Below are 114,296 nucleotides of genomic sequence, written 5' to 3' on the forward strand. Positions count from 1 at the left end.
CAGGTGAGGGCAGTGGCGATCTTGTGGTGGAAGGGTGGAGCGTCTTCCACCCTACGCGAGCGTGGAGGTTTTATAGCCTGGGTTAGCCGAAGGCGTAACCCGGGGCAGGGATTTGAGTTCGCTGGGGCGCTCAAATACCTCCCGGCTATGTACACCGAATGTAGCGAACAGGCTGCAGGTCGCGCTTAGGATCCGGCTTGCCGGCGATGCTCTCAAGCCCGCTTCGCCAACAAGCCGGCTGCAAAGAGGCCCGCCCCACAAAAACGAAGAAGCCCGCATATAGCGGGCTTCGTTGTTTGGCGTTGTGCTCAACTACAGCAGTTGTTCCTTCACTGCGGCAATGCTGCGCCCAGCCTGGTTGAGCCAGGACAGGTCGCTGCCCATCAGCAGCATGTCGCTGCCCATCTCGAGTAGGCGTTTGGCGGTTTCGCCGTCGGCGGGGAAGCAGGGCACCATGACTTGGATCGAGCGGGCATGGCACTTCTCGATCAGCAGTTCCAGGCGTTGTAGCACTTCGGGATTGCCCAGCCGATAGTCGACTGGCAATTGGCGCGACAGTGAGTAGTCGGCCGGGCCGAAGTGCACGGCGTCGATACATTCGACGTCGAGGATCTCGTCGATGTTGTCGAAGAACTCGTAGCTCTCTGCCATCGGTACAATCACGCTGCGATCGTTCTCTGTCTGGGTATAACTGCCCCAGTCGAAGTTCGGCCCTGCGTAGTTGGCCGATCGTACCGAGCTGTCACCGCCACGGCGGCCCATGGGCGGGAACTTGCTGTAGCGGATGATGGTGCGCATCTGTTCGGCATTGTGCACCTGGGGGATGATCACCCCCGAAGCGCCCATTTCCAGTGCCTTGCGAATATCCCATTCAAGGGTGCCGCGCACACGTACCAGGCTATGAATGCCGGAGCACTTGGCCGCCAGGATCAACTTTTCCATATCGCGGTCGACACCCAATGAGGTGTGCTCGGCATCGATGAACACGAAATCCAGGCCCCAGTTTCCCGCCACTTCGATGGGCATGGACGACGTGCTGTAGATGTTCATGCCGTAGGTGTGCGAGCGGGCCATCAGCTGTTTGAGTGTACTGTTCATCTCGTCACCTCAGATGCGATAGGTATCGGGCAGGCGATCACGGAACGGGTGCACTTCGAACACACCGGGCTCGCGGATCAGCGATTTGTTGCGCGCCTTCTCGATGTCGATCTCGACGGTGAATACGCCATCCTCTGCACCAGCCCGTACCAGCGTTTTACCGGACGGTTCGATGATGTGGCTCATGCCGATGAACTGCATGCCGCCGTCCATGTCGTTGCGGTTCGGCGCGACGAAGTAGACGATGTTCTCGGCGGCGCGCACTGTGCTGAAGATGTCCGGCAGCATGCGCGCCTGCTCTGGCCAGGCGGCTGGCAGTACGACGATATCGGCGCCTTCCAGAGCCAGGGTGCGTACGACTTCGGGGAAGCGGATTTCATAACAGATAGCCATGCCGATCCGCCCGATCGCGGTATCGAAGACCGGTGGCGTCCACTCTTCCGGCGTATCAGTGAAGCGGTCGCCGATCATGAACGGCAGGTGACGTTTGCGGTGCAGGCCGACGATGCCTTCAGGGCCGATCAGCGCGGCGGTGTTGAAGATGGCATCCGGGCGGCGCTCGTAGAAGCCGGCGATGATGTAGATACCGGTCTCCGCGCTGACGGCCAGCAGTGGGGCCAGCGCGTCGATGTCGATGGCGCCGCGCTCCAGGTCTTCACGGCTGTCGAACGAGCCGCCGGTGAGCAGGCATTCCGGGAAGGCGATCAGGCGCGAACCTTCGAGTGCTGTCTGGCGTGATAGCTCGGCGACTTTCGCGATGGTCTGGGTCGGGTTGCCGGGAACGGGGTGGATCTGCGCGACCGAAATTTTCATGATTTTCCTCTATGACAGGTAGAGTGCGCCCAAGCGATTGAGCGCACGTGTTCGTGCAGCGATGCTGCGGTGTTTAGGGCTGGGCGACGTCCATGGCCTCGTAAACCTTCTTCACGAGTTCTGGATTGATCTTCGCTGCGTATTTGTCGACGACGGGACGGACGGTTTCCTGAATGCGGGCAATCTCCGCATCCGATACTTTATTGACCTGCATGCCGGACGCCTCCAGTTCGGCGATGGCCTTGCTGTCCGCTTCGCGAGAAATCTTCCGCTGCTCGAGGCGCACTTCCATGGCCACGTCGGTGAGCAGCTTTTTCTCGTCGTCGTTGAGCGTGTCCCAGAAGGTCTTGCCGATCAGGACTATCTGCGGGTTGTAGTTGTGGCGGGTGAGGCTCATGTACTTCTGCACTTCGTTGAACTTCGAGGCGAGAATCAGCGCAGCCGGATTTTCCTGGCCGTCGACCGTGCCGGTTTCCAATGCCGTGTGCACTTCGGTAAACGGCAGCGGGGTCGGGTTGGCGCCGAGCGCTCGCCATACGTCAAGGAACAGCGGGGACTGCTGGGCGCGGATCTTCAGGCCGGCGATGTCTTCCAGCTTCTCTACCGGGCGCTTGTTGTTGGTGAGGTTGCGCACCCCCAATTCCCAGAATGCCAGGCCGACCAATTTCTGCTCGGGTAGCTGGTCGGTGAGCATCCTGCCGACTTCCCCGTCGAGCATTGCATCGACCTTGGCGGTGTCGGTGTACAGGAACGGGAAGTCGAGGATGCCGAAGTCGGTAACGTGGTTGAGCATCAGCCCGGCGTTCCAGGTCATCATCTCGATCACCCCGCCCTGCAGCGACGACAGCACCTGCACGTCACCGCCCAGCACGCCATTGGGGAAGGTGCGCACCTTTATCTTGCCGCCGCTGCGCTCGCTGACTTTCTTGGCAAACAGGTCCATGCCGATCGCTGGCGGGGTGCCTTTCGGGCTGGTGGCGGCGAATTTGATGGTGTGCGAGTTGTACTCTGCGGCGAAGCTCAGGCTGCTGGCCAGTAGCAGGGCAGCGAGTGCAGTCAGTTGCTTTTTCATGGGGAAGTCCTAGTTGTTGGTTGTTGTTATTTGGCGAACCAGCCGGCTGGAACGATGACCAGTTCCGGAAAGGCCACGAGAAGGAAAAGCACCAGCACTTCGGCGATCAGGAAGGGGAAGGTGCCTTTGAGCAGCGCTTCGTAGCGCATGCGACCGATACCGGCGACCACGTTGAGCACCGTGCCCACCGGTGGGGTGATCAGGCCGATCGAGCAATTGATCATGAACAGCACGCCGAAATAGATCGGGTCGATACCCGCCGCCGTCACCACCGGCACCAGGATCGGCGCGAGCAGCAAAATGGTCGGGGTCAGGTCCATGACCATGGAGATCAGCAGGATCAGCGCCATCAGCACGAGGATCAGCAGTTTCGGGTTGTCCATCACCGGCTGAATGAGGTCGATGATCTGCCCGGGAATATCGGCAATGGTGATCATCCACGCCGGGATCGAAGCGGCCGCGACCAGGAACATCACTGCCGCGGTGGTCTTGCCGGCGCGCAGCAGCAGGGCGTTGAGATCCTTCAGGTTGAGCTCGCGGTACACCAGCGTAGACACCAGCAGCGCATACACACTGGCCACGGCGCCGGCTTCGGTTGGCGTGACCACGCCGAAGCGCAGGCCGACGACAATGATCACCGGCAGCAGCAGTGCCCAGATGCTGTCGACGAACGCCTTGGCCCGCTGCTTGCCGCTCGCCTTGGGGCTCAGTTGCACATCGGTGTCGCGGCGCGATACCAGCCACCAGGCCACGCACAGTGCCGACGCGATCAGCAGGCCCGGGAAGATGCCCGCAAGGAACAGTTTGGTGATCGACAGCCCGGACGCCACGCCGAGCACCACGAAGCCGATACTCGGCGGGATGATCGAACCGAGCACCGAGACCGAAGCGATCAGCCCGCCCGAACGGTTCTTGTTGTAGCCGGCGATAACCATCATCGGCAGCAGCAAGGCGGTCAGCGAGGCGGCGTCGGCGAGTGCCGAGCCGGACAGGCTCGACAGCAGCACGCCAGCAAAGATGGCGACGTAGCCCAAGCCACCGCGCAGGTGACCGACCATGGCAATAGCCAGGTTGATGATGCGTTTGGATAACCCGCCGCTGTTCATCACCTCACCGGCGATGATGAACAGAGGAATCGCCAGCAAGGGAAAGCTGCCGGCGGAGTTGATGATGTTCTGCGCGATGATCTGGCCATCGAACAGCCCTAGCAGCCACATCAGGGCAACGCCGCAGAGAATCAGGGCATAGGCGATAGGCGCGCCAATCAGAATGGCGGCCATCAGCACGCCGACGAATACGGTAAGGGCCATTACTTGAGTACCCCGGTTTCGGTGGAGGACAGCACGTGCGCTTCTTCATCGCTGCGTTGCGGGCGGTAGCTGCCAGCCGGCTTTCGCAGGTTGTCGATCAGTTGGGTGGCTATCAGCAAGGCGCTGAGCACCGAGAACACCAGGCCTGCGCCATAGAACAGCGCCATGGACACGCCTGTGGAAGGTGCGCCGACATGCAGGTTGATCAGCGTCTGTTTCCAGCTACCGAGCAGGAACAGCCAGGTGACGTAGAGCATGAGCAACTGAGTGATCACCAGCAGGTACTTGGCGACCACGGGTGAGACGCGACTGGTGAGCATGTCGACGCCGATATGGCCGTTCTCGTGGAGCATCAATTGCGCGCCAGCGAACACCAGCCAGACGAAAGCCAGCCGCGAAATTTCCTCGCTGAAGAACAGCCCGGAGTTGAAGCCGTAGCGCAGCACGACGTTGAGGAATATCAGCAGGGTGATACAGACCAGGCTTGAAACGATCAGCACTTTCAGTGCAGCGAAGTAGATAGTCAGAACATTTTTCACGGTGCGCTCTCCAGCAAGTGGGCAGATGAGCGAAGTAAGGAAGTGGCTTGATAATTATTGTCGGCACTCGTGAAAGTTACCGATACGGCAGCGTTGGCCGTTGAGCAATAGGCGGGCATGTATCACCTTTTTATTATTGGTCGTATGCAGTCATACGCGGTGATTTGATTCTTTTCTCATTGCCTTTGGGTGTCAATGCAACTACCCGAAGAGTCGGATTCAATGTTTTTATTAGGTTGATAAAAACGGCAGATATGAGCGGGTGTGCACTTTTATCACGCACGGGGAGACCTTAAATGCCAATATTTAACGCGCTGCTGTCGCGGCGTTGCTAATAGTCAGCCAGCCGCGCGCCGCCGGCGGCGCGGACTCCGCTGGCGACGTATGAGGCTGGGCCAACCAATTAAGGCGTGGTGCACATCCTTTTACAGATGTCCTGGTAGTTGTGGCGTGAATGACGGGCGTATCAGCGTGAACATTGTCTACGCAAATGTCGGTAACCAAAGAGCAAGTTGCGGAAATATAATCAGCAGGGCAATCAATAACAGCAGCACAAGGCAGAAGGGCAATACGCCGATTATTACGTCCGTGAAGTTACCTTTGTTACGAATGCTCTGCACCACGAACAAGCTCATGCCGAAGGGCGGCGTTATCTGGCCCAACTCGCATAGGATGATCAGAATCACGCCGAACCATAAGGGGTCGAAGCCCAGTGCAACAATCACCGGCACCACCAGTGGCGCGGTGGTAATCAGCATCGCCAGGGTGTCCATGAAGCAGCCAAGGATGATGTAGAACAGGATGATCGCCAGCAGCGTGGCCATCGGCGACAGTTCCAGACCGGTGATGAAGCTGACCAGCGTGGGCGTCAGGCCGATGGCCGACAGCACGAAGTTGAGGAAGAATGCCGACAGGGTGATGAAGATGATCATCCCGCTGGTGCGCATGGTCGACTCGAATGCCTGGCCGAGGTTCTGCCAGGTGAAGGTGCGCCGGAACAGGCCGAGACCGAACGCGGCCAGTACGCCCAATGCCGCCGACTCACTGGCCGTGGCGAAACCGCTGTAGATGGCACCGACTACCAGCACGAAGATCGCCATGGGCGGTAGCAGGTCGGGGATGCTCGCCAGGCGCTCGGCCCAGGTGGCGTGCTGGCGAGTACCGCCGAGCTTCGGCCAGATCATGCAGGTGATCACGATCATCGCCACGAACATCACGCACAGCAGCAGGCCGGGAATGGTCGCCGCCAGATAGAGTTTGGGTACCGAGATATTGGCGATCAAGGCGAACAGGATCATGTTGATCGAGGGCGGAATCAGAATGCCCAGGGTGCCGCCGGCCGCGATCGAACCGAGGAACAGCGGCGCCGGGTAGCCTTTGCGCTCCTGCTCCGGCAGGGCGATGGTCGAGATGGTCGCCGCCGTGGCCACGCTGGAACCGCTGGTGGCGGAGAACAGTGCCGAGGCGCCGATGTTCGAGTTCATCAGCCCGCCGGGTAGCCACGACAGCCACTTGTCCGCCGCGCCATACATGCGCCCGGCTACGCCGGAGCAGACCAGCAGCTCGCCCATCAGGATGTACAGCGGAATGGCCACCAGCAGAAATTCGGCGCCAGTACTCCAGGCTATTTCGCCCATGGCATTGCTCAGCGGCAACGCCGAAAACAGCTCGGCCAGCGACATGCCCAGCAGGCCCACGCTGACGGCCGCAGCGACGCTCAGGCCGAGTAAACCGAGCAGCACGATAAGGGTAAACACCAGCATCTAGCGACCCTCCTTTGTTGTTGAACGGGCACTGATACTGGAGCGCGATTCTTCCTCGATCTCCTCCTCGACGGAGTTGATGCCGATCAGCGCGTTGGCCGCGGCCCAGCGCTGCTGGCGTAACTGCATCAGGCTGTTGTAACCGAGCACCAGAATGGTGGTAGCGAAGAACAGGTAGCCGGCGAACCACAGGGATTGGGGAATCCACTGCGGCACCTGTAGCGGCGTGGTGGAAATCGAGCGGTAGACGATGGAATCCCACAGCACGCCGCCCACATGGAACAGCAGCGTACCGACGAACAGCGCCATGCCGACCAGTGCCAGCAGGTTGAAGCCGACCTTGGGCTTGAGCGACAGGCGCGAATAGAGGATGTCGACGCGCAGGTGGGAGCGTTTGAGCAGCGCGATGGGGAAGGCCCAGGCGCTGACGATGGCCAGCACATAACCGGCAATCTCGTCGGCGCCGCCCATGGAAAAGCCAAACAGGCGGCGCAACAGCAAGTCGATGCTGATCATCAAGGCCGAGCCCATCAGCGCGATACCGCCTACCCAGGCACTGATCCTGGCGATGCGATTGATGAGCCGGAGGCTCGGGGTGTCGGTACGTTGCATGAGCAGGTTCTCCGCGAACGGTTGGCGGTCAGCGCGGCAAGCGCCTTGTCGGGCGAGGTCTTCGCGGTAGTCAGGGGTCAGTCAGGCTGACGCCAATCGCCTTGCCCGCCGTGGCGTTCCACTGCTGCACGCAGTCGGCGCCGCAACGCTGGCCCCAGTCATTGGCGATACGCAGCACCATGGCGCGCAGCCTGGTCTGCTCCTCACGCGTGGGGGCGTTGGCGTGCATGTGGGCGGGGCGGTGAATCTGGCAGTCGGTTGCGCCCGTGTTACAGGCCAGCGCATAGCGGTTCTCTCGGGCGGTTTCCGTCCAGAGGGCATCCTCCAGTACCTGAGCCTGGGCCTGCAGCAGTTGCTGCACATCAGGGGAAAGCTGTTGCCAGCGCTGCAGACCCATGGCGTAGAAGCCGATCGACCAGTCCACCGGCAGGTCGTACACATGGCCTGCCACGTCGTACCACTTGGCGGCGTTGCCCGAGCCCATGCCGGTCACCGCACAGTCGATGACGCCGGTCTGTATGGCGGTGACCACTTCGGCGAACGGCAAGGTAACGGGGGAGGCGCCAAGTGCGCCGACCATGTCGGCCATGTTGCGGCCACGTACGCGCACCTTGCGGCCCTTGAGGTCGTTCAGGGTGTTCACGGCATCGCGGCAGAAAAACACCTGCGCGGTATAGGGCACGGTCGCCAGCAGCTTGACGCCGTGGCGCTCGGCCATACGCGCCGCGAGCACCGGCTTGTAGGCATTGGCGATTTTGCGCGAGGTGTCGATGTCGGCTGCCATGCCGGGCAGGTCGATGCCCTCGAAAGCCGCATCGTCGCCCGCCACGAAGGCGAACACGCCCATGCCGATCTCGACCGCGCCGGCGCGCAGCACGCGAACCATCTCCGGGCCCTTGAGGCCGCTCTCCGAGAGGCCCATCAGGCGGGCGGTGACCTTGCCGCCCGAGCTGGCGGGCAGGGTTTCGCTCCAGAACGGACGCTCGACCGCGCGAAAGGTGTAGTTGTGGCTGCCGCCACCGACCACGTTGAAATGGACGGACGACGCATCGTCCGCGAGCGCGCTGGCGCCAATCGAGCAGCCCAGCGCAGCCAGGATCACCCTGGGGAGCGAGTACAGTTTCATTGTAGTCCTGTTGTTCTTTTGGGGGGAGCTACGGGGCAGAAACCTGAAAAGTGCAGCGGGTCAGTATTGAAATTGTTGTCGCGCCTGACTAGGCGCGTTGGTGCCGGCGTTATCGCGCCTTGCCGATGGCCGCATCGATCACTGAGCGTGAGCCCACCACATCGGGAAACTTCTCACCCTGAGCCAGGCGCGCCAGGGTGTGCTTCTCGTTTTCCTGGAAGTCGATGGCACGGCGGGCCAGGGCCAGTGCCTGGTCGGGTGGCAGGATGACGATGCCGTTCTCGTCGGCGATCACCGCATCTCCTGGTCGAACCACCACGCCACCGCATTGCACCACGGTACAGAACTCGCCTTCCTCGCCCTTCACCCGCGTGGTGATGGCGCTGGCGCCCCACGACCAGACCGGCACCCCGTGTTGGCGAATCTCGCCCAGGTCGGTGACATAACCATCGATGACGATTCCAGCGATACCTGCCTGCTTGGCGGCATACGCCATGGCGCCGCCCATGGCAGCGGTCACGCTTTCGCCACAGCGGTCGACCACCAGAAAGTCACCCGGCCTCGCGCAACCCATCGCGTAATGTAGGATGCCGCCGTCGGCGCCGGGCATTTTCACCGTCACCGCCGTGCCGACGGTGCGCAGGTTTTCGAAATGCGCCTTGATCTGCGGGCTCACTATGCCGGTGGTGATGAAATGCCCAATCGTGGCGGGCTCGGCTCGCATAAGAACGGAAAGTTCTTCTGGATTAATCGCGTCGGGAAGTGCTTCGATAATATACATGCGCTGTTTAATTATTCGTTTTTGGCAAGAGTTGGCCCGATCCTAACAAGCCTGTTTTTGTGGCGATAATAAAAATCAGCGAACAAAAGAGGGGACGATTTTTATCATGCGAATTACCCTGATGCAGATCGAGGCCTTCTACTGGACTGCCCGATTGGGCGGTGTACATGCCGCCTCACGCCATCTCCACCTCACCCAGCCGGCCATTTCCTCGCGCATCCGCGAGATGGAGTCGCTGCTCAGCGTCAAGCTGTTCGACCGCAGCAAGCAGCGCATGACCCTCACCGCCGATGGCCATATTGCATTGCGCCACGCCGAGCTGGCGCTCAACAACAGCGTGAAACTGGAGCAGTTCGCCGCCAAGCAGAAGCAGCACCGCCGGCTGCGCCTGGGTGCCGACGAATGCTCGGCCATGGTCGGCCTGACCGCTGTGATCGCCGAGATCAAGGCGCACTTTCCCGAGATCACTCTGGAAATCACCATCGACGTCGGCGCGGTGCTCAACCGCAAGCTCAACGACCACGAGCTCGACCTGGCGCTGCTCACCAACCCCGCCACTCGCGAAGACGTCACTGACATCTTCATCGGCTGGATGACCTTCCAGTGGGTAGCCGCCCCGCAACTGGGCATCGACGCCGACCCCTTCCTGCCGGAACACGCCGCCGGCCACCCCATCGTCAGCCACTCCGCGCCCTCTACCTTGTACTCGGTGGTCGAGAGCTGGCTCAAGGACGGTAACGCTCCGTCGGAAGCCTTCCACTCCAGCAACTCCCTGGCCTTCATGGCCAAACTGGTCTCCGCTGGCCATGCCATCGGCATCCTGCCCGTGCCGCTGATCCGCGAAATGCTCGCCCTCAACTTGTTGAAAACCCTGCCCTGCGACCCACCGATCCCGCCGGCGCGCTTCTGCCTCTCCTACATGACGGAAATGCCCGATATGCAGATCGATGCGCTGGTTGCTATTACCCGGGAGACGTTATTACGGCAGAAGTTTTTGGTGGGGGCGGAGGATATGGACGTGGATGCTCAAGATGTCGAGCGTTGATAATTAATGATAGGAGCGGGCTTGCACCGGACTGTCTCTACTTGGCCAAGTAATTCTCTTTCCTCACCGAGAGAATTATTGCTCGCTTTTATAAATGCTTTGGAAGTCGCCCTGACTTCATTTCAGGCAGCGATCGGCCGTCCACAGGGCGGGCTGGCCTAGATGTCATCGGGACAGATCACACTTGTAGGTGAGATGGCCTGCCCTTCACGCTTTTAGCTGGTATTAAAAGTGCCCCGTTGTTAACCGAGGCTTTCATCGCAACGGGACATCAATTAAAGACGGCCGCGGTATCTATGCGCCGCCAGATCGCTTCGGAAAAGCTGTACAGCGCAAATGCGATCAGTCCGCCACCGATCAGCGCCAACCAGAAGGTGCCATACGGCAACGACTGCAGTGCATTCAATGCGTCCTCAAGGCCTGGTGGCTCGGTGGGCTTGTAGCGCGTACCACCACTGAAGAGCATGCCCGACACCACCAGAAACGAGACGCCGCGGGCAATCAAACCCACCTTCGAGACTGGCGTTACCCAGCGCATGACGTCATCCGACGCAGCGAAGTATTTTTCAAATTTGGCTTTCCAGCCCTTGATGATGTGCGCGATGCCGACGCCCAGCGGCACCAATGCGACCAGGTAGACCAGATAGTTCGAATACTTCCAGCCCAACATCCCCGATAGAAAGTCGCCGCTGCCACCGCCACCACTGGAGGACTCACCGAGCGAGCTTCCCAGCAGACCCAGCGTAAACAGGGTCAGCAGGCTGTAACTGATGGCACCACCAACAAGGCCTGCGCGCGCTGCGAGCCCCTTGGCATCGGTGCCATGATCTTCCGGGTCGGTAATGGCCTGGGTTATCCGCCATGCGGCGTAGGCAATAAGCCCTGCGACCATGATCCAGAGCAACGCTTCGCCGAAAGGTTGCCCAAGCAGTTGCGAGATCGCGCCTTTGGTGCCGACCGTTTCCCCGCTACCTCTGGCCGCCAGCAGCGCGAAGGTGCCGATGATCAGATACACCACTCCGCGTGCTGCGTAGCCAGTCCGAGCGAGCCAGACGATGCCGTGAGAGAGTTCGCCTTTTGCGTGGCTGGCTGGGTTATACACAGTTAGGCTCCTGAGTGGGAATGCAGACGACGCTGCAGTTGACACCCGGTGCGCAGGGGCGTTTCGACTAAATAGCAGTGCTGTGTACTCGGGTGCGCAAGCTCAAGCACTGCGCGTATTCAGTTCGGATTTTTACTGTTCAGGGCGTGCATTTAGAAGTCGCTGCCCTTGAGTGCCGCCTGGCAATTCGCTTCCCAACGAAGATTTATATCACCCGGGCTGGCTACCTGCTCCGGCTGATTGCAGGGGCGATTCACGAGGCGGTGTACGCCGATCGAATAGCGCCTTATGAAGGGTCAACGCAGGCTCAGGTCGAATGCTAAAAACGACAAAGCCCGCATATGGCGGGCTTTGTGTTTCGCTTCCGAGTCATCTCTGATGGATGAGGGGAAACATCAATTTGGCGCACCAGGCGGGATTCGAACCCACGACCCCTGCCTTCGGAGGGCAGTACTCTATCCAGCTGAGCTACTGGTGCGTTGCGGGGCGCAATCATACGCATGTCGCTGGCGTGCGTCCATGCTGGTGGCGGGGCTCGCTGGGTGGGTACGGACGGTGGCTTCGGCTATATAAGAAGGCGGCCCGAATGCCGGTGATCGGCTGGGATGTTAATTTTCTCGAACGGCCTATTGCCCTTTAATGTGGCTAATCTTACGATCTGTTTGATATTTCAAACGACGGTGTTGGCCAAGCTGAACTCTAACCGGCACCCTCCGTTCGAACTGCCAGGCAGTAGATAACCTGCGCTCTACCCGTATCTGGGTTCGCTCCCAGCTTCTTTCGTCATCTCCTGGCGCTGCGGTGCCGGGATAGAGGAGACCGCCATGCAACTGAAAGACGCTCAACTGTTCCGCCAGCAGGCTTTCGTCAACGGCGCGTGGGCTGATGCCGACAGCGGCCAGGCCATCAAGGTCAACAACCCGGCGACCGGTGAAGTGATTGGCACGGTGCCGAAGATGGGCGCGGTCGAAACCCGCCGTGCCATTGAAGCGGCTGACAAGGCCCTGCCGGCCTGGCGTGCGCTGACCGCCAAGGAGCGTTCCGCCAAGCTGCGCCGCTGGTATGAATTGATGCTGGAGAACCAGGACGACCTGGCGCGTCTGATGACCATCGAGCAGGGCAAGCCATTGGCCGAGGCCAAGGGCGAAATCGCCTATGCGGCGTCTTTCATCGAGTGGTTCGCCGAAGAAGCCAAGCGCGTGTACGGCGATACCATTCCGGGTCATCAGCCTGACAAGCGCCTGATCGTGATCAAACAGCCGATCGGCGTGACCGCGGCCATCACCCCGTGGAACTTCCCGGCGGCAATGATCACCCGTAAGGCCGGCCCGGCGCTGGCCGCGGGTTGCACCATGGTGCTCAAGCCCGCTTCGCAGACGCCTTACTCCGCTCTGGCCCTGGCCGAGCTGGCCACCCGTGCCGGTATTCCGGCTGGCGTGTTCAGCGTGGTGACCGGCAGCGCGGGCGATATTGGCAGCGAGCTGACCGGCAACCCGATCGTGCGCAAGCTGTCGTTCACCGGCTCCACCGAGATCGGTCGCCAGCTGATGGCCGAGTGCGCCCAGGACATCAAGAAAGTGTCTCTGGAGTTAGGCGGCAACGCGCCCTTCATCGTGTTCGACGACGCTGACCTGGACAAGGCCATCGAAGGCGCGATCATCTCCAAGTACCGTAACAACGGCCAGACCTGCGTGTGCGCCAACCGCATCTACGTGCAGGACGGCGTCTACGATGCCTTCGCCGAGAAGCTCAAGGTCGCGGTCGAAAAACTGAAGATCGGCAACGGTCTGGAGGACGGTACCACCACTGGCCCGCTGATCGACGAGAAGGCCGTGGCCAAGGTCAAGGAGCACATCGAGGACGCCGTTTCCAAAGGTGCCAAGATCCTCTCCGGCGGCAAGACCCACGCCCTCGGCGGTACCTTCTTCGAGCCGACCATTCTGGCCGACGTGCCGAAGAATGCGCTGGTCTCCAAGGACGAAACCTTCGGCCCGCTGGCGCCGCTGTTCCGTTTCAAGGACGAGGCCGAAGTGATCGCCATGGCCAACGACACCGAGTTCGGTCTGGCCTCCTACTTCTACGCCCGTGACCTGAGCCGCGTGTTCCGTGTGGCCGAGGCGCTGGAATACGGTATGGTCGGCATCAACACCGGGCTGATCTCCAACGAAGTGGCGCCGTTCGGCGGCATCAAGGCTTCGGGCCTGGGCCGTGAAGGCTCCAAGTACGGCATCGAGGACTACCTGGAAATCAAATACCTCTGCCTGAGCATCTGATCAGGCAATGTAAAAACTACTGCGCTCGGTCAGACGGCGTTAAAAACAGGCTCAAATGCTCATTTACACTTGTAAAGTCGAGCGCGACCCCGGCCGCTTTTCGCCCGTTTTCGCCTTGTCTGACCGTCGCTCGCTACGTTTTTACAAAGCCTGATGCCGCGCCACTTTTGAGCGGCGCAAACACACGTTTTCCCCTGCATCTCGCAAGGCCCGGCAGTCGATCATCGTATGCTGCCGTGGCTGTACCGGGATGCGTCATCCTTGAGCCACACCGACGATGAGCGGTGAATGAGGAAGCCATGAGCAAGACTAACGAATCCCTGCTGCAACGCCGCCAGGCCGCCGTACCGCGTGGCGTCGGCCAGATCCACCCGATCGTCGCCGAGCGCGCCGAGAACGCTACCGTGTGGGATGTGGAAGGTCGCGAGTACATCGACTTCGCTGGCGGCATCGCCGTGCTGAACACCGGCCACTTGCACCCGAAAGTGGTCGCCGCCGTTCAGGAACAGCTGACCAAGCTGAGCCACACCTGCTTCCAGGTGCTGGCGTACGAGCCCTACATCGAGCTGTGCGAAGAAATCGCCAAGCGCGTACCGGGCGACTTCGCCAAGAAGACCTTGCTGGTCACCTCAGGCTCCGAAGCCGTCGAGAACGCCGTAAAGATCGCCCGCGCCGCCACCGGCCGCGCTGGCGTGATCGCCTTCACCGGTGCCTACCACGGCCGCACCATGATGACCCTGTCGCTGACCGGCAAGGTCGCGCCGTACTCCGCTGGCATGGGCCTGATGCCTGCGGGCGTGTACCGCGCCATCGCGCCGTGCGAGCTGCATGGCGTGAGCGAAGATGAATCCATCGCCAGCATCGAGCGCGTATTCAAGAACGATGCCCAGCCCCAGGACATCGCCGCGATCATCATCGAGCCGGTGCAGGGCGAAGGTGGGTTCTACGTCAATTCGCCCGCCTTCATGCAGCGTCTGCGCGCCCTGTGCGACCAGCACGGCATCCTGCTGATCGCTGACGAAGTGCAGACCGGCGCTGGCCGTACCGGCACCTTCTTCGCCACCGAGCAATTGGGCGTGGTCCCCGATTTGACTACTTTCGCCAAGTCGGTCGGCGGCGGCTTCCCGATCTCCGGCGTGTGCGGTAAAGCCGAGATCATGGACACCATCGCCCCTGGTGGTCTGGGCGGCACCTATGCCGGTAGCCCGATCGCCTGCGCCGCGGCCCTGGCCGTGCTCAAGGTGTTCGACGAGGAGAAGCTGCTGGATCGCTCCAGCGCTGTCGGCGAGAAGCTGAAAGCCGGCCTGCACAAGATCGCTGAGAAGCACAAGGTGATCGGTGACGTGCGCGGCCTGGGTTCGATGATCGCCATCGAGCTGTTCGAAGGCGGCGACCACAGCAAACCGGCTGCCGAGCTGACGGGCAAGATCGTCGCCAAGGCACGCGAGAAAGGCCTGATCCTGCTGTCGTGTGGTACCTACTACAACGTGGTGCGCTTCCTGATGCCGGTGACCATCCCGGACGAGCAGCTGGAAAAAGGCATCGCCATCGTCGCCGAGTGCTTCGACGAACTGGCGTAAGCCAACCCGTTGAAAGAGACCCGCTTAGGCGGGTCTTTTTTTGCCTGCGGTTTGCCGCTGTCACCAACGCAGAGGTGGATCACGACCCAGGCTACATTGGGCGGTAGCGCTTTTTATCCTTTGCTGCGGATGCCGCTGCGCTTTGCCTATGGTGGTCGTGGCAGCATGCCTCGAGTGTCCTCGGAGGGTCGCCGGCGCGAGCCTCTGCAACCTCGAATTGACGAATGTAACCACGCAAAAAATGTGTCGAAAGCTGGCCGCAAGCGTCTCCTCTCTTGCTCGGAGCGCTTGGTTGCCGCCATGCTCGGGGAAAGCTCGAACGCGTGGGATCATTGCGCGGCTGCTTCGGTCAAAGCTCGCTGTGCATTCTCCAGAGCGGCCGTGTGCCGTTCTACCCAGGCTCAAAAGGATAGTGGTGTAGATGACTGACTACGATCTGCTGCTGGTAGGCGCCGGCCCGGCCCATCTCGGTGTGCTGCGGCGCTGGGCGCTGATCGAGCGGCCAGCTGGGCGTATCGGCCTGGTGGCCAGTGCCGAGCATGCCTGGCACGCCGGCATGCTGCCTGGGCTGGTGGCGGGCCGTTACCGGGCTGCCGACTGCCAGATCGACCTGACCGCGCTGTGCCAGGGCGCGCAGGTCGAGTTGATCGTCGCCGAGGTCGACGCGCTGGCAGCTGGCGAACGCCAGGTGACACTGAGTGATGGCCGGCAGCTGCATAGCCAGTGGCTGTCGCTGAACGTCGGCGAGCGGGTGGCCTGCCCGCCGCGCGAGGGTGAGGCGATGGATGTGCTGGCGGTCAAGCCGGTAGACGCCTTCATCACTGGCTGGCAGGCCTGGCAGCGTGACCCGCAGCCGCTGGCGATTCTCGGCGGCGGCGTCGCCGGCGTGGAAATGGCCCTGGCGCTGGCCGACAAGGTGCCGCAGCTGGCGCTGTTCTGTGGTGAGCCACTGCTGGCCGGTCACTGTGCCGGGCTGCGCATGCGCGCCTGGGGCCATCTGCGCATGCGCCGGGTGCAGGTGCGCGAGGACTGCCCGATCAGCCGCATCGACGGCAATTGTCTGATCAGTGGCGAGGCGTCGGTATGGCGTGGCGGCCGGCTGTTGCTGGCCAGCGGCGCCCAGGCGTTTCCGTGGGTCGCCGAGAGCGGCCTGAGCTGCGATGCCGACGGGTTCGTGCACACCGCGCCGACGCTGCAGAGCCACTCCCATCCGCAGGTATTTGCGGTGGGCGATTGCGCCAATTTGCCTGGCGTGCGCAAGAGTGGCCTGTATTCGATGCGCCAGGTGCCGGTGCTCAGCGCCAACCTGACGGCTGCGTTGCGCGGCGGGCAGCTGCGTGATTACGGCAACCGCGGCCAGCGCCCGTTGCTGCTGGCCAGTGGCGATGGCGGTGCACTGTTCGGCTGGCACCAGTGGAGCGCCGGCGGGCAGTTCTACGGCCGTTGCAAGGATTACTTCGACCGCGCATTCGTCAAGCGCCACAGCCTCAAGCGCTGACCCTCGCTTCGCAGCGCACTTGTGCTGCCGTTACTCTGCTACCAAAGTGCCATGGCCGATTGGTGAGCGGGGTGCTCCACTGTGCAATGGGCAGCGCGGCGCTACAGATCCGCCTCGCGCTGCCGATGTGCTTAGCAGGGCAATGGATTATTTCATTGCCGTTTGCCGTATCGACATGCTCGAAAAATAATAATAACGAGGTTCTCCATGGGTTCTAGTGTTACGCGTGACCGCCTGACAATGGCCCTGCACGTGCTCGGCCTGCTGCTGTTTCTGGTGATTTGGCAGCGGGTGCAGATGCCTGTCTATATCAGCGCAATTGCCGTGCTCGCACTGGCGTTGTGGCCGTGGCTGAGCCTGTGGCGCAGACCCGTGGCACAGGCCGCCGCTGATACGCCGGTAACCTCCCTGGATTCGCTGAGCCAGAGCCTGTCGCAGCACACCTGCCATAACGCCCTGTCGGCAGCCCAGGTGTCATTCACCGTGCAGCAGCTGGCCGTCAGGCTGCAGTCGCAATTGGCGGCGGTCGAGCAGATTGGCGAGGGCGCCCAAGCCGTGACACTCACGGAACAGAGCAATGCCGAGCGTGCCGGCCAGACCCAGGGCGCCGCGCAGACCGTGCGCGCCAGCAGCGCCACCGGCCAGGCGGAGTTGCAGCAGGCGATCAGCCGCATGCAGCAGCTCAGTGCCCAGGCAGCGGCCAGCCACGAGCTGATCGATGGTCTCAGCGCGCGTACCGAGCAGATCGAACAAGTCACTCAGGTCATTCAGTCCATCGCCAGCCAGACCAACCTGCTGGCGCTCAATGCGGCCATCGAAGCCGCCCGCGCCGGCGAGCAGGGGCGCGGCTTTGCGGTAGTCGCCGACGAGGTGCGCAGTTTGGCAGGGCGAACCGCCACCGCCACCGGCGAAGTCGGGCAGATGGTTGCCGATATCCGCCAGCAGAGCGCTGCAGTGGTCAGCCATATCCAGCGCCAGGCCGATGAGCTGCAAGCAGCCGCCCAGCAGATTGAATTCACGGGTGAGCAACTGCGCGGTATCGCTGACCTCGCAGCCGATGTAGATACCCAGGTGACGCAGATCAGCGCCGGCACCGCGAGCAACCACGAACACCTGGCCGAGCTGCTGGTGGCGGTCGAGCAACTGCGCGGCGATGTGCGCAGCAGCGAAGACCAGACCCGCCAGCTCGGCAAGGCCGCCGAGCAACTGGTCGGCCAGGCGGAAAGCGTTAGCGAGCAGCTGGCCAGCGTCGGCCTGGATGATTACCACCAGCGCATCTACGACCTCGCGCTGGAAGGCGCTGCGGCGATTGGTCGACAATTCGAGGCGGATATTGAGGCCGGGCGCATCAGTCAGGCGGATCTGTTCGACCGCCAGTACCAGCCGATTGCCAACAGCTTCCCGGCCAAATTTCGCACACGCTTCGACAGTTACGCCGATGGGGTGCTGCCGACCATCCAGGAGCCGTTGCTCAAGCGCCACGAAGGCCTGGTGTTCGCCATCGCCAGTACACCGGAAGGCTACGTGCCGACTCACAATGAAGCCTTCAATCACCCGCCCACCGGCGACCGCGCCGTGGATACCGTGAAGAGCCGCAGCAAGCGCATGTTCAACGACCGTACCGGCATCCGCTGCGGCAGTCACAAACAGCGCCTGCTGCTACAGACCTACATGCGCGATACCGGCGAGCTGATGCATGACCTGTCGGTGCCGATTCATGTGCAGGGCACGCACTGGGGTGGCCTGCGGCTGGGCTACAAGCCGGAGCCGTGACAGCCCATTGTTTAGCTGACGGCTACCTGAAGGTGCACTAATAGCGATTTAACCTGACTCTTGCCGCGTGCGAGCCTCGCGGCATGTCTATCCCGGTCCGCATGTCCTTTATCGCTCTGCCAGCCCAATGCTTGCGGCTGCGAGCGCCCGAGCCCACGGGGCTGCCGCAGACGCTGGCCTTCTGGGCGCTCTGGCATTGTCGGCATGCCCGCCCACCGGATACGCTTCTCGTCCTTGGCTGAAAACCGTGGCTGCATGACGCAGCCGATCAGTTGACCCGGGCCGCCCAGACGGCTGCCTGAGGCTATTCGAGAAGTCATCATGCCCTTCGCGCCTGTGCAGGACGCCGAGAATTTTCTCGCGCAGAACCCCGATATCGAGCTGTTCGAACTCTTCATCATCGACGCCAACGGCGTGCCGCGCGGCAAGCTGCTGCACCGCGATGAGCTGCTGGCCGTATACCGCAGTGGGCGACCGCTGCCGAGCACCATCCTCGGCCTGAGCATCAACGGTGATGACGTCGAGGACACCGGGCTGGTCTGGGAGGTCGGCGATATCGATTGCCGTGCTTATCCGCTGGCCGGCAGCCTGGCCCGGCTGCCCTGGCGGTTGATTCCCACCGCTGCGGTGCAGGTCAGCATGCACCCGCAGGAAGGCCTGCCGGCTACCGTCGCCGATCCGCGTCACGTGCTGGTTCAGGTCATCGAGCGGCTGCAGGCCGAGGGCTACCACCCGGTGATGGCCTGCGAGCTGGAGTTCTACCTGCTCGATGCCAAGCGCGATAGCCGCGGCAACCCGCAACCGGCTCTGGATGCCGATGGTGGTCGTCCGCGTAGCACCCAGGTTTACGGCCTGCGCGAGCTGGAGCAGATCGAGCCGTTTCTTGCCGACCTGTACGCGGCATGCAAAGCGCAGGGCATTCCCGCGCGCACGGCGATTTCCGAATATGCGCCGGGGCAGGTGGAAATTACGCTGGAGCATGGCGACGCGCTGCAGGCCATGGACCAGGCGGTGCGTTACAAGCGCCTGGTCAAGGGCGTGGCACACCGGCATGGCATGCAGGCGTGTTTTATGGCCAAACCGTTCGATCACCTGGCCGGCACCGGCATGCACATGCACGTCAGCCTGACCGACGCGGCGGGCCGCAACCTGTTTGCCAGCGAGGCGCCCGCCGGCACGCCGCTGCTGCGCCATGCCGTCGGCGGGATGCTCGCCAGCCTGCTCGATTCGTTGTTGATTTTCTGCCCCAATGCCAACTCCTACCGGCGCTTCCAGGCCAACAGTTACGCGCCGCTGGCGCCGACCTGGGGTGTGGATAACCGTACCGTCAGCCTGCGTGTGCCGGGCGGGCCGGCTGAAAGCCGGCATATCGAGCACCGCATCTGCGGCGCGGACGCCAACCCGTATCTGGCGGCTGCAGCGATTCTCGCCGGCATTCACCGTGGCATCCGCGAAGAGCTGGACCCGGGCGAGCCCATCGAAGGCAACGGTTATGCCCAGGCCACCACCTTGCTGCCGACCGACTGGCTGACCTCGTTGTGTGCGCTGCAGGAGTCGACCTGGGCACCCGAGGCACTGGGCACCGAGTTTCTCCATGTGTATCTGGCGATCAAGCGCGAAGAGCACCGCCGCTTCATGGGCGAAGTCGGCGAGCAGGACTGGCGCTGGTACCTCAATCAGGCTTGAACTGCCTGTCTGAACGATCATGTGCGGCACGCGCAGCGTACCGCTAAGGATGTGACATGAGCCTTAACAACGCGACGGCCGCCGAGCGCAGCCCGTCCTATTACAGCGCGACCATCGACCAGGACAGCGACTACCCGAGCGTGCAGGGTGAGGTACGGGTCGATGTGGCGATCATCGGCGGCGGCTTCACCGGCGTGGCCACGGCGGTGGAACTGGCCGAGCGTGGCTTCAAGGTTGCCGTGGTGGAGGCCAACCGCATCGGTTGGGGCGCCAGCGGGCGCAATGGCGGGCAGGTCACGGGCAGCCTGTCCGGCGACACGGCAATGACCAAGCAGATGCGCAAGCGCCTGGGCGATGAGGTTGATGACTTCATCTGGAACCTGCGCTGGCGCGGTCACAGCATCATCGAGCAGCGGGTACAGCGCTACGGCATCGCCTGCGACCTCAAGCACGGCCACCTGCATGCGGCGATGAAGCCGGCGCATCTGAATGAGCTACGCGCCTCCTACGACGAGGCGCTGAGCCGCGGCATGGAAGCCGATGTGACCCTGCTGGATGCAGCCGGCGTGCGTGCCCACCTGGCCAGCGATCTGTATCTCGGCGCGTTGAAGAACACCCGCAATCTGCACCTGCACCCACTCAACCTGTGCCTGGGCGAAGCGCGGGCGGCGCACAGCCTTGGCGCGCTGATCTTCGAACGCTCGCCGGTGCTGGAGATCGTGCATGGCGATACGCCGACACTGGTGACGGCCGAGGGGCGGGTGGTCGCCAATCAGGTGCTGCTGGCCGGCGACGTGTACCACAAGCTGGAGCCGGAAAAGCTCAAGGGCCTGATTTTTCCGGCGATGGGCGGCATCGTCACCACCGCGCCGTTGGGCGAGCTGGCGGCGCAGATCAACCCCCACGATCTCGCCGTGTACGACTGCCGATTCGTGCTCGATTATTACCGCCTGACCGCCGACGGGCGCCTGCTGTTCGGCGGCGGTGCCAACTACTCGGGACGCGACTCGCGGGATATCGCCGCCGAGCTGCGGCCCGGCATCGAGCGCACCTTCCCGAGCCTGAAAGACGTGCCCATTGAGTTTCAGTGGAGCTGCGCCATGGGCATCGTCGTCAACCGCATTCCGCAGTTGGGCAAGCTGTCGCCCAACGTCTGGTACTGCCAGGGTTATTCCGGCCACGGCATCGCCACCAGCCACGTGATGGGCGAGATCATGGCCGAAGCCATGAGCGGCGAGCTGTCACGCTTCGAGACCTTTGCCGGCTGCTCGCACATCAAAGTGCCGATGGGCGATGTACTCGGCAACCCGATGCTGGCGCTGGGGATGTGGTACTACCAACTGCTGGAAAAGCTGCGCTAAGCGGGAACAGATTCAGCGCACTATTGGGTAGACGTGGCTCCCTCGCGTCTAGCCGTGGCCTCGAAGCAGAATTGCATGATGGCCGCAATCGTTTCGCGCCGAGGGCGGCGCTCCTACAGAACGCGTGGGACTCGCACACCGCCTAGGAGCCGCGACCCCGCGGCGAATGGTGGCCTTGGCGCGGATTTGCGGGATGGCCGCAATCGTTTCGCGCCGAGGGCGGCGCTCCTACAGAACGCGTGGGACTCGCACACCGTGTAGGAGCCGCGACCCCGCGGCGAATGGTGGCCTTTGCGCGGATTTGTGGGATGGCCGCAATCGTTTCACGCCGAGGGCGACGCACCTACGCGCGCTTGGGCGCTTCGTTTGGCTCCGCGACTTCATCACGATCATCGATGAATTCGGTGCGCGGCGAGCCGTCGGCGTTGAGCTGGAACACCCGGCTGGGTTGGCCCTCGGTGTTGAACAGCACCTGTCCGAGGCCGGCGGAATTCCACAGCCGTTCGCCAGCCTTGCTGTGTTTGGGAATGTGCGGGAACACCTGCATGCGGCGGCGTTTGGTCAGCCAGTTGAGCGGCGACCAGGGCGCGTACAGCCAGCGGTTGAGGCGGTCGAACAGGTTCAGCAGGCGCTCCGGGAATTCGTTTTTCACGCCGCTACTGGTGATCTGCCAGATGGTCGGACCATTGCGTCGTTGACGTACCTTGACCTCATAGAAGAACGAGTAGTGCACGTCGCCGGAGAGCACCACGTAGTCCCGCGGCGTACGCGAGTGGCGGAAGATGTTCATCATCACGCTGGCGGCGCCGCGGTGGGCCATCCAGTTTTCCGCATCGACCATCAGCGGGTGGCCGGCCCAGCTGAATACGCGCTGCACCGCTTCGATCAGCTTGACGCCGAACATCGGTGCCGGCGAGACGATGATCGCCGAGGGATGGTCGAGTAGATCTTGCTGGAATTCGCTCAGCGCTTCCCAGTCGAGCAGCCCGGAAGGCCGCTTGATATTGCGCTCGCTGCGCCAGCGCCGGGTGCGCGTGTCGAGCACCAGCAGCGCCGGTTTGCTGGGCAGCACGTAGTGCCACTGCTGGAACTTCATCAGCTCGTCGATCAGCCGATCCTGGGCCGGGCTGCCGAAGCCGCGCTCCCTGGCTTGTTCGCACAAGGCGCTGGTATTGGCCAGCGGCTCGGCAAAGGCGTCCGGGTTGTTGCCCCAGCCCTGGCACAGCAGGTAGCCGATCAGTGCGTTGCCGATGATGCGCTTGGAAAAGGGATGGCCGTAGGCGGTCTCTTCCCACTGCGCGGAGAGGTTCCAGTCATCGGTGATGTCGTGATCGTCGAAGATCATCAGGTTCGGCAGGTGCGCCAGAACGCGAGCCACCCCGCCAAGGCTGTCAACGAACGCGGCGATGCTGGCGCGCTCGCGGTCATAGCGTTCGGCATCGTCAGCGCTCAGCTGCGGTGCCTCGCTGTCGAGCAGCGTCCAGGGCGTGGGCGACCATACCAGGAGGTACATAGCCAGCACTTCGGCCAGGGTCACCAGGTGGTTGTCGGCGTTGCTGCTGGTAAAAATGGGCTTCTCGGTGCCACCGAAAAAGCGCTCGCGCAGCGTCTCGTTGCTCTTTAGCGCCGGTAGCAGGTCGGCGCGGTGGTAATAGCTGGCCGGGTGGTCGTAAAGGTCGGCGCTGTCCTCGATCACCGCGCCGTCGAGTTTCTCGTGGTACAGGCCCAGGCGCTCGATCAGCTGGTGAACGGCGCGCAGCATCGGCCCGGCGACGTCGTCGACATAAACCTGATCGCCGCTGTGCAGCAGCACCGCAGGCCGCTCCTTGGCTGTGTGGGGGGTTGCCAGCAGACGGTCGGCGCACAACAGGCCATCATTGGACGGGTGGTGCGGCTTGCGGCAGGAGCCGTGCAGCAGGTGGTCGATACGCGAGCGCAGCACGAAGTTGGGCTGCGTGGCGCCGTCGTACAGCAAGTGCGTGGCCCACTCGGCGATACCGTGATGGTCGTCGACCAGCAGGTCGTAGGCGATCAGCTCGTCCTGCGGCAGCGGGGCGTCGAGGTGCAGGTCGATCAGGTGGATGACCGCGTGCTTGCCGATCATCAGGCGCTGGCAGGCATCGTCACCGAGCGGGTAGTCACGGCTCGCCTGGCCGGCTGGCGCCAGGCGCAGGGTCAATTGCAGGTCGCGGCTGCCTACCAGCCACAACACCAGACGGCCGGGTTCGAGGCGGCGCAGGATCGGGCCGGCGAGTACGGCAGGCAGGTCGGTAGAATCGTGACGGTCTGGTAATGGCATCCGTGGTCGCTTTTCGCCGAGCTGGGATCAGCTGGCCTGTTTCAGGAATGAATAGGAGCCCGGCCCTTGGCTAATGGTTCGCTTGTCACACAATCTTCATGTTGATCGCGCTGCCTGGCGAAGGCCGTCCAGGTCGATAATCTCGATCTCGCCGTAGGTCAGTCGCACGATGCCGCGGGCCTGCAGATCCTTGAGCACGCCGTTGGCGGTTTGCCGGGAGATGGCCAGCATCGCCGCCAGTTGCTCCTGCGCCAGGTGAATGATGCGCCGCGGGCCCTGGGTTTCGCCATAGTCTTCGGCAATCAGCAGCAAACGCCGGGCCAGACGTTGCGGGGCCGGCAGCAGGCTCATCTCTTCCAGGGCGATAAATGCCAGGCGCACCTTGTGGGCCATCAGCAGGGCGATGTCGCGCCAGTACACCGGGTGGGCGTCGAGCAGGCTCAACAGACCGGCCTGCGGCACGTGCAGCAACGTGCTGGTGCCTTCGGCGAGGGCATCGTGGGTGCGCGGCTGGCCGTCGAACAGGGCGATCTCGCCGAACCAGTGCGGCGCTTCCACCAGGACCAGCAGCGCCTCCTTGCCCTGAGCGTCCACCGTGCCAACGCGCATGGCGCCGGCCAGCACGGCGTACAGGCCACTCGGCGCATCGCCGCGGCTGAACAGGCGCTGGCCGGCGTCCAGGTGCAAATGCCGGCCTTGCGCCACCAGCGCCTGTTGTAACGCATGCGGCAGTGCGGCGAACCATTGGCCCTGAAGCAGAGCGGCGTGCAGATCGGTCATGAATGTTCCGGTTTGTCGGCTAGCTGACAGTGCTGGCGAGATAGCCGCGCCATTATGCGGCGACCTGCAGCCAAGAGGATAACAACAATGAAAACCCTGGTGGATCACCTCGCCCAGTACGCGGCCTACCACCGCGACCGGCGCAATATCGTCACCCATTTCGTCGGCATCCCCATGATCGTGCTGGCGGTTACCGTGTTGCTGTCGCGCCCCGGCTTTTCGCTGGCCGGGCTGTGGCTGTCGCCTGCCTTGGCGGTGGCTCTGGTGACGACACTGTTCTACCTGCGCCTGGATTTTCGCTTCGGCGTGGTGATGGGGGCGCTGCTGGGCCTCTGCGTGTGGTTCGGCGCCGGCCTGGCGGTTGGCGGCACCGCGCTGTGGTTGAGCGCAGGGCTGGGGTTGTTCGTGGTGGGCTGGATCATCCAGTTCGTCGGGCACTTCTACGAGGGCCGCAAGCCGGCGTTTGTCGACGACATCATGGGGCTGATGGTCGGGCCGTTGTTCGTGGTCGCCGAGGCTGCTTTTCTGCTCGGTTTGCGCCAGGAGGTCGAACATGAGGTGGTGCAGCGCGCCGGGCCGACCTGCATTCGCGAACGCAAGACGGCGTGATGTGTTGATCGTTCCTCACGCTCCGCGTGGGAATGCCTCCAAGGACGCTCCGCGTCCGCTGTTGCGGGCAACACGGCGCAGGGCGCCTGAGCCTTAGCTACCACGCTGGAGCGTGGGAGCCATCATCTCGGCTTGATTAGCCCGTAGGGTGGACAACGCTCCTTTTGTCCACCATCGCGATGGTGGTGCGGTGGACGGATCGGGCCGCGCAGGCAAGCGTCGTCCACCCTACAAGGGGCCGCTTTCGTACATTGCAGCCTCTAGAACCCGCCGCGCAATGCCAGGTCGGCACCGAGCAGCAATAGGCCGATAAAGAACCAGCGCTTAAAGCGTTCCGGGCTGATACGGCGGCGCAGCCATTGGCCGCCAGCCATGCCCAGCAGGGCTGGCAGCAGTGCCAGAGCGGACATGCCAAGCACCGCTGGTTGCAGCAGTTCGCCGCTGTGGCCGAGGCTCAGAGCCAAGGCAATGGTCGACACGCTGAAGGAAATCCCCAGGGCTTGCACCAGATCGTCTTTTTCCAGGCCGATGGCCTGCAGATAAGGCACTGCCGGGATCACGAACACCCCGGTCACGGCGGTGATCGCTCCGGTGATGGCGCCGATAATCGGACCCAGCCAGCTTTCCCGGGTCGGTTGCACCGTGAAGCGCACCGAGGCCAGCCCCAGCAGCGCATAGACAATCAGTGCCAGGCCCAGCCAGCGTGTGGCGTTCGGCAGCTGTTCGCCCTGCAGGTAGAAGCTGATCGCCAGGGTGCCGAGCATGATGCCCAGCAGCAGTGGCCACAGCCGGCGCATCATCGGTAGCGGGCTGCGGCCGTCGCAGAGCTGCCAGATGTTGGTGACCATCGATGGGATGATCAGCAGCGCCGCTGCCTGCATCGGCGTCATCACCAGACCCAGCATGCCGACGGCGATGGTCGGCAGGCCAAGGCCGACCACGCCCTTGACCATGCCGGCGAGCAGGAAGGTCAGGAGAATCAGCGGCAGGTAGCTGACGAGGCCGTCGAAGGTGAGCATGGGCAAGCGTCCATCGGAAGAAGGCCTCTATGGTAGGTGAAGGCGCTCAAAAAAACGCCGTGCCCCAATAGGGCACGGCGTTTTCATTACACGTCTGGCGCAGAGCGCAAGGAGCGACTCTTAGCCGTTTTGCTCAGCTCGCGGTGGTCACCGGCTTGCCGCCCTTGGGCTTGAAGTACAAGGTGGCGCCGCGGCTGAGGTTGTCCAGGCTGAGGTGATCCTTGGCCACTTCGGCTTCGATCAGTTCGTCCTGGCCGTCGACCTTCAGGGTGATGCGGGTGATGGCGCCGAGTAGGCGGATGTCACGCACTTCGCCGGCCTGGTGGCCTTCCACGGCTTCGGTAGACAGGTGCACTTCGTGGGGGCGGAACAGCACATGGTGGTCGTCACCGACGTACAGGCGGTTGGCGTCACCGAGGAAGTGGTACACGAAGTCGCTGGCCGGCTTCTCGTAGACCTCGGCCGGCGAGCCGATTTGCTCGACCACGCCCTTGTTCATCACCACGATGCGGTCGGCCACTTCCATGGCTTCTTCCTGGTCATGGGTCACGAACACGCTGGTCAGGTGCACCTCTTCATGCAGGCGCGCCAGCCAGCGACGCAGCTCTTTACGCACCTTGGCGTCGAGGGCGCCGAAGGGTTCGTCGAGCAGCAGCACCTTGGGCTCCACCGCCAGGGCGCGGGCCAGGGCGATACGCTGGCGCTGGCCACCGGACAGTTGCTCGGGGTAACGGTCAGAGAGCCAGTCGAGCTGCACCAGGTCCAGGAGGTCATGGACCTTTTTCTTGATCACGTTCTCGTTGGGTCTTTCGCCCTTGGGCTTCATGCGCAGGCCGAAGGCGACGTTGTCGAACACGGTCATGTGGCGGAACAAGGCGTAGTGCTGGAACACGAAGCCGACCTTGCGATCACGCACGTCGTGCTCGGAAACGTCTTCACCGTGGAACACGATGCTGCCGGTGTCAGGCACTTCCAGGCCGGCGATGATGCGCAGCAAGGTGGTCTTGCCGCAGCCGGACGGGCCGAGCAGGGCCACCAGCTCACCGCTGTTGATGTTCAGGTTGATGTCGTTGAGCGCCTTGAACTGGCCAAAGTGCTTGTTGATGCCTTGAACTTGAATACTCATGAGTTACACCTGTCGTTCTGTCTGGCCGGTTCGCGCAAGAGCGCGCCGCCGGCGGAATGATTCAATCGTCCTGATTCGACTTGAGCTGCCGGCTCAAGCGCGCTTCGCTCCATTGGCGAAGCAGCAACACGAACAGGGCCATGATCAGCAACAGGATGGCCACGCTGAACGCGGCGACGATGTTGTATTCGTTGTAGAGAATCTCGATGTGCAGTGGCAGCGTGTTGGTGTAACCGCGGATATGTCCGGAGACCACCGACACCGCGCCAAACTCACCCATCGCCCGCGCCGTGCAGAGCACCACGCCGTAGACCAGCGCCCATTTTACGTTAGGCAGCGTGACATGCCAGAACATCTGCCAGCCATTGGCACCAAGCAGGCGTGCGGCCTCTTCTTCGGTGGTGCCCTGTTCCTCCATCAGCGGGATCAGCTCGCGCGCGACGAAGGGAAAGGTGACGAAGATAGTCGCCAGCACGATGCCCGGTACGGCGTAGATGATCTGCAGGTTCTGATCCTGCAGGTACGGCGCCAGCTTGCTCTGCGCGCCGAACAGCAGTACGTAGATCAGGCCGGCGACCACAGGCGATACCGAGAACGGCATGTCGATCAAGGTGACCAGCACGCTCTTGCCGCGGAACTCGAACTTGGTCACCGACCAGGCCGCCGCGACCCCGAACACCAGGTTCAGCGGTACGGAAATGGCCGTGGCTAGCAGGGTCAGCTTGAGCGCGGAAATGGCGTCCGGCTCGCGGATCGCCTCCCAGAAAAACTCCAGCCCACGGCTCAGGCCCTGGGTGACGACGATGTACAGCGGCAGCACGAGAATCACCGCAAACACCGCCCAGGCGATGACGATCAGGGTGATGGCGCCGGGGGAGCGGCGTACCGGGCGCGCAGCCGCGTTCTTGCTAAGGGTTGCAAGGCTCATGACGGGCTCCTCAGATTTGCGGCTGGATGCGGCGCTGCAGCAGGTTGATCAGCAGCAGCAGGATGAACGAGACCACCAGCATCAGCACGCCAATGGCGGTGGCGCTCGGGTAGTCGTACTGATCCAGCTTGGAGACGATCAACAGCGGCAGAATCTCGGTCTTCATCGGAATGTTGCCGGCGATGAACACCACGGAGCCATACTCACCGACACCACGGGCGAAGGCCAGGGCGAAGCCGGTGATCCAGGCAGGCAGCAGGCTGGGCAGCAGCACGTGCCAGAACACCTGTAGCGGTTTGGCGCCCAGGCAGGAGGCCGCTTCTTCGACTTCCTTGGGGAAATCGGCGAGTACCGGCTGCAGGGTGCGCACCACGAACGGTAGGGTCACGAACACCAGCGCCAGGGTGATGCCCAGCGGGGTGTAGGCGATCTTGAAGGGGAACAGCGAGCCGATCAGGCCGTTGGGCGCGTACAGCGCGGTCAGGGCGATGCCGGCGACCGCAGTGGGCAGGGCGAACGGCATGTCGACCATGGCATCGATGATGCGCCGGCCGGGAAAGGTGTAGCGCACCAGCACCCAGGCGATGATGGTGCCGAGAATGCCATTGAGCAGCGCCGCCGCCAGGGCTGTGCCGAAGGAAAGCTTGAGGGAGAACAGCACCTGGCGGTTGGTGATCAGGTTCCACCACTGCTCCAGCGACAGCTGCAGCGAAAACAGGAACATGGCGCCCAGCGGTATCAGCACCACCAACGCGAGGTAGGTCAGGGTGTAGCCCAGAGTCAGCCCGAAGCCGGGTATGACCGAGGAGGTTCGACGAGACATAAGACGTCCTTTGCGAGGGGCGGCGATCAGGCGCTGGGAACCCCGGGTGTCGCTGCGCGCGACCCAGGCTACGCACGCTAGGTGAGCGCGATTTCGTAGCCTGGATCAGTGGCGCGGGTATGGGCTTGGAGCCAGTTCAATCAACCGGGCGACAGGCTTCGGCTACTGATTGATCTTCTTGAAGATGTCGTCGAACACGCCGCCGTCGTCGAAGTACTTGGGCTGTGCGGAGACCCAGCCACCAAAGTCCTTGTCGATGGTGACCAGTTCCAGGTTCTTGAATTGATCCTTGAACTCGGCAGCCACTTCGGCGTTACGCGGGCGGTAGAAGTTCTTCGCGGCGATGCGCTGGCCTTCTTCGCTGTACAGGTACTGCAGGTAGGCTTCGGCGGCCTTGCGGGTACCTTTGCGGTCGACGTTCTTGTCGACCACGGCTACCGGCGGCTCGGCAAGAATGGACAGCGACGGGGTGACGATTTCCAGTTGGTCGCCGCCTTCTTCAGCCAGCGACAGGTAGGCTTCGTTTTCCCAAGCCAGGAGCACGTCACCCAGACCACGCTGGACGAAGCTGATGGTCGCACCGCGAGCACCGGTGTCGAGCACTGGCGCGTGACGGTATAGCTCGGTCACGTATTCCAGGGCTTTCTCGTCGCTGCCGTATTTCTTCTTGGCAAAGGCCCAGGCAGCCAGGAAATTCCAGCGCGCGCCGCCCGAGGTTTTCGGGTTCGGGGTGATGATTTCCACGCCATCCTTGACCAGGTCATCCCAATCCTTGATGCCTTTCGGGTTGCCCTTGCGAACCAGGAACACGATGGTCGAGGTGTACGGGGTGCTGTTGTCGGCCAGGCGTTTCTGCCAGTCCTTGTCGATCAGCGGCTGGTTCAGGTTGATCGCATCAATGTCGCCGGAAAGCGCCAGGGTCACCACGTCGGCTTGCAGGCCGTCGATAACGGCACGTGCCTGTTTGCCCGAGCCACCATGAGACTGCTGGATGGTCAGGGCTTCGTTGCCTTGTTCCTGCCAGTGCTTGTTGAAGGCCTTGTTGAATTCGACGTACAGCTCACGGGTCGGGTCGTAGGACACGTTGAGCAGGGTCTGGGCGGCGACGGGGCCGGAAACCAGTGCGCTGGCGAGCGCAGCGAGGGCGAAACGGCGAATGGACATGGTGCAGCTCCTGAATAGCGTTGGATTCTTGTGTTGGCGGCAGGTGTTAGGAAGATCAGCAGCGCATTCGCGGGCGACAGCTGCAGTACCGGGTATGCGTGTTCATGGCGATAGGTCTCATGGTCACGCCCTCCGGTTGTCCAGTCGGGCTTGAAGAGGGTCAGTTGGTCTTGGCAGTCGGTGGTTGCAGGCGGAATTTTTCCTTGCGCTCGATCTGCACCACCTGGCCGTTGTGCACGGTGATTTCCACCGAGCCGAACTTCAGGCCATTCAGGGCGCTCTGGATTTCGCGCAGGATGGTGGCGTCATCCTGGCCTTCAAGATTGCGAAGGGTTGCGGTCATGGTTTGGCTCCTTGCCCTCTTGCTGGGTGCGACGGCTGTCGGCGGGGCGTGGAGCGGATAGTAGGTGAACTTTAAATATTCTTAAAAATACTGTTTAAGAACATTTATATTCGTTATTGATATATGCCAGGCTGGCGCCAGAATCGGCTCGGCATTGCTATTTTTGCATAAGCAAATAATTTCTTATTCTTTTTGAGTTGGTCAACTGCCTCTTACACTGCCCGTCATGCAGAGAGAGGAGGCGCCGTGATGCGCAGTGAAGCGATTCGATACCTGATCGTTCCCGGCTGGCAGGGCTCGGCCGATGACCATTGGCAGAGCCACTGGCAGCGCAGCTTGCCCAACAGTGCGCGAGTCGAGCAGCTGGACTGGCTGACGCCGCGTCGCAAAGATTGGGTCGCGGCCCTGGAGCGGCAGATCGCTGCTGATCCGCGCCCGGCAATTCTCATTGCTCACAGCCTGGGTTGCGTCACGGTCGCGCACTGGGCGGCCCAGGCACCGGTGGCATCGCTGCGACGAGTCCAGGGCGCGTTACTGGTGGCGCCCGCTGACGTGCAGCGGCCGAACTGCCCCGAGGCGCTGCGCAATTTCGCACCGATTCCTCGGCATCTGCTGCCGTTCCCCAGCCAGCTGGTGGGCTCCGACAACGATTCGGCAGCCAGTGCTGCACGGGCCATCGAACTGGCCCGTGAGTGGGGTAGCGAGGCTGCGATCCTCAGCGGTGCCGGGCATATCAATGTGAAATCCGGGCACCAGCGCTGGGAGCAGGGTTTCGCCTACCTGTTTCGCCTGCAGAGCCGTATTGAGCAGCAACTGCGTCGGCGGGCCTGAGCAGTGCGACCTTTCCACGTCCGCGCGTAAGCCTACTTATCCACAAGCCCTATGCGGCCAGACATCAAAGAGAGTGTGTTATGAGCTCATTGGCTGGCGATCCGTCGCTGCTGACCTTTCCTGACGCGGACAAGAGCGCGCTGAGCATTCGCGCCAAGGCGCTGGTGTTCATCGATCCGCGCACCCGCCAGTTGCGCGATGACGTCGAGCGTCTGGCCGGCCTGCCTGTCGCGATTCTGATTCGGGGTGAAACCGGCACCGGCAAAGAGCTGCTGGCGCGCCACATCCACCGCGCCAGTGAGCGCCCCGGCCTGTTCGTGGCGCTCAGCTGCAGCGGTTTGAGTTTCAACCACGCCGAGGCCGAACTGTTCGGCTACGTGGCGGGCGCTCATCAGGGCGCACCAAGCAGCCGCGCTGGCTGGCTGGGGTCGGCCAATGGCGGCACCCTGTACCTCGACGAGATCGCCGACCTGCCGCTGCCCATGCAGACGCAATTGCTCAGCGTGCTGGAGACCGGTGAGGCCTGGCGCGTTGGCGCCGCGCAGCCGACGCCGCTGGATGTGCGCCTGGTGGCCGCTACCAGTATCGACCTGTGGCAAGCCGTGGCGGTCGGCAAGTTCGATGAACGCCTGGCTCATTACCTGAGTGACGGGCGCGTTGAGCTGCCGCCGCTGCGTGAGCGGGTCGGCGACGTACTGCCGTTGGCCGAGTACTTTCTGGGTATCTACGCCCAGCGCCTGCGCTTGCCGTTGCCGGGCATCAGCCTGGCCGCCCAGGCGGTGCTCGAACGGCATGACTGGCCGGGCAACACCCGCGAACTGGAGAACGTGGTGCACTTCGCGCTGCTGGTTTGCGGCGCCGACGAGATCGACGCGCAACACCTGAACCTGTCGGCAGCATCACCGCTGAAACGCGTCGAGCACGCGCTCGATCAGTTGATCGATGACGGCGATGCGCCCCAGCTCGCCGCCCTGCGTGAATTGCTCAGGCGTGCCGAGGCGCGGGTATTGGCCGCTTCGTAAGCATCTTCAACGGCGGAACCTGAGATACTTTCCCGGGTTTCGCTGCGCTCTACCCAGGCTACGGAATGTGGGCCTGGGCCGTGGTCATCATCCATGATGAGGCGTTTACCCAAGTTATGGGCTGTGGGGTTTTCGTAGGGTGGGTTCAGGCGCTTCTTACGCTGGCGGGCACGACGCGTGCTCGGTTGCGGCGTAACCCACCATGGGCGCTGGCGCAGTTTTGCAGCCTGGGTTGAGCAAAGCGATACCCAGGTTTTCAACGGCCTACCCCTATGACGCCAGCAGCGACACCGATTTGACCTGCGCCCACAGCGGCTGCCCTGCGTGAATGCCCAGCTGGTCGAACGAATAGCGGGTGATGCGCGCAATGATGCGCTGCTCGCCCAGCTGCAGTTCGACCAGACGGTGTGCCGGATTAGGCAGCTCGAACCAGTGCTCGACCGTGGCTGGCAGCAGGTTGAGCACGCTGCTGTCGCGGGCCTGTTGCAGGCTCAGGCTGACGTCTCGGGCTTTGATCTTGATCCGCACCTGGCGCCCTTCCGGCAACGGCGCGTGGGCCAGGCGCAGGCAGGCGGAGCTGCCGGCCAGGCTGATGTCGAGCAGGTCGTACTGCGTATCATGACGCTCCACGCGGCCTTCGATCACCGCCTCGGCATCGTCTTCAAAGATGAACGGCAGGTCGCTGCGTAATAGCGTTTGCTGAAGCGGCCCGCTGGCCGTCACCTTGCCTTCGTCGAGCACCACCAGGTGGTCGGCGAGGCGCGCCACTTCGTCCGGCGCGTGGCTGACGTAGAGAATCGGGATATCCAGCTCGTCATGCAGGCGCTCCAGATAAGGCAGCACCTCGCCCTTGCGCTTGAGATCCAGCGCCGCCAGCGGCTCATCCATCAACAGCAGGCGCGGGCTGGTGAGCAGGGCGCGGGCCATGCCGACGCGCTGGCGCTCACCGCCGGAGAGATGCTCCGGCAGGCGCTCCAGCAAGTGCTCGATACCGAGCAGTTCGACCGCCTGTTCGAAAGGCACGCGCCGCTGCGCCTTGGCGATACGTTTGAAACCGAACTCGAGGTTGCGCCGCACCGACAGGTGAGGGAACAGGTTGGCGTCCTGAAACACGTAGCCGACCGGGCGCTGGTGGGCCGGGAGCCAGATGCCGTTGGCGCTGTCCTGCCAGGATTCGCCGTTGACCTGTAGAACCCCGCTGCCAGGTCGCTCCAGCCCGGCGACGCAGCGCAGCAGGGTGGTCTTGCCCGAGCCTGAGTGGCCGAACAGCGCGCTGACGCCACGGCCGGGCAACTGCAGGTCGACATCCAGGGTAAAACCGGGGTGCGCCAGACTGAAGCGGGCGTGGATCTGCGTGCCACTCATGTCCAGGCCCTCTGGCTGCGGCGGCCGCTGGAATAGAGCGCCAGCAGCACCAGGAAGGAGAACGCCACCATGCCACCGGCCAGCCAGTGAGCCTGCGCGTATTCCATGGTTTCCACGTGGTTGTAGATCTGCACCGAGGCCACCTGAGTTTTGCCGGGGATGTTGCCGCCGATCATCAACACCACCCCGAACTCACCTACGGTGTGGGCGAAACCGAGGATCGAGGCGGTAACGAAGCCCGGCTTGGCCAGTGGCAGCACCACGTTGAAGAACGTATCCCAGGGCCCTGCGCGTAGCGTCGCCGCAGCTTCCAGCGGCGCACGGCCAATGGCTTCGAAGGCATTCTGCAAGGGTTGCACCACGAACGGCAGGGAATAGAACACCGAGCCGATCAGCAGTCCGGCGAAGGTGAAGGTCAGGGTACCCAGGCCGAGACTCTGGGTCAGTTGGCCGAAGAAACCGTTGGGCCCCATGCTGATCAGCAGGTAGAAGCCTATCACCGTCGGTGGCAGCACCAGCGGCAAGGCGACGATGGCGCCGATTGGTCGCTTCAGCCAGGAATCGGTACGCGACAGCCACCAGGCGATGGGCGTGCCGACTAGCAGCAACAGCAACGTGGTCAGTGTGGCCAGCTCCAGGGTGAGGAGGATGGCGGCGAAATCGTTGGGGCCCAGGGGCATGCAATGGCCTTTAAGCTGTGGTGGACGGTAAAGCGCCGGAGCCGGCTGCTGATCTTCCGACTAAGGCGCCGGCATTTCAAATCGATTGCTGCACAAAGGCGAGAGCAGCCGTCGTAGGGTGGACGACGCCTCATCCGTCCACCGCTCTGCGATTGCAATGGTGGATGAAAAGAGCGTCATCCACCCTACGGCTGCTCTCGCCTTATAGCAGCCTGACCCTTTGCATCAGCCTGCCAGCGGTCGTTACAGGCCATTTAAAGCTGGTAGCCGTAAGCCTTGATGATTTCGGCGGCTTTCGGCCCCTTCAGGTAATCGACCAGCGCCTTGGCCGCTGGGTTGTCCGCGCCTTTCTTGAGGATCAGCGCGTCCTGGCTGATCGGCTGGTACATCGTTTCGGGCACGACCCAAGCCGAACCACTGGTGATCTGACCGTCCTTGTACACCTGAGAAAGCGCCACGAAACCCAACTCGGCATTGCCGGTGGAAACGAACTGCAGCGCCTGGGTGATGTTCTGACCTTCGACGATCCGGCCTTTGAGGCGGTTGCTCAGGCCCAATTTTTCCAGCGTCTGGGTCGCAGCCAGGCCGTAGGGCGCCGCCTTCGGGTTAGCAATGGCCAAGTGTTTGAAATCACCGTGCTCGAGCACTGCGCCGCTGTCATCGACAACGCCCGGTTTTGGCGACCACAGCACCAGCTTGCCGATGGCGTATGTGAAGCGTGATCCGTTCACGGCCTGGCCTTGCGTCTCGAGCTTGGCGGGCGTGCTGTCGTCGGCGGAAAGGAAAACCTCGTAGGGCGCGCCATTGCTGATCTGTGCATAGAACTGCCCGGTAGCCCCGTAGGACGCCTGCACGCTGTGCCCGGTGTCTTCTTCGAACGCGGCGGCGATGGCCTTCATCGGCGCGGTGAAGTTAGCCGCGACGGCGACCTGCACCTGATCGGCAAACGCGTTACCGGCGACTGCCAGGGCAGTGCAGACGATGAAAAGCTGCCGAGCGAGGCGGGTGATCATGAGCGACTCCTGTAGGTACTCGCCGCGAACACGGCCACATGCGATAACGCTATATACAAAAATATACGGCGGTAGGGAAGTGAAACCGCTAATGCGCGTGGTATGCACTGCTCAGGCAGCATGAAGAAAACGAATACTTTGCGGCGCCAGTCTTTCTGCGCGGCCATAAAAAATGCCAGTCAGATCACCTGACTGGCATTCGAGAGGCGGTGCTTAACGGTGGCTTATTTCAGCCACTCGGCAACGCGATCCGGGTTCTTGGCGATCCACTGCTTGGCCGCTTCCTCCGGCTTCACGCCGTCACGAATCGACAGCATGACCGCGCCCACTTCTTCGGCGCTCCACGACAGCTTCTTGAGGAAGGCCACGGCGTCTGGCGCCTTGGCTTCGAGGCCTGGATTGGCCACGGTGTCGACGTGCTCGGCTTCACCGAAGACGTTTTTCGGGTCTTCCAGGAAGCGCAGTTTCCATTGTGCAAACATCCAGTGCGGGATCCAGCCGGTCACCACGATTGGCTTCTTGGCCTTCTCGGCGCGGGTCAGGGCGGTGGCCATGGCCGGGCCCGAGCTCGGCATCAGCTTGATGCTCTTCAAGTCATATTCTTTGATGGCTTCTTCGGCGCGACGCATCACGCCGGCGCCGGCGTCGATGCCGGTGATCTTGCCGTCGAAGTCCTTGGCGTATTTCTCCAGGTCAGCGATGGTCTTGGCTTCTACGTATTCCGGCACGATCAGACCGATCTTGGCGCCATCGTAGTTGGTGCCCAGGACGGTGACTTTGTCCTTGAGCTTCTCGAAATATTCGCCGTGGGTGGCTGGCAGCCAGGCAGAGAGGGTGGCGTCGAGGTCGCCGCGAGCCAGGCCTTGCCACATGATGGCGGGTTCTACCGGCTGCAGAGTGACGTCGTAACCGAGTTTGGTCTTGAGGATTTCGCCCGCTACGTGGGTCACGGCGACACTGTCGTCCCAACCGTTTACGTAGCCGATCTTCAAGGCGGGCTTATCGGCGGCCATGGCGCTGGACATGCCCATCGCCAGGGCTGCGACACCGAGGCTCTGCAGGCAGAGGCGTTTAAAGTTATGCATAGGTCTTGCTCCGTCAGTGAGTGGCAGTTCAGTTGGTTTACTGGCTCGTTCTGATCGCGGGCCTTGCGGCACCGGCTGTGCAGAGCAGGGCATGGCCCTGGTGAAACCGGGCGCATGGGAGGCGTGCCTCCCAGCTGACAGGTTGCGCAGTGTGCGCCACCTGTCTGTACCTGACCCGGCGTGTAAAGGCCGGATCACAGTGAGTGCGGGCTGTTAAAGCCCGACGAATTTCTTCACGGCAGCAACGCCGTCTTTGCCGTCGAAGGTGGTCACGCCTTCCAGCCAGGCATCGAGCGCCTGCGGGTTAGCCTTGATCCACTCCTTGGCCACGTCGGCTGGGTCCTTCTTCTCCAACACTTTTTCCATCAACTGGCTTTCGATATCGACGTTGAATTGCAGGTTGTTCAGCAGCTTGCCGACGTTGGCGCAGCGTTCTTCGTAATCTGGCGGTACCACGGTATAGACCTTGGCGGCGCCGTAATCCGGGCCGAATACATCGTCACCGCCAGACAGGTAGGTGATGTCCTGCTGAGTGTTCATTGGGTGTGGTGCCCAGCCGAGGAAAACCACTGGCTCTTTCTTGCGGATTGCGCGCTGTACCTGCACCAGCATGCCGGCCTCGCTGGACTCGACCATCTTGAAATCGCCGAGGTCGAAGGTGTTGTCCTTGATCATGCCGTCGATCAACAGATTGCCGTCGTTACCCGGCTCGATACCGTAGATCTTGCTACCCAGCTGATCCTTGAACTTGGCGATGTCCTGGAAGCTTTTCAGACCTGCTTCAGCGGCGTAGGTCGGTACTGCCAGGGTGTACTTGGCACCTTCCAGGTTGGCCTTGGGCAGTACCTTGACGCTGTTGTCCTTGGTGAACGGCTCGATCACCGAGTCCATGGATGGCGCCCAGTAACCAAGGAACACGTCGATCTGCTTGTTCTTCACGCCGGTGAAGGCGATCGGCACCGAAGCCATGGTCTTGCGCGGCTGGTAGCCGAGGCCTTCAGTCAGGGTCATGGCCACGCCGGTGGTCGCTGCAATATCGGCCCAGCCGATTTCAGCGAAACGCACCTGCTTGCAGCTCGACGGCTCCTGAGCCCACGCGCCTTGCATCAACGCGCAGGACAACAAACCGACCCCTGCCGCTTTGTAAAAGTTGTTCATCCGGGGATCCTTGTAGAATTGAAAGAACGTTGAGTATGCCCGCTACTGACGTTGCAGGCGTGCACTCAGCCAGTTCAACCAACCGGCACGATTGGCCGCAGTGCGCGGCGTGCCGAAGCTTTCGGTGATGCGGTCGAGAATGATCGCCAGCAGCACCACGGCCATACCGCTTTCGAAGCCCAGGCCGATGTCCAGGCGCTGGATACTGGCCAACACGTCGTTACCCAGGCCGCCTGCGCCGACCATCGAGGCGATGATCACCATCGACAGGGCCATCATGATGGTCTGGTTGACGCCGGCCATGATCGACGGCATGGCGTTAGGCAGCTGCACCTTGAACAGCAGCTGACGACCGTTGCAACCGAACGACTGGCCGGCCTCGACGATTTCCTTGTTGACCTGGCGAATGCCCAGGCTGGTCAGGCGTACCGCCGGCGGCATGGCGAAGATCACCGTGGCGATGATGCCGGGCACGCGACCGAGGCCGAACAGCATGGCCGCGGGAATCAGGTAGACGAATGCCGGCATGGTCTGCATGAAGTCCAGAATCGGCCGGATGATGGTCGATACGCGCTCGCTCTTGGCGGCCCAGATCCCCAATGGGATGCCCATCAACAAGCTGATCAGGGTGGCCGAGAAGGTCAGGCCGAGGGTGACGACGGTCTGTTCCCAGAAGCCGGTCATGACGATCAGCACGAAGGCGATGGCAGTGAACACGGCGAAGCGGAAGCCGATGCGCCACAGGCCGAGGGCCACGAAAATGGCGATCAGCAGCCAGGCCGGGGGCAGCATGAGTACTGCCTCGATGCCCTCGGAAAAGCCGCTGACCACGCTGCCGATGCTGTCGAAGGCACCGCTGTAGTTATCCAGCAGGTGTTGCACCGAGTCGTTGACCCAGCTGCCGAGATCCAGTTTCTCGCTCATGTTATTCTCCCTGCAGACGAGTCAGAAGGCGGCCTTTGCTGATGGCGCCACTGTAATTGCCGTCCTGGTCGACTACCGGGATCGGACCCTCGTTGTCCACCAGGCGACCGATCACCTGATCGAGCGGCATGTTCTCGGGAACCGGATTGATTTCCTTGAGCACAGCCTGGTTCAGGGAGCAGGATTCGCCACCTTCGACCAACAGGGCGATCTTCTCCAGGCTGATCGAGCCCTGGAACTTGTTGTCTTCGTCGACGATGAAGGCGTAGTGTTTATCCTGCTCCTGCAGCTCACGGCAAACGGTCTGTGCATCAGGCGCTTTGCCGTTGTGCACGTAGATCGGCACGCTGTCGGACTTGAGCTGGCCAGCGGTCAGATAGCGGCTGGTATCGACCGTGTCGAAGAAGTTACGCACATATTCATTGGCAGGATTGTCGATAAGCTCCTGCGGCGTGCCGACCTGGATGAGCTTGCCGCCCTCCATGATGCCGATGCGGTTGCCGATGCGCATGGCCTCTTCGATATCGTGAGACACGAAGATGATGGTGCGGCGGTCGGTCTTCTGCAGCTCAAGGAGGATATCCTGCATCTCACGGCGCTTGAGCGGGTCGAGGGCCGAGAAGGCTTCATCCATGATGATCATCGACGGGTCGACGGCCAAGGCGCGAGCCAGGCCGACGCGCTGCTGCATGCCGCCCGAGAGCTCGTGAGGGAATTTGCTGGCGAAGGTGTCCAGACCAACCTGGGTGAGGACCTGCATGGCGCGTTCTTCGCGTTCCTTACGACCCTTGCCGGCCACTTCGAGACCGAAGGCGGCGTTGTCCAGCACGGTGCGCGACGGCATCAGTGCAAAAGACTGGAAGACCATGCTCATGTCGCGGCGACGCAGCTCGATGAGTTGATCCTTGGGCAGCTTGGCGACGTTCTGCCCGTCGATGAAGACGTCTCCGGCGGTCGGCTCGACCAGCCGGTTTATCAGGCGGATGAGGGTGGATTTACCCGAGCCGGAGAGGCCCATCAGCACAAAAATTTCACCCTCTTCGACGCTGAACGAGACGTCGCTGACGCCAATGACAGCGCCTTTCTCGGCGAGGATTCGGTCCTTGCTCCAGCCCTGCTTGAGCAGGTCGATGGCTTCTTGCGGCTTGTCGCCGAACACCTTGTAGAGGTTTTCGACGACGATTTTTCCAGACTGCATGGGATGGTTCCCCTTCAGTAAACATCCAGAGCAGCTACACGCGGCTTGCCGAGCGCCCACCGGGCGTTCGTCAGGCGATGTCGACTGTTCTTGCTTGTGGGTATATACACGGTTCCGAGGTTTGGACAGCGTTCTGCTGCATGGCGTTCTGCTGGCACTCGTGCACGCTACCGACGCCCTGCCATGGCTGCGAGCAGCCTTCGGCATTGCCTGGGTACGTAGTCGAATGAAACTTGCCTTGCCGTGTTGCAAACTGCTTTCCAAACCCTCTGGCAGTGTTACGAAGCCCAGTCCTTTGGGAATTCACATCTCATCCGAGATGCGCGTACATCCGAAATTTCTTGTTGGACTGGCGCCCAGTTGCGGTAGCCAGCACTTATCTGTTCTTCGGTCCGGAGCGGAGGGCTCCGGTCTGCCGCTCTGGTCAAGAGGGGCAGCGACGAAATCGGCTGACTCAACGATATAGTCTTGCGGTCGTGGCAATTATCGAATTGCGACCCTGACGTGTTGGGCGACGACACAAAAGCCATCACCTAAAAAACCTTAACAGATTTTTTCTACCCTTGGCTAAGGCTACAAGCCAGGAACGGCGCGGTTCTCAGCTTTTTTGTCAGCGTCAGGCTAGGTGAGCCGGGGGCTGCAGCGAATTTGAAAAAATCGTATGTAAGGCTGTCGGTAGCGGTAAATCTTCGCAAAAAATGCACCGCTTCGGTGTTATCCGCGTGCTGATTGCAATGATTGGCAGCAGCGGGTTAGAACCGAATGCGCCCTGGTTAGCCAAGCGACGTCTATTGACCTGCGCTGCCAGGCGTTCGGCAAACGCCAAGGTGATTTGCGTGATGCTCGATCGGGCCGACCCGAACGGAGCAATGACCGTCTCGATTCCACTGACGCACTTGCTGGCGTGAGCGTTTTTTGACCAGCGGGCTGCTTGCCCGCCAGCTTTTGGTGCAGGCTGATCGATGGCCGAAACGCCGCCTTCGTGACCGGTCGGTCACATTTCTCGTTACTGCCGTCAGGTAACCATTCTGATCGTGCGGGAACAGCGTCTCGCAACAGTGCTACCAAAATGCTCAAGCCCTTGTGGCATGGCACTTTGCACCTATTTCGGCGGCACTGATGCAGAGCGACGGATTGCCGTCACCGGGGCGTTCCAGGCTATCCCTGGTTTTTATTGAATGACCGTTCAATGTCGGCATGACCTTTGCGTTGTATAGGCCATCTGCCTGACTTGCATATACCGCGAATACAAGAAAATCAGAGCCTCGCGATGAAGGCTCACAACGTGCTTAGCGTGAGGGTTCACCCATGTCACAGTTCAATCAGGATGCGCAGCTGCAGAGTCGTGTTCCACATTCCATCGGGTTTCTCCTGCTGGACAGTTTCACGCTGATCTCCCTGGCGTCGGCTGTGGAGCCGCTGCGCATGGCTAACCAGCTCTCCGGCAAGGAGCTGTATCGCTGGCATACCCTCACCCTCAATGGCCTGCCGGTGATTGCCAGCGATGGTCTGCAGATCACCCCGGATGCCAGCTCCGCTAACGCGCCACCCCTGAGCGCGGTAGTCGTCTGCGGCGGCGTGGACATTCAGCGCAGCGTCACCCGTGAGCATGTGCAGTGGCTGCAGGGGCAGGCGCGCCATGGTCGGCAGATGGGCGCGGTGTGCACCGGCAGTTGGGCGCTGGCCAAGGCCGGCTTGCTGGATGGCTACGATTGCAGTGTGCACTGGGAGTTTCTTGCTGCGATGCAGGAAGCCTTCCCCCGCGCTGCCATTACTACCCGGCTGTTCTCCATCGATCGCAACCGCAATACCTCGTCGGGCGGCACCGCGCCAATGGACATGATGCTGCACCTGATCGGCCGCGAGCATGGCCGGGAGCTGGCTGCCGCGATTTCTGAAATGTTCGTCTACGAGCGCATCCGCAACGAGCAGGATCACCAGCGCGTGCCGCTCAAGCACATGCTGGGCACCAACCAGCCAAAGCTGCAGGAAATAGTCGCGCTGATGGAGGCCAACCTTGAGGAGCCTATCGACCTCGACCAGCTGGCGCTCTACGTCGATGTGTCGCGCCGTCAGCTGGAACGGCTGTTCCAGAAGTACCTGCATTGTTCGCCGTCGCGCTATTACCTCAAGCTGCGCCTGATTCGCGCCCGCCAGTTGCTCAAGCAAACCTCGATGTCGATCATCGAAGTGGCCTCGGTCTGCGGCTTCGTTTCGACACCGCACTTCTCCAAGTGTTATCGCGAGTATTTTGGCATTCCGCCGCGCGACGAGCGGGCTGGCAACTCGTCCAATGTGGTGTCTCTCGTACCGATCCGAGACGACCTGATGCAAGAGTCGTCATCCGCGATGTCGGCGCTAAGCCGCGCGCAGGGCGAGTCGACGTTTGCCAGTGTGCGTATCGTCTGACGCTGTTTACGGAGGTGGCCCTGTCGCCACCGTCCGCCCGTGAATTAGCAGTGGTCAAGAACTAACCAGCCCTGCGAGATGCCCATTGCATCTCGCCTCCAGTGCGTGTCCAACAGCTTATCCACAGTTACGCACACAGTATTTGTGCGCAAGCTATTGGTGTGGATAAGACCACCGCATTTTTCCGCAAAATTGTTTGGAAGGCCCTGTGACGGGCATCTCGCCGAATTAGTGGCGAGCGCGCTGGGTAAAAAAAGCGCAGGTAACCGCAGCGCCCAATATCCGTGGCGCCTGGCAGTTATTCAACAGTTTATCCACAGGCAGATGCACAGAATTTGTGCGAATCGCGGTCGCCTATGGCCTGGCGGCCATGGCCTCGTCGCGGAGTGGAAGGGATTTCTAGCGGCGGGGAACGAGCGCGGGCAGCAGCGTACGGGAAATTGCTTCGCGTACCGTGGGCAGCACGGTAGCGCTACCCGCCAGTATCTCTTCAACCATCCGGCGTAGGGCAAGTGCTCGCTCGGGGCACAGGCCGGTGACCGCGTATTCACAAGCCTGCTCGGCACTCGCGCCGCTGGGGATGCTGATACCCAGGGCAACCAGGCGCTCACGCAGGTCTTCCTGGTCGATCAAGTCGGTATGCATCATCGTCCTGTCCTCTCAGTGTGTAAGGAGGCGGCGTTCAGTCAGCGCAGCACGCCTTCGTCCAGTAATAGTTTGAAGATAGCCTCTGCGCCTTCCTGTGGCGAGACGCCAGTGATCACTTGCCCGCCACCCCCCGAGGCTTTTGCCGTGGCCGCTTTCATGCGCTCGGCGCCGGTTTTGGCCTTGATCACTTTCAAGCGCTTGGGCCGCGGCCGGGCCGGTTGCCATTGCGCATCGGCGTAGAGCGGGTCGTCGACCAGCTCCACCGCTTCGCGATCCAGCGTACCGCGGCGCGCCGGACCGAATGCGCTCTGGCGGGCCGCCGGGGCCGCGGTGTCGACACTGGCCACAAACGGCAGGCGCACTTTGAGGCGCCGACGCTGGCCGCGGGGCAGCGCTTGCAGCACTTGAGCACTGCCGCCATCAATGCGCTCTACCTCGGCCAGACCGACGATCAGCGGCCAGCCCAGGCGCTCTGCCAACAGATACGGCAGCATGCCGGAGCCCTCGCCGGTTTCCGCCTGGCTGCCGGTCAGCACCAGCTGTGCCTTGGTCAATTGCAGGTGTTCGACAAGGGCAGGCAGCGCATCGGCCTCGCGGGTCTGTTCGAGTACGGTGAGGCCTGGCAAGCCCATGCCTAGATAAGCGCGCAGGGTGTCTTCCTGGGGGTCGCCGGCATGCACCACATTGAGCTTTTCACCGGCCAGCTTGAGCCCCAACTCCACGGCGCGAGCGTCCTGCTCGGCACGCCGTGGCCGGCCCGAAGCGGGGTGAGAGCCGATGGAGATCAGGGTGACGATGTTCAACTCAGTCATGGCGCGACTCCGGTGACGTCGGGCGGAAAGCGCTGTCGTCTTCTGCATCCGAACGGTGCAGCGTGATGGTGAAGAATCGGCCCGCACAGGTGAGCGCCATCTCCCTTGGGCCGCCGAATCGTGAACTATGCAGCATCGCGTTTGGCTCCCTGGCGGTGAGCCTCGACGCGCTCGATCAGCGCCTGGAGGATGGCGGCGGCGTCGCCGATGACGGCCATGTCGGCGCGCTTGATCATGTCGCAGCCCGGGTCGAGGTTGATTGCCACCACCTTGTCGCAGGCGCCAATGCCTTGCAGATGCTGGATAGCACCGGAAATCCCGACAGCCAGATAGACGCGTGCGGTAACCCAGGTGCCGGTAGCGCCAACCTGGCGGCCGCGCGGCATGTGGCCGTCATCGACCGCCACCCGTGATGCACCTTCGGTGGCACCGAGGGCGACGGCGGCGCGGTGGAATAGAGCCCAGTCCTTGACGCCGTTGCCGCCCGAGAGAATGAACTCCGACTCGGCCATGGGAATTTGCGCCGGGTCGACGGCTACCGAGCCGAGGTCTTCGATACGAGGCAGGTTACGCGCGACCGGGTCGGACAGTTTTACCGCTCTGGCCTCATGCCGGGTCTCGCTGACCGGCTCGGCACACTCCGCCGCAGCCAGAAGCAGCCGCGGGGCTGCTCGCGCGATGTCTTCGCGGCCAGCGCCGGCGCGCCCGGTGCTCTTGCCATCCTTGACCTGCCAGACACGGGTTGCCGGCCTTTCGCCCAGGCTGGAAGCCAGGCGCCGGCCCAGTTCGCCGCCACCGGTGCGGCTGTCTGGCAGCAACCAATGGCGCGGGTTGTACTGGTTCTCCACGGCGCGCAACGCCAGCACCCTCTGCTCGGGCGAGTAGCCGCTGTATTCGTCACCTTCCAGCTGCAGCAGGCGGTCGACGCCAGCGGTGTCGAATGCGGCCTCCTTGTGTTCACCGAATACCACGGCCAGCACCGCACCGTCCTTGCCGGCCAGCTGATGGGCAAGGCCGAGCAGGTCCTTGTCGTGGCTGCTCAGGCGCCCGCCGACCATGTCCGGCACCACGGCGATGACGAATGCCGGTTGCTCGACCACATGCAGCGGCAGTTGCACCACAGCGCTGCTGCTCTGGCGCTTGTTGCTGCCGCCTTGTTGGGCGCCGCTGCGGTCGATGCGCTTGAGCCCGGCCGGGCCGATAAAGCCGGCGGCGATGGCATGCGGGTTCTTGCGGACGAGACCGTTCGGTCCCATCCACTGCGTCTGCTGGGTTTGCAGGGCCGCATGCAGCGGGTGCAGGCGGTTGCGAGCGATGCGCTCGGCGCGCGGATCGCGGCGAATGATGTCACTCATGGCGGTCTCCCGTCAGGCAGCTCAGGAGGGTGGTTTTTGTTGATGGGTTGGCACCCATCCTACGGATCGCGCTTTGTAGGATGGGTGATAACCCATCGCCCGTTGCCAGGTTGTCACGCACGTCGATATTCATGCGACCTCCACTGCAGTGGGTTGCGTAACGGGCTTCTTCTGCGGTGCTTCGGCTTCGATCAGCGCCTCGGCCACCAGCTCGGCGATGTCCTTGATCTGTGGGCGCGGCTCGACCACGCCTTCGAGCATCACCGTGCACTGTGGACAGCCAACGGCCACCAACTCGGCGCCGGTTTCCTTGATGTCTTCCATGCGCATGTCCGGGATACGCTGCTTGCCGGGAATGTCGGTAATCGGCGCGCCGCCGCCGCCGCCGCAGCAGCGCGAGCGGAAGCCGGAACGGGCCATCTCCTTCACCTCGATACCGATGGCCTTGAGGACCGCGCGCGGTGCTTCGTATTCGCCGTTGTAGCGGCCGAGGTAGCAAGGGTCGTGATAGGTGACGCTGCCGCCCTTGTGTTGCCCGACCGTGAGCAAGTCGCGCTGCATCAGCGTGTCGATGAAGGTGCTGTGATGCACGACCTGATAATCGCCGCCCAGCGCGCCGTACTCGTTTTTCAACACGTGGAAGCTGTGTGGGTCGCAGGAAACGATGGTCGTGAACTGGTACTTGGCCAGAGTGGCGATATTGCGCTTGGCCAACTGCTGGAAGGTCGCTTCGTCGCCGAGGCGGCGGGCCACGTCGCCGCTGTCGCGTTCTTCCAGGCCGAGCACGGCGAAGTCTACGTTGGCGGCTTTGAGGATCTTCACAAAAGCGCGCAGGGTGCGTTGGTTACGCATGTCGAACGCACCGTCGCCGACCCAGAACAGCACCTCGGCCTGGCCCTTTTCGCTCATCAGCGGCAGGTTCAGGTCAGCGGCCCAGTTCAACCGGCCGCCGGGCGCGAAGCCGCCGGGGTTGTCGGTGGCGATGAGGTTTTCCAGCACTTCGGCGCCCTTGTTGGGTGTCGAGCCTTTTTCCAGAGTCAGATGACGGCGCATGTCGACGATGGCATCGACGTGCTCGATCATCATCGGGCACTCCTCCACGCAGGCGCGGCAGGTGGTGCACGACCACAGGGTGTCGGCGTCGACCAGCGCCTTGCCCTGCAGCGAGACGATTGGCTGGTGCGGGCCGCCGCCGTGTTCGCCAAGTGGCTTGCCAGGGTAAGGCGAGCCAGCGAAGTTGGCGTCAGTGCCACCGGCCAGGCCGATGACCATGTCCTGAATCAGTTTCTTCGGGTTCAGCGGTTGGCCGGCGGCGAAGGCTGGGCACATGGCTTCGCACTTGCCGCACTGCACGCAGGCGTCGAAGCCGAGCAGCTGGTTCCAGGTGAAGTCGGTGGGTTTTTCCACGCCCAGTGGTGCTTTCGGGTCGTTGAGGTCCAGTGCTTTCAGGCCGGTGGAGCGACCGCCAGCGAAGCGTTCACTGCGGCGGTGCCAGGCCAGGTGCAGGGCGCCAGCGAAGGCGTGCTTCATCGGCCCGCCCCAGGTCATGCCAAAGAACAGCTCGGACACGCCCCAGGCCACGCCAATGGCCAGAATGGCCGCGAGCACCCAGCCGCCGAAATCTGCTGGCAGCACACCGGCCACTGGCAAGGTGGCGATAAAGAAACTCGCGGAGAACATCAGCAGGCTTTTCGGCAGGCGCATCCAGGCGCCTTTCGACAAGCGCGCCGGTGGGTTGCGCCGGCGCGCGGCGACGAACAGTGCGCCGACGAACATGCACGCGGTGGCGGCCAGCAAGGCGATACCGAGGATGCGATTGTGCAGACCAAAACCGTGCACGACGATCGCCAATACGGCGGCCAGTACGAAGCCGCCGGCCGTCGCCACGTGGGTCTTGGACATGTAGCTGTCGCGTTCGACCACATGGTGCAGATCGACTAGGTAGCGGCGCGGCATCTTCAGCAGGCCGCCGAGCCAGTCGACGTGCGAGGCGCGCCCGCGGCGCCACATGAAGAAGCGTTTCGCGGCGCCCAGTACGGCCAGGCCCAGGGCGGCGAACAGCAGGACGGGAAGGATGAGTTGCAGCATGAGCGTTGGTCTCCGTTGATCGTTGCCCCGCTTGGCGCGGCAACGAATCGCCAGACGCTCCGCGTCCAGCGCGTGTGACGCAGAGCATCACGAGTCGGGGGTACCCACGCGGACGGTTCGACGCCTCGACGTGGGTGCCATCAGTCGACCGGGGTCAGTTCAGAAATCCTTGCACAGCCGCAGTGCGTCATAGATCGCTGCATGGGTGTTGCGCTGGGCCACGCAGTCGCCGATACGGAACAGCAGGTAGCCGTCACCGGGCTGGCTCAGGCTTGGCTGCGGCTGTATGGCGAACAGCGCGTCAACATCCATCTGGCCCTTGTTACGCGAACCTTCCTTGAGCGCGTAATAGAGGCCTTCATCCGGACGCACGCCGTTCTCGACGACCACCTGATCGACCACCCGCTCTTCCCGGGCGCCGGTGTACTCGTTCTCGAGCACCGCGATCTTCTTGTCGCCCTCGGCGTAGACCTTCTCCAGCATCATGTCGCCGGTCATGATCACTTCTTTGGGGTACATGCTGCGGTAGTAAGTCGGGAAGCTGGTGCCGCCGATGGCGACGCCGGGCTTGATGTCGTCGGTGACGATCTCGACCTGGCAGCCTTTATCGGCGAGGAAATCGGCCACCGACATGCCGGTGAACTCGCAAATGGTGTCGTACACCAGCACATTCTTGCCCGGCGCCACCTTGCCGCTGAGGATGTCCCAGCTGCTGACTACCAGGCCTTCGTCCGCATGCCAATGCTCGACCTGTTCAAGGAACGGGTGGCCGCCGTTGGCGAGCACGACGATATCGGCGCGCAGGTCGTTGATGGTGTCCACATCCGCCGCGGTACCGAGGCGCAGGTCGATGCCCAGGCGTGCCAGCTCCAGTTGGTACCAGCGGGTAATGCCGGCGATCTGGTCACGCTGCGGCGCCTTGGAAGCCAGGGTGATTTGTCCGCCAAGCTGCTCCTGTTTTTCGAACAAGGTCACGTCGTGGCCGCGTTCGGCAGTCACGCGCGCGGCCTCCATGCCGGCAGGGCCGCCACCGACGATCACTACCTTGCGCTTCGGCCCGGTGGATTTCTCGATGATGTGTGGCACACCCATGTACTCGCGGGACGTCGCCGCGTTCTGGATGCACAGCACGTCCAGACCCTGGTACTGGCGGTCGATGCAGTAGTTGGCGCCCACGCACTGCTTGATCTGGTCGATCTGGCCCATCTTGATCTTGGCGATCAGGTGCGGGTCGGCGATGTGCGCGCGGGTCATGCCGACCATGTCCACGTAGCCGCCTTCGAGAATGCGCGTGGCCTGGTTCGGGTCCTTGATGTTCTGCGCGTGCAGCACCGGCACCTTGACCACTTCCTTGATGCCAGCCGCCAAGTGCAGGAACGGCTCCGGCGGGTAGCTCATGTTGGGGATCACGTTGGCCAGGGTGTTGTGGGTATCGCAACCCGAGCCCACCACGCCGATGAAATCGAGCATGCCGGTGTCGTCGTAGTACGTGGCGATCTGCTTCATGTCGTCGTGGGACAGGCCGTCCGGGTGGAACTCGTCGCCGCACAGGCGCATGCCCACGCAGAAGTCGTCACCCACTTCGGCGCGCACCGCCTTGAGCACTTCCAGACCGAACTTCATACGGCCCTCGAAGGTGCCACCCCACTCGTCGGTACGCTTGTTGACGCGCGGCGACCAGAACTGGTCGATCATGTGCTGGTGCACCGCCGACAGTTCCACGCCATCCAGGCCGCCTTCCTTGGCGCGGCGTGCGGCCTGGGCGTAGTTGCCGATCACCCGCCAGATTTCCTCCGGCTCGATGGTCTTGCAGGTGGCGCGGTGCACCGGCTCACGGATACCCGACGGCGACATCAGGGTCGGCCAGTGGAAGCCGTCCCAGCGCGAGCGGCGGCCCATGTGGGTAATCTGGATCATGATCTTGGCACCATGCTTGTGCATGGCGTCCGCCAGATTCTGGAAGTGCGGGATGATGCGGTCGGTGGACAGGTTCACCGAACTCCACCACTGCTGTGGGCTGTCGATGGCCACCACCGAGGAACCGCCGCAGATGGCCAGGCCGATGCCGCCCTTGGCTTTCTCTTCGTAGTACTTCACGTAGCGCTCGGTGGTCATGCCGCCATCGGTGGCATACACCTCGGCGTGTGCGGTGGAGAGCACACGGTTACGGATAGTCAGTTTGCCGATCTGGATCGGCTGGAACATTGCTTCGAAGGCCATGACCTTCTCCTCGATTCGGCGGCTACACGCTACGTTCTGCGTTCACGGTGGAGGGCGGGTGCCTTTATTGGCGGCACCTGATCCTTTTGTTCAAAGCGGGCGAGTCACGAACAGGCCGTCATCATGGCCTTCTTCGGAGCCGCCATATTCCTGCACGGTAACGGTACGGATCGAGCTGCCCTGGGCGGCCAGGATCTGGTCGATGGCGCCGGAGAACCAGCCAGTGAACATGTAGTCCACCTTGCGGCCGACCTTGCCGTACACGTACACGAAGGCTGAGTGCTTGAGCTTTACCTCGGCATAGCCGGTTTGCAGATCGAGCTTCTGCGTTTCGAACAGACCCCAGCCGCGCTGCGACAGGCGTTTCATGTAGTGCTCGAACACCGCTGCGCCAGAAAGGCCATGGCACTCGGCTTCTTTCTCGCACCAGTGCCAGGCGGATTTGTAGCCGGCCTTGTAGAGGATTTCGGCGTACTTGTCGGCGCCGAGCACCTCCTCGATGCCCATGTGGTTGTTGACGAAGAAATGCCGCGGCACATACAGCATCGGCAAGGCGTCGGTGGTCCAGACGCCAGTTTCGTCGTCGACCTGGATGGGCATTTCGGGGGCGTGGGTGGCCATGTGGATAACTCCGGAATGAGGTTATTGATCGTTCCCACGCTCAGCGTGGTAACGCTCCAGCGGACGCTCTGCGTCCGCTTCTGTGACGCAGAGCGTCACAGGCTGTATTCCACGCGAACGGTTCGACGCCTAGACGTGGGAGCGATAATTTTCGATTTGCCGCCGTGATGGGCTTATTCGCCCCAGACGTCGGCCAGCACCCTCACCCAGTTTTCGCCCATGACCTTGCGCACGGTGCGCTCGCTCATGCCGCGTTTGAGCAGGGTTTCGGTGAGGTTGGGGAACTCGCCCACCGTGCGAATGCCCAGTGGGTTGACGATCTTGCCGAAGTTGGTCAGGCGGCGGGCGTAGCCCTTGTCGTGGGTCAGGTACTCGAAGAATTCCTGGCCATGCCCCTGGGTGAAGTCGGTGCCGATGCCGATGGCGTCTTCGCCGACGATGTTCATCACGTATTCGATGGCTTCGGCGTAGTCGTCGATGGTCGAGTCGATGCCCTTGGCCAGGAAGGGCGCGAACATGGTCACGCCGACGAAGCCGCCGTGGTCGGCGATGAACTTCAGCTCGGCGTCGGATTTGTTGCGCGGGTGCTCTTTAAGACCGGACGGCAGGCAGTGGGAGTAGGTGACGGGCTTCTTCGATTCGAGGATGACTTCCTCGCTGGTCTTGCTGCCGACGTGGGACAAGTCACACATCACGCCTACCCGGTTCATTTCGGCGACGATTTCGCGGCCGAAGCCGGACAACCCGCCGTCGCGCTCATAGCAGCCGGTACCGACCAGGTTCTGGGTGTTGTAGCACATCTGCACGATGCCCACGCCGAGCTGCTTGAAGATCTCCACGTAGCCGATCTGGTCCTCGAACGCATGGGCATTCTGGAAGCCGAACAGGATGCCGGTCTTGCCCAGCTCCTTGGCGCGGCGGATGTCCGCGGTGGTGCGCACCTGCATCACCAGGTCGCTGTTCTCGCGGATCAGCTTCTGGCTCGATGCGATGGCGTCGATGGTTTCCTGAAAGTCTTCCCAGACCGACACCGTGCAGTTGGCCATCGTCAGGCCGCCCTTGCGCATGTCTTCGAACAGTTCGCGGTTCCATTTGGCGATGATCAGGCCATCGATGACGATGCTGTCGGCGTGCAATTCGGCTGGGCTCATCAGGCGGCTCCCCTTGATTGATGCACCAGATTCGTTGCTGGCGCTTTGTGGGGAGCATATGCCTCGACGCCCGAGCGACCGGGTGCAAAAACGACGGGGGGATTGCCGAAAGCGTCAAGGAGAGGTCGTGATTGGGTAAGCCGCGTCAAGGCGGCTTGCTCCAGCACCGGCGACCATGAGCAGGGTCGCTACAGGCAAAGCAGGCGTGGGATGAAGCAAGGCACTTTGCCCCTGCCACACTCACGCCGTGATGGAGGGGCGGGACACTCAGGGGCGTCAGCTAACGGCCTCGATAGTAATCTGCGAGAGACGGTGATCGGCTCTGCGGCGTCTCAACCTTCCTTGGCGCTGACAATTCCGGCGACCAGGCCGGGCTTGCAGTTGATGAAGGCCGAGGATTTCAGCCAACGCTGGTCGGGGTAGTACGAAAACATGAATTGGCCACCCTTGAGGCTGTCTACCACCATACGCGCTACTTCCGGGCGGACCGCAGGGCAGCCCTGGCTGCGGCCGATGCGGCCCTGGGTCTTGATCCAGGCCGGGTTCACGTAATCGGCAGGGTGAATGACGATCGCACGCTGGCGGGCCAGGTCATTGAAGCCGGGCTCCAGGCCGTCCATGCGCAGCGAGTAGCCGTGTTTGCCGGTGTAACTTTCCTGGGTGCGGAACAGACCGATGCTGGACTGATGGCTGCCTTCGGTATTGGAGAAACGGGTGGCGAAGTTGTCCCCGGACTGCTGGCCATGCGCGACCAGATCGTGCAGCAGCAGGCGCTTGCTGGTCAGGTCGAAGATCCACAGGCGGCGCTCGCTGGAGGGCTTGGAAAAGTCGATGACCGCCAACCGCTGTGCCGGCACGGCGCCGTTATTGATGGCGCAACGCATGGCGTCGATGGCATGGTTGAGTACCTTGCGCTTCAGCGCAGGGGCCTGGTCTGCCAGGCTTTCCAGCAACGGATCGGGCGCCAGGGTGGCGGCCATCAGGGACGGTGCGGGCAATGCCAGGCAAAGAAAGGCTAAGCAAATTCGCTGAATCGTGGTCATCATCTCAAGTCTCTGCGTGTCGGTCATCGACAGGTCGAGCCCTTGCCAGGCAATTGCGGGCGCAACAAAGCCGGCGATTCTAACAGTCGAAGTCTTCTGACCCGCCGGTGTCCGACGGGCTGTCATTCACCCTGTCGTAATCTGGAGCGGCGCCTTGTTTTCTCCCACCACATCCTTTGCCTGGGCGCTGGCCCTCACCGCTCCTCTGGCATTGGCCGACGCAACGCCGCCCAGCCCGCTCGAACAACAGCTCGCCGAACCCAGCCTGACCTGCGTGTCGCCCGCCCTGACGCTCACCGCCAAGGATCGTGAATGGCTGGAGCCGTTCTACCTGCTTCGCGGTGCTCAGCCGGTGTGGAGCGCTGCGAACCTGCCGGCGCTGTTCACGCAGCTGGAGAACCTGGTGGACGATGGCCTGGAGCCGCGGGCCTATCACCTGGAGCCGTTGCGCGAGCTGGCGGCGGTCGACGACCCATCGCCGCGGCTGTCCGCCTGCGTTGAGGTACTTGCCACCACCGCCTATTTGCAAGCCCTGCGCGACCTGGCTTATGGGCGCCTGGAGCAGGCAACGGTAGAGCCGCTTTGGGAGCCGGAGAGCATGGCCGTGGAGCAGAGCCAGGCGCCGCTGCTGGCGCTCGCCCAGGCGGGGCTGAACGATCCCGCACAAGCATTCGAGCAGGCTCGCCCGGATTTCGGGCCTTATCGAGACCTGCGCCAACGCTACGCCGAGCTGCGTCGTCAGGTGTTGCCGCAATGGCTGGCCATCCCTGGCGGCTCATCGCTGAAGCCCGGCGCGGTGGATGGCCGTGTGCCGCTGCTCGAACAGCGCCTGCAGCTGCATGGTGATCTGTCCCAGGGCGCACCAGCGTTGGTCGCCGAGGAAACCTCGGTGTATTCCACGGCGTTGGTGGAGGCGGTCAAGGCCTTCCAGCGCAACCACCTGCTCAAGCCCGATGGGGTGGTCGGCCCCGCCACGCTCGCCGAGTTGAACCGCTCGGCCAGCGAACGCATGGATCAGATCCGCATCAATCTGGAGCGCCTGCGTTGGCTGTCCCACGAGATCGAGCCGACCAGCGTGCTGATCGACGTGGCAGGCGCCGAAGTGATGTTCCTGCGCGACCACGCCATCGCCTGGCAGGCGCGCACCCAGGTCGGCCGGCCGGCGCGGCCGACGCCGCTGCTGCGCTCGCGCATCACTCACCTGACCCTGAACCCGACCTGGACGATTCCACCGACCATCCTGCGCGAGGACAAACTGCCGGAGCTGCGCCGCGATGCCGCCGGTTACCTGGCAGCCAATCGCATGCGGGTGATCGACTATGACGGCAATGAAGTCGACCCGCGCAGCGTTGACTGGGAGCGCCCAGGCCGCGTGATGATTCGCCAGGAGGCCGGTACTCACAGTCCGCTGGGCAAGGTGGCGATCCGCTTCCCCAACCCCTTCTCGGTGTACCTGCACGACACACCAAGCCAGCGCCTGTTCGACAACCTGCCGCGGCTGTTCAGCTCAGGCTGCGTGCGCATCGAGCGGGTGACCGAGCTGGTCGACCAACTGCTGGCCGAAGCCACGCCAGGCGAGCGCGCCCGGATCGCCCGGCAGTGGGACAGTGGCCGCACCTTGCGCGCCGATCTACCGCGCCCGGTGCCGATCCTGATGGCCTACTGGACGGCGCAGGTCGGTGCTGACGGGCAAGTGCAGTTCCGCCCGGATATCTATGGCCACGATGCTCGCCTGCTCAAGGCGCTGGATGCGTCCAACCGGATCTAGGATGAGTCGCAGCTCGTCGGATGTGTCGAGGAGTGGAGCGATACCCGGTACTCGGATTTGATGATGCTCGCGCTCTAGGTAGGGTGGACAACGCTCTTTTTGTCCACCATCAAGGCTTCGGAGCGGTGGACGGTTAAAGCGTCGTCCACCCTACGAAGGCGGCCGACTCAACGGTGCCCTGGCAGGTGCTCGAACAGGCTGCGGCAGACGCCGATGATGTGCTGGTCGAGCAGGCTGACCGCCCGTTCGACGTCACGGGCGCGGCAGGCGGCGATGATTTCGCGGTGTTCGTGGTCGGCGCGGTCCTTGCCTTCGGACAGGCTCATCTGCATGCGCAGGTAGCGTTCCAGCTTGTCGTGGATGGAGCGAATCAGGCTGACCAGGAACGGACGTTGCGCCGGTTCGTAGAGGCAGGCGTGCAGTTCCCAGTTGAGCTCGGCCCAGCGGCCGATGTTGTCCTCGCCGATGAACTCTTCGCAGATGCGCTCGGCACGGGCAAAGGTGGCTTCGCTCATGTTGGGAATCGCCAGGCGCAGCACCTTGTCTTCGAGGAGGATGCGCACTTCGAACATCTGCGCCAGTTCCGCCTCGGAGATGCGCGTGACCACCGCGCCCTTGTTGCGCTGGAACACTACCAGCCCTTCTGCTTCCAGACGCTTGAGCGCCTCGCGCACGGGAATCTTGCTGACATTGAACAGCTTGGCGATGTCATCCTGGCGCACCGGCTCGTCTTCGGCAAAATGGCCGGACACGATGGCGTCGCGCAGGTGCTTGGTGATCACCTCCGAAGCGGACGGGGCAATGCCAAGGTTGGGGGCGTTCAAAGGAGGTAATGGCACGCGCTGCACCCGTCGGTGGAGAGGTTTTGGATATGATATACGAAATCCCTACAACGAATTGCCTACACCGCTGAACTGCTCGGCCAACGCGCCTATCTGCGTACGCTCGTTGCGGACAAAATTGAAAAATGCCTGGGCCACCGGCGACAGGTACTTGCCTCGCGGATGAACCACGCACCAGCTGCGCAGCAGCGGCAGTTCGGCGACCGGCAGCTCGCGCAGCACGCCTAGCTGCAGCTCGCGGCGCACCGCGTGGCGGGGTATCAGGGCCAGCCCCAATCCGGCAATCACGCCCTCGCGCTGCCCTTCCATGGAGCCAACTTCCTGCAATTGGGCGAAATGGGCGCGTTTCTGGTTGCAGTATTCCTCGCACGCTCGTCGCGTGCCCGAGCCAGGCTCGCGTACCAATAGCGGCCACTCGCACAAGTCCTGCAATCGCAGGCTGGTCGCCTGGCTCAAGGGGTGATCCGCAGGCGCCACCGCGATGATCGGGTTGTTGAGAAAGGGCAGGAATTCCAACGACATGTCGGCCGGCACCTGGGACATGATCAGCAGGTCGTCGCGGTTGATGCTCAGACGCCGGACGGCCTGGCTGTGGTTGACCACCGTCAGTTGCAGGCTGACTTCAGGATGCTCGCGGCGAAAGGCCGCAAAGAGGTGCGGCATGAAGTACTTGGCGCTGGACTCGACGGCCAGGCTCAACTGGCCCTGCAGCGAGCCCTGCAAATCCGCCAACTGCATATCCAGGCTCTCCAGCCGCCCGAAGATGTCCTCGCTGGCCCGCTGCAGGGCTTCGGCAGCCTCGGTGAGGTAGAGCTTCTTGCCGACGTAATCGAACAGCGGCTGGCCGAGCAGCTCTTCGAGCTGACGGATTTGTAGGCTGACCGCAGGCTGGGTCAGCGACATTTCTTCGGCGGCGCGGCTGTAGGAACGGTTGTCGCACACTGAGCGAAACACCTGCAGCTGACGAAATGTCATGCGTAGCAATGACTTGCGAATTTCATTCACCACTCAAGTGGATTCTTGTCCGGCAAGCATAAGTTTTTACTTATGCATAACCCAACAAATATTGATTTTGGTTAATTGTTACAGCGGCGTAGGGTTGCTCTAAGGCCGGGCAGACATATCCGGTCATATCTCGACCCTCTGTGGGTTGCCTGTTCACGTGATCGAGGATGCTGGCTCGTGATCAAGAAAATCCTCATAGCTAACCGTGGCGAAATCGCCGTCCGCATCGTGCGGGCCTGCGCCGAGATGAACATTCGTTCGGTGGCCATCTATTCGGACGCCGACCGCCAGGCCCTGCACGTCAAACGTGCCGATGAGGCCTACGGCATTGGTGAAGACCCGCTGGCGGGCTACCTGAACCCGCGCAAATTGGTGAACCTGGCCGTGGAAACTGGCTGCGATGCGTTGCATCCCGGCTATGGCTTTCTCTCCGAGAACGCCGAGCTGGCGGAAATCTGCGCTTCGCGCGGCATCAAGTTTATCGGCCCGAGCGCCGAGGTCATCCGCCGCATGGGCGACAAGACCGAAGCGCGGCGCAGCATGATCAAGGCCGGCGTGCCGGTGACGCCGGGCACCGAGGGCAACGTGGCGGATATCGCCGAGGCGCTGCTCGAAGGTGACCGCATCGGCTACCCGGTGATGCTCAAGGCCACCTCGGGCGGCGGCGGTCGGGGCATTCGCCGCTGCAACAGCCGTGAGGAGCTGGAGCAGGCGTTTCCCCGGGTGATCTCCGAGGCGACCAAAGCCTTTGGTTCGGCCGAGGTGTTTCTTGAGAAGTGCATCGTCAACCCCAAGCACATCGAAGCGCAGATTCTTGGCGACAGCTTTGGCAACGTGGTGCACCTGTTCGAGCGCGACTGCTCGATCCAGCGGCGCAACCAGAAACTCATCGAAATCGCCCCCAGTCCGCAGCTGACCCCAGAACAGCGCGCCTACATCGGCGATTTGGCGGTGCGCGCCGCCCAGGCGGTCGGTTATGAGAACGCCGGCACCGTGGAGTTCCTGCTCGCCGAGGGCGAGGTGTACTTCATGGAGATGAACACTCGGGTGCAGGTGGAACACACCATCACCGAGGAAATCACCGGTATCGATATCGTTCGCGAGCAGATTCGCATCGCCTCCGGCCTGCCGCTGTCGATCAAGCAGGAAGACATTCAGTACCGCGGTTTTGCCCTGCAGTTTCGGATCAACGCCGAAGACCCGCGCAACAACTTCCTGCCGTCGTTCGGCAAGATCACCCGCTACTACGCGCCCGGCGGCCCCGGCGTGCGTACCGACACGGCGATCTACACCGGCTACACAATTCCGCCGTATTACGACTCCATGTGCCTGAAGCTGGTCGTCTGGGCGCTGACCTGGGAAGAGGCCCTGGCCCGTGGCGCGCGTGCCTTGGACGACATGCGCGTGCAGGGTGTGAAGACCACCGCCACCTACTACCAGCAGATTCTCGCCAACGATGAATTCCGTAGCGGGCGCTTCAACACCAGCTTCGTCGACAACCACCCCGAGCTGCTGAACTACTCGATCAAACGCAAGCCGGGCGAACTGGCCCTGGCCATCGCCGCCGCCATCGCCGCCCATGCCGGCCTGTGAGGAACGCATCATGACAAGAAAAATCACGGTTACCGACACCATCCTGCGCGATGCCCACCAGTCCCTGCTGGCCACCCGCATGCGCACCGAAGACATGCTGCCGATCTGCGACAAGCTCGACCAAGTCGGCTACTGGTCGCTGGAAGTCTGGGGCGGCGCGACCTTCGACGCTTGCGTGCGCTTTCTCAAGGAAGACCCGTGGGAGCGCCTGCGCCAGCTGCGTGCGGCGTTGCCCAACACCCGCCTGCAGATGCTCCTGCGTGGCCAGAACCTGCTCGGCTACCGCCACTACAGCGATGACGTGGTGCGCGCCTTCGTCGCCAAGGCGGCGGAAAACGGCATCGACGTGTTCCGCATCTTCGATGCGATGAACGACGTGCGTAACCTGCAGGTGGCCATCGAGGCCGTGAAGGCCAGCGGCAAGCACGCCCAGGGCACCATCGCCTACACCACCAGCCCGGTGCACACCGTCGCGGCGTTCGTCGCCCAGGGCAAGGCCATGCAGGCCATGGGCATCGATTCCATCGCCATCAAGGACATGGCCGGGCTGCTCACGCCCTTTGCCACCGCCGAGTTGGTCAAGGCACTGAAGGCCGAGATCGACCTACCGGTGTTCATCCACAGCCACGACACGGCGGGCCTGGGTTCGATGTGCCAACTCAAGGCCATCGAGGCCGGCGCCGACCATATCGACACGGCGATCTCCAGCTTCGCCTGGGGTACCAGCCACCCGGGTACCGAGTCGATGGTCGCCGCGCTCAAGGGCAGCGAATACGACACCGGCCTGGATCTGTCGCTGATCCAGGAAATCGGCATGTACTTCCACGCGGTGCGCAAGAAGTACCACCAGTTCGAAAGCGAGTTCACCGCGGTCGACACCCGCGTGCAGGTCAACCAGGTGCCGGGTGGGATGATTTCCAACTTGGCTAACCAGCTCAAGGAGCAGGGCGCGCTGAACCGCATGAACGAAGTGCTGGCGGAGATTCCGCGGGTGCGTGAAGACCTCGGCTTCCCGCCGCTGGTCACGCCGACCTCGCAGATCGTCGGCACTCAGGCGTTCTTCAACGTGCTCGCCGGCGAGCGCTACAAGACCATCACCAACGAGGTGAAGCTTTACCTGCAGGGCGGTTATGGCCAGGCGCCGGGCAAAGTCAGCGAGACGCTGCGCAAGCAGGCCATCGGCAACGAAGAGGTGATCGACGTGCGCCCCGCCGATCTGCTCAAGCCGGAGATGGGCAAGCTGCGCGGGCAGATTGGCGACCTGGCCAAGACCGAAGAGGACGTGCTGACCTTCGCCATGTTCCCGGACATTGGCCGCAAGTTTCTCGAGGAACGCGAGGCCGGCACCCTGCAGCCGGAAGTGCTGCTGCCGATTCCCGACGGCAGCGGCGTGGCGGCAGCCGGCGGCGCGGGCGTGCCGACTGAATTCATCATCGACGTGCATGGCGAAACCTACCGCGTGGACATCACCGGCGTCGGCGTGAAGGGCGAGGGCAAGCGGCACTTCTACTTGTCGATCGACGGCATGCCCGAGGAAGTGGTGTTCGAGGCACTCAACGACTACGTCGCCGGCGGCACCGGCAGCAAACGCCGCACCGCCAGCGCACCGGGTGACGTGAGTACCAGCATGCCGGGCAATATCGTCGACGTGCTGGTCAAGGAGGGCGACACCGTGAAAGCGGGGCAGGCCGTGCTGATCACCGAGGCGATGAAAATGGAAACCGAAGTGCAGGCGCCGATCGCCGGCACCGTCAAGGCCGTGCATGTGGCCAAGGGCGACCGCGTCAATCCGGGCGAGGTGTTGATCGAAGTCGAAGCCTGATTGCCCAACGTTTACCTCTGGGGGCCGCAAGGCCCCTTTTTTTGCCCGGCATTTGCCGCAGCTATCGCACTTTTCATATTTGCCTTGTTCATATCGGCGCAGTCGCTTGCGTTGGCCCAGCTGCTTTGGCATATAGCGGCTGCGTTCGTACCGCGTTGCTTCGGATTCACCGCAGCTTTGCGCTTTCAACCGTCGCTCCTGAAGGGCGAGGTCAACTCTGATAGGGATATTTCATGCTCCGTCGCTGCGTTTTCCTCATGCTGTTGCTCAGCTTGGCTGCTTGTTCCAATGGTCGCAAAATAGACTATTCCCAGGCGTATCCCGAGGTGCCAAAAACCTTCGCCAAGGCCGTCGAGGTGCAGGTGATCGATGAGCGTCCCTATGTACTGTCCGGTAACAAGAAGGGCCATTTCGTCGGCTTGATTCGCGGCAGCTACTACATCCCCTATGACGTTAACACCCGCTCTGGCGAGCCGCTGGCGCAGGAACTGCAGAAGTCCTTGCTGGGAGGCTTCGAGCGCAAAGGCGTCAAGGCCCGCGCCGTCGATAGCAAGGTTAGCCAGGCGTCATCCGCCGATGCCATGCTGCTGTCGATTCGCGTGCGTGAATGGAAGAGCGAAAGTTTCATGGGTGTGGTGCTGACCCACGCGCTGACTGCCGATGTATTCGACAGTCGGGGTCAGCGTCGGGCGTCGGTGCCGTTGCAGGGTTCGTCCAGCGTCTATGACTTCACCGATTCGGGTAAAACCATTCTCTCCAGTGTGCTGGCGCGGCAGGATGTGCAGAAGGCGCTCAATGGCGAGCAGGTCGAAGTCGTCGAAGCCGCCGAGATCGAAGCGGGGTCGGTGCGTCGCGACCCGGCCGGACTGTTTACACCACCGGTTGCCCGTGACGGCGTGTTCTGAGGCGATGACATCCCGGCCTGTATGGCACGGGCTAATTCGTAGTAGCGCCTTGGCATAACCTTCTTCGCAAACGATCTAACCGTGGGCCTGTGCCAGGCGCCGGGAATGGCTAAAATAGCTGACCGTTTCAATTGGTTATTCGAAGGTCTATATGAATCTGTCCATTCCTGCAGCGGCACCGGTCAACCGGCCTGCTACGCCGTTGATTGCCGTGGCGCTGCTGCTGGCCGGCGCGCTGGCCCTCACCTTCGCGGTGAGTGGCCGTCAGGCATTGCTATTCATCGTCGGCGGCGCGCTGGGGCTGGTGCTCTATCACGCGGCCTTTGGTTTCACGTCGGCTTGGCGCGTGTTGCTCAACGAACGCCGTGGCGCAGGCCTGCGCGCGCAGATGGTGATGCTGGCCATCGCCGTGCTGCTATTCTTCCCGGCGCTCTCGGCGGGCACGCTGTTTGGTGAGCCGGTGCGCGGGCTGGTGGCTCCGGCCGGCACCTCGGTGGTGGTCGGCGCGTTCATCTTCGGCATCGGCATGCAGCTTGGCGGCGGATGCGCGTCTGGCACGCTGTTCACCGTGGGCGGCGGCAACGCGCGGATGCTGGTGACGCTGCTGTTCTTCATCATCGGTGGCGTGGTGGCGACGCATCATCTGGACTGGTGGTCGGCGCTGCCGAGTCTGCCGCCCACCTCCATTGTCACTAGTCTTGGCCTGGTGCCTGCACTGCTGGTCAGCCTGGGACTGTTCGCTGCCATCACCGCGATCAGTATCCGCCTGGAGCGCGCTCGCCACGGTAGCCTGGAGCGCTCGGCGCCTGGCGAGCATCAAGGCTGGCAGCGCTTCCTGCGCGGGCCGTGGCCGCTGATCTGGGGTGCGGTGCTGCTGGCGCTGCTCAACTTCGCCACTCTGGCCCTCGCGGGTCGTCCGTGGGGCATCACTTCTGCGTTCGCACTGTGGGGCGCCAAGGTGCTGCAGGGCGGCGGCGTCGACGTCGCTGCCTGGGCCTTCTGGCAGCAGCCGGCCAATGCTCAGGCGCTGGCCGCTCCGCTGTGGGAAGACATCACCACGGTGATGGACATCGGCATCGTTGTCGGTGCGCTGCTGGCGGCTGGTCTGGCCGGTCGCTTCGCGCCAAACCTGAACATTCCGCTGCGTTCGCTGATCGCTGCGGTCGTCGGCGGGCTCTTGCTCGGTTACGGCTCGCGCCTGGCCTATGGCTGCAACATTGGCGCCTACTTCAGTGGTATTGCCTCTGGAAGCTTGCATGGCTGGCTGTGGCTGGTAGCGGCATTCATCGGCAACGGTGTCGGTGTGCGCCTGCGACCGTTTTTCTTCCCAGGCGAGCGGCGCGAGGCGAAGCTGACGGGCTGCTGACAGCCAACGGTGTGCTGCACTGCCTGTGATGACGGCGCAACGGTTTTGCGCCGTCCTTCGTTGGGGGGCTCTGCGCTGCGTGCGTTAAACAACGCGATGCACTGCCGATGCTCGATACGGCAGCGAATTTTCCTATTTTTTCAGACCCTTTCACCGGCAAGTTGTTATAGCCTTGCCCACTTGGTGACAATCGCGTGCCTTGCAATCGATTGATCCGCCTGACGTTTCGCGTCATTCGATGTTCCTGGCGACGTACCCTTCCGGCTTAGGCAGGAGCGCTATCCGCGCCGTGCCGTTCCTGGCGGCCACGAGCCGCAGTGGACATAACAAAAAGGATAACCATCCCGATGGAATCACTTCTCGCTGTACTTTCGAGCATCAACAGCTTCGTCTGGGGCCCGTTCCTGCTGATCCCGCTGTTATTGCTGACCGGCCTGTACCTGACCATTCGTCTGCGCGGCCTGCAGTTCCGCGTGCTCGGCCACGCGTTCTGGCTGGCATTCGTAAAGCGTTCTGAAAAAGGCAACGTGCCTGGCGACGTTTCCCACTATCAGGCCTTGGCCACTGCGCTGGCCGCGACCGTCGGTGTGGGTAACATTGCCGGCGTGGCGACCGCCATCGGCATTGGCGGGCCGGGCGCGTTGTTCTGGATGTGGATGACCGGACTGCTGGGCATGGCGACCAAGTATTCCGAGGCGTTGCTGGGCGTGAAGTACCGGGTCACCGATGCCAAGGGTGAGCAGAGCGGCGGGCCCATGTACTACCTGACCCACGGTGTCGGCGGCTGGTTCGGCAAGACCCTGGGCATCGCCTTCGCCATCTTCGGCGTGCTCGCCTCGTTCGGCATCGGCAACATGGTGCAGTCCAACACGGCGGCGCATCAGCTGTACGACACCTGGGGCATTTCCCCGGTGGTCAGCGGTCTGTGCCTGGCGCTGGTCACCGCAGTGGTCATCATCGGCGGCATCAAGAGCATTGGCCGTTTCGCCGCGGCCGTCGTGCCGCTGATGATCGTGCTTTACATCGCCTGCATCATCGTCGTGCTGGTGGCATTCGCCGACCGTTTGCCGGCAGCCATCGCGCTGATCTTCACCGATGCCTTCAGTGGTTCGGCGGCTGCCGGCGGCTTCCTGGGGTCGAGCATCATTCTTGCCGTGCAGATGGGCGTGGCCCGCGGCATCTTCTCCAACGAATCCGGTCTCGGCACAGGCGCGATCGCGGCGGCGGCAGCGAAGACCGACAAACCGGTTCGCCAGGCCATGGTGTCGATGACTCAGACCTTCCTCGACACCCTGGTGGTGGTGACCTTCACCGCCCTGGCGATCATCGTCACGGGCGCCTGGATGCAGGAAGGCCTGAAGGGCGCGCCGATGACTGCCTGGGCGCTGGAGCAGGGCATGGGCGGCGGCTGGGGCCTCTATACCGTGGCCATCAGCGTCATGGTCTATGCCTTCACCACCATTCTCGGCTGGTCGTATTACGGCGAGCGTTGCATGGAGCGGCTGCTGGGTCGTGTGGCGGTGATGCCGTACCGGCTGATCTTTTCAGTGATGGTGTTCGTCGGCGCAGTGACGTCGCTGGAAGTGGTGTGGACGTTCTCCGACATCGCCAACGGCCTGATGGCGCTGCCCAACCTGATCGGCCTGTTGCTGCTCTCCGGCATTGTGGTCAAGGAAACCCGCGATTACATGAGCCGCAAGGATTGGAAAGACGCAGACTGACACATCGCTCGCCAATGAAAACGCCCCGCTGCTCAGCGGGGCGTTTTCGTTTCGGGCAGCGTGCAGCATGTAGGGTGGATCGCGCTTCATCGATCCACCGTGTCGGTGGACGTGAAAAGCGACGTCCACCCTACATTGCCGATTGGCGGGCACCAGCCAGCGATTGCGGCAGCTCTCACGCAGAGCGTGAGGAACGGTCAGCCTGCAAGCTCACCAACGAAATGGCCCCGCATGAGCGGGGCCATTTTGTTCTGCAGCCCGGGCGCTACAACCCGCAGACGCTGCCATCGCTGCGTGGGTCGGCAGCGCCTTCCAGCACGCCATTAGGGTGGCGCAGCAGTGCGCCGGCATGGCCCATGGTGTCGCTGAAAGCCTCATCCAGCACCTCGACGTTATGGCCGGCCTGGCGCAGTTGCTCGACCAACGCAGGCGGGAAGCGGCTTTCCAGCTTGAGCGTGGTGCTGACGTCGCCCCAGGTGCGGCCAAGTAGCCAGCGCGGCGCGCTGACCGCGGCCTGCAGGTCACTGCCCAGGCGGTAGCGGCTGAGGATCGCCGCCTGGGTTTGGGGCTGCCCTTCGCCACCCATGGTGCCGTAGCTCAGCGTGCGGCCGTCGTCGAACAGCGCCAATGCCGGATTTAGGGTGTGGAACGGCTTGCGGCCCGGTTGCAGGGTCTGCAGCGCGGCAGGATCGAGAGAGAAACTGATCCCGCGGTTCTGCCAGGCGACGCCGCTGGACGGTAGCACTACGCCCGAGCCGAACTCCCAGTACACGCTTTGAATGAAGCTGACAGCGCGGCCCTGATCGTCGATGCAACCCATCCAGATGGTGTCGCCCGGCGCGGCCGGTTGTGGCCACGGCAGCGCGTGCTGCGGGTCGATGGCGGCGGCCAGGCGCTGCAGGTTGGCGTCGTCCAGCAGGCCTTGCGGGTCCTGCGGCACACGGGCGGGATCGGTCACCACCCGGTCGCGGATCAGGAACGCCTGCTTGGTTGCCTCGACCAGCCCGTGCACATGGGCGAAGCCTTCGGCCTGCTCGATACCGAGTTTTTCGAAGATGCCGAGGATCAGCAGCGAGGCCAGGCCCTGGGTGGGCGGCGGCATGTTGTACAGGGTGGTATCGGCCAGGCGCACGCTCAGCGGCTCGACCGCTCGGGCTCTGTAGTCGTGCAGGTCGGCCAGGCGCAGTGGACTGCCCAGGCGTTCGAGGTCGGCGGCCATGCTCGCGGCTAGCTCACCGCGATAAAAGTCGCCCAGGCCGGCGTCGGCCAGGCGCTGCAGGGTCGCGGCCAGAGCCGGCTGACGCAGCAGGTCGCCTTCGCGCGGCGCCTGCCCATTGTGCAGGTACACCTCGGCAAAACCAGGCACATCCTGCAGTTCGGCCAGCTTGCTCCGGGTCAGTTGCGCCTGGCTGCGGCTGACCACGATGCCGCGGCGGGCATGGCCGATGGCATCGGCGAGCAGCTCGGGCACCGCCAGCGTTGGCTGCCAGTGGGTGGTCTGCGCCAGTGCTTCGGCCCAGCCACCGACGGTGCCCGCCACGGTCAGCGCAGCCAGCGGGCCGCGGCTGGGAATCTGTGCGTGGCCAGCGTAGAAATCACGGTCGGCGAGGGCCGCGCTGCTGCCGCAGGCGTCGATAGCCAAGGGCTGCTTGCCCGGCTCGTGAATCAGCCAGAAACCATCGCCGCCAATTGCGTTCATGTGCGGATAGACCACCGCGATGGTCGCCGCTGCCGCGACCATCGCCTCCACGGCGTTACCGCCGGCCTTGAGCACGTCGCGTCCGGCCTGGGCCGCGAGATGGTGAGGCGCGACGAACAGGCCGCCGGTGGCATGGGTGCTCTTTAGCATGGGATCAGGTTCCTTGTTGTTTCAGGCCGCACTGATCATAACGGCACGGCCCGATGGGGCACCTCTAAAACGTTCGCGAGGCCGGATGACAGCGCGGTTGGTTTTTAGAGGTGCCCGTTATTGGCATCACCAGCCGATAGCCGCAGGCAGCCAGGTCGCCAGAGATGGGAAGCAGAACACCACGGCCACGGCCAGCATCTGCAAGAATACGTACGGCAGAGCGCCGATGTAGATGTCCCGCGTGGTGACTCCCGGAGGGGCAACGCCCTTGAGAAAGAACAGCGCCCAGCCGAACGGCGGGGTGAGGAACGACATCTGCAGATTCAGCGCCACCAAAATACCCAGCCACACCAGATCGGTGTCGTAGGCGATGAACACCGGCAGGAACATCGGCAGGGCGATGTAGGAAATCTCGATCCACTCAAGAAAGAAGCCGAGCACGAACAGCACCGCCATGAGGAACAGGATCGCCCCGAGTTGGCCGCCTGGCAGCATGGTGAACATTTCGTGTACCAGGGCTTCACCACCGAGGCCGCGGAAGGCCAGGGAGAAGGGCTGCGAGCAGAGCAGGATCAGGAAAATCATCGCACTGATGGTCAGCGTGCCGTGCAGGGTGGCCTTGAGCGTTGGCCAGCTCAGGCGCCGGGCGCAGGCGGCGATGATCAGCGCCCCGAGTGCGCCCATGGAGGCCGCTTCGGTGGGTGCTGCGACGCCGCCGATGATCGAACCCAGTACCGCCATCACCAGCAGCAAGGGCGGGAGCACGCTGCGCGCCATGTCCTTGAACAACTGCTTGCGGCTGGTGAGGGCGCGTTCCTCGGCGGGAATCGCCGGCACCCAGTCCGGGCGCAGCCAGCCGAGAATCAGCATATAAGTCACGTAGATCAGCGCCAGCACCAGGCTGGGGATGAAGGCTGCGGCGAAGATCGAGCCCACTGACTGGCCGAGGATGTCGGCCAGCAGGATCAGCACCAGGCTCGGTGGAATCACCTGGCCCAGGGTGCCGGAAGCGCAGATGGTGCCGCAGGCGACGCTCTTGTTGTAGCCGCGACGCAGCAGCGTCGGCAGGGTCAGCAGGCCGATGGTCACCACGGTGGCGCCGACGATACCGGTGGAGGCGCCGAGGAGCACGCCGACCAGAATGATCGCCAGACCCATGCCGCCATTCAACCCACCCATGGCGCGACCAATGGTTTCGAGCATGTCTTCGGCGACCCTGGACTTCTCCAGCATCACCCCCATGAAGGTAAATAACGGAATCGCCAGCAAGGTGTAGTTGCTGACCACGCCGAACATGCGTGCCGGCAGCAATGCGAAGAGCATCGGGCCGAAGCCGATCATGCCAGCGACGAAGCCGGAGACGGCCAGAGAAATGGCCACCGGCACCCCCGCCATCATCATGGCGAAGAAGCCGATGACCATGGAGATGGCCAACCATTCGTTGGGGCTCATGGTCGCACCTCCTGAGCCTGTACAGGCATCAGCAGAGCGCATAGCGCCCGTAGGCTATCGGCAACACCTTGTAGCCCGAACAGGCCGAACCCCAGTGGCAAAAAGGCCTTGATCAGAAAGCGATAAGGCAGCCCACCTGGATCCGGCGAGCCTTCGCCCATGTTGTAGGACTGCATGGTGTAGTTGAACGCCAGGCGGGCGATGTAGAAACCGATCGCCGCGGTGGCGATCCCGCTGAACAGGTCGACGGCGGCCTTGGTCTTCACCCCGAATTTTTCGTAGAGAAAGTCCACGCGCACATCCTGGCGGTGCTTGAGGGTATAAGCGATGCCAAGTAGCGCGATGGGCGAGATCAGGTACCACTCCAGTTCCTGCAGCGCCACCGGGCTGAGGTCGAAGAGGTAACGCATCAATACATCGAACGACACCAACAGCACCAGTAGCAGCACGCAGGCGCGCGCGATGGCGCCCAGTGCCTCGACCAGTTGTTCGATGCGGGTGACGATGAACATCATGCCCCGCCCATCCCGATGTTCATGAAGGCTTTCTCACCCACCGAGGCCCAGGAAATGTATTGCTTGCGGAAGGCGAAGAAGTGCTCGTAGACCTTCTTGGTCGCTGGGTCGCTCGCTGCCATGCTCGATAGGGTGTCGTTGGTGACCTCATGCAGGCGCTTGATGATGTCGTCCGGCAGCGGCCTGGCGATCACGCCCTGGTTGTTGACCAGGTCCTGCATGGCTTCGGCGTTGACCGCATCGCACCATGACCAACTGTCGGTGTTACAGGCCTGGGCGCAGAAACGTACGATGGCCTGGAGGTCGGCGGGCAGGCTGTCCCAGGCCTGTTTGTTGATGATCAGTTCGGTAACGTTGGTCGGCTCGTGCCAGCCAGTGGTGTAGTAGTTCTTGGCCGCCTTGTGCAGGCCCATGCGGCGATCCTGATAGGGGCCGACGAACTCGGCGGCGTCGATCACGCCACGCTCCAGGGCTGGGAAGATCTCGCCGCCGGGCAGCAGGCGCACCGCCACGCCCAACTCGCTGTAGACCTTGCCGGCTAGCCCTGCGATGCGCATCTTCAGGCCTTTCAGGCTGTCGACGTTCTCCAGTGGCTGGCGGAACCAGCCGGTCATCTGCGTACCTGTGTTGCCCATGGGCATGGGTACCAGGCCGTGGGGTTCGTAGAGTTCTTCCCAGAGCTTCAGGCCGCCGCCGTTGTACAGCCAAGCGTTCATGCCCTGGGTGTTCATGCCGAACGGCACGGCGGTGAAGAACTGCGCTGCGGGGATTTTTCCGGCCCAGAAGAAGGCGTTCGCCGCGTTCATTTCCACCATGCCGCTTGAGACGGCGTCGAAGCCCTCCAGCGCAGGAATAAGCTCACCGGCGGCGAAGTGCTGGATCTTCAGGCGCCCACCGGACATTTCCTCGACGCGTTTGCAGAAGTCGGTGGGGCTGCCAGGGCCCTGTACATAGAACGGCGAGCCTGGTGCGTAGGCGTTGGTCATCTTCCAGTTGAAGGTCTTGCCGCTGACTGCCGCACTGGCCACGCTGCTAGCGCCCAGAGCCAGGCCTGCACCGGCCGCGAGGGCGCCAGCGCCGATGAAGTGTCGTCGATTGAGGCTCATGGGATTCTCCTTTCACTGTGGCCATTGCGACGGGCGTTTGCCTGCCGGATGTAAAGTCGTTACCGAATGCCTTCAGCAACAGCCATGCCAGGAGAAAATTATTTTAACTGTATGATTTTAAATGAATTATCTCATTATTCAGATTTGCCTTCGAAATGCCTAACGCACACAAAACAAGCGTGGCGGAGGTTCGTGAGGTGACGAAACGGTAACCCCAGCAGGTAATGCTGAACATTTGTCAGGTCACGCCGGTTATCCGGGTACGTTCCGGTAAGCAGGGCTGCGGTGAGCGAACGAATGTCATTTGTGCACCAAAACGCACCGAGGGCACGCTTTTGACGCAGTGCGCAGCATTACCGATCACCGGTAGCGAGCTGCCAACAACGGCTTACAGACGCGCGCCCCCACGCCGATGCTTGACCCGAGTCATCAGCGCCTTGCAATCGACCGTGAGGATTTCCGGGTGATTGAAGATGTGCTGGCGCACGAAGGCATCGAAGGTTTCGTAGCTGTCGGTCAGGGTGTGGATGTGCAGGCTTTTCAGGTCGCTCATGATGTACAGGCTGACCACTTCCATGGTCGCTGAAAGCCGCTCGGCGACTGCCTCTATGGCGTGCGGCGCGACGGTCAGGTCGACGAAGGTGGAGATGCCCTTGCCGAGTTTCTCCGGGTTGACCACTGCGGTGAATTTCTCGATCACGCCGCTCTCGACCAGGGCCTGCACCCGGGTGCGAGCATGAGCGCGGGAGATGTTCAGTTGGCGGGCGATATCTGCGAAGGAAGTGCGCGAATCCTTGATCAGGATATTCAGCAGCGCGTTGTCCAGTTTGTTCATGGCTCGCTCTGTCGGTGGTTGAGGCCGACAGAGATGCGGGTTACGTGCCAGCAGCTGCTCAGAGTAGTTTGCGGTACTGCTCGAACCCCGCACGTTCGCCGATGCGCTCATAGAGCAGCTTGGCTTTGGCGTTGCTTTCGTGGGTCAGCCAGTGCACCCGTGAGCAGTCATTTTCGCGGGCTTGTGCATAGACATGTTCGATCAACTGGCGGCCGACGCCACCGCCGCGTACGTCCTTGGCGATAAACAGGTCTTGCAGGTAGCAGTAGTCGCCGGTGGTCCAGCAAGAGCGGTGGTAAATCCAGTGCACCAGGCCGATGGCCACGCCGTCGCGCCAGGCCAGGGCGGCGAACATCGGTTCGGCGGGGTCGAGAAAGCGCTGCCAGGTAGTGGCGCTGACGTCGGCGCCGATTTCGGTCATGTAGAAGCGCTGGTAGCCCTGCCACAACGGTAGCCAGGCAGCGTGGTCGTCAGCGGTGACGGCGCGGATTTCCACGGGAATGCGAATGGTCATGGGCAAGTCTCCGAAAAGTCGATCGACTGCCATCCTGCGGTGCCTCGCTCGGCACCGCAAGCGCGTGTGAGGGTGGTGCGACTAGCGCCCGTTCAGGTAGGCCTTGCCGTAGTGCCGTTCGAGGCGCGCCTGGATCAGCTCCAGTCCGATAGACAGCAGCCAGTAGATTACCGCTGCGGTGGTCAGCATCTCGATGTAGCGATACGACGAGCGACCATAGGACTGGGCCAGGAACATCACTTCCCAGACGCCCATCACCGAGATCAGCGAGGAATCCTTGAGCATCGAGATGAACTGGCTGGTGGTCGGCGGGATGATGGTGCGCATCGCCTGCGGCAAGGTTACCCGCCAGAAGATCACTGTCGGTTTGAGGCCCAGCGCCAGGGAGGCTTCGCGTTGTCCGGGCGCCACGCCGATCAGCCCGGCGCGGAAGATTTCGCTCAGGTAAGCGCCGTAGTTCAGCGACAGGGCAATGATCCCGGCGGTGATCGCACCCGGCACCAGGCCCAGTTGCGGCAGACCCAGGTAGATCAGCAGGATCTGGATCAGCAGCGGTGTGCCGCGAAAGAACGAAGCGTAGAAACTGGCGATGCCAAAGGCCACGGCACTCTTCGACAGGCGCGCCAGTGCGGTGACGAAGCCCAGCGCCAGGGACGCCCAGATTGAGCAGAAACACAGGAACAGGGTCAGCGCCGCGCCCTGCAGAAAACCGTTGGGTGCCAGGTTGGCGCCAAGCAGGTTCGGCAGCTTGTCGAGGATGATCGAGAACTTCAGGTCGAAGCTGAGAAAGAACGCTACGCACAGGGCGAACATGATCGCCCACGTGACGTACAGGCGGGCGCGAAAGCCGAACAGGCGCTGCAGCAACGACTCGCCAGCCGCAGGGGGCGGGCGAGGGGATTCAGGTGGGGTCATTGGCTGATATCGGAACCGATCCACTTCTTGGAAATGGCCGCCAGGGTACCGTCCTTGCGCAGCTGTGCGAAGACGTCCTCGACCTTGGCGCGCCACTCGGCATCATCCTTCTCGATGGCCACGGCGTTAGGCTCGGCATACAGCGCGCTGCCTGCCAGCTTGAAGCGCTTGTCCTGGTCGATGCGCGGCTGCGCGGTAACCAGGTTGGTGAGGATCGCATCGAGGCGCACGCCAGCACCCAGGGCGAGGTCATGGAAGGCCACGGTGTCGTTGTCGTACGGGGCGACCTGCACGGCGTCGAACGGGTATTGCAGCGGCTTGTCTTCGGCGCCTTCGATGACCAGATCCTTGTTCAGGTAGCCCTCGTAGGACGAGGCGCTGGTCACCCCGACCTTGAGGCCGGAGAGATCCTTGGCGGACTGGATGCGCTCATCCGCAGCGTTGACCACGATCACCGCAGGCGAAGCGTAGTAAGTGACCGGGAAATCGAACACCTGGGCGCGTGCCTGGCTGGGCGTCATCGAGCAGATACAGATGTCGTAGCGGCCGTTCCAGCGCCCCGCGGCGATCACGTCCCAGGAGGGCGTTTCCAGGCGCAGCTTGACGCCCAGCTTGTCGGCGACCGCCTTGGCCACGTCGATGTCGAAGCCGTCGAGCTGGTTCTGGTCATTGAGGAAAGAGAACGGCGGGTAGTTTTCCATCAGCACGTTGACCAGCTCACCGTTCTTTTCGATACGGTCCAGAGTCGGGCCTGCCAGGGCCATATTGCAGAAGGAAGCGAGGGTCAGGCCGAGGGCCGCAAACAGCGTAATTTTCACAGGATTCCTTAAGCACGAAAGAGGTTGTGACAGGCGGGCATGGCGTATTAAATAGTTATAAGACAAAGCATCCAAATGAATTGAATGCATAACGATATGACTGGGGCTTATATGGGCAAGCGACCTCTGATTTTCTTGGATGGCGGCATGGGCCGCGAACTGCAGCGCCGTGGCGCGCCGTTTCGCCAGCCTGAGTGGTCGGCGTTGGCGCTGACCGAGGCGCCGGAGCAGGTGGAGGCGGTGCATGCCGCGTATATCGCCGCCGGTAGCCAGGTGATCACTAGCAACAGTTATGCCGTGGTGCCCTTTCATATCGGCGAGCAACGCTTCGCTGTAGAAGGTCGTGCGCTCGCCGAGCAGGCCGGTCGATTGGCCCGCAACGCGGCGGATCGCGCGACCTCGCCGGTTCGCGTCGCCGGTTCGCTGCCGCCGCTGTTCGGTTCTTACCGCCCCGATCTGTTCCAGCCGGAGCGGGTCACCGAGCTGCTCACGCCGCTGATCGACGGGCTGGCGCCGCACGTTGACCTGTGGCTGGCCGAAACCCAGAGCGCCATCGCCGAAGCGCGTGCGATCCGCGCTCACTTGCCGGATGACGGCAAACCGTTCTGGCTGTCGTTCACCCTGCGTGATGAGGACACCGATGACATACCGCGCCTGCGTTCCGGCGAGCCGGTCGCCGAGGCGGCCCGCGCAGCCGCGGAGCTGGGCGTCGAGGTGCTGCTGTTCAACTGCAGCCAGCCGGAGGTTATCGGTGGCGCCATCGACGTGGCGCGTGAGACCTTCGCCAGCCTGGGAGCGGAAATCGCCATTGGCGCCTACGCCAACGCCTTCCCGCCGCAGCCCGAAGAGGCTACCGCCAACGACGGACTCGACCCGCTGCGCGAAGACCTCGACCCGCCCGGTTACCTGCGCTGGGTTGCCGACTGGCGCGCCCGCGGTGCCAGCCATCTCGGTGGCTGCTGCGGTATCGGCCCTGAGCACATCAGCGTGCTGTTGCAGCGCCTGAGCTGATCGAAACCGCCCGGCAGGCATGTGCTCCAGGCTGCGATTCCGGCGTCTAGTCAGGGTCGCTCTGGCAGCTTGCCGGGCATCACTGCGAGTCCGAGCATGCAAGCGTTGCTGAATGAAGTTCTCGATCAGGTCAAGCCGCTGATCGGCAAGGGCAAGGTGGCCGATTACATCCCCGCGCTGGCCAGCGTGCCTGCCGAGCGCCTCGGCATTGCGGTGTACGGCAACGACGGCGAGCTGTTCTGCGCCGGTGATGCGCGGGTGCCGTTCTCAATCCAGAGCATCTCGAAAGTCTTCAGCCTGGTGCAGGCAATCCAGCACAGCGGCGAAGCGATCTGGGAGCGGCTCGGCCATGAGCCGTCCGGCCAGCCGTTCAACTCGCTGCTGCAGCTGGAGCTCGAGGGCGGCCGCCCGCGTAACCCGTTCATCAACGCCGGGGCGCTGGTCATCAGCGACATCAACCAGTCGCGCTTCGCGGCGCCGGTGCTGTCGATGCGTGATTTCGTGCGACGGTTGTCGGGCAATCGCGACGTGGCGGTGGATACCCGCATCGCCGAATCGGAGTACCAGCACCGTGCGCGCAACGCGGCCATGGCCTACCTGATGCAGTCCTTTGGCAATTTTCACAACGATGTGGAAACCGTGCTGCGTGGCTACTTCAGCCACTGCGCGCTGAGCATGAGCTGCGTCGACCTGGCGCGGGCGTTCTGCTTCCTGGCCAACGATGGGTTCTGCAAACACAGTGGCGAGCAGATTCTCAGCTTGCGGCAGACCCAGCAGGTGAATTCGATCATGGCCACCAGCGGGCTGTACGACGAGGCCGGCAACTTCGCCTATCGAGTCGGCTTGCCAGGCAAGAGCGGGGTCGGCGGCGGCATCGTCGCGATCGTGCCGGGGCAGTACACCATCTGCGTGTGGTCACCGGAACTCAACGCAGCCGGCAATTCGCTGGCCGGTATGGCCGCGTTGGAAGTGCTCAGTGAGCGGATTGGCTGGTCGGTATTCTGAGCGAATTCGATGGCCTGCAAGGCCATCGAATGGCGCGTGAGGGGACCGAAGCAGGTTGCCGATCCCCGGGCGAGTCAGGCTGCCAGGGCGGCAGCCTCGCCATCACTGGGCGTCGCGATGGGCTTTGCGCAGCATCATCAGGTCTTGGTCAGTGCACGTGCCGGTCACCGGGGTGGTGAGGTCGTAGCATGGGTGACGGAAACCCATCGGCCAGTAAATGATGCTGTACGGCGGCCAGAAGATCGACACGACGCGAAAACGCGTGCTCAGCTTGCCTTCCGAGAGAGGCTGGCCAGTGGTGGTGCTGGTCAATTTGTAAGGCACGCCACCAGCGCGGTTCCAGAAGAACGGACGAATCTTCACCAGGCCTTGAGGATGCTGTTCGGCGCGCTCGTTGATGCTGACGGTGCTCTGCTCCGGCAGTTTGAAATAAGCTTTGGTCGAACAGCCGGTGATGGCCAGGATGAGTAGCAGAAAAACACTTGAGCGAAGCGCGGGCATGGAACGTCCTTGTAAGGAATGAGTGAGCGTAATGGCTGACGGCTCGTCAGCGGCGCGGGACTATACCGGCTAGACGCGCCCTGATCCATGACTCATTCCACACGTTCGCCGCACAAATCCAGGCTGAACAGCTGCTCGACCTCGGCCTGCGGCAAGCCGGCGCCCAGCAACGCGAACAATTTGCCCAGCGCCGCCTCGCGGGTCATCCCGCCCGCCGAGACCAGACCGACCGAAGCCAGCTGGCTGCCCGCTGCGTAAACACCGAATTGCACATGCCCCTGTGGGCACTGGCTGATGGCTGCCAGCACCACGCCGCGCGCGTGGGCCTCACGCAGTACGTCGAGCAGCTCGGCGTTGTCTGATGGGCCGGTGCCACTGCCATAGCACTCGAGCACCAGACCCTGTACGCCGCTGTCCAGCAGTGCCCGTACGTGGCTGGCGCGCAAGCCGGGAACCAGTGGCAGGCTGAGCAGGTTGACCGGTTGGCGCGGCTGACGATAGTCGATGTGCGCGGGAAGCTCGCTGAGGCGCTTGCCCTGGCGCAAGCGCTGCACCGTCTGGAACGCATCGAACGCATCGCTGTGCAGCTTGCTGACCCGGGCGCCATGCATCAGCGCGCCGTTGAAATACAGGTGAACGCCAGGCTTGATGCCCTCGTGCAGTGCCTGCATGGCGCCGAACAGATTGGGCCAGGCGTCGCTGTCTTCTGCACCGGCAGGCTGCATGGAGCCGGTCAGCACCACCGGTACCGGCAGACCAAGTAGCAAAAAGCTCAGTGCGGCCGCGCTGTAGGCGAGGGTGTCGGTGCCATGCAGAACCAGCACGCCGTCGCAGCCGTCCTGCTCGATGCCCTGGCGGATCGCCTCGACCATGGTCAGCCAGTTGTTCTGGTTCATGTTGGCGCTGTCGATCAGCGGCAACATTTCTCGGAATATCCAGTTGGGCATCTGCCCGGGCTGCTGCGCCTGTTGGGCGCGCAGACGGGCCTCGAAACCGGACGCGGGCGCCAGGCCATCAGCGCTGAGCTGCATGCCAATGGTGCCGCCGGTGTACAGCACGAGAAGGTTGGAAGTAGCCATGGGGCACTCCTGTGTTCAAGCGGCAGGGTGGCGAATCGGGTTCGCGCGTGGATGTCGGCCTACCGGGTAGGCCGCATCGAAGGAGCCGCCTTCGCAGGAAGTGCGAAGACGGTAGCAGGCTTCAGCGCGGAGGCTGTTCCTGACTCGGCGCTTGCGGCGCTGGCAGGGCAGGCCAGGAGGTCTTGTCCAGCTTCAGATCAGCGAACTTGGCTGGATCGAATACCGGGATCTTCACGCCAGCCTTGATCTGCTCGTCGTAGTCATGCATCAGGCGCAGGCCGGTCTTGAACAGCAGCGTCATGGCGATCAGGTTGACGATGGCCAGCAGGCCCATGGTGACGTCGGCGAAGCCGAACACGGTGCCCAGATCCTGGGTCGAGCCCCACATGACCAGCACGATCACCAGCACGCGGTAGACCTGCAGCAACACGCGGCTCTTGCTGAAGAAGCCCAGGGCGTTCTCGCCGAGGTAGTAGTTGTAGATCAGCGTGGTGAACACGAACAGTGCCAGGGCAACGCTGATGAATACACGGCCCCATTCGCCGACGATGGCGGCCAGCGCGCTCTGGGTGAGAATCACGCCGCCGACTTCGCTACCGGGCGCGTAAGTACCGGACAGCAGGATGATCAGCGCGGTGCAGGTGCAGATGATCATGGTGTCGATGAACACGCTCAGCGACTGCACGATGCCCTGCGCCGCAGGGTGCGGCACTTCGGCGACTGCTGCCACGTTCGGGGCGCTGCCCAGGCCGGCTTCGTTGGAGAACAGGCCGCGCTTTACGCCCATGATGATGGCCGCGCCGATGCCGCCCGCGAAAGCCGGCTCGAGGCCGAAGGCGCTGCGCACGATCAGCATCAGGGTGTCCGGTACTTCAGAGATGTTGCTGCCGATCACGAACAAGGCCAGGGCGATGTAGGAGCCGGCCATGACCGGTACCAGAATGTCGGCGAACTTGGCGATACGCTTGATGCCGCCAAAGATGATCAGGCCGATGATGCACACCAGTACCACGCCGCTGATCCACTCCGGAATGCCGAAGGTGTCCTGCATCGAGCTGGCCACGGTGAACGACTGCAGGGCGTTGAAGCCAAAGCCGAAGGTGACCAGCAGCAGGATCGAGAACACGATCGCCATCCAGCGCTGACCCAGGCCATGCAGGATGTAGAACGCGGGGCCGCCTCGGTAGGTGCCGTCGCCTTCATTTTGCTTGTACAGCTGCGCCAGGGAGCACTCGAAGTAGCTGGTGGCCATGCCGACCAGCGCAACCAGCCACATCCAGAACACGGCGCCCGGGCCACCCAGGGTGATAGCGACCGCGACACCGGCGATGTTGCCGGCGCCAACGCGGCCGGCAACGCTGAGCATCAGTGCCTGGAACGAGCTGAGCTGTCCCGGCTTGCGTACCAGCGCCTGGCTGAAAATCTGGAACATGCTGGTGAAATAGCGGAACTGAACGAAGCGCGAACGGATGCTGAAGTAGAGCCCGAGGCCCACCAGCATGACGATCAGCACTTTGCTCCAGATTAGGTCGTTGAGTAGATCGAGCATGGCACTCTTCCTGTTTTTTATTAGGGGATGACGCGTGGCGCGGGCGATTGGCCGGTGCCTGGGACGACCGCGCTGTAACAGAACCTGGCAGTGGCCTGTACGCCTGGGGCGTGACCGACGAATAGACGGCGTAAGCGGGGTCTCCGGTCGCCATGGTTGGCTAAAGAGGCCGCAGCGGCAATTTCGCGGGTCGACTCTAAGTGATGCGACCTGATGCTATAATCACGTCACTCGCATCATCTGAGCCTGTCATGTCCCATCACCTTGGCGATAATCTTCGCCTGTTATGCAGCCACTATCGCTCGATTGCCGAGGTGTGCCGCAAACTCGACATCAACCGCGCGCAATTCAACAAATACCTGTCTGCCGAGAGCCAGCCAACGGCCTATAACCTCAAGCGCATTGGTGATTTCTTCGGCGTGGAAGGCTACGAACTGGGCTTGCCCAGCGATCAGTTCGCCCGGCTGATAGGTGCCCGGGGAGCGCAAATCGGCGCACCTGCCGAGCGAGATCCGTTACACGCTTTGTTACAGCCTCTGCGTGAGCAGTCCGGCGATCTTTCGCGCTATTGCGGTTATTACTTTGAATACGCCAACTGCATGTCGGTACCCGGCACTATTCTGGTGTCGTTGATTCACCTGCGCGAGGAGGGCGGCACCTTCCTGTTCGAGCGCCAGGAGCGCCAGGCCACATCGGCCGGTGGGCTTGCTGAAGAGTCGGCGCGCTGTCGTTACCTGGGGGCCGCGTTCCAGCTGCAGGATCGGCTGTTTCTCATCGATTACGAGTCGCTGACCATCAACGAGATGAGCCAGACCATCCTGATTCCCAGCTTCAAGAGCCGAATCACCCGCCTCAACGGCTTGAAGACTGGCGTATCCAGCGGCGACCGCCGCACGCCGGCCTGTACCCGCGTGGTCTGGGAATTTTTGGGGACGGAAATCAACCGCATCAGCACCTATCGCCAAGTGATGCTCTATCAGCCGGACGACCCGCGGATCGACGAAGACATTCGCCAACGGCTGGCTCACGCGCCCGTACGCAACGGCTTGTTCGAAGTGGAGTGACGCGTGGGGTGGGCTGCGCGCATCTGTGTTCAGGACAGCGTTACGCTGAAGCCATCGCCGCGAGACTGATCCGCATCTGAAAAGGCCGCAGCCCCTTCAACGGGAGCTGCGGCCTTTTATAGGAGGCTGATGCGTTTAGCGACGAGCGCTGCGCACGCCTTCGGCCAGTTGGCTGCATAGCTCGAGTACGCCGTCGATGGCCTGCTGGTCGTTGTCCGCCTTGGCGATCTGATCGATCAGCGCCGAGCCGACCACCACGCCCTCGGCCAGGCGGGCGATGGTCGCCGCATGTTCCGGGGTACGGATGCCGAAGCCGATGCTGATCGGCAGGTCGGTGTGGCGGCGCAGGCGGGTAACGGCTTCCTGCACGTGTTCCAGGGTGGCCGAACCGGCACCGGTAACACCCGCCACGGAGACGTAGTAGACGAAGCCCGAGCTGCCGTTGAGTACCGTAGGCAGGCGCTTGTCATTGGTGGTCGGGGTGGTCAGGCGGATGAAGTCGATGCCCGCTGCCTGGGCCGGGTCGCACAGGTCGGCGTTATGTTCCGGCGGCAGGTCGACTACGATCAGGCCGTCGACACCGGCTTGCTTGGCATCGGCGATGAAACGCTCCACGCCATATTTGTGAATCGGGTTGAAGTAACCCATCAACACCAGCGGGGTCGCCTGCTCGTCCTTGCGAAATTCGCGGACCAGCTGCAGGGTCTTGGCCAGGTCCTGCTTGGCAGCCAGGGCACGGATGTTGGCGAGCTGAATCGCCGGGCCGTCGGCCATCGGGTCGGTGAACGGCATGCCCAGCTCGATCACGTCGGCACCGGCTTTCGGCAAGCCCTTGAGAATCGCCAGGGACGCATCGTAGTTCGGGTCGCCGGCGGTCACGAAGGTCACCAGGGCGGCGCGGTTCTGTTCTTTCAGCTCGGCGAAGCGCGTCTGCAGGCGGCTCATATATGTTCTTCCTGTTCGTCGAAGTGGTGCATGACGGTCTGCATGTCCTTGTCGCCGCGGCCCGAGAGGTTGACCACCATCAGGTGATCCTTTGGCAGAGTCGGCGCGCGCTTGAAGACTTCGGCCAGCGCGTGGGACGTCTCCAGGGCCGGGATGATGCCCTCCAGGCGGCAGCACTGGTGGAAGGCGGCAAGCGCCTCGGTGTCGGTGATCGAGGTGTAATCGACGCGGCCGATGTCGAACAACCAGGCGTGTTCCGGACCGATGCCCGGGTAGTCGAGGCCAGCGGAAATCGAGTGGGCGTCGATGATCTGACCATCATCGTCCTGCAGCAGGAAGGTGCGGTTGCCATGCAGCACGCCCGGTACGCCGCCATTCAGGCTGGCGGCATGCTTGCCGGTTTCTACGCCATGGCCGGCCGCTTCCACGCCGATGATCTGTACCGACTTGTCGTCGAGGAACGGGTGGAACAGGCCCATGGCATTCGAGCCGCCACCGATGCAGGCGACCAGGCTATCTGGCAGGCGGCCCTCCTGGGCTTGCATCTGGTCACGGGTTTCTTTGCCGATGACAGCCTGGAAGTCACGAACCATTGCCGGATAAGGGTGCGGCCCGGCGACGGTGCCGATGATGTAGAAGGTGCTGTCGACGTTGGTCACCCAGTCGCGCAGTGCTTCGTTCATCGCATCCTTCAGGGTGCCGGTGCCGGCGGTGACCGGGATCACTTCGGCGCCCAGCAGCTTCATGCGGAAGACGTTGGCCTGTTGGCGGTCGATATCGGTCGTGCCCATGTAGATCACGCACTGCAGGCCAAAACGCGCCGCCACGGTAGCGGTGGCCACGCCATGCATGCCGGCGCCGGTCTCGGCGATGATGCGCTGCTTGCCCATGCGTTTGGCCAGCAGGATCTGGCCGATGCAGTTATTGATCTTGTGCGCGCCAGTGTGATTGAGCTCTTCGCGCTTGAGGTAGATCTTCGCCCCGCCGCAATGCTCGGTCAGCCGCTCGGCGAAGTACAGCGGGCTTGGGCGGCCCACGTAGTCGCGCTGGAAATAGGCCAGCTCCTTGGCGAACTCGGGATCTTCCTTGGCCTTTTCGTACTCGGCAGCCAGGTCGTGGATCAGCGGCATCAACGTCTCGGCGACGTACTGACCACCGAACGCACCGAACAGGCCGGTGGCGTCTGGGCCGTTGCGTAATGAAGTCATGGGGTTCTCCTGTGAATTCGAAGGCTGGCGGCTTACCGCGAGCATCACGGGCGCTGCCCGTGAACGATGTGATGGCAGCCAGACTAAAGCTCCGCGAGCATCGGGAAAAGCGAGTAGTTTGATTTTATATGTGAGTAAAACTCACGTGTAATCGTTTTCTAAGCCTATATCCATCGTGTTGCCGGGCGCACTGTCTCGGAACGCACGGGCTGCATTTGCGCGCAAACGGTGCATCAAGGCAGAGCTCGAAGCCCTGAATGGCTCTGTCTTCACGGCCGTGGCGGCTGGCACACATCATGCTTATGTACTTTTATTCAAGTAACTTGAATAAATATCCATAGCTTCAAGAAGAGGCCTCGCCATGAACCGTCGTGCCGTGAAAAACCTGTCACTCGCTTTGGCCACCTTGCTCGTCAGCTCGCTCGCTCAGGCTGACGATCTGCTGCAACGCATCCAGCAGGAAAAACAGATCACCATCGCTACCGAAGCACGCTTCGCCCCGTTCGAGTCGGTGGAGAACGGCAAGGTAGTGGGCTACGGCGTGGATCTGATGAATTACGTGTTGGCCGACCTGCCGGGCGTCAAGCTCAAGCAGCTGGATCTGCCGTTCCAGGGCATTCTACCGGGCCTGGATACCGGCAAGTTCGATTTCGTGGTGACCTCGGTGACCGTCAACAAGGCGCGTTTCGAACAGTTCGCCTTCACCGTACCGATCGCCGAATCCACCGTTGCGCTGCTCAAGCGTGGCAACGACGATTCGATCAGCAGCCTGAGCGATCTCAACGGCAAGGTGGTCGGCTCGCAGAGCGGGTCCGGTCAGCTGCAAATTCTTCAGGCCTATGATCAGAAACTCAAGGATGCCGGCCAGCCAGGCCTCAAGGCCATTCGGCAGTACGTCAGCTTCGACGAGGCGTACGCCGATCTCGCCCTGGGGCGCCTGGATGGCGTTGCTCAGTCGCTGTCCAACCTCGGCCCACTGATCAAGTCGCGTCCCGGTGTGTTCACCACGCTCAGCGACATGCTCGGCCCGCAGACCTACTACGGTTGGGTAGGCCGCAAGGATGCCGACAGCGCCAGCCTGGTCAAACTGTTCAGCGACGGTATTGCCCGCGCCAACCGTGACGGCACCATGAAGACGCTGCAGGAAAAATGGTTCGGCTTCACCATGGATGTGCCGGCCGACGCCATGCCTGAGCCGAGCATCTGAGTCGCTGACCATGGATGACTTCGGTGTTCGCTTCGCACTTTACTGGCCCGCTCTGCTCGACGGCGCGCTCACCACCTTGTGGCTGTGCCTGGCCGGGATGCTGCTGGGCTTCGCTCTCGGCGTGCTGATCTATCTGCTGGGCAGCAGTCACAGCCGAGGTTGCGTCGCGTTCGCCAGGGTCTACGTGAGCTTCTTCCGTGGCACGCCGATGCTGGCGCAGTTGCTGCTGCTCTTCTATTTGCCCGCCGGGCTGGGCATGGACGTGCCGGCGCTGGTCGCTGCCGGTCTGGCATTGGCCCTGAATACTGCGGCCTACCAGTCGCAGATTCTGCGCAGCGGTTTTGCTGCTATCCCGGCAGGGCAACTGGAGGCCGCTGCGGTGTTCAGCATCGGTCGCTGGCGCACGCTGCTGCATATCCAGTTGCCGCAAGTGGTACGCCTGACCCTGCCGGCGCTGATTTCCGAGTTGATCGATGTGATCAAGGTGTCGGCGGTGGTCTCGGTTATCTCCATCACCGACCTGATGCGGGTCAGCCAGCAACTGGTTTCGCAGACTTACCGTCCGCTGGAGGTCTATCTCGTCGCCGCACTGTTCTACCTGGCGTTGACCAGCCTGTTGGCGCTGCTCGGGCGCCAGCTGGAGCGTCGCTGGCAGGCGCGCAGCTGATGGAGAACTGGATGAATTACCTTCCCGATTTCGGTCAGGCGCTGCTGGTCACCCTGGGCATCAGTTTTTCCGGCGCGGCGCTGGGCCTGCTTCTGGGCTTTGCCCTCAATGCCCTGCGCCTGGCGGTACCTGGCTTCATTGGCCTGTATCGGTTGTATGTCTGGCTGGTGCGTGGCACGCCGTTCCTCGCGCAACTGCTGCTGATCTATTTCGGTCTGCCGGTGCTTGGCCTGACCCTGGACGCCATCGAGGCGAGCATTCTCGCCCTGTGCCTCTACAGCGCCGCCTATTTTGCCGAGCTGCTGCGCTCGGCCTGGGCCAGTGTGCCGATCGGCCAGCTGGAGGCCGCGCGGGTGCATGGCCTGAACGGCATCCAGACCTTCTGGCACATCCAGGCGCCCCAGGCGCTGGCGTTCGCGCTGCCGTTGCTGGGCAACCAGGTGATCCTGACGATCAAGGAAAGCGCGGTGACATCGATCATCACCGTGCCGGAGCTGACCATGACCGCCGGGCAGATCGTCTCCAACACCTTTTCCTATGTCGTGCCCTACGTGCTGCTGGTGCTCTCGTACTGGCTGCTGACGCTGCTGGTCGGTTTCGCCGCCGCTGCGCTCGGCCGTCGCGCAACGCGCTACCTGCGAGGATGACCCAATGAGCAATCTTCCCCTTCTTGAACTGCGCGGCGTGGGCAAGTCCTACGGTGCCAATACCGTGTTGCAGGGTTTCGACCTGAGTGTGCGAGCCGGCGAGATCGTCTCGCTGATCGGCCCCTCCGGCTCCGGCAAGACCACTGCCCTGCGCTGCATGAATTTCCTCGAAGCCTATGACCAGGGCGAGGTGTGGATCGATGGCCAGCTGCTCGGCTACAGCGGCCCTGGGCGGCGCCCAGCCGACCAGGACAGCGCCGCCAGCATCGCCGAGGTACGTCGACCGCTGGCCATGGTGTTTCAGCAATTCAATCTGTGGCCGCACATGACTGTGCTGGAGAACGTCATGGCGCCTCTACTATTGGGCAAACGCCTGAACCGAACCGAGGCTCGCGCGCTGGCCGAGGCGGCGCTGCAGCGGGTTGGCCTGGCAGCCAAGATTGGCGCTTACCCGGCACGATTGTCCGGTGGGCAGCAACAGCGCGTCGGTATCGCCCGGGCGCTGGCGGTGAAACCACGTTTGATGCTGCTCGACGAGCCGACGTCGGCGCTCGACCCGGAACTGGTAGAAGAAGTGCTGCAGGTGATTCGCAGCCTGGCCAGCGACGGCATGACCATGGTCATGGTGACCCACGAGATGAGTTTCGCCGCACAGATATCCAGCCAAGTGGTGTTCATGGAGGCCGGGCAGATCGTCGAAACCGGTGCGCCGGCGACGATGTTCCAGGCGCCCGCCACCGACCGCCTGCGACAATTCCTCAAACCCTGGTTCAACCGCAGCCTGACGCCACGCCAGGAGGTGTGCCAATGAATGCCGAGCGGGTGATGGCGGGGGTGCGTGCCGAGCGTCTGCATGGCCTGCTCGACACCCTGGCCGGTTTCGGCGCGCTGCCGGGCGGCGGGATGAATCGTCAGGCGCTTTCTGCAGAGGATTTCGATGCACGTGCCTGGCTGATCGGCGAGGCGCAGCGTATCGGTTGCCGTGTGTGGACGGATGCCTGCGCCAACCTGTTCATACGCCGCGACGGCTTGGAGGATCTGCCGCCGGTGATGACCGGCAGCCACATCGATACCCAGCCCAGCGGTGGTCATCTGGATGGCTGTTACGGTGTGATGGCCGGCCTGGAATGCCTGCTGGCGCTGCACGATCAGGGCCTGCGCACGCGCCGGCCAATTGAGCTGGTGGTGTGGACGAACGAGGAGGGCAGTCGTTTCAGCCCCGGCGCCATGGGCTCCAGCGCCTTCGTCGAACCCACCCGCATGGCTGCCTATCGAGACAGCCTGGATGCTTCGGGCGTCAGTGTCGGTGAGGCGCTGGACGAGCATGGCCGCCGTTTCGCCGGGCTACCGCTGCGCGAACAGATCGCTGCGCATGCCTTCGTCGAATTGCACATCGAACAGGGGCCGGTGCTGGAGCGCGCGGGTGTGCCGCTCGGCGTGGTCTCCGGCATTCAGGGCGTGCGCTGGTATCAGGTGCGCTGCCGCGGTGCTTCCGCCCATGCCGGCACCACGCCGATGGACATGCGCCAGGACGCGCTGCTGCTGGCTGCCGGCTGCCTGCCAGCCATCGACACTCTGGCCGAACGCCTGGCGGGCGCCGACAAACGCCTGACCTTCGGGCGCTGGCACGTGCTGCCCAATTCGATCAATACGGTGGCCGGGGAGGTGACCTTCAGCATCGATTTCCGGCATGCCGACAGTGCCGTGCTGAACGCTTTCGATACGGCGCTGGCCGATTGCCTGCCCGCGCAGGCCGAGCTGCAGATGCTCTTCAGTCATCCACCAGTGGCGTTCGATGCAGCTATTGTCGATGTGCTCCAGCAGGCAGTCGAGGCCACTGGCGAAGCCTCCCTGAGCCTGCGCTCGGGCGCCTTCCACGACGCCATGTACCTGGCGACGCATTGCCCGACCGGCATGCTGTTCGTGCCAAGCCGCGACGGCATCAGCCACAACCCTCTGGAATACACCGAACCTTCCCAGCTCGAAGCCGGCGCCCGTGCGCTGGCCTGGAGCCTCGTCCAACTGGCTGAACAAGCCTGACCTGTCCTTGCCCAACTAGGAGCGACCATGAGCCATTCGAACCACGCCCACGATTACCCAGCCTGCTGCCAGCCTGACAACGGCGCGTCGCTGGGCCTCAACGCCACCCTCAACGAGCCACTGTCGGCCGACGGCACGCCGGAACTCGGCAAGACCTACACCGTGCCGGCACGCTGCGGCCGTGCCGTGCGCCTTAAGGCGGGTGAGGTCATCAAGATCATCAACACCCACGGCACCCAGGTGTGCGACACCTGGCTGTTCAATGCTGAAGACCTGAGCGAATTCCTCTCCATGGAGCATGCTCGCGCACACATCGACCGAATCATTCCCAAGGCGGGTGACGAGCTGTTCAGCAACCGCCGCCGTACCATCGGTACCTTGCTGACCGACACTTCACCGGGCGTGCACGACACCCTGATCGCGGCCTGCGATCTGCATCGCTACACCAACCTCGGTGTCGAGGGTTACCACGACAGCTGCGCCGACAACATGCGTCTGGCCCTGCAGGCCATCGGTCTGCGTGCCCGCGAAGTGCCGCAGCCGTTCAACCTGTGGATGAACATCCCGGTCAAGCCGGACTACAGCATCGAGTGGCTGCCACCGGTCTCCAAGGCAGGCGACTACGTGGAAATCCAGGCGGCCATGGATTGCGTGGTGGTGATGTCGGCCTGCCCACAGGACATCGTGCCGATCAACGACCTGAATCCGGTGGAAGTGCACTTCTCGGTTAGTCTCTGAGGTCGCCCTGGACACAAGCGCTGGTTTGGTTGGTGTCAGGGGATTAATTACCCGTGTGCCTTCGGCGATACTGTGCGGCCAGCGGGAGAATTCGCTGCCGCACATGTGCCTTCAATACGGGTTATCCATTCATCGAGAAACGCATGCTCAAACCTAGCCATACACCGCCGTCGAAGGCTAATCACACCGATGGCCTGCCAAGTCTGGGAGTGCGTCTGCGCCATGCCCGCAAGGTCGCCGGCCTTACCCTCAAGCAGGTGGCTACCGTTGCCGGGTGTTCGGAAAGCCTGATTTCCAAACTGGAAAACGACGCCGCTTCTCCGTCGCTGGCCATGCTCCACCGTTTGGCAGGCGCCTTGGGCAGCAACGTATCCACTCTGACGTCCGAGGAGTGGGTATCCGATGAGCCGGTGCTGCGCGCGGGTGAGCGCCCGGTGAAGCGCTTCGTCAAACGCAACAAGGACGGCGACATCGGCCTGGAGCGCATCACCCACCTGCAAAAGGGCGGGCTGCTGCAGGGCAATATCCATATCGTCGCGCCCGGCGTGGCCAGCGATGGCCTGATCGAGCATCCCGGCGAAGAAATGGGCTATGTGCTCGAGGGCAGCATCGAGCTGACCATCGGTGATCAGTGCTACAGCCTGGCGACAGGAGATGCCTTTCACTTCCCCAGCAACCTACCCCACGGTTATCGCAACAGCGGCTCTACCGAGGCGCGCATTCTCTGGGTCAATACACCTGTGACGTTCTAATGTGATTCATTCGACTGGACTGCGCCGTTCGATGCCGGATAATCCTCGCCCTTGATGTGATGTTTACGCACAGGTCGGAGGCGGGATGAAAACAGGATGGTTGTGGCTGTTCCCAGGTATTGGGGCGCTCCTGCTGGTGATCGCCATCGGCATTCAAATCGCTCGCATCAGCGCTGAGGCGAGGATGACTCTGATCGAGGGTTCGATCGTCGATCTCGAGGACGGCTGCCCGACGGTATCGTTCATGACCCTGGACGGCACCCTTGGCGAGTATTACAGCAGCACCTGCAGCACGCCGCCGTCCTTCGATATCGGTGAGCGGGTTGCACTCTATTACGACCCGCAAAGCCCTGAGCGGGCGCACATCGACAGCTTCGGCCAGAACTGGCTGGGTAGCCTGATCGTCGGTGGCATTGGCAGCGTATTTCTGGCGATCGGTCTGCTTTTCGTGCTGCCGCCGCTGTTCGCCAAGCGCCGCGCCGCTGAGTTGCGGGTCAGCGGCACAGCGGTGCAGGCCGAAGTGGTGGATGTCGAGCTCAATGGCTCACTGAGCATCAACGGCCGCAACCCATACCGCATCGTCGCCCAGTGGCTGAACCCGCAGACCAACAAGCTGCATGTGTTTCGCAGTGAAAACCTGTGGTTCGATCCAGGCCCCTACATCAACGAGTCGCTGGTCACCGTAATGATCGACCCGAGCAACCCCAAGCGCTACAGCATGGACACCCGTTTTCTGCCCGAGTTGGTGGACTGAGATGGCCCAGGAGCTGCCCTCCCTGAATGCCCTGCATGCCTTCGAAGCAGCAGCACGGCTCGGCAGCGTAAGCCGTGCTGCGGTCGAACTGCATGTCACCCACGGCGCGGTGAGCCGGCAGATCCGCACCCTGGAAGAGCAGCTCGGGGTGGCGCTGTTCGTCAAGGACGGGCGCGGACTCAAACTGACCGAAGTCGGCATGCGCTTGCGTGATGTCAGCGGCGAGACGTTCACCCGGCTGCGTCAGGTGTGTGGTGAGATCCGCCAGCGGGAAGTCGACACACCCTTCGTGCTCGGTTGTCCCGGCAGCCTGCTGGCGCGCTGGTTCATTCCGCGACTGGATCGGCTCAACCAGGCCTTGCCCGAGCTGCGGCTGCAACTGTCCACCAGCCAGGGCGAACTGGATCCGCGCAGCCCTCAGGTGGACGCCACCCTGCTTTACGCCGAGCCGCCCTGGCCTGCGGACATGCAGGTCTTCGAGTTGGCGCGCGAATCCATCGGCCCCGTGGTGAGCCCAAGGCATGTGCGGTTTGCCGAATTGCGTGAGGCCGCGCCAGGCGCTTTGCTGCGCGAGGCCCTGCTGCACACCACCTCGCGACCGCAAGCCTGGCCGCAGTGGGCTGCAGCCATGGGGCTGGAACCGACGCAGATGCGTTTGGGCCAGGGCTTCGAGCACCTCTATTACCTGCTCGAAGCGGCGTCAGCGGGGCTTGGCGTGGCCATCGCACCCCTGCAACTGGTGGCCGATGACCTCGCGGCAGGGCGGCTGGCCGCGCCCTGGGGCTTCGTCGAAACCGAAGCGCAGCTGGCGCTTTGGGTGCCGGAGCGGCGCAGCGGCCGGCGCGCCGAGCAGCTCGCTCAATGGTTGAGAACCGAGTTGCAGCAAGCGAATTGAGTGGCTTGCAGGCGAGAACCTTCCCCGCTGTGCGCCGGTCATAGCATCGGCCCCGCGGCATGTTCAGGGCCATCATCGACCAAGAGGGATGTACCCATGAACAAGATGCTGACGGCGGCTTGCCTGCTGAGCGCTATGGTGGCGAGTGCGGCTGCTCTGGCCGAGCCGCTGAATATCGAGGGGATCGGCCTGTCGCGCGACGTGTCCTGCAAAGGCCAGGACGTGAACATCACCGGCAATGCCAACGTCATTCACCTGACCGGTGAATGTGGCGCCGTGCTGGTCTACGGTTCCGAGCACAAGGTGACGCTGGAAACGGCCAGGTCGTTGACCGTATCGGGCGCCGAGATCGAGGTCGTTGCCGAGCATGTGAATGCCTTGAACGTCGATACCAGCGACAACCAGGTTCGCACGGCGGTCATCGCAGGCGAGCAACCGGCAGTGGTCACGGTAGAAGGGGCTGAGCATGAACTGGATCTGCAGTTCGATGGCGAGGCCAAGCTGAGCGTTATCGGGGTCAGTCAGTTGGTGCGCTGGAGCGGCGATGAGCCTGAGGTGCAGTTGGGAGGCATCGACAACAAGGTCGAGCGCAAGTAAGTGAAGCGGGCGCCCCGCCGGTCAGCAGCGGGGCGACGCGTTTTCTAGTCCACGTCGGTGAACTGGATGATTTCTACCCAGTAGCCGTCCGGGTCTTTGATGAAGGCGATGTTGCTCATGCGTCCATCGGTCAGGCGCTTCTGGAAGGTCACGCCGAGGTCTTCGAAACGCTGGCAGGCTGCCTTGATGTCCGGTACCGCCACGCACAGGTGACCGAAGCCGCGCGGGTCGCTGTTGCCGCTGTGGTAGGAAAATTCTGGGTCCTTCTCGGTGCCGTGGTTGTGGGTCAGCTCCAGCACGCCGGGAATGGATTTGCGCCATTGGTGGCGAGCCTTCGGGTCAGCCGGGATCTGCGACTTGTCGGCAATCAGCGCCACGAAGTACAGGCTGAACTCGGCCTCCGGGAAGTCCTTTTTCTCGAGCAGGGTGAAACCCAGCACGCGGGTGTAGAAATCCAGCGACTTTTCTAGGTCCTTCACGCGGATCATGGTGTGGTTGTAGACGAAATCCGCCGTGGCCACGTCCGGCTTGCCGGTTACGCCGGGCAGGGTGTTGAGTTCATCGAGGGTCATGGGGATCTCCATCAGGCGGTGATTGGGCGAGTCGAAAAGTCTGTATGTGTGTAGATGGCTTCGACATACGCGTTTTTCAAGGTGGGCGGTTTGGTGTGACGTCTCAAGGCGTAGGCCGCCGGTCGTATGTCTAGGAAGGTGTGGAGCGAAGCGATACCTGTCGCACTATGTGCTACGGAATTGGGTGGTGGGTATCGTCGCTTCGCTCCTCGACCTACGCGGCCCGTGCACCGCCCCGCAATCGCAATGGTGGACAAAAAGAGCGTTGTCCACCCTACGTTCGCTTCCGGCGTGCATCAAACCTCCAGCGTGATCAGCTCGAACCGCGCCACGTCATCTTCGATGTGTAGCAGCCCTACACTGATCGGCAGCTTGAAGCGTCGCGGGCCGGCGCTGCCTGGGTTGAGGTACAGCACGCCGTCGCGTTCCTCATGCAGCGGTTTGTGCGAATGGCCGGCGATCACCACGTCGATGCCTTCGGCCTTGGGGTCGATGGCCAACTGCTTTAGATCGTGCAGCACATACAGGCTGACTGCGCCGAAGCGTAGCGTCAGCCGTTCGACAATCCCATCCGCCCAGGCGTCGCCGTCGTTGTTGCCGCGCACCACCGAGAGCGGCGCGATGCGCTCCAGCACGGCGAGGATCTGCGGCCCGCCAATATCGCCGGCGTGGATCAGCTGGTCGACGCCCTGCAGCGCCGCCAGTGCCTGGGGTCGCAGCAGGCCGTGGGTGTCGGCGATCAGGCCAATCTTCATGGGCTCTCCTGTGTGTCTTGTTAGGAGCCAGCGTGCTGGCGATCCGTTCCGTTCAAACATGTAGCCAGGGTCGAGCGAAGCGACACCCGGGACACGATGGCTAAGCACCGCTGCCGAACATCGCCAAAAACAGAAAACCCGGCGCAGGGCCGGGTTTTCATGTGTCGCGCTACGGGATCAACCGTCCAGCATGGCCTTGTTGCGCACTGCGCCCTTGTCGGCGCTGGTGGCGAGCAGAGCGTAAGCTTTCAGCGCAGTGGTCACTTTGCGTGGGCGCTGTTCGACCGGCTTCCAGCCTTTCTTGTCCTGCTCGTGGCGGCGATGGGCGATTTCCTCGTCGCTGACCAGCAGGTTGATGGTGCGGTTGGGGATGTCGATCAGCACCTTGTCGCCGTCCTGTACCAGCCCGATGGCGCCGCCAGCGGCGGCTTCCGGCGAGGCGTGGCCGATGGACAGGCCGGAGGTACCGCCGGAGAAGCGGCCGTCGGTGAGCAGGGCGCAGGCTTTGCCCAGGCCCTTGGACTTCAGGTAAGAGGTCGGGTAGAGCATTTCCTGCATGCCCGGGCCGCCTTTCGGACCTTCGTAGCGGATGATCACGATGTCGCCGGCCTTCACCTCGTCATTGAGGATGCCGCGTACCGCGCTGTCCTGGCTCTCGAAGATCTTCGCGTTGCCTTCGAACACGTGGATCGACTCGTCGACACCGGCGGTTTTCACCACGCAGCCGTCGAGCGCGATGTTGCCGTACAGCACGGCCAGGCCACCTTCTTGCGAGTAGGCGTGCTCGACACTGCGGATACAGCCGTTTTCACGGTCATCGTCCAGGGTGTCCCAGCGGGTCGACTGGCTGAACGCGGTCTGGGTCGGGATACCGGCCGGGCCGGCTTTGAAGAAGTGGTGCACCGCTTCGTCGTCGGTTTGGGTGATGTCCCATTTGGCGATGCCTTCGGCCATGGAGGTGCTGTGCACGGTCGGCAGTTCGGTGTGCAGCAGGCCGCCACGGGCCAGCGAACCGAGGATCGAGAAGATCCCGCCAGCGCGGTGCACGTCTTCCATGTGGTACTTCTGGATGTTCGGCGCGACTTTGCACAGTTGCGGCACATGGCGCGAGAGACGGTCGATATCGCGCAGGTCGAAATCGATCTCGGCTTCCTGGGCAGCGGCCAGCAGGTGCAGGATGGTGTTGGTGGAACCGCCCATGGCGATGTCCAGCGTCATGGCGTTCTCGAACGCCTTGAAATTGGCAATGTTGCGCGGCAGCACCGAGTCGTCGTTGTCGCCGTAGTAACGCTTGCACAGCTCGACGATGGTGCGGCCGGCCTGCAGGAACAGCTGCTCACGGTCGCTGTGGGTGGCCAGCGTGGAACCGTTGCCCGGCAGGGCCAGGCCCAGGGCTTCGACCAGGCAGTTCATCGAGTTGGCGGTGAACATGCCGGAGCACGAACCGCAGGTCGGGCAGGCGCTGCGCTCGTATTCGGCAACTTTCTCATCCGATGCCGTGCTGTCAGCGGCGATGACCATGGCGTCGACCAGGTCCAGGCCGTGGCTGGCCAGCTTGGTCTTGCCGGCTTCCATCGGCCCGCCGGAAACGAAGATCACCGGGATGTTCAGGCGCAGGGCGGCCATCAGCATGCCGGGGGTGATCTTGTCGCAGTTGGAGATACAGACGATGGCGTCCGCGCAGTGGGCGTTGACCATGTACTCCACGGAGTCGGCGATGATCTCGCGGCTCGGCAGCGAATAGAGCATGCCGTCGTGGCCCATGGCGATGCCGTCGTCGACCGCGATGGTGTTGAATTCTTTGGCCACACCGCCGGCCTTCTCGATCTCGCGGGCGACCAGCTGACCCAGATCCTTGAGGTGCACGTGGCCAGGCACGAACTGGGTGAAGGAGTTGGCAATGGCGATGATCGGTTTCTTGAAATCTTCGTCCTTCATCCCGGTGGCGCGCCACAGGGCACGGGCGCCGGCCATGTTGCGGCCGTGGGTGGAGGTCTTCGAGCGGTAATCAGGCATGGCGGTTTCCTGCGGCTAATCAGGTAGGCATTGATAGGGGGTGAGCGGATCAGCGGCAGATGGCCGTGACGCGAGGTGGCATGGCGCACGACGGGATCTCCGTCTACCTGCCTGGGCTCACAGGCCCGCCGAAGGGTGGATGGCGGGAAATGCCCTGATTCTACGCCGCACGGGGCGGGCGAGGAAAGGCTGGCGGCTGCCGGCCGTCCTGGCCCTAACCCCGCAGAATAGCGTTGGGGATCTGCTCCAGCGGGATCTCGCGGCTCACGGCGCCGAGTTTCATGGCCTCTCTGGGCATGCCGTAGACCACGCAGCTGGCTTCGTCCTGCCCCAGAGTGAGGGCGCCGGCCTCGTGCATTTCGCGCAGGCCGCGGGCACCGTCGTCGCCCATGCCGGTCATGATGATGCCGGTGGCATTGGCCCCGGCTGCGCGGGCTGTAGAGCGGAATAGCACGTCTACCGAGGGCTTGTGGCGGCTTACCGGCGGGCCGTCTACCACCTCGACCAAATACTGGGCGCCGCTGCGCTTGAGCAGCAAGTGGCGGCCGCCCGGGGCGATCAGGGCGCGGCCGGGCACCACGCGGTCGCCGTGCCGGGCTTCCAGCACTTCCAGTTCACACAGGCCGTTGAGGCGTTCGGCGAACGCCGCGGTGAAGCGTTCGGGCATGTGCTGGACGATGACCAGCGCCGGGCATACGCGCGGCAGACGGGTGAGGATGTACTCCAGCGCCTGCGTGCCGCCGGTGGAGGTGCCGATGGCGACCACACGCTCGGTGGTGCGTGCCATGGCGCCTTGGGCGGGCGGCAGGATCACATCGGCATTCAGCTTGCCGGGCACCGCCGCGGGCGGCGTCTTGTCCTTGACCAGGCGACGCACGTTGGCGCGCGCCGCGGCCTTGACGGCATTCAGTAGGTCGTCACTGGCATTGACGAGGAATTTGCTCAGGCTGGCCTGAGGCTTGGTAACGATGCTCACCGCGCCGGCGGCAAGTGCCTGCATGGTGGTGGCGGCGCCTTTTTCGGTCAGCGTCGAACAGATCACCACTGGCGTGGGACGTTCGGCCATCAGCTTCTTGAGGAAGGTGATGCCGTCCATGCGCGGCATTTCCACATCCAGTACGATCACGTCGGGCCACTCGCGTTGCATCTTGTCGAGGGCGAACAACGGATCGGCGGCAGTGCCAATCACCTGGATCGTCGGGTCGCTGCTTAGCACCGAGGACAGCACCTGGCGCACTACGGCGGAGTCGTCGACGATCATGACTTTAATCGGTTTCATGCGGATCGCTCTCCAGAGGGGCGGCCGGAGATCGGCGTAGGTGCCGTTTGTTTCAAGGCCAGGTGGCCGTTCCAGATATCGAAGATCAGGTTGCGGTGTCCGATGCCCCCTACGTGCTCGCCATGGCAGCTGAGCTTCTTCTCGGCGATCAGTCGCCGGGCCATGTCGATGTTCTGTAGACCCACATGCCGGCGGTTGCTGTTCATCAGCGTAGGAAACATGTGCCCACCCCCGAAGATGCGGGCCTGATACTCCGACACCCGAGTGCCGCTCAGGCCGATCGCTTCGCACAACAGGTTCATGACTTCGTCTCCGTAGCGGCCGTCCGGGTGTGCGGTTGGTCGGCCACGTGTCGGCAGCATGAAATGGCACATGCCGCCAAGGCGGGCATGGGGGTGCCAGAGCACCATGGAAACGCAGGAGCCAAGCAGGGTTCGTACACGGGTATAAGGACCGCCGAAGTGGTAGTCGCCGGGTTGCAGATAGACCTCGGCGATAGAGGGAGTTTTAGTCATCGGGTTTGCGGTAGATCGACGGTTTGACGATCTTCAGCGTGTCATTGACGCCGTTCAGGCTCTCCGAGTGACTGATGAAGAAATGCCCGCCCGGCCGCAGGTGCTTGATCAGGCGAGCCACCACCTGACGCTTGGTGTCGGCGTCGAAGTAGATCATCACGTTGCGCAGGAAGATCACGTCGAACAAGCCCAGATCCGGCAGCGCGCTGTTCAGGTTGATCTGCTCGAAACGGATGCGCTGGCGCAGCGAGGGCGCGATCATCATGCGCCCCTGATTGTCATCAACGCCCCGCAGGCAGTGTTTCACCAGCAGGTGGCGGGGAATGTTCTGGCTGTCTTCCAGGTCGTACACGCCGCCACGAGCCTGGGTGAGGATGCGCTGGCTGATGTCCGAGGCCAGAATGTCCCAGGGCCTGTCACCCAGGCGCTCGGCCAGCAACAGGGCCAAGGTGTAAGGTTCTTCGCCGCTGGAGCAGGCGCCACTCCAGACCCGCAGCGGTCGCCCGCTGGGAATGGTCCCCGGTTTCTGTAGCAACTCGCGCAGAAAATCGAAGTGCTTGGGTTCGCGGAAGAAATAGGTTTCGTTGGTGGTCAGCAAATCCACGCAGGTCTGCAGTTCGGCGGCGTCCGCCCCCAGGCGTTTGAAGTAGTCACCGTAGCTTGCAAGGCCGAAGGTGCGCAGGCGCTTGTTCAGGCGCCCGGCCACCAGCGGTTTTTTCGCGTCGGACAAGTGGATGCCGGCAATCTCGTGGATCATCTGGCGGAACTGGCCGAACTCTCGATCCGTGAGGGCTGCTTGAGCGGTATCGCGCATCAGTCGTGCTCACCGTCGAGGCCGTGATGCTGTGCCTGATCCAGTGCCGCGCGTTCGTCGGCGGAAATGATCCGGCCGATGTCGAGCATCACCACCAGGCGCTCGTCCAGCTTGCCCATGCCGCGGATGAAGTCGGCGCGGATGGAGGCGCCGAAACTGGGCGTTGGCTCGATCTGCTCGGCGCTCAGCTCACGCACCTCGTTGACGGCATCCACCACCATGCCGATTACCTGCGTGGCGGTCTGGTGGACGATTTCCAGTATCACGATGCAACTGCGCGGGCCGATGCTGGTGGCCCGGCCGCCAAAGCGCTGGCCGAGATCCATCACCGGTACCACGGCGCCGCGCAGGTTGATCACGCCGAGAATACTCGGCGGCATCATTGGCACCGTGGTCAGCCGGCCGTACTCGATGATTTCCCGTACGGCGCGGATTTCCACCGCGAACAGTTCCTGAGCCAGGGTAAAGGTCAGGTACTGGCCCGAGGTCGCCGTGGCGTTGTCGAGCAGCCGGGGTTCGGCGTTCATGGCCTACTCCTGGAAGCGCACATAGCCGGCCGGCAGGCCTGCCACGTGGCCGTGGCGATCGTCATCGTCGCGTGACTGGCGAACCGGGGCATTGCCACGACTGCTGCTCTGCGTGCGGTTGCGCGCTGTCGGCGCGACGGTGGCACGCTCGCCACTTCCGTTGAGCCGGAAGAAGTCCATCAGCTGCTGCAGCTGCTCGGCCTGGCCGCTCATTTCCTCGGCAGTGGCTGCCAGCTCTTCGGATGCCGACGCGTTCTGCTGAGTCAGCTCGCTGAGCTGGTTCATGGCCGTGCTGATCTGGTTGACGCCGCTGCTTTGCTCGTCGGACGCCGCGGCGATCTCCTGCACCAGGTCGGAGGTCTTGGCGATGGACGGCACCATCTCATCGAGCAGCGTACCGGCACGTTCGGCCAGGGCCACGCTGTTCTTGGCGACTTCGCCGATTTCCTGAGCTGCTACCTGGCTGCGTTCGGCCAGCTTGCGTACTTCCGCCGCCACGACGGCAAAGCCTTTGCCGTGCTCGCCGGCACGGGCTGCTTCGATGGCAGCGTTGAGGGCGAGCAGGTTGGTCTGGTAGGCGATGTCGTCGACGATACCAATCTTGTCGGCAATGGTCTTCATAGCGCGCACGGTGTCCTTGACCGCCTGGCCACCTTCACCCGCTTCGTTCGCGGCTTTGCTGGCCATGCCGTCGGTCACCCGGGCATTTTCGGTGTTTTGCGAAATCGAGGCGGACATCTGCTCCATCGAGGCACTGGTTTCCTCGACCGAGGCGGCTTGTTCGGAAGCCGCCTGGCTCATGCTCTGCGCCGTCGAGGAAATTTCCTCGGAGGCGCTGGACAGCGAGTCGGCGGAGCCGCGCACTTCGGCGATGATCTGTGTCAGCCGGGTGGACATGTTGTTGATCGACGCCAGCATGCTGGTGGTGTCGTTGGCCTTGAGCACGACCTGGGTGCGCAGATCCCCCTCGGCAATGCGGGTCACTACCTCGGCAGCATAGGCCGGCTCGCCACCCAACTGCTTGAGCAGGCTGCGGGTAATCAACCAGCCGAGCATAATGGAGATGAATACGGCGATGCCGCCAATCAGTAGCAGCTGCAGGCGTGAGCTTTCATAAATCTCAGTGGTCTCGGCGGCACTTTCGTCCATCAAGCCTTTCTGAAAATCGACCAGTGCATCAGCTGCGCTGAGTAGTGCGTTATTGGTGGGGATGAGCTCGGCGTAAAGATAAGCCTCTGCTCCTTGCTGATCGCTCAGCATGCCGAAAAGCTGCTCGTAACGCTTGCCTAGTTCATCGCGCGCTGTATTGATACGCGCCATTATTTCCCGGCCTTGGGTCGCATTGACAATATGGCCTAGTTCCTCGATGGCTTTTTGGCGGCGCTCACGGCTTTCTTCAATGAGCTGCTTGTTTTTAATGTCGGCCTCTGCATCGTCCCTGAGCAGAATGTCGCGCATGTATCGACCCTGATTGAGGGTTTCCTCCTTGACTAGGGTGGCGTGCTGAATCTTTACGTACCGATCCTTGATAATCATGTCGTTGGCATCGTTGATCGCACTCATGCGCGTAATACCGAGCGTCAGCGCAATCAACAGCAACACGATGACCGTGCCGAAACCAAGGCCGAGTTTTGTGGACACACGTAGGTCTTTGAACATGATTGATTCCCTCTGTGATGCGTGGCTGCCCTGTCAGGCGGACAATGCTTTGTTGCCGTCTGGCAGAGCCGCAATTTCGGCGACCGCAAGGGCGTTTTCGATGGTCAGCAGGATGATGAAGTCATCCTCGCGGTGAACCATCGCGTGGATGAAGTCGCTGCGAATCGGATTGCCGAAGGCCGGGACCGGGTTCATTTCTGTTGGCGCGACTTCGAGCACCTCACTGACGGCATCTACCAGGATGCCGAGTATTTGTGGGGCGTCCGGTTGAGCCACTTCGACGATGATGATGCAGGTGCGGCGGTCGATCTGCGTTTTCGCCTGATTGAAGCGCAGGCCCAGGTCAATTACCGGCACCACGGCGCCCCGCAGGTTGATCACACCGTGCACGCAGCGGTTGGCCATAGGCACCTTGGTGGTGCGTTGGTACTGGATGATCTCCCGCACGCACAGGCCGTCCAGGGCATAGCGGCGACCATGCAGGATAAAGCTCAGGTACTGGTGCACCGGACGCTCGGTAACCGGGCGCGCGCGGTTGGCGACCTGCCTGCTTTCAGTGGGTGCGGTGATATCAGTCATGGGCGCGTACCAGTGCGGAGTCGAAGAGCGCCGCCGTCCGCGGGGCGGCGAGTTGGGCGAGCAGTCGCGGGATGTCGAGAATCAGGGCGACCGTGCCGTCACCGAGAATGGTGAAGCCGCCGAGCTCGCTGCAGCTGGAGAAAATCTTGCCCAGCGGTTTGATGACGGTCTGGAACTCGCCGGCCAACTGGTCGACCACCAGGCCCGCGCGCAGACCTGCCTGACGTACTACCACCACGCTTTCGCGGCGTGGCGGCTGGCTTTCTTCCTCGAACAGATCGCGCAGGCGCACGACAGGTAGCATTTGCCCACGCAGCTCAAGGTGACCGCGCTTGAACGAGGTGTCGGCCGGCAGCTCGATGCATTCTTCAACCAGCTCCAGCGGGATCACGTAGCCAGCCTGGCCGACGCTGACCAAGAAGCCATCGATAATCGCCAGGGTCAGCGGCAGGCGGATGCGGATGCGCGTGCCCTGGCCCAGGGTGCTGTCCAGGTCGATGGTGCCACGCAGAGCGGCGATGTTGCGCTTGACCACGTCCATGCCGACGCCGCGGCCGGACAGGTTGCTGACCTGCTCGGCAGTGGAAAAGCCAGGTTCGAAGATCAGCGCGAAGATTTCCTTCTCCGTCAACGTCTGCCCTTCGCTAATCAGCCCGCGTTCGCGGGCCTTGGCGAGGATGCGTTGGGAGTCGAGCCCGCCGCCGTCGTCGCTGACTTCGAGGACGATACTGCCGGCGTCGTGATAGGCATTCAGCGACACGTTGCCCTGGGCGGGCTTGCCGCGTGCCCGGCGCGTGTCGGCCGCTTCGATGCCATGGTCCATGGCGTTGCGCACCAGATGCGTCAGTGGGTCGGTGATGCGCTCCACCACGGTCTTGTCGAGCTCGGTGTCGCCGCCACTGATCGATAGCGCGATGTCTTTGCCTAATTCACCAGATACATCACGCACCACCCGCTGGAAACGGTTGAAGGTGCTGCCGATCTGCACCATGCGCAGCGGGAGCGCTGAATCGCGCACTTCCTCGACGAGCCGGGACAGCAGCTCGGTGGCTTCGAGCATTTCCGGGTGGCCACAGTTCTGCGCCGTCATTCGCGCGCCGGCACCGGCGATGATCAGTTCGCCGACCAGGTCGATCAGGCGATCCAGCTTGCCGGCGTCGACTCGGATAAGGCTGTTTTCGCTGCTGCGGTTTTCCTTTATCTGCTGTTGCTTCTGCAGAGCGGCGGCGATTACCGGTGGCTGAACCAGGCTTTCCTCCAACAGCACCCGGCCGATCGGCCGCGGCTCGTCACGCTGCTGGCCCTGCACCTGGGTGTGTAGCACCTCCTGCAGTTCGCTGGCGGTAAGGGTGCCGCAGCGCATCAGAATCTCACCGAGGCGCATGTCTTCTTCAGGCAGGGCACGGATCAGCTCAAGGTATTCGTTCGACTTGCTGTTGGGCGGCAGGATGCGGATCAGGCTGTCTTCACGGACGAACTCGAAGGCGCCGTCGATGGTGGCCTTGTCGGCATCGCTGGCGAAGGCCACTTCAAAGCCCAGATAACAGGTTTCCGGGTCCATCTCGGCAGCCGCGGGAATGCGATCGAGCAGCGGCACGATGCTGATGATCCGCCCGAAGGTGTTCAGGTAGCGGAACAGGCCTAGCGGATCCATGCCATTGCGCAGGGTGTCGGGGCCGAAGCGCAGCGACAGATGCCAGTGATCGGCGCCAACGCTCGGGCCATGGCTGCGTTCAATGCGCGTGGCGGCAGCCGGTACCTGTTCTGCGCTGGGCGCGGGAGCCAGGTAATGGGTCAGGCGCTCGCCCAGTTGCACGTGCAACGCCTGGGTTTCAGGGTCCAGGCACTCAAGGTCGGTGCCCGCGTCGACCAGCGCGACCAGGCGCGCGAGGTGATCGCCCACCTGCAGAAAGAGCGCAGTCATCTCGGTGTCGAAGTGCAGCTCGCCGGTACGCACGCGGTCGAGGACACTTTCGGCGATATGCGTGAAGGCGACGATCACGTCGAGGCCAAACAAGCCCGCCGAGCCCTTGATGGTGTGCGCCGCCCGGAAGATGGCATTGATGGTGTCGGCATCGCCCGGGCTGTTTTCCAGCTGCAGCAGGGCTTCTTCCATGTGCTGCAACAGCTCCTGGCTTTCGGCGATGAAGATCTGCAGCACTTCGTCCATGTCCATGGTGACTACTCGCTCGCCGGCTTGATCAGAATGGGATCGCCGAAAAAGGTGCCGAGCCCGCTCAGTTCGAAAGCGTCGATCACGGCTGGGCTGTGGTTGGTCAGGCGCAGGTCGCAGGTCATGCGCGCGGCCTCCTGCTTGGCCAGAATCAGCAACTGCAAGCCGGCGCAGTCCAACTCGTCGACGGCGCAGAGGTCGAGCTCTACCTCGGTATCCGGCGCCAGCACCTGCATCAGTAGTTCCATATGCTCGGCGGCGCTGTAGATGGTCAGGCCGCCTTCCAGCGGCAGGATGCGGTAGAGGTTCTCCGCCGGCGCATCGGTCATGGCAGGATCAGCTTGGACACGGCCGTGAGCATCTGCGCTGGCTGGAAGGGCTTGACCACCCACGCCTTGGCGCCGGCTGCGCGGCCTTCTTCCTTCTTCGCCTCGCCGGCTTCGGTGGTCAGCATGATTACCGGCGTGAACTTGTAGGCGGGCATCTGCTTGACGTTTTTCACGAAGGTAATGCCGTCCATGTTCGGCATGTTCACGTCGCTGATGATCAGGTGCACCTTGCGGCCATCGAGTTTGCTCAGCGCATCCTTGCCGTCACAGCCTTCGATGACCTGATAACCGGCGCCCCGAAGCGTGATGCTGACGACCTGACGGATGGAGGTGGAGTCGTCGACGATGAGTACGGTCTTGCTCATGGGGAACCTCAGAAAAACGTGATTTCAGAATCGTTGCGCTTGGATGTGTCGCCGCGGTGCACGTCGTGTTGCTCGGGCGTGGTGTACGTCTGCGCCAGTTCCTGTAGCCACTGGTCGACGTCCAGGGGCCGGGGGCTGAGGCCCAGGCGCCGCTGGGCGTTGCGCTCGTGGAGGCAGGCGAGCAGCTTGTCCTGGTCGCCCGCGATGTGGCCGAGCATTTGGCTGGTGCGGTCCTGGAACTGCAGCGCCACCAGCACCTCTGCGATGTCCTGGGCGACCGCCTGGCTCTGTGCGCGCATCATGTCGTTGTGATTGACGATGTCGGTCGCGTTCTGGTTGAAACGCTGGATCACACCGGCGATCACGTCACTGGCCTTGTTCAGGGTGGCGGTATCGGTCTTGGTGTATTCCTGGGAGATGTCCAGGGTCTTGTGGATGGCGTCGTTGACGATCACCACGGTTTCGCCAATGCGCTGGCCCGTCTCGCCAGACAGCGACGAGAGCTTGCGAACCTCGTCGGCAACTACGGCGAAACCACGGCCGCTTTCGCCAGCGCGGGCGGCTTCGATGGCTGCGTTGAGGGCCAGCAGGTTGGTCTGTTTAGCGATATTGGCGACATCCTGTGCCATGTCCTGCAGCTGGTCGGTGAAGGTCGACAGCTGCGTTATCTCTTGCAGCAGCGACTCCTTGCTGGCCAGTGCTTCGCGCAGGGCGCGGATAATCATGTCCAGTTCGTACTCGCAGCTGCTCAGCAGCGCGACGAGGCGCTTGCCAGCTTCGCGTTCGGTGCTACCGCCGATACTGTTCTGAATGCGCGTGGCCAGTTGGGCAAAGCGTTCACTGAGGGCGCTGATGGATTCTTCGGTATGGCTGCGGGCGGTCTCGATGTGCTGCGACCAGAGCGGCAGAGTCTGCTCGCACAGGCGGTCGAGGTTGTCGGCTTCCGGGGGCGGGGAGACCTCCAAGGGCAGCGCCGCGTGATGGGCTGCCGATGCCGAAGCGTGATTATGACGCAGCAGCAGGACCATGACGCCGCCAGCGAGCAGCAAGCCGAACACGGTGGGAAGCGTACCCAGCAGGCCTTGGCTGACCAGCAGCACGGCAGCAACGCCAGCGGCCAGCATCAGCAAGGGGGCAATCAGGTAAGGGGGTTGATCGCGCACTGCGTGGCTCCGTGGTGGCTGGACTCAGACGTCCACGGAACGGGTATCAGTCGTGCGAAGATTCTGCGCGATGACCTGTCATTCCATTGGACGCGCGCAGCATGCATGAAGCGCTGACACAGGCGGCATCAGGGTTTGCTGATTTATGACTGTTTGCAATTCCCGGGTGAGGCTAGGGATATCCTGATCTGTAATTAGGTCAGTCCAAATTTGACGCGTACCTAATCAGGTCGGCATTGCTGGAAAAGCTCATTTTCTCCATCAGATTTATCTTATGAGTGCTGACCGTCTTGTTGCTGATCATCAGTTGCTCGGCAATGTGATTTACGGTTAGGCCAGCAGCGAGAAGTCGCATGATCTGGAACTCTCGATTGGTCAGGCTGTCGAGCCCGCTACGCTCCGGGGGCTTGAGGCTGCTGAGGGCGATCGGTTCGATCAGCTCGGGGTCGATATAGCGGGCGCCACCGTGAACTTTTCTGACTGCGTCGATCAGGGTTTCCGGTGACTGGCTCTTGGTCAGGTAACCGGCCGCGCCACAGCGCAACACGCGCATGGCGACCTGCGGGTCGCTGTACATACTGAGCACCAGGATCGGTAATGTCGGGTGATGGAGCGTGATGCGCGCGATCAGCGCCTCGCCACTCAGGCCAGGCATGCTGATGTCGAGCAGCAGCAGATCCACCGGAGTAGTACGCAAGCGCTCAAGCGTTTGCGGGCCATCTGCTGCTTCGGCTGCGATATGCACATCGTCGTACAGCTCGAACAGGCGCTTGAGGCCTTCGCGCATGATCATGTGGTCGTCGGCGATCATCAGTCTGATCATCAGAAAATTCCTTGGGCGCTGGGTTTGATCGGGAATATCGCCTGCACGATGGTGCCTTGGCCGGGGTGGCTGAAAATGATCACCGGTCCGCCGAGGCGTCTGCCGCGCTCGCGCATACCGGATAAGCCGGTCGAATCCGGCAGGGTATCGCTGAGGGTAAAGCCGCAGCCGTCGTCGGAGATTTCCAGCACGTAGTCGTTGTCGCGCTGTTCCAGGCTGACCGCCGCCCAGTTGGCATCAGCGTGACGCAGGATGTTGGTCAGCGACTCCTGCACGATCCGGTACAGGTGCGACGCTTGATCAGACTCAAGGTTGATCGGGATAGGCGGAAGGCTGCAGCGGCAGGGGATGCCGGCCAGCCGTTTGAAGTCTTCGGTAAGGCTGTGCAGGGTGTTTTCCAGGTCGTGTCGCAGGCGTCCGATGGGGCCGCCGAACTGGACATTGCGTATCGCGTCGATGGCGCTGTGGGAGATGCCGATCAGGCGCAGAATCTGCTCGCTCAGATCGGGGCGGTCGCGCTTCAAGTGGATGCGCAGCACGCCCAATCCTTGCTGCAAGGCGGTCAACTGTTGGCCCAGCTCGTCATGCAGCTCTCGAGCAATCCGTTTTCGCTCCTGCGCTCTGGCCATGGCATACAGCTTGGCTTTGCGCTTGCGACGGCGGGCTGCATCGGTTTCCTCGTTCTGCTGGGTCTTGGTCTGGCTGCATTGCTGGGAGAGCATCGTTGCGTCGTTCACGGTGGCTCTTCTCTCTTTTCTGACGGGTACCGACGCCCGGCCACCGCACAACAACCAGGCGGTCGAACATGGCAGGCTGGCACACGGCGGCGCGGCGGACGGGCACTGTCAGCGCTCGGTGCCAGTACGGGTAATCCCAGGAAGCGTTGGCCCGATAGGCCGGGCGGCACGTTCAAAAGCGGTTATCGCTAGCGCTCCGACTGGGCGGCTATGCGCGCGAGAATGGCCGGGTGGTCAGCGGAAGGGGCTGGCGCACGCACAGCTGTGGGCCTGGGTGCAAGCAGGAGGTGCGAGTGCGGTAACGATCAGGCGCCGCGTGCTGCGGAAAGAGGAGTCGCTCATCGGGTATCAACTCTGTGCTGCTGAAAACCTAGCATATCGTTCACACCGCCCGAGATGACAGCGCAAAGATGCCTCATCCCGCTGCGGGTGTGTCAGTTCTGCCATGAAGAGACCGTTACAAATCCTGTGGGTTCGACGCGGCGAGTGGTCATCGCGAGGAGGGAAGTCGATAGCGAGCCGGTACGACATGCGCCAGCTCTCTACGTATGTCGGGCTCGGAAGCTTGCAAGGCAGCCCTGCCGGCGAGCACCGGCAGGGTTGCGATCAGCTGTTGGGCAGCAGGCGTACGGTCAGGCTCTTGATGTAGCGGGTTTCGGCAATGGCCGGGTGTACCGGGTGATCCGGGCCCTGGGCGCCGCGCTCGAGCAGTTGGATGTTGCGATCCAGATGACGCGCGCTGGTCAGCAGGATGTTCTGCAGGTTTTCTTCCTCCAGGTGCATGGAGCAACTGGCGCTGACCAGAATGCCGTCCTTGTTGAGCAGGCGCATGGCGGCCTCATTGAGGCGGCGATAGGCGGCTTCGCCGTTCTTGATGTCCTTCTTGCGCTTGATGAAAGCGGGTGGGTCGGCGATCACCACGTCGAAGCGTTCTTCGGCGGATTTCAATTCGCGCAGCGCCGCGAACACGTCGCCCTCCACGCAGGTGACCTTCTCGGCGAAACCGTTAAGGGTGGCGTTGCGCTCGACACCGTCGAGGGCGAAGGCCGAGGCGTCCACGCAGAACACTTCGCTGGCGCCGAACGCCGCCGCCTGCACACCCCAGCCACCGATGTAGCTGAACAGGTCGAGCACGCGCTTGCCCTGTACGTAGGGCGCCAGGCGCGCGCGGTTCATGCGGTGGTCATAGAACCAGCCGGTCTTCTGCCCTTCGATCACCGGCGCTTCGAATTTCACGCCGTTCTCTTCCAGAGCGACCCACTCCGGGACCACGCCAAAGGCGGTATCCACGTAGCGCTCCAGGCCTTCAGCGTCGCGCGCGGCAGAGTCGTTCTTGAGCAGGATGCCGCTCGGCTTGACCACCTGAATCAGCGCGGCCAGCACATCATCCTTGTGGCGCTCCATGGCCGCCGACGCCAACTGCACCACCAGAATGTCGAAGAAACGGTCGACCACCAGGCCCGGCAGCAGGTCCGAGTCGCCGAACACCAGGCGATAGCAGGGTTTGTCGAACAGCCGCTCGCGCAGGCTCAAGGCGACATTAAGGCGGTGCACCAGCAAGGATTTGTCGAGCACGTGCTGGACATCACGCGACAGCAGGCGGGCGCAGATCAAGTTGTTCGGGCTGACGGCGACGATGCCCAGCGGCTTGCCGCCGGCGGCTTCGAGAATGGCCTGGTCGCCAGGGCCAAAGGCATTTAGCGGGGTGGCCGCTACATCGATCTCGTTGCTGTAGACCCACAAATGGCCGGCGCGCAGGCGTCGGTCGGCATTGGCTTTCAGGCGCAGGCTGGGCAGGGACATGGTGGGCTCCGTCGGGAAAAACGCGCATTCTAAACGAGGAGCCCGATGGGCGCTTGGTGGGCGATGAAAAAGCGCACCGCTATTTCTCGATCGGCGCGCTTGGCTGGCAGACGATGCTGATGCCATCTCCAGCAGCGCGGCGACCTATCGCGCTGCTGGCCTGGGGCGGTGATCAGGCGGCGAGAGCGTCGATCAGTTTCTGGTTGAACGCCGGTATGTCGTCGGGCTTGCGGCTGCTGATCAGCTTACCGTCGACCACCACCTCCTGATCGACCCAGTTGGCGCCGGCGTTTTTCAGGTCGTCGGTCAGCGAGGGCCAGCTGGTCATCGTCTTGCCCTTGACTAGGTCAGCAGTGGCGAGAATCCACGCGCCGTGGCAGATCACGGCGATGGGTTTGTCGGCGCGTGCGGCATCCTTGACCAGCTCCACGGCCATCTCGTCGAGGCGGATGGTGTCCGAGTTGACCACACCGCCGGGCAGCACGATGGCGTCGTAATCCTCGATCTTGGCGGTGTCGAAGGTCTTGTCGACCGTAAAGGTGTCAGCTGGCGTGGTGTGGTTCCAGCCGGTGACCTTGCCGGTTTTTGCAGAGAGAATCTCGGCCGTGGCACCGAGTGCTTCCAGGGCCTCCTTTGGGCCGGTCAGCTCGGCCTGTTCGAAGCCGTCAGTTACCAGCAGGGCAACGCGTTTACCGCTCAGGGACTTGCTCATGAAACACCTCCATGAATGGGTGACTGTGTGGATTTCGGGTCACCGTGGCTGCAGAAGTTCAGGCAAATCGACCGCCTGCACATTTACTCTGTAACCGTTGGGCAAAAGTCATATGGCGCAGGGTAAACTGTGCGTTCCGCCCCCTTTCAGCCCCGCCGCCTCCCATGGAAAAAGAACTCTCCGCCGAGCAGATTCAGACGTTTCTGCAGGGCATCAGCGTGCCGCCGCAGCCGCAGATCATGGTTGACCTGCAGTTCGAGCAATACATGCCCAGCCCGGATCTCAAGGCCATTGCGCGGCTGATCAGCCAGGACCCGGGCCTTTCCGGTGCGTTGCTGAAGATCGTCAACTCGCCCTATTTCGGCCTGGCCAACCGCATCGGCTCGATCCAGCGTGCGGTCAACCTGCTGGGCAGCCGCTCGGTGATCAACATGGTCAACGCCCTGTCGATTCGCGGCGAGATGAGCGATGACACCATCGTCACCCTCAACCGTTTCTGGGACACCGCGCAGGACGTTGCGATGACCTGCCTGAGCCTGGCCAAGCGTATCGGGTATGAGTCGGTGGACGAGGCCTACACCCTCGGCCTGTTCCACAATTGCGGCATTCCGCTGATGCTCAAGCGCTTTCCCGATTACATGACGGTGCTCGAAGAGTCCTACGCCAGCGCCAGTACCGAGCGGCGCGTCGTCGACACCGAGAATCGCCTGCTCAACACCAACCACGCCGTGGTCGGTTATTACACCGCGAAATCGTGGAACCTGCCGTTGCACCTGTGCGAGGCCATTGCCAACCACCACAACGCCCTGGCCATCTTCTCCGATGACAACGGCCGCGATGCGCAACTCAAGAACCTGTTGGCGATTCTCAAGATGGCCGAGCACATCTGCCGCAGCTATCAGGTGCTGGGCAACCAGGAGGAGGATCATGAATGGCAGAGCATCGAGCCGCTGATTCTCGACTATGTCGGCCTTTCCGGTTACGACTTCGAAAATCTGCGCGAAAGCATCCGCGACCTCGGCGCCGCCTGACACCGTGTTGACGGCGCAACCAGGCAGCCCCTAGGGTGGCTGCCTTGCCCTCCTGTTCGAAGTAGCCGCCATGCCCGAATTGCCAGAAGTCGAAACCACCCGTCGTGGCATCGCGCCGCATCTCATCGGCCAGCGGGTCAGCCGGGTGATCGTGCGCGAACGGCGCCTGCGCTGGCCGATCCCCGAGGACCTCGACGTACGCCTGTCCGGTCAGCGCATCGAAGCTGTGGAGCGGCGGGCCAAGTACCTGCTGATCAAAGCCGAGGTCGGTACGTTGATCAGCCATCTGGGTATGTCCGGTAACTTGCGCCTGGTCGAGGCAGGGCTACCGGCAGCCAAGCACGAGCACGTGGATATCGAGCTGGAGTCCGGCCTGGCACTGCGCTACACGGACCCGCGGCGCTTCGGTGCGCTGCTGTGGAGCGAGCTGCCGCTGGAACACGAGCTGCTGGTGCGCCTGGGGCCGGAGCCGTTGACTGACCTGTTCGACGGCGAGCGTCTGTTTCAGCTGTCGCGTGGCAAGGCGGTGGCAATCAAGCCGTTCATTATGGACAACGCCGTGGTGGTGGGCGTTGGCAATATCTATGCGACCGAAGCGCTGTTCGCCGCCGGCATCGACCCGCGCCGTGCCGCCGGAACGGTCTCACGGGCGCGTTACGTACGCCTGGCCGGGGAGATCAAGCGGATATTGGCCCACGCCATTGAACGCGGCGGTACGACATTACGAGATTTCATCGGCGGTGATGGCCAGCCGGGCTACTTCCAGCAGGAGCTGTTTGCCTACGGGCGGGGCGGGCAGTTCTGCAAAGTGTGCGGTAGCACCCTGCGCGAGGTGAAGCTGGGTCAACGAGCCAGTGTCTATTGCCCGAAATGTCAGCGATAAGCCGTTTCATCCGATAACGTGACTACTTGTTCAGCGATTGACGGCCATCACGCGACAATCGCCAGCGCACTGTTATAGTTACCGGCATCGTCCGTATACCTTCGAAGGATCGCCCCATGAAACTGTTTCGCTCTTGCGCTGCTGTTCTGGCGCTGACTGCTGCCTCACTGGCACTGACTGCCAATGCGCAAGAGGTGCAGCAGAACGCCAGCGGAGACCCGCTCTACACCGTGCAGGCCCCGGATGGCTTTGCCATGCTTGGTGACCTGCTGATCGCGCGCCCGCTGCTGATCGGTGCCACGGCCATCGGCGCGGCTGCCTTTGTCGTTGCGCTGCCGTTCTCGGCGATGGGCGGCGGCATCGGTGCCACCGGCCGTGCGCTGGTGGTCGAGCCTGGCAAGGCCGCGTTCGTGCGCTGCCTGGGCTGCACCGGCGACGGCTATAACCAGCGCCAGTAATCCCGCTCGCTCGACAGAGCAGAAAGGCCCCTCACGCATGCGCGTCAGGGGCCTTTTTCATGGGGGCGCGATTGTGGGTTGGCGGCGATTTGCCTAGCGCACGTCGCTGTTACCAACGCCACGCGGGTCGCTGGCCGCTTCCACCTCGCCGGTGGCCTTGTTCCAGCGCAGCACCTGCTGATTGCCATATTCACGTTCGACATTTTTGAGTCGGTAACCGCGCGCCTGCAGCTCGGCAATCTGCGCGGCGCTAAAGGTCTGCGGCTCGTGCTCGATGACATCCGGCAGGTACTGGTGATGATAACGCGGCACCGCCGGCCAGCGCTGGATGGGCTGACCATCCAGGTATTCGAGGATCGACAGCAGCACCATGCTCGGAATACGGCTACCGCCTGGTGTTCCGAAGCTGGTGAGCTCGCTCGGACTTTCCAGAAAGGTCGGGCTCATGCTCGACAGCGGGCGCTTGCCGGCGGCAATGGCATTGGCGTGGCTGCCAGCCAGGCCATAGGCGTTAGCGCCCTCCAGGTCGGCCGCGAAGTCGTCCATCTCGTCATTGAGCAGCACGCCAGTGCCCGGCACGGTGAAGGCGGCGCCGAATGGCAGGTTGATCGACAGGGTGGCGCTGACTGCGTTGCCATCGGCGTCCAGCACGGTGAAGTGGGTGGTGTGGTCGCCTTCCTTCCAGGTGCCGGCTGGTGGCAGCTCGCTGCTTGGCGTGGCGCGCTGCGGGTCGATGCTGTCGCCCAGGCGTTGCAGATACGCTGGGTTGAGCAGGGTGGCAGTTGGGCTGTCGACGAAGTCCGGGTCGCCCAGCAGACCGCGGTCGCGGTAGACACGGCGCAGGGTTTCCACCACCAGATGGCTGCGCTGCACCGGCTCGGCCTCGCGCCAGGGCAGGCGCTGCAGGATCAGCAAGCTTTGCGCCAGCGCCAAACCACCGGCAGAAGGCGGCGGTGCGCTGATCAGTTCGCGACCCTCGGCCAGCGGTACGCGGATCGGCTGGCGCTGCACGGTGCGGTAGTCACCCAGGTCCTGCAGCGTCCAGATGCCGCCGGCTGCGCGTACCCCGGCAACCAGTCGCTCGGCCAGCGGCCCGGCATAGAAGCCGTCGCGGCCGCTACGGGCCAGCGCTACCAAGGTGTCGGCCAGTTCCGGTTGGCGCAGCAATGTGCCTTCTGCGGGCACTGCCCCATCATTCAGGAACAACCGTGCGGTCTCTGCATCGTCGCGCATGGCAGCCAGCCGCATGCCGGCGCGTTCGCGATAAACACGGTCGACCGGAAAGCCCTCGCGGGCCAGGCGGATCGCCGGCGCCAGACTGTCGCGCAGCGGCAGCCGACCGTGGTGTTCGGCCAACTCGACCAGCGCCGCCGGCAGGCCTGGGATGGCGGCGGCGAGTGCGCCATCACGCGACAACCCTGGCTGCACCTGGCCGTCGCGCCGATACAGGTCGGCGTGGGCGGCGCCAGGCGCGCGTTCACGAGCGTCTAGAAAAACGTAGCGAGCGTCGGCGCTGCGTAGCAGGAAGAAACCGCCGCCGCCGAGCCCTGAACCATAGGGCTCTACAACCGCCAGGGCGGCGCTGATGGCGACAGCCGCATCGAAGGCGTTACCGCCAAGTGCCAGGGTTTCCCGTCCGGCAACAGTGGCGGCGGGGTGCGCGGTGGCAATGGCGCTGCGGCCAGGCTGTTCGCTGGCCTGCAAGCTGAGGCTGCACAGCAGCAACAGCGCACTGAACAGCGCCACAAGAGCGGGATTGCCGCGGGATGAGCGGCGCACCTTCAGGCCTTGCCGGTGAGGACTTGGTACTTCTTCATCAACTGATCCTTGCTCTCGACGTTGTTCTCGTCGAGGGGAATGCAGTCCACGGGGCAGACCTGCTGGCACTGGGGCTCGTCGTAGTGGCCGACGCATTCGGTACACAGGTTGGGGTCGATCACGTAGATCTCCTCACCCTGGGAGATCGCCGCGTTCGGGCACTCAGGTTCGCAGACGTCGCAGTTGATGCAATCGTCGGTGATGATCAGGGACATGAAAGGCACGCTCCTGCCGGGCCACTGGCCGCGACACATTCAAACAGGAATGCACGATTGTGCCGGATTGTCGCCGCCAGCGCACGCTCGGGCGCCGTACGGAATGACGCCCCTGCGTGATGTGTGGAATTACCGCATAGGCATGCGATCAACGCGCCTTGAAGCGCTCGCTCAAGGCATCGGCCACGGCCGGGTGCACGAACTTGCTGATATCGCCGCCGAGGTTGGCAATCTCCCGCACCAGGGTGGAGGAGATGAACGAGTACTTTTCCGACGGGGTAAGAAACAGGCTTTCCAGCTCCGGCGCCAGTTGGCGGTTCATGTTGGCCAGCTGGAACTCGTATTCAAAATCCGAGACCGCACGCAGACCGCGCAGCAGCACATTGGCGCCCTGTTCCTTGGCAAAGGAGGCGAGCAGCGTGGCAAAGCCGATCACTTCGACGTTGGGCAGGTGACGGGTCACTTCCCGGGCCAGTTCCACACGTTGCTCCAGCGAGAACAGCGGGTTTTTCTTCGGGCTGGCAGCTACTGCGATGACCACGCTGTCGAACAGGCGCGAGGCGCGCTCGACCAGGTCGCCGTGCCCCTTGGTAATAGGGTCGAAGGTGCCTGGGTATAACACTCGATTCATCGTGACGTCCTGGCAGGCGCGTTGGGGAATCGGATGGTAGCGCAGCACGCCGGGGCGGGCAAAGCCGATGGCCTGCCGGCAGTCGCGGATATGGCGTTAATCGGCTCTAAGGCTCTACGAAGGATCGTTCATGCCGTTTTAATGAGCCTCTGCCGATTTCCAGGAAAGGCTGGTAACTGCAAACTAAAAAACTATGCATCGAGTGTCTGAAACATCACAAACAACGCCTCATTGCATAAAGCCCTGGCTACAGCCTTTGGCGCTAAAAACTGCACCGGCTTATTTACCAATGTCGTTATATTTAAAATATTCCTCCATTTTTTGGTATTTTCGCTTTGCGTTTCGGCATCGCTTTCTCAGCCAGTGTTTATCGGTAACGAGGTGAAAAAATTGAACCTTTAGTTTTATTTGTATGGCCCGGTTTTACGGGCTTGGCGTGGAGGTAGAGGCCAACTTTTTCAGCTGTTTTCTTGGCGTCAAAATTCCGCAAAAGCTATAAAAAAATAATAATGGCCTTTTGCTTGCACTCTTTAAAACTCTGTGAATAATGCCGCTCCGGTTACATGCGCGCTCGTCCTGAGCGTTGTGAGATCCTATGTCCTCCGTTGTGGCATTTATTCATCAACTCAAGCTTGAAGTTGTTCGTTTGGCTGTGGCTTTCCGGTCCGGGAGTGCATTCCAGCGAAGTCTTTTCGGCTTGCTTTGCCTATTACCTGCGTTCCTGGCGAATGCCGGCAGTGCGAGTGCCTCGGAGGCAGATCAGAAGCTGCGCAGCGTGGCGTTTTGGTACGCGGACGCGCCGCCGGTAAGCGAGCTATCCCAATTCGACTGGGTCGTCCTTGAGCCCGGCCATGTCCAGGCCGCGGATATAGCCCTTCTGCGTGGGCAAGGCAGCCTGCCGTTTGCCTATCTCTCAGTCGGTGAGTTTTCAGGCGATGCTGCTGCGTTGGCGGGTGCATCACTTCAGAGTGGGGCGAGCCCGGTACGCAACGAGGCTTGGGATAGCCAGGTGATGCCGCTGTCCTCTAAGGCCTGGCGCGACCACCTGTTGCAGCGCGCTCACGAGTTTCGTGCTGCCGGGTATGCAGGTCTTTTCCTCGACACACTCGACAGCTTCCAGCTGCTTCCCGCTAATCAGCGTGAGGCGGAGCGGCTGGCATTGCGCGACTTCCTCGCCGAGCTAAAACGCCGCGAGCCTGAGCTGAAGCTGTTTTTTAACCGCGGCTTTGAGGTGCTTCCCGAATTGCCAGGGGTTGCAGCTGCTGTCGCCGTCGAGTCGATTCATGCCGGCTGGGATCCAGAAAACAAGGCTTATCGATCCGTTTCCGATACGGATCGCGAGTGGCTGGAAGGCCACCTGAAACCGCTTCGCGACCAGAATATTCCTCTGGTGGCGATCGATTACCTGCCTCCTGAACGCCGCGATGACGCCCGCCAGTTGGCGGCGCGTTTGCGCAGTGAAGGCTTCATTCCCTACGTCACGGTACCGAACCTCGATCAGTTGGGGATCAGCAGTATCGAGGTCCAGCCACGGCGTATCGCGATGATCTACGATCCTCGCGAGGGCGATATGTACCTGAACGCCGGTCATATGTACCTGGCCGGGTTGCTCGAATACCTGGGCTACCGAGTCGATTACTGGACGCCAGATCAGTTGCCAGAAAGACCGCTCAGCGGCCTGTATGCAGGTGTGGTCACTTGGATGACCAGCGGTTCGCCCGTCGAGGCCAGAGCGTTCAATCAATGGCTGGTGGCGCGTGCCGACGAGCACGTACCTATCGCATTCTTCGGTGGTCTGCCGATCGAGAATGACAGTGTGCTGCGACGCTTCGGTTTGCGCCGTACCTCCACGCCACTGAGCGGCAAGGCGGAGATCGCCGAGTACGACAAGGCGCTGCTGGGCAGTTTCGAAGCGCCACTGGTCTTGCGTACCCGTGATGTACCGCCATTGACGACCCTGCCAGGTGGCCCCAAGGCGCTATTGGCGCTGCAAGATGATCAGAAGAGGCTGTTCACGCCAGCAGTATTGGGCGAGTGGGGTGGGCTGGTGTTGTCGCCTTATGTCATTGAGGAGGGGCCGGATCAGCGTCGATGGATCGTCGATCCGTTCGCTTTCCTGCAGCAGGCACTGCGGTTGCCACCGATGCCAAGCCTGGACGCTACTACGGAAAATGGCCGACGCATTGCCACCGTGCATCTTGATGGCGATGGCTTTGTCTCCCGCGCCGAGACCCCCGGCTCGCCCTATTCCGGGGAGCTGGTGCTCAACGAATTCATCAAGCCTTACCCCTTCCTGACATCCGTGTCGGTTATCGAGGGGGAAATTGGCCCGCGGGGCATGTACCCGTATCTGGCCGATGAGCTGGAGCCCGTTGCACGCAAGATTTTCGCTGAAAAGAAAGTAGAGGTGGCCACCCACACGTTCAGCCATCCGTTCTTTTGGCAGCCGGAAAAGGCAGCCAAGCGAGAAGGCTTTAATCCGGAATACGGCTTCATGATGGCGATTCCAGGTTACAAGAAGCTGGACTTCACTCGCGAAATCGTCGGCTCGACCGCCTACATCAACCAGCGTCTGACCACACCTGCCAAGCCGGTGAAGATGGTGTTCTGGTCGGGTGATGCCATGCCCGACGAAGCGACCGTCAAGTTGGCCTATGACGCCGGGCTGTCCAATGTAAACGGCGGCACCACCGCGTTGACCAACGCGCACCCTTCCATGACCGGCCTGTCACCCCTGCTACGCCCCACTAGTGGTGGGTTGCACTATTACGCACCCATCATCAACGAGAACGTTTACACCAACTTGTGGCGGGGGCCGTATTACGGTTTCCGCGGAGTCATGGAGACGTTCGCGCTGACCGACAAGCCGCGTCGCCTACGCGGGCTCAACCTGTATTACCACTTTTATTCGGGTACCAAGCAGGCCTCGATCAGGGTCATGCACGAGATCTACCGTGCCATGCAGGCAGAGCAACCAATCTCGCTGTGGATGAGTGACTACGTTACTCGCATGCACGGCATCCACCAGGGCAGCCTGGCGCGTCAGGAGGATGGCAGCTGGCAGATCCGCGCGCTCGACGGGTTGCGTACGGTGCGCCTCGATCCTCGACTGGGCTGGCCCGACCTGACCCGTTCGAGCGGCATAGCCGGCGTACGTGATTTGCCGCAAGGGCGTTATGTGCATCTCGCGGGCGATAGGGCGGTGCTGGCACTTCGTGACAGCCGTGACCCGCGGCCGGCATTGGAGGAGGCCAATCTGCCCCTTCTCGACTGGCACTACCTGGACGATCACAGGGTGCGCTTCTCCTTCCAGGGCAACATGCCGTTGACGTTTGCCGTGCGCGCGCAAGGCACCTGTGCAGTGGAGATCGCTGGCAAACAGTACGCCGGTACTCGTGAAAGTGATTTGTGGCGATTCAAACTGCCTATGGAGCGGGTGCTAGATGCGCAACTCTTCTGCCGTTAAGCCTGCGCAGCTGCTAAGCCGCTGGACATTGTTGCTGGTAACGCTGCTGACGATTGCGTTGCTGGTGCTTACCTACAAGAGTGAGGATGTGTTCCTGCCCGACAGCGGCAAAAAGCCGGATGCGGTTTCCATTAGCTACGCGGAGCTCCTGTTAGAAGCTCACCCGGAAAATCAGGAACTACGCCTGACGCTCATCGAGCAGCTTCTCGAACTTCAGGATTACCCGCGTGCGCTTCGTCATGTACGTGAACTCGACGCCTCGAATGCCCGCAGCTTACCGTTCTACCTGGCCGAACTCGACGTGCTGGAGGCGCTGGCCAATCCGCAGGGAATAGACGCCGAGCTGCGCACTGCACTGGTCGAGCGGCTGGCCGGCCTGAACGCGCATGATTTATCCGACGCGCAGTTAGTACGCCTCGCAAAATATGCACTCTCGCTGTCTGCCCCGAGTATCGCGGCGCCGATATACGTCGAGTTGGCTGGCCGCGATCAGGAAAAGCGCTCCGAATGGCTCGCTGAGGCGGCTAAATGGTACATGGCGAGTGGCTCGGCAAAGCGTGCAAGCGAGCTGTATCTGGAGTTGATGGAGCTGACCCCCGATCCTCAACAACGGGTCGAGTTTCTGCAGCGGGCATTTTTCAGTCTGCTGGCTGCTGGGCAAAGTGGACAGGCAGCCGAGCTGATGGCCGGTCACCTCCAAGAATTGCGTGCAGTTGATTCCGGCATGTTGAAGGCCGGGGTTCAGGCTGCTTTGGGTGGCCAGCGGTTCGATCTCGCAGAGCAGCTTGTGACTCGCTGGCGCCAGTGGCGGCCCGATGACCAGGATGCACTGGAGATGGAGTTCCAAATGCGTCTGGCATTTGGCGATACCGAGCACGCCTGGGCGAGCGGGCAAGCGCTGTTGAACGCCAGTCCTGAGGACGCCGCGCTGCTGGAAAAAATGGCCAAACTGGCAGAGTGGACGGGCCACCCTCGTGAAGCGCTCGACTACTGGATTCGTCTGCTGGCCATCGACGAGGACAATACCGAGAACCGCGACCATGCCTGGCGCCTGGCTGCACAGCTATTCGATTTCGATCATGCCATTCCGCTGCTGGCACGGCTGGCGGACAAAAGGCGCTTGTCGGACGAAGAGCTGAACA

103 protein-coding genes and 1 tRNA gene (1 of these 104 running past the window's edge) are annotated in these 114,296 nt (G+C 62.6%); 35 read left to right on the forward strand and 69 right to left on the reverse strand.

What is annotated here, in order from left to right:
• Positions 1 to 312: 312 nt before the first annotated feature.
• The 9 genes from BLS60_RS11965 to BLS60_RS12005 form a co-directional block, all read right to left on the reverse strand.
• On the reverse strand, positions 313 to 1,098 hold the full coding sequence (locus tag BLS60_RS11965) for an HpcH/HpaI aldolase family protein (protein ID WP_092368272.1): 786 nt from the start codon (positions 1,096 to 1,098) through the stop codon (positions 313 to 315).
• 9 nt (positions 1,099 to 1,107) lie between these two features.
• Positions 1,108 to 1,911 carry a carbon-nitrogen hydrolase family protein gene (locus BLS60_RS11970; protein ID WP_092368275.1) on the reverse strand — a complete coding sequence of 268 codons (804 nt, stop codon included), beginning with the start codon at positions 1,909 to 1,911 and terminating at the stop codon, positions 1,108 to 1,110.
• A 73-nt stretch (positions 1,912 to 1,984) separates the two neighbouring features.
• Entirely contained in the window at positions 1,985 to 2,983 is a 999-nt protein-coding gene (locus tag BLS60_RS11975) for a TRAP transporter substrate-binding protein (protein ID WP_092368278.1), read from the reverse strand.
• 26 nt (positions 2,984 to 3,009) lie between these two features.
• Positions 3,010 to 4,293: a TRAP transporter large permease gene (locus tag BLS60_RS11980; protein WP_070881116.1), complete on the reverse strand. Its 1,284-nt coding sequence runs from the start codon at positions 4,291 to 4,293 to the stop codon at positions 3,010 to 3,012.
• On the reverse strand, positions 4,293 to 4,832 hold the full coding sequence (locus BLS60_RS11985) for a TRAP transporter small permease (protein WP_092368281.1): 540 nt from the start codon (positions 4,830 to 4,832) through the stop codon (positions 4,293 to 4,295). Before BLS60_RS11985 ends, BLS60_RS11980 begins: the two co-directional genes overlap by 1 nt.
• A gap of 482 nt (positions 4,833 to 5,314) precedes the next feature.
• Complete coding sequence (locus tag BLS60_RS11990; protein WP_092368284.1) at positions 5,315 to 6,595, reverse strand: TRAP transporter large permease; 1,281 nt, start codon at positions 6,593 to 6,595, stop codon at positions 5,315 to 5,317.
• Positions 6,596 to 7,207: a TRAP transporter small permease subunit gene (locus tag BLS60_RS11995; protein WP_092368287.1), complete on the reverse strand. Its 612-nt coding sequence runs from the start codon at positions 7,205 to 7,207 to the stop codon at positions 6,596 to 6,598. It lies immediately after the preceding gene.
• Positions 7,208 to 7,277: 70 nt separating this feature from the next.
• The gene (locus BLS60_RS12000) at positions 7,278 to 8,333 is read right to left on the reverse strand and encodes a TRAP transporter substrate-binding protein (protein ID WP_092368290.1); all 1,056 of its coding nucleotides are present in this window, start codon (positions 8,331 to 8,333) and stop codon (positions 7,278 to 7,280) included.
• A gap of 109 nt (positions 8,334 to 8,442) precedes the next feature.
• Positions 8,443 to 9,057, reverse strand: coding sequence for an RraA family protein (locus tag BLS60_RS12005; protein ID WP_244153400.1), 615 nt, complete (start codon positions 9,055 to 9,057; stop codon positions 8,443 to 8,445).
• Between the two features lie 163 nt (positions 9,058 to 9,220).
• On the opposite strand from BLS60_RS12005, the gene BLS60_RS12010 reads away from it, so the two are divergent.
• Positions 9,221 to 10,159: a LysR family transcriptional regulator gene (locus tag BLS60_RS12010; protein WP_070881110.1), complete on the forward strand. Its 939-nt coding sequence runs from the start codon at positions 9,221 to 9,223 to the stop codon at positions 10,157 to 10,159.
• A gap of 271 nt (positions 10,160 to 10,430) precedes the next feature.
• On the opposite strand, the gene BLS60_RS12015 is transcribed toward BLS60_RS12010, so the two are convergent.
• Both BLS60_RS12015 and BLS60_RS12020 read right to left on the reverse strand, forming a co-directional pair.
• Complete coding sequence (locus BLS60_RS12015; protein ID WP_092368295.1) at positions 10,431 to 11,261, reverse strand: DUF1206 domain-containing protein; 831 nt, start codon at positions 11,259 to 11,261, stop codon at positions 10,431 to 10,433.
• Between the two features lie 401 nt (positions 11,262 to 11,662).
• A tRNA-Arg gene (locus BLS60_RS12020) sits at positions 11,663 to 11,739 on the reverse strand.
• Positions 11,740 to 12,085: 346 nt separating this feature from the next.
• Here BLS60_RS12020 and gabD point away from each other — a divergent pair.
• From gabD to BLS60_RS12050, 6 genes are all read left to right on the forward strand, one after another.
• On the forward strand, positions 12,086 to 13,534 hold the full coding sequence (gabD, locus tag BLS60_RS12025) for an NADP-dependent succinate-semialdehyde dehydrogenase (protein ID WP_092368298.1): 1,449 nt from the start codon (positions 12,086 to 12,088) through the stop codon (positions 13,532 to 13,534).
• 299 nt (positions 13,535 to 13,833) lie between these two features.
• The gene (gene gabT / locus BLS60_RS12030) at positions 13,834 to 15,114 is read left to right on the forward strand and encodes a 4-aminobutyrate--2-oxoglutarate transaminase (protein ID WP_092368301.1); all 1,281 of its coding nucleotides are present in this window, start codon (positions 13,834 to 13,836) and stop codon (positions 15,112 to 15,114) included.
• A gap of 421 nt (positions 15,115 to 15,535) precedes the next feature.
• Positions 15,536 to 16,612, forward strand: a complete 1,077-nt coding sequence (locus tag BLS60_RS12035; protein WP_092368304.1) for an FAD-dependent oxidoreductase — start codon at positions 15,536 to 15,538, stop codon at positions 16,610 to 16,612.
• Between the two features lie 207 nt (positions 16,613 to 16,819).
• Positions 16,820 to 18,385 carry a methyl-accepting chemotaxis protein gene (locus BLS60_RS12040; protein WP_092368307.1) on the forward strand — a complete coding sequence of 522 codons (1,566 nt, stop codon included), beginning with the start codon at positions 16,820 to 16,822 and terminating at the stop codon, positions 18,383 to 18,385.
• 321 nt (positions 18,386 to 18,706) lie between these two features.
• On the forward strand, positions 18,707 to 20,071 hold the full coding sequence (locus tag BLS60_RS12045) for a glutamine synthetase family protein (protein WP_092368310.1): 1,365 nt from the start codon (positions 18,707 to 18,709) through the stop codon (positions 20,069 to 20,071).
• A gap of 56 nt (positions 20,072 to 20,127) precedes the next feature.
• A complete protein-coding gene (locus BLS60_RS12050) occupies positions 20,128 to 21,432 on the forward strand; it encodes an NAD(P)/FAD-dependent oxidoreductase (RefSeq protein ID WP_092368312.1) in 1,305 nt (434 codons plus the stop codon).
• Positions 21,433 to 21,775: 343 nt separating this feature from the next.
• Here the strand turns inward: BLS60_RS12050 and BLS60_RS12055 are convergent, their stop codons facing one another.
• Together BLS60_RS12055 and BLS60_RS12060 are read right to left on the reverse strand one after the other, a co-directional pair.
• Positions 21,776 to 23,731, reverse strand: a complete 1,956-nt coding sequence (locus BLS60_RS12055; RefSeq protein WP_092368315.1) for a metallophosphoesterase family protein — start codon at positions 23,729 to 23,731, stop codon at positions 21,776 to 21,778.
• A gap of 96 nt (positions 23,732 to 23,827) precedes the next feature.
• The gene (locus BLS60_RS12060; protein WP_092368318.1) at positions 23,828 to 24,511 is read right to left on the reverse strand and encodes a Crp/Fnr family transcriptional regulator; all 684 of its coding nucleotides are present in this window, start codon (positions 24,509 to 24,511) and stop codon (positions 23,828 to 23,830) included.
• Positions 24,512 to 24,598: 87 nt separating this feature from the next.
• Here BLS60_RS12060 and BLS60_RS12065 point away from each other — a divergent pair, with 87 nt between their 5' ends.
• Positions 24,599 to 25,120 (forward strand): Mpo1 family 2-hydroxy fatty acid dioxygenase, encoded by a 522-nt coding sequence (locus BLS60_RS12065; RefSeq protein WP_092368321.1) that lies wholly within the window; start codon positions 24,599 to 24,601, stop codon positions 25,118 to 25,120.
• 260 nt (positions 25,121 to 25,380) lie between these two features.
• Here BLS60_RS12065 and BLS60_RS12070 read toward each other — a convergent pair whose 3' ends face one another.
• The 6 genes from BLS60_RS12070 to oscA form a co-directional block, all read right to left on the reverse strand.
• The gene (locus tag BLS60_RS12070) at positions 25,381 to 26,139 is read right to left on the reverse strand and encodes a sulfite exporter TauE/SafE family protein (RefSeq protein WP_092368324.1); all 759 of its coding nucleotides are present in this window, start codon (positions 26,137 to 26,139) and stop codon (positions 25,381 to 25,383) included.
• Between the two features lie 133 nt (positions 26,140 to 26,272).
• A complete protein-coding gene (locus tag BLS60_RS12075) occupies positions 26,273 to 27,265 on the reverse strand; it encodes a sulfate/molybdate ABC transporter ATP-binding protein (protein WP_092368327.1) in 993 nt (330 codons plus the stop codon).
• A gap of 61 nt (positions 27,266 to 27,326) precedes the next feature.
• Positions 27,327 to 28,193, reverse strand: a complete 867-nt coding sequence (gene cysW, locus BLS60_RS12080; protein WP_092368330.1) for a sulfate ABC transporter permease subunit CysW — start codon at positions 28,191 to 28,193, stop codon at positions 27,327 to 27,329.
• 10 nt (positions 28,194 to 28,203) lie between these two features.
• A complete protein-coding gene (gene cysT, locus BLS60_RS12085) occupies positions 28,204 to 29,016 on the reverse strand; it encodes a sulfate ABC transporter permease subunit CysT (RefSeq protein ID WP_092368333.1) in 813 nt (270 codons plus the stop codon).
• Between the two features lie 162 nt (positions 29,017 to 29,178).
• Positions 29,179 to 30,180: a sulfate ABC transporter substrate-binding protein gene (locus BLS60_RS12090; protein WP_092368336.1), complete on the reverse strand. Its 1,002-nt coding sequence runs from the start codon at positions 30,178 to 30,180 to the stop codon at positions 29,179 to 29,181.
• A 160-nt stretch (positions 30,181 to 30,340) separates the two neighbouring features.
• A complete protein-coding gene (oscA, locus tag BLS60_RS12095; protein ID WP_070881094.1) occupies positions 30,341 to 30,523 on the reverse strand; it encodes a sulfur starvation response protein OscA in 183 nt (60 codons plus the stop codon).
• Between the two features lie 249 nt (positions 30,524 to 30,772).
• On the opposite strand from oscA, the gene BLS60_RS12100 reads away from it, so the two are divergent.
• Together BLS60_RS12100 and BLS60_RS12105 are read left to right on the forward strand one after the other, a co-directional pair.
• Complete coding sequence (locus BLS60_RS12100; protein ID WP_092368340.1) at positions 30,773 to 31,354, forward strand: alpha/beta hydrolase; 582 nt, start codon at positions 30,773 to 30,775, stop codon at positions 31,352 to 31,354.
• Positions 31,355 to 31,434: 80 nt separating this feature from the next.
• Positions 31,435 to 32,376 carry a sigma 54-interacting transcriptional regulator gene (locus tag BLS60_RS12105; protein ID WP_092368343.1) on the forward strand — a complete coding sequence of 314 codons (942 nt, stop codon included), beginning with the start codon at positions 31,435 to 31,437 and terminating at the stop codon, positions 32,374 to 32,376.
• Between the two features lie 270 nt (positions 32,377 to 32,646).
• On the opposite strand, the gene modC is transcribed toward BLS60_RS12105, so the two are convergent.
• The 7 genes from modC to BLS60_RS12140 all read right to left on the reverse strand — a co-directional run bounded on the left by modC (position 32,647) and on the right by BLS60_RS12140 (position 39,799).
• On the reverse strand, positions 32,647 to 33,741 hold the full coding sequence (modC, locus tag BLS60_RS12110) for a molybdenum ABC transporter ATP-binding protein (protein ID WP_092368346.1): 1,095 nt from the start codon (positions 33,739 to 33,741) through the stop codon (positions 32,647 to 32,649).
• Entirely contained in the window at positions 33,738 to 34,421 is a 684-nt protein-coding gene (gene modB / locus BLS60_RS12115) for a molybdate ABC transporter permease subunit (protein ID WP_070881090.1), read from the reverse strand. The genes modC and modB overlap by 4 nt, the downstream gene beginning before the upstream one ends.
• Positions 34,422 to 34,675: 254 nt before the next feature.
• Positions 34,676 to 35,434: a molybdate ABC transporter substrate-binding protein gene (gene modA, locus BLS60_RS12120; protein WP_092368349.1), complete on the reverse strand. Its 759-nt coding sequence runs from the start codon at positions 35,432 to 35,434 to the stop codon at positions 34,676 to 34,678.
• Positions 35,435 to 35,658: 224 nt separating this feature from the next.
• Entirely contained in the window at positions 35,659 to 36,519 is an 861-nt protein-coding gene (locus tag BLS60_RS12125; RefSeq protein ID WP_092368353.1) for a glycine betaine ABC transporter substrate-binding protein, read from the reverse strand.
• Positions 36,520 to 36,732: 213 nt separating this feature from the next.
• Positions 36,733 to 37,677 (reverse strand): choline ABC transporter substrate-binding protein, encoded by a 945-nt coding sequence (locus tag BLS60_RS12130; RefSeq protein WP_092368356.1) that lies wholly within the window; start codon positions 37,675 to 37,677, stop codon positions 36,733 to 36,735.
• A gap of 42 nt (positions 37,678 to 37,719) precedes the next feature.
• The gene (locus BLS60_RS12135) at positions 37,720 to 38,601 is read right to left on the reverse strand and encodes an ABC transporter permease (protein ID WP_070881086.1); all 882 of its coding nucleotides are present in this window, start codon (positions 38,599 to 38,601) and stop codon (positions 37,720 to 37,722) included.
• 1 nt (position 38,602) lies between these two features.
• A complete protein-coding gene (locus BLS60_RS12140) occupies positions 38,603 to 39,799 on the reverse strand; it encodes a quaternary amine ABC transporter ATP-binding protein (RefSeq protein WP_092368359.1) in 1,197 nt (398 codons plus the stop codon).
• Positions 39,800 to 41,107: 1,308 nt separating this feature from the next.
• Here BLS60_RS12140 and gbdR point away from each other — a divergent pair.
• On the forward strand, positions 41,108 to 42,208 hold the full coding sequence (gene gbdR / locus BLS60_RS12145) for a choline metabolism transcriptional regulator GbdR (RefSeq protein ID WP_092368362.1): 1,101 nt from the start codon (positions 41,108 to 41,110) through the stop codon (positions 42,206 to 42,208).
• Between the two features lie 399 nt (positions 42,209 to 42,607).
• Here the strand turns inward: gbdR and BLS60_RS12150 are convergent, their stop codons facing one another.
• The 8 genes from BLS60_RS12150 to BLS60_RS12185 form a co-directional block, all read right to left on the reverse strand.
• Entirely contained in the window at positions 42,608 to 42,856 is a 249-nt protein-coding gene (locus BLS60_RS12150; RefSeq protein WP_070881082.1) for a hypothetical protein, read from the reverse strand.
• A gap of 38 nt (positions 42,857 to 42,894) precedes the next feature.
• Complete coding sequence (gene etfB / locus BLS60_RS12155) at positions 42,895 to 43,668, reverse strand: electron transfer flavoprotein subunit beta (RefSeq protein WP_092368365.1); 774 nt, start codon at positions 43,666 to 43,668, stop codon at positions 42,895 to 42,897.
• 125 nt (positions 43,669 to 43,793) lie between these two features.
• Positions 43,794 to 45,023: an electron transfer flavoprotein subunit alpha gene (etfA, locus tag BLS60_RS12160; protein WP_092368368.1), complete on the reverse strand. Its 1,230-nt coding sequence runs from the start codon at positions 45,021 to 45,023 to the stop codon at positions 43,794 to 43,796.
• Positions 45,024 to 45,152: 129 nt separating this feature from the next.
• Positions 45,153 to 47,111 carry a dimethylglycine demethylation protein DgcB gene (dgcB, locus tag BLS60_RS12165; RefSeq protein ID WP_092368371.1) on the reverse strand — a complete coding sequence of 653 codons (1,959 nt, stop codon included), beginning with the start codon at positions 47,109 to 47,111 and terminating at the stop codon, positions 45,153 to 45,155.
• Positions 47,112 to 47,270: 159 nt separating this feature from the next.
• Complete coding sequence (gene dgcA / locus BLS60_RS12170) at positions 47,271 to 49,331, reverse strand: dimethylglycine demethylation protein DgcA (protein ID WP_070881078.1); 2,061 nt, start codon at positions 49,329 to 49,331, stop codon at positions 47,271 to 47,273.
• A 90-nt stretch (positions 49,332 to 49,421) separates the two neighbouring features.
• A complete protein-coding gene (locus BLS60_RS12175) occupies positions 49,422 to 49,952 on the reverse strand; it encodes a DUF5943 domain-containing protein (protein WP_092368374.1) in 531 nt (176 codons plus the stop codon).
• 173 nt (positions 49,953 to 50,125) lie between these two features.
• Positions 50,126 to 51,103: a dipeptidase gene (locus BLS60_RS12180; RefSeq protein WP_070881076.1), complete on the reverse strand. Its 978-nt coding sequence runs from the start codon at positions 51,101 to 51,103 to the stop codon at positions 50,126 to 50,128.
• Positions 51,104 to 51,435: 332 nt separating this feature from the next.
• Positions 51,436 to 52,149, reverse strand: a complete 714-nt coding sequence (locus BLS60_RS12185; RefSeq protein WP_070881075.1) for a murein L,D-transpeptidase catalytic domain family protein — start codon at positions 52,147 to 52,149, stop codon at positions 51,436 to 51,438.
• 151 nt (positions 52,150 to 52,300) lie between these two features.
• Here BLS60_RS12185 and BLS60_RS12190 point away from each other — a divergent pair, with 151 nt between their 5' ends.
• Complete coding sequence (locus tag BLS60_RS12190) at positions 52,301 to 53,914, forward strand: L,D-transpeptidase family protein (protein WP_092368377.1); 1,614 nt, start codon at positions 52,301 to 52,303, stop codon at positions 53,912 to 53,914.
• 167 nt (positions 53,915 to 54,081) lie between these two features.
• On the opposite strand, the gene BLS60_RS12195 is transcribed toward BLS60_RS12190, so the two are convergent.
• Complete coding sequence (locus BLS60_RS12195; protein ID WP_420831610.1) at positions 54,082 to 54,738, reverse strand: GntR family transcriptional regulator; 657 nt, start codon at positions 54,736 to 54,738, stop codon at positions 54,082 to 54,084.
• A 63-nt stretch (positions 54,739 to 54,801) separates the two neighbouring features.
• Positions 54,802 to 55,752, reverse strand: a complete 951-nt coding sequence (locus BLS60_RS12200; protein WP_092368919.1) for a LysR family transcriptional regulator — start codon at positions 55,750 to 55,752, stop codon at positions 54,802 to 54,804.
• A 186-nt stretch (positions 55,753 to 55,938) separates the two neighbouring features.
• On the opposite strand from BLS60_RS12200, the gene BLS60_RS12205 reads away from it, so the two are divergent.
• The 5 genes from BLS60_RS12205 (at position 55,939) to BLS60_RS12225 (ending at position 63,168) form a co-directional block, all read left to right on the forward strand.
• A complete protein-coding gene (locus BLS60_RS12205; protein WP_092368380.1) occupies positions 55,939 to 57,354 on the forward strand; it encodes an acetyl-CoA carboxylase biotin carboxylase subunit in 1,416 nt (471 codons plus the stop codon).
• Positions 57,355 to 57,364: 10 nt separating this feature from the next.
• Positions 57,365 to 59,176, forward strand: coding sequence for a sodium-extruding oxaloacetate decarboxylase subunit alpha (gene oadA / locus BLS60_RS12210; protein WP_092368383.1), 1,812 nt, complete (start codon positions 57,365 to 57,367; stop codon positions 59,174 to 59,176).
• Between the two features lie 233 nt (positions 59,177 to 59,409).
• The gene (locus BLS60_RS12215) at positions 59,410 to 60,081 is read left to right on the forward strand and encodes a hypothetical protein (RefSeq protein ID WP_092368386.1); all 672 of its coding nucleotides are present in this window, start codon (positions 59,410 to 59,412) and stop codon (positions 60,079 to 60,081) included.
• A gap of 151 nt (positions 60,082 to 60,232) precedes the next feature.
• On the forward strand, positions 60,233 to 61,447 hold the full coding sequence (locus BLS60_RS12220; protein ID WP_092368389.1) for a YeeE/YedE family protein: 1,215 nt from the start codon (positions 60,233 to 60,235) through the stop codon (positions 61,445 to 61,447).
• 347 nt (positions 61,448 to 61,794) lie between these two features.
• A complete protein-coding gene (locus BLS60_RS12225) occupies positions 61,795 to 63,168 on the forward strand; it encodes an alanine/glycine:cation symporter family protein (protein WP_092368392.1) in 1,374 nt (457 codons plus the stop codon).
• Between the two features lie 265 nt (positions 63,169 to 63,433).
• Here the strand turns inward: BLS60_RS12225 and BLS60_RS12230 are convergent, their stop codons facing one another.
• The 8 genes from BLS60_RS12230 to BLS60_RS12265 all read right to left on the reverse strand — a co-directional run bounded on the left by BLS60_RS12230 (position 63,434) and on the right by BLS60_RS12265 (position 71,118).
• Complete coding sequence (locus BLS60_RS12230; protein WP_092368395.1) at positions 63,434 to 65,017, reverse strand: gamma-glutamyltransferase family protein; 1,584 nt, start codon at positions 65,015 to 65,017, stop codon at positions 63,434 to 63,436.
• Between the two features lie 126 nt (positions 65,018 to 65,143).
• On the reverse strand, positions 65,144 to 66,469 hold the full coding sequence (locus tag BLS60_RS12235) for a TRAP transporter large permease (protein ID WP_092368398.1): 1,326 nt from the start codon (positions 66,467 to 66,469) through the stop codon (positions 65,144 to 65,146).
• Complete coding sequence (locus tag BLS60_RS12240; protein WP_092368401.1) at positions 66,466 to 66,984, reverse strand: TRAP transporter small permease subunit; 519 nt, start codon at positions 66,982 to 66,984, stop codon at positions 66,466 to 66,468. The genes BLS60_RS12235 and BLS60_RS12240 overlap by 4 nt, the downstream gene beginning before the upstream one ends.
• Positions 66,981 to 68,090: a TRAP transporter substrate-binding protein gene (locus BLS60_RS12245; RefSeq protein ID WP_092368404.1), complete on the reverse strand. Its 1,110-nt coding sequence runs from the start codon at positions 68,088 to 68,090 to the stop codon at positions 66,981 to 66,983. The genes BLS60_RS12240 and BLS60_RS12245 overlap by 4 nt, the downstream gene beginning before the upstream one ends.
• 388 nt (positions 68,091 to 68,478) lie before the next feature.
• Positions 68,479 to 68,925, reverse strand: a complete 447-nt coding sequence (locus BLS60_RS12250; RefSeq protein WP_070881064.1) for an Lrp/AsnC family transcriptional regulator — start codon at positions 68,923 to 68,925, stop codon at positions 68,479 to 68,481.
• Between the two features lie 58 nt (positions 68,926 to 68,983).
• Positions 68,984 to 69,439: a GNAT family N-acetyltransferase gene (locus tag BLS60_RS12255; RefSeq protein ID WP_172138828.1), complete on the reverse strand. Its 456-nt coding sequence runs from the start codon at positions 69,437 to 69,439 to the stop codon at positions 68,984 to 68,986.
• A gap of 81 nt (positions 69,440 to 69,520) precedes the next feature.
• Entirely contained in the window at positions 69,521 to 70,354 is an 834-nt protein-coding gene (locus BLS60_RS12260) for an amino acid ABC transporter permease (protein WP_070881063.1), read from the reverse strand.
• A complete protein-coding gene (locus BLS60_RS12265) occupies positions 70,351 to 71,118 on the reverse strand; it encodes an ABC transporter substrate-binding protein (RefSeq protein WP_070881137.1) in 768 nt (255 codons plus the stop codon). The genes BLS60_RS12260 and BLS60_RS12265 overlap by 4 nt, the downstream gene beginning before the upstream one ends.
• Before the next feature lie 165 nt (positions 71,119 to 71,283).
• Here BLS60_RS12265 and BLS60_RS12270 point away from each other — a divergent pair, with 165 nt between their 5' ends.
• Complete coding sequence (locus BLS60_RS12270) at positions 71,284 to 72,183, forward strand: homocysteine S-methyltransferase family protein (protein ID WP_092368407.1); 900 nt, start codon at positions 71,284 to 71,286, stop codon at positions 72,181 to 72,183.
• Between the two features lie 96 nt (positions 72,184 to 72,279).
• Positions 72,280 to 73,188 carry a glutaminase B gene (gene glsB, locus BLS60_RS12275; protein ID WP_070881061.1) on the forward strand — a complete coding sequence of 303 codons (909 nt, stop codon included), beginning with the start codon at positions 72,280 to 72,282 and terminating at the stop codon, positions 73,186 to 73,188.
• Positions 73,189 to 73,290: 102 nt separating this feature from the next.
• Here glsB and BLS60_RS12280 read toward each other — a convergent pair whose 3' ends face one another.
• The 3 genes from BLS60_RS12280 to BLS60_RS12290 form a co-directional block, all read right to left on the reverse strand.
• On the reverse strand, positions 73,291 to 73,689 hold the full coding sequence (locus tag BLS60_RS12280) for a hypothetical protein (RefSeq protein ID WP_070881060.1): 399 nt from the start codon (positions 73,687 to 73,689) through the stop codon (positions 73,291 to 73,293).
• A gap of 92 nt (positions 73,690 to 73,781) precedes the next feature.
• On the reverse strand, positions 73,782 to 74,768 hold the full coding sequence (locus tag BLS60_RS12285) for an asparaginase (RefSeq protein WP_092368410.1): 987 nt from the start codon (positions 74,766 to 74,768) through the stop codon (positions 73,782 to 73,784).
• Positions 74,769 to 74,889: 121 nt separating this feature from the next.
• Complete coding sequence (locus BLS60_RS12290; protein WP_092368413.1) at positions 74,890 to 76,317, reverse strand: alanine/glycine:cation symporter family protein; 1,428 nt, start codon at positions 76,315 to 76,317, stop codon at positions 74,890 to 74,892.
• A gap of 251 nt (positions 76,318 to 76,568) precedes the next feature.
• Here BLS60_RS12290 and BLS60_RS12295 point away from each other — a divergent pair, with 251 nt between their 5' ends.
• On the forward strand, positions 76,569 to 77,381 hold the full coding sequence (locus tag BLS60_RS12295; protein ID WP_070881057.1) for a helix-turn-helix domain-containing protein: 813 nt from the start codon (positions 76,569 to 76,571) through the stop codon (positions 77,379 to 77,381).
• A gap of 135 nt (positions 77,382 to 77,516) precedes the next feature.
• Here BLS60_RS12295 and trpA read toward each other — a convergent pair whose 3' ends face one another.
• Positions 77,517 to 78,326 carry a tryptophan synthase subunit alpha gene (trpA, locus tag BLS60_RS12300; RefSeq protein ID WP_092368416.1) on the reverse strand — a complete coding sequence of 270 codons (810 nt, stop codon included), beginning with the start codon at positions 78,324 to 78,326 and terminating at the stop codon, positions 77,517 to 77,519.
• Entirely contained in the window at positions 78,323 to 79,534 is a 1,212-nt protein-coding gene (gene trpB / locus BLS60_RS12305) for a tryptophan synthase subunit beta (protein WP_092368419.1), read from the reverse strand. Before trpB ends, trpA begins: the two co-directional genes overlap by 4 nt.
• Before the next feature lie 361 nt (positions 79,535 to 79,895).
• On the opposite strand from trpB, the gene BLS60_RS12310 reads away from it, so the two are divergent.
• The 10 genes from BLS60_RS12310 (at position 79,896) to BLS60_RS12355 (ending at position 87,831) form a co-directional block, all read left to right on the forward strand.
• On the forward strand, positions 79,896 to 80,741 hold the full coding sequence (locus tag BLS60_RS12310; RefSeq protein WP_092368422.1) for a transporter substrate-binding domain-containing protein: 846 nt from the start codon (positions 79,896 to 79,898) through the stop codon (positions 80,739 to 80,741).
• 10 nt (positions 80,742 to 80,751) lie between these two features.
• Complete coding sequence (locus BLS60_RS12315; RefSeq protein ID WP_092368424.1) at positions 80,752 to 81,408, forward strand: amino acid ABC transporter permease; 657 nt, start codon at positions 80,752 to 80,754, stop codon at positions 81,406 to 81,408.
• An 11-nt stretch (positions 81,409 to 81,419) separates the two neighbouring features.
• The gene (locus tag BLS60_RS12320) at positions 81,420 to 82,055 is read left to right on the forward strand and encodes an amino acid ABC transporter permease (RefSeq protein WP_244153401.1); all 636 of its coding nucleotides are present in this window, start codon (positions 81,420 to 81,422) and stop codon (positions 82,053 to 82,055) included.
• 4 nt (positions 82,056 to 82,059) lie between these two features.
• Entirely contained in the window at positions 82,060 to 82,866 is an 807-nt protein-coding gene (locus BLS60_RS12325; RefSeq protein WP_092368430.1) for an amino acid ABC transporter ATP-binding protein, read from the forward strand.
• Positions 82,863 to 84,095 carry a M20 family metallo-hydrolase gene (locus BLS60_RS12330; RefSeq protein ID WP_092368433.1) on the forward strand — a complete coding sequence of 411 codons (1,233 nt, stop codon included), beginning with the start codon at positions 82,863 to 82,865 and terminating at the stop codon, positions 84,093 to 84,095. Before BLS60_RS12325 ends, BLS60_RS12330 begins: the two co-directional genes overlap by 4 nt.
• Positions 84,096 to 84,122: 27 nt before the next feature.
• Positions 84,123 to 84,833, forward strand: a complete 711-nt coding sequence (locus BLS60_RS12335) for a DUF1989 domain-containing protein (protein ID WP_092368436.1) — start codon at positions 84,123 to 84,125, stop codon at positions 84,831 to 84,833.
• 143 nt (positions 84,834 to 84,976) lie between these two features.
• The gene (locus BLS60_RS12340; RefSeq protein ID WP_092368440.1) at positions 84,977 to 85,585 is read left to right on the forward strand and encodes a cupin domain-containing protein; all 609 of its coding nucleotides are present in this window, start codon (positions 84,977 to 84,979) and stop codon (positions 85,583 to 85,585) included.
• Positions 85,586 to 85,670: 85 nt separating this feature from the next.
• Positions 85,671 to 86,339, forward strand: a complete 669-nt coding sequence (locus tag BLS60_RS12345) for a DUF3592 domain-containing protein (RefSeq protein WP_092368443.1) — start codon at positions 85,671 to 85,673, stop codon at positions 86,337 to 86,339.
• Between the two features lies 1 nt (position 86,340).
• Positions 86,341 to 87,234 (forward strand): LysR family transcriptional regulator, encoded by an 894-nt coding sequence (locus BLS60_RS12350; RefSeq protein WP_092368446.1) that lies wholly within the window; start codon positions 86,341 to 86,343, stop codon positions 87,232 to 87,234.
• A 96-nt stretch (positions 87,235 to 87,330) separates the two neighbouring features.
• Positions 87,331 to 87,831, forward strand: a complete 501-nt coding sequence (locus BLS60_RS12355; RefSeq protein ID WP_092368449.1) for a DUF3060 domain-containing protein — start codon at positions 87,331 to 87,333, stop codon at positions 87,829 to 87,831.
• Between the two features lie 44 nt (positions 87,832 to 87,875).
• On the opposite strand, the gene gloA is transcribed toward BLS60_RS12355, so the two are convergent.
• The 17 genes from gloA to BLS60_RS12440 form a co-directional block, all read right to left on the reverse strand.
• The gene (gloA, locus tag BLS60_RS12360; RefSeq protein WP_092368452.1) at positions 87,876 to 88,403 is read right to left on the reverse strand and encodes a lactoylglutathione lyase; all 528 of its coding nucleotides are present in this window, start codon (positions 88,401 to 88,403) and stop codon (positions 87,876 to 87,878) included.
• A gap of 296 nt (positions 88,404 to 88,699) precedes the next feature.
• Positions 88,700 to 89,158 carry a metallophosphoesterase family protein gene (locus BLS60_RS12365; RefSeq protein WP_092368455.1) on the reverse strand — a complete coding sequence of 153 codons (459 nt, stop codon included), beginning with the start codon at positions 89,156 to 89,158 and terminating at the stop codon, positions 88,700 to 88,702.
• 177 nt (positions 89,159 to 89,335) lie between these two features.
• On the reverse strand, positions 89,336 to 91,174 hold the full coding sequence (gene ilvD / locus BLS60_RS12370; RefSeq protein WP_092368458.1) for a dihydroxy-acid dehydratase: 1,839 nt from the start codon (positions 91,172 to 91,174) through the stop codon (positions 89,336 to 89,338).
• A 214-nt stretch (positions 91,175 to 91,388) separates the two neighbouring features.
• Positions 91,389 to 92,453, reverse strand: coding sequence for a protein-glutamate methylesterase/protein-glutamine glutaminase (locus tag BLS60_RS12375; protein ID WP_092368460.1), 1,065 nt, complete (start codon positions 92,451 to 92,453; stop codon positions 91,389 to 91,391).
• Complete coding sequence (locus tag BLS60_RS12380) at positions 92,450 to 92,968, reverse strand: chemotaxis protein CheD (protein ID WP_092368463.1); 519 nt, start codon at positions 92,966 to 92,968, stop codon at positions 92,450 to 92,452. Before BLS60_RS12380 ends, BLS60_RS12375 begins: the two co-directional genes overlap by 4 nt.
• Positions 92,961 to 93,782, reverse strand: coding sequence for a CheR family methyltransferase (locus BLS60_RS12385; protein ID WP_070881047.1), 822 nt, complete (start codon positions 93,780 to 93,782; stop codon positions 92,961 to 92,963). Before BLS60_RS12385 ends, BLS60_RS12380 begins: the two co-directional genes overlap by 8 nt.
• A complete protein-coding gene (locus BLS60_RS12390) occupies positions 93,782 to 94,309 on the reverse strand; it encodes a chemotaxis protein CheW (protein ID WP_092368466.1) in 528 nt (175 codons plus the stop codon). The genes BLS60_RS12385 and BLS60_RS12390 overlap by 1 nt, the downstream gene beginning before the upstream one ends.
• 3 nt (positions 94,310 to 94,312) lie before the next feature.
• Positions 94,313 to 95,968, reverse strand: a complete 1,656-nt coding sequence (locus tag BLS60_RS12395; RefSeq protein ID WP_092368469.1) for a methyl-accepting chemotaxis protein — start codon at positions 95,966 to 95,968, stop codon at positions 94,313 to 94,315.
• 33 nt (positions 95,969 to 96,001) lie between these two features.
• The gene (locus BLS60_RS12400; protein WP_244153402.1) at positions 96,002 to 96,547 is read right to left on the reverse strand and encodes a chemotaxis protein CheW; all 546 of its coding nucleotides are present in this window, start codon (positions 96,545 to 96,547) and stop codon (positions 96,002 to 96,004) included.
• Positions 96,540 to 98,723 carry a chemotaxis protein CheA gene (locus tag BLS60_RS12405; RefSeq protein ID WP_092368472.1) on the reverse strand — a complete coding sequence of 728 codons (2,184 nt, stop codon included), beginning with the start codon at positions 98,721 to 98,723 and terminating at the stop codon, positions 96,540 to 96,542. Before BLS60_RS12405 ends, BLS60_RS12400 begins: the two co-directional genes overlap by 8 nt.
• Positions 98,724 to 98,728: 5 nt before the next feature.
• Complete coding sequence (locus BLS60_RS12410) at positions 98,729 to 99,049, reverse strand: STAS domain-containing protein (protein ID WP_092368475.1); 321 nt, start codon at positions 99,047 to 99,049, stop codon at positions 98,729 to 98,731.
• Complete coding sequence (locus tag BLS60_RS12415; RefSeq protein WP_070881041.1) at positions 99,046 to 99,414, reverse strand: response regulator; 369 nt, start codon at positions 99,412 to 99,414, stop codon at positions 99,046 to 99,048. Before BLS60_RS12415 ends, BLS60_RS12410 begins: the two co-directional genes overlap by 4 nt.
• Positions 99,415 to 99,422: 8 nt before the next feature.
• The gene (locus BLS60_RS21985) at positions 99,423 to 100,577 is read right to left on the reverse strand and encodes a methyl-accepting chemotaxis protein (RefSeq protein ID WP_244153403.1); all 1,155 of its coding nucleotides are present in this window, start codon (positions 100,575 to 100,577) and stop codon (positions 99,423 to 99,425) included.
• Positions 100,578 to 100,776: 199 nt separating this feature from the next.
• Positions 100,777 to 101,400, reverse strand: coding sequence for a response regulator (locus BLS60_RS12425; protein WP_092368478.1), 624 nt, complete (start codon positions 101,398 to 101,400; stop codon positions 100,777 to 100,779).
• Positions 101,400 to 102,137, reverse strand: a complete 738-nt coding sequence (locus BLS60_RS12430) for a sensor histidine kinase (protein WP_208597300.1) — start codon at positions 102,135 to 102,137, stop codon at positions 101,400 to 101,402. Before BLS60_RS12430 ends, BLS60_RS12425 begins: the two co-directional genes overlap by 1 nt.
• A 606-nt stretch (positions 102,138 to 102,743) precedes the next feature.
• Positions 102,744 to 103,940 (reverse strand): class I SAM-dependent rRNA methyltransferase, encoded by a 1,197-nt coding sequence (locus BLS60_RS12435; protein WP_092368484.1) that lies wholly within the window; start codon positions 103,938 to 103,940, stop codon positions 102,744 to 102,746.
• Between the two features lie 172 nt (positions 103,941 to 104,112).
• Positions 104,113 to 104,652 carry a type 1 glutamine amidotransferase domain-containing protein gene (locus BLS60_RS12440; protein ID WP_092368487.1) on the reverse strand — a complete coding sequence of 180 codons (540 nt, stop codon included), beginning with the start codon at positions 104,650 to 104,652 and terminating at the stop codon, positions 104,113 to 104,115.
• A gap of 164 nt (positions 104,653 to 104,816) precedes the next feature.
• Here BLS60_RS12440 and BLS60_RS12445 point away from each other — a divergent pair, with 164 nt between their 5' ends.
• The 3 genes from BLS60_RS12445 (at position 104,817) to BLS60_RS12455 (ending at position 107,024) form a co-directional block, all read left to right on the forward strand.
• On the forward strand, positions 104,817 to 105,683 hold the full coding sequence (locus BLS60_RS12445; protein WP_070881035.1) for an HDOD domain-containing protein: 867 nt from the start codon (positions 104,817 to 104,819) through the stop codon (positions 105,681 to 105,683).
• A gap of 70 nt (positions 105,684 to 105,753) precedes the next feature.
• The gene (gene mutM / locus BLS60_RS12450) at positions 105,754 to 106,566 is read left to right on the forward strand and encodes a bifunctional DNA-formamidopyrimidine glycosylase/DNA-(apurinic or apyrimidinic site) lyase (protein WP_092368490.1); all 813 of its coding nucleotides are present in this window, start codon (positions 105,754 to 105,756) and stop codon (positions 106,564 to 106,566) included.
• Positions 106,567 to 106,682: 116 nt separating this feature from the next.
• Positions 106,683 to 107,024: a multidrug transporter gene (locus BLS60_RS12455; protein ID WP_070881033.1), complete on the forward strand. Its 342-nt coding sequence runs from the start codon at positions 106,683 to 106,685 to the stop codon at positions 107,022 to 107,024.
• 93 nt (positions 107,025 to 107,117) lie between these two features.
• Here BLS60_RS12455 and ggt read toward each other — a convergent pair whose 3' ends face one another.
• From ggt to coaD, 3 genes are all read right to left on the reverse strand, one after another.
• Positions 107,118 to 108,803: a gamma-glutamyltransferase gene (gene ggt / locus BLS60_RS12460; protein WP_092368493.1), complete on the reverse strand. Its 1,686-nt coding sequence runs from the start codon at positions 108,801 to 108,803 to the stop codon at positions 107,118 to 107,120.
• 2 nt (positions 108,804 to 108,805) lie between these two features.
• Positions 108,806 to 109,057 (reverse strand): YfhL family 4Fe-4S dicluster ferredoxin, encoded by a 252-nt coding sequence (locus BLS60_RS12465; protein WP_070881031.1) that lies wholly within the window; start codon positions 109,055 to 109,057, stop codon positions 108,806 to 108,808.
• A gap of 148 nt (positions 109,058 to 109,205) precedes the next feature.
• On the reverse strand, positions 109,206 to 109,688 hold the full coding sequence (gene coaD / locus BLS60_RS12470; RefSeq protein ID WP_070881030.1) for a pantetheine-phosphate adenylyltransferase: 483 nt from the start codon (positions 109,686 to 109,688) through the stop codon (positions 109,206 to 109,208).
• Positions 109,689 to 110,334: 646 nt separating this feature from the next.
• Between coaD and BLS60_RS12475 the strand changes: the two genes are divergently transcribed.
• A complete protein-coding gene (locus tag BLS60_RS12475) occupies positions 110,335 to 113,154 on the forward strand; it encodes a bifunctional glycoside hydrolase/polysaccharide deacetylase family protein (RefSeq protein WP_420848457.1) in 2,820 nt (939 codons plus the stop codon).
• On the forward strand, positions 113,132 to 114,296 hold the beginning of the coding sequence (locus BLS60_RS12480) for a tetratricopeptide repeat protein (protein WP_092368499.1). Its footprint extends 2,444 nt past the window's final position; the window shows 1,165 of its 3,609 coding nt (coding positions 1-1,165); it begins with the start codon at positions 113,132 to 113,134; its stop codon lies off the right edge, out of view. The genes BLS60_RS12475 and BLS60_RS12480 overlap by 23 nt, the downstream gene beginning before the upstream one ends.

Source organism: Phytopseudomonas seleniipraecipitans (genome assembly GCF_900102335.1).
Classification (GTDB): domain Bacteria; phylum Pseudomonadota; class Gammaproteobacteria; order Pseudomonadales; family Pseudomonadaceae; genus Aquipseudomonas; species Aquipseudomonas seleniipraecipitans.

Coding starts and splice junctions, on each gene's coding strand:
- BLS60_RS11965 (WP_092368272.1), bottom strand. CDS start 1,098: ATGAACAGTACACTCAAACAGCTGATGGCCCGCTCGCACACCTACGGC.
- BLS60_RS11970 (WP_092368275.1), bottom strand. CDS start 1,911: ATGAAAATTTCGGTCGCGCAGATCCACCCCGTTCCCGGCAACCCGACC.
- BLS60_RS11975 (WP_092368278.1), bottom strand. CDS start 2,983: ATGAAAAAGCAACTGACTGCACTCGCTGCCCTGCTACTGGCCAGCAGC.
- BLS60_RS11980 (WP_070881116.1), bottom strand. CDS start 4,293: ATGGCCCTTACCGTATTCGTCGGCGTGCTGATGGCCGCCATTCTGATT.
- BLS60_RS11990 (WP_092368284.1), bottom strand. CDS start 6,595: ATGCTGGTGTTTACCCTTATCGTGCTGCTCGGTTTACTCGGCCTGAGC.
- BLS60_RS11995 (WP_092368287.1), bottom strand. CDS start 7,207: ATGCAACGTACCGACACCCCGAGCCTCCGGCTCATCAATCGCATCGCC.
- BLS60_RS12000 (WP_092368290.1), bottom strand. CDS start 8,333: ATGAAACTGTACTCGCTCCCCAGGGTGATCCTGGCTGCGCTGGGCTGC.
- BLS60_RS12005 (WP_244153400.1), bottom strand. CDS start 9,057: ATGCGAGCCGAGCCCGCCACGATTGGGCATTTCATCACCACCGGCATA.
- BLS60_RS12010 (WP_070881110.1), top strand. CDS start 9,221: ATGCGAATTACCCTGATGCAGATCGAGGCCTTCTACTGGACTGCCCGA.
- gabD (WP_092368298.1), top strand. CDS start 12,086: ATGCAACTGAAAGACGCTCAACTGTTCCGCCAGCAGGCTTTCGTCAAC.
- gabT (WP_092368301.1), top strand. CDS start 13,834: ATGAGCAAGACTAACGAATCCCTGCTGCAACGCCGCCAGGCCGCCGTA.
- BLS60_RS12035 (WP_092368304.1), top strand. CDS start 15,536: ATGACTGACTACGATCTGCTGCTGGTAGGCGCCGGCCCGGCCCATCTC.
- BLS60_RS12040 (WP_092368307.1), top strand. CDS start 16,820: ATGGGTTCTAGTGTTACGCGTGACCGCCTGACAATGGCCCTGCACGTG.
- BLS60_RS12045 (WP_092368310.1), top strand. CDS start 18,707: ATGCCCTTCGCGCCTGTGCAGGACGCCGAGAATTTTCTCGCGCAGAAC.
- BLS60_RS12050 (WP_092368312.1), top strand. CDS start 20,128: ATGAGCCTTAACAACGCGACGGCCGCCGAGCGCAGCCCGTCCTATTAC.
- BLS60_RS12055 (WP_092368315.1), bottom strand. CDS start 23,731: ATGCCATTACCAGACCGTCACGATTCTACCGACCTGCCTGCCGTACTC.
- BLS60_RS12060 (WP_092368318.1), bottom strand. CDS start 24,511: ATGACCGATCTGCACGCCGCTCTGCTTCAGGGCCAATGGTTCGCCGCA.
- BLS60_RS12065 (WP_092368321.1), top strand. CDS start 24,599: ATGAAAACCCTGGTGGATCACCTCGCCCAGTACGCGGCCTACCACCGC.
- BLS60_RS12070 (WP_092368324.1), bottom strand. CDS start 26,139: ATGCTCACCTTCGACGGCCTCGTCAGCTACCTGCCGCTGATTCTCCTG.
- BLS60_RS12075 (WP_092368327.1), bottom strand. CDS start 27,265: ATGAGTATTCAAGTTCAAGGCATCAACAAGCACTTTGGCCAGTTCAAG.
- cysW (WP_092368330.1), bottom strand. CDS start 28,193: ATGAGCCTTGCAACCCTTAGCAAGAACGCGGCTGCGCGCCCGGTACGC.
- cysT (WP_092368333.1), bottom strand. CDS start 29,016: ATGTCTCGTCGAACCTCCTCGGTCATACCCGGCTTCGGGCTGACTCTG.
- BLS60_RS12090 (WP_092368336.1), bottom strand. CDS start 30,180: ATGTCCATTCGCCGTTTCGCCCTCGCTGCGCTCGCCAGCGCACTGGTT.
- oscA (WP_070881094.1), bottom strand. CDS start 30,523: ATGACCGCAACCCTTCGCAATCTTGAAGGCCAGGATGACGCCACCATC.
- BLS60_RS12100 (WP_092368340.1), top strand. CDS start 30,773: ATGCGCAGTGAAGCGATTCGATACCTGATCGTTCCCGGCTGGCAGGGC.
- BLS60_RS12105 (WP_092368343.1), top strand. CDS start 31,435: ATGAGCTCATTGGCTGGCGATCCGTCGCTGCTGACCTTTCCTGACGCG.
- modC (WP_092368346.1), bottom strand. CDS start 33,741: ATGAGTGGCACGCAGATCCACGCCCGCTTCAGTCTGGCGCACCCCGGT.
- modB (WP_070881090.1), bottom strand. CDS start 34,421: ATGCCCCTGGGCCCCAACGATTTCGCCGCCATCCTCCTCACCCTGGAG.
- modA (WP_092368349.1), bottom strand. CDS start 35,434: ATGATCACCCGCCTCGCTCGGCAGCTTTTCATCGTCTGCACTGCCCTG.
- BLS60_RS12125 (WP_092368353.1), bottom strand. CDS start 36,519: ATGCATAACTTTAAACGCCTCTGCCTGCAGAGCCTCGGTGTCGCAGCC.
- BLS60_RS12130 (WP_092368356.1), bottom strand. CDS start 37,677: ATGAACAACTTTTACAAAGCGGCAGGGGTCGGTTTGTTGTCCTGCGCG.
- BLS60_RS12135 (WP_070881086.1), bottom strand. CDS start 38,601: ATGAGCGAGAAACTGGATCTCGGCAGCTGGGTCAACGACTCGGTGCAA.
- BLS60_RS12140 (WP_092368359.1), bottom strand. CDS start 39,799: ATGCAGTCTGGAAAAATCGTCGTCGAAAACCTCTACAAGGTGTTCGGC.
- gbdR (WP_092368362.1), top strand. CDS start 41,108: ATGTCACAGTTCAATCAGGATGCGCAGCTGCAGAGTCGTGTTCCACAT.
- BLS60_RS12150 (WP_070881082.1), bottom strand. CDS start 42,856: ATGATGCATACCGACTTGATCGACCAGGAAGACCTGCGTGAGCGCCTG.
- etfB (WP_092368365.1), bottom strand. CDS start 43,668: ATGACTGAGTTGAACATCGTCACCCTGATCTCCATCGGCTCTCACCCC.
- etfA (WP_092368368.1), bottom strand. CDS start 45,023: ATGAGTGACATCATTCGCCGCGATCCGCGCGCCGAGCGCATCGCTCGC.
- dgcB (WP_092368371.1), bottom strand. CDS start 47,111: ATGCTGCAACTCATCCTTCCCGTCCTGCTGTTCGCCGCCCTGGGCCTG.
- dgcA (WP_070881078.1), bottom strand. CDS start 49,331: ATGGCCTTCGAAGCAATGTTCCAGCCGATCCAGATCGGCAAACTGACT.
- BLS60_RS12175 (WP_092368374.1), bottom strand. CDS start 49,952: ATGGCCACCCACGCCCCCGAAATGCCCATCCAGGTCGACGACGAAACT.
- BLS60_RS12180 (WP_070881076.1), bottom strand. CDS start 51,103: ATGAGCCCAGCCGAATTGCACGCCGACAGCATCGTCATCGATGGCCTG.
- BLS60_RS12185 (WP_070881075.1), bottom strand. CDS start 52,149: ATGATGACCACGATTCAGCGAATTTGCTTAGCCTTTCTTTGCCTGGCA.
- oadA (WP_092368383.1), top strand. CDS start 57,365: ATGACAAGAAAAATCACGGTTACCGACACCATCCTGCGCGATGCCCAC.
- BLS60_RS12215 (WP_092368386.1), top strand. CDS start 59,410: ATGCTCCGTCGCTGCGTTTTCCTCATGCTGTTGCTCAGCTTGGCTGCT.
- BLS60_RS12220 (WP_092368389.1), top strand. CDS start 60,233: ATGAATCTGTCCATTCCTGCAGCGGCACCGGTCAACCGGCCTGCTACG.
- BLS60_RS12225 (WP_092368392.1), top strand. CDS start 61,795: ATGGAATCACTTCTCGCTGTACTTTCGAGCATCAACAGCTTCGTCTGG.
- BLS60_RS12230 (WP_092368395.1), bottom strand. CDS start 65,017: ATGCTAAAGAGCACCCATGCCACCGGCGGCCTGTTCGTCGCGCCTCAC.
- BLS60_RS12235 (WP_092368398.1), bottom strand. CDS start 66,469: ATGAGCCCCAACGAATGGTTGGCCATCTCCATGGTCATCGGCTTCTTC.
- BLS60_RS12240 (WP_092368401.1), bottom strand. CDS start 66,984: ATGATGTTCATCGTCACCCGCATCGAACAACTGGTCGAGGCACTGGGC.
- BLS60_RS12245 (WP_092368404.1), bottom strand. CDS start 68,090: ATGAGCCTCAATCGACGACACTTCATCGGCGCTGGCGCCCTCGCGGCC.
- BLS60_RS12250 (WP_070881064.1), bottom strand. CDS start 68,925: ATGAACAAACTGGACAACGCGCTGCTGAATATCCTGATCAAGGATTCG.
- BLS60_RS12255 (WP_172138828.1), bottom strand. CDS start 69,439: ATGACCATTCGCATTCCCGTGGAAATCCGCGCCGTCACCGCTGACGAC.
- BLS60_RS12260 (WP_070881063.1), bottom strand. CDS start 70,354: ATGACCCCACCTGAATCCCCTCGCCCGCCCCCTGCGGCTGGCGAGTCG.
- BLS60_RS12265 (WP_070881137.1), bottom strand. CDS start 71,118: ATGGCCCTGGCAGGCCCGACTCTGGACCGTATCGAAAAGAACGGTGAG.
- BLS60_RS12270 (WP_092368407.1), top strand. CDS start 71,284: ATGGGCAAGCGACCTCTGATTTTCTTGGATGGCGGCATGGGCCGCGAA.
- glsB (WP_070881061.1), top strand. CDS start 72,280: ATGCAAGCGTTGCTGAATGAAGTTCTCGATCAGGTCAAGCCGCTGATC.
- BLS60_RS12280 (WP_070881060.1), bottom strand. CDS start 73,689: ATGCCCGCGCTTCGCTCAAGTGTTTTTCTGCTACTCATCCTGGCCATC.
- BLS60_RS12285 (WP_092368410.1), bottom strand. CDS start 74,768: ATGGCTACTTCCAACCTTCTCGTGCTGTACACCGGCGGCACCATTGGC.
- BLS60_RS12290 (WP_092368413.1), bottom strand. CDS start 76,317: ATGCTCGATCTACTCAACGACCTAATCTGGAGCAAAGTGCTGATCGTC.
- BLS60_RS12295 (WP_070881057.1), top strand. CDS start 76,569: ATGTCCCATCACCTTGGCGATAATCTTCGCCTGTTATGCAGCCACTAT.
- trpA (WP_092368416.1), bottom strand. CDS start 78,326: ATGAGCCGCCTGCAGACGCGCTTCGCCGAGCTGAAAGAACAGAACCGC.
- trpB (WP_092368419.1), bottom strand. CDS start 79,534: ATGACTTCATTACGCAACGGCCCAGACGCCACCGGCCTGTTCGGTGCG.
- BLS60_RS12310 (WP_092368422.1), top strand. CDS start 79,896: ATGAACCGTCGTGCCGTGAAAAACCTGTCACTCGCTTTGGCCACCTTG.
- BLS60_RS12315 (WP_092368424.1), top strand. CDS start 80,752: ATGGATGACTTCGGTGTTCGCTTCGCACTTTACTGGCCCGCTCTGCTC.
- BLS60_RS12320 (WP_244153401.1), top strand. CDS start 81,420: ATGAATTACCTTCCCGATTTCGGTCAGGCGCTGCTGGTCACCCTGGGC.
- BLS60_RS12325 (WP_092368430.1), top strand. CDS start 82,060: ATGAGCAATCTTCCCCTTCTTGAACTGCGCGGCGTGGGCAAGTCCTAC.
- BLS60_RS12330 (WP_092368433.1), top strand. CDS start 82,863: ATGAATGCCGAGCGGGTGATGGCGGGGGTGCGTGCCGAGCGTCTGCAT.
- BLS60_RS12335 (WP_092368436.1), top strand. CDS start 84,123: ATGAGCCATTCGAACCACGCCCACGATTACCCAGCCTGCTGCCAGCCT.
- BLS60_RS12340 (WP_092368440.1), top strand. CDS start 84,977: ATGCTCAAACCTAGCCATACACCGCCGTCGAAGGCTAATCACACCGAT.
- BLS60_RS12345 (WP_092368443.1), top strand. CDS start 85,671: ATGAAAACAGGATGGTTGTGGCTGTTCCCAGGTATTGGGGCGCTCCTG.
- BLS60_RS12350 (WP_092368446.1), top strand. CDS start 86,341: ATGGCCCAGGAGCTGCCCTCCCTGAATGCCCTGCATGCCTTCGAAGCA.
- BLS60_RS12355 (WP_092368449.1), top strand. CDS start 87,331: ATGAACAAGATGCTGACGGCGGCTTGCCTGCTGAGCGCTATGGTGGCG.
- gloA (WP_092368452.1), bottom strand. CDS start 88,403: ATGACCCTCGATGAACTCAACACCCTGCCCGGCGTAACCGGCAAGCCG.
- BLS60_RS12365 (WP_092368455.1), bottom strand. CDS start 89,158: ATGAAGATTGGCCTGATCGCCGACACCCACGGCCTGCTGCGACCCCAG.
- ilvD (WP_092368458.1), bottom strand. CDS start 91,174: ATGCCTGATTACCGCTCGAAGACCTCCACCCACGGCCGCAACATGGCC.
- BLS60_RS12375 (WP_092368460.1), bottom strand. CDS start 92,453: ATGAAACCGATTAAAGTCATGATCGTCGACGACTCCGCCGTAGTGCGC.
- BLS60_RS12380 (WP_092368463.1), bottom strand. CDS start 92,968: ATGACTAAAACTCCCTCTATCGCCGAGGTCTATCTGCAACCCGGCGAC.
- BLS60_RS12385 (WP_070881047.1), bottom strand. CDS start 93,782: ATGCGCGATACCGCTCAAGCAGCCCTCACGGATCGAGAGTTCGGCCAG.
- BLS60_RS12390 (WP_092368466.1), bottom strand. CDS start 94,309: ATGAACGCCGAACCCCGGCTGCTCGACAACGCCACGGCGACCTCGGGC.
- BLS60_RS12395 (WP_092368469.1), bottom strand. CDS start 95,968: ATGTTCAAAGACCTACGTGTGTCCACAAAACTCGGCCTTGGTTTCGGC.
- BLS60_RS12400 (WP_244153402.1), bottom strand. CDS start 96,547: ATGACTGATATCACCGCACCCACTGAAAGCAGGCAGGTCGCCAACCGC.
- BLS60_RS12405 (WP_092368472.1), bottom strand. CDS start 98,723: ATGGACATGGACGAAGTGCTGCAGATCTTCATCGCCGAAAGCCAGGAG.
- BLS60_RS12410 (WP_092368475.1), bottom strand. CDS start 99,049: ATGACCGATGCGCCGGCGGAGAACCTCTACCGCATCCTGCCGCTGGAA.
- BLS60_RS12415 (WP_070881041.1), bottom strand. CDS start 99,414: ATGAGCAAGACCGTACTCATCGTCGACGACTCCACCTCCATCCGTCAG.
- BLS60_RS12425 (WP_092368478.1), bottom strand. CDS start 101,400: ATGATCAGACTGATGATCGCCGACGACCACATGATCATGCGCGAAGGC.
- BLS60_RS12435 (WP_092368484.1), bottom strand. CDS start 103,940: ATGTCCCTGCCCAGCCTGCGCCTGAAAGCCAATGCCGACCGACGCCTG.
- BLS60_RS12440 (WP_092368487.1), bottom strand. CDS start 104,652: ATGAGCAAGTCCCTGAGCGGTAAACGCGTTGCCCTGCTGGTAACTGAC.
- BLS60_RS12445 (WP_070881035.1), top strand. CDS start 104,817: ATGGAAAAAGAACTCTCCGCCGAGCAGATTCAGACGTTTCTGCAGGGC.
- mutM (WP_092368490.1), top strand. CDS start 105,754: ATGCCCGAATTGCCAGAAGTCGAAACCACCCGTCGTGGCATCGCGCCG.
- BLS60_RS12455 (WP_070881033.1), top strand. CDS start 106,683: ATGAAACTGTTTCGCTCTTGCGCTGCTGTTCTGGCGCTGACTGCTGCC.
- BLS60_RS12465 (WP_070881031.1), bottom strand. CDS start 109,057: ATGTCCCTGATCATCACCGACGATTGCATCAACTGCGACGTCTGCGAA.
- coaD (WP_070881030.1), bottom strand. CDS start 109,688: ATGAATCGAGTGTTATACCCAGGCACCTTCGACCCTATTACCAAGGGG.